This window comes from Stenotrophomonas terrae, assembly GCF_001431465.1.
Lineage (GTDB): Bacteria > Pseudomonadota > Gammaproteobacteria > Xanthomonadales > Xanthomonadaceae > Stenotrophomonas > Stenotrophomonas terrae.
The window spans coordinates 1-95,134 of record NZ_LDJJ01000051.1; the positions used below are offsets into that span (position 1 = coordinate 1).

The window sequence follows — 95,134 nt, forward strand, 5'->3', positions numbered from 1 at the left end:
ACCCCTCCCCAACCCTCCCCTTCGCCTGCGGCGAAAGGGAGGGGGTTCAAGCCAAAGCCAAAGCATCAGCACTGCACCATCCGCCCCCTCCCTTGCGCGTAGCGCAGGGGAGGGTTGGGGAGGGGTGCTTTGGCTTTGGCTTTGGCTCCAGTTCCAGCTATGAAGCCGTCTTTCCATGGTCCCTACCCCAACAACCAAACTACAACGCCGGCCGCTCCGGCCCCGTTCCCATCGCCTCGCGATAACGGCCGTACAAAGCCAATACCTTGTCCACATACTGCCGTGTCTCCGCATACGGTGGCATGCCGCCATAGCGTGCAACCACCCCGATGCCGGCGTTATAGGCTGCAGCAGCCAGGGTTCGGTCTCCGTTGTAACGCCGCAGCAGCGATTTCATGTAACGCGCACCGCCGTTGATGGACTGGGCGGGCGACAGCGGATCGCTCACGCCATATTCGCTCGCCGTTTCCGGCATCAGCTGCATCACGCCCTGTGCGCCCTTGGGTGACACCGCTTTTTCATCGAACGCGCTTTCCGCATGGGCCACGGCACGCAGCCAGGCATCATCCACGCCGGTGGCCTTGGCGGCAGCGCGGAACTGCGGTGCGTGACGGTTCAACTGCGGCGTGCCTACCCGCCCCAACCCTGCATGGGCCGGCTCGCCCGGCGGAGTGGCCATGGTGAAGCGCAGATAAGGCGTCGAGCCCGGCAGATTGCGGGTGGAGTAAACCGTTTTGCCATCCTGCTCACGCTCGTACAGGGTGCCGCTGAACACACCGAAGTTGCCCCATAGATTGGGCGTCTGCACGGCGTTGTCGTCGATCTCGATGGCCTTGCAGACGGAGCCCGGTTCGGGGGCGGTAGCCATGCTCACCGTGGCTTTCTGCACGCAGCGGTACACCGTGCGCGCCTGCAAGGGCCCGCACAGTCCGTACAACAGCAGCAACAGCGCAAGCGCAGCCGCGCGCGGCATGGCCGGATCCCGTCAACAGAAGGATGATGATGCTGAGCCTGCGTGTTTGAACGGCAGGTGATGAAAAATGCGCCAATCGCGCCCAGAATGAACAGCCGCTTTCCCTGCACCCACCCGGCCCATGACCATCCCCCTGCTAGGCTTCGACAACCCGCAGTTCCATACCGGCCGCAACACCAGCGTACGGCGCGGGGCGCGTTGGCATGGGGTGACGCAGGCCTGCATCGCCTTGGGTGAAGGGCGTCAACTTGGCCCCCTGCCCCTGCAGACCGAACTGCGCAGTTTCGATGCCCTGGAAGAGGCGGATCTGTGCGACGAACATGACCCTGCATGCCGTAACCCGGCAGGGCTGTTGGCGGTGATGCAGCGTCTGTATCCGGGTTTCCGCAATGACGAACTGGTCACCCTGGTGCACTTCCGGCTGGAATGAGTCCGCTGGCTGCGCGGGTGCGTGATCACCGGTCTGTTGGTGACGGCTCACCTGCGCGACCTCCCCCTGGATTGGAACAAGGCCGGGCATCGGATGACGGGGAGCCTGTGCCTGTCGTTCCGGCAACGGCCGGATACCACCAGGCGCACAAGCTCCCCGCTGCAATCAGCGCGTCCGTGCTGCCCGCAGGTGCTGGCCTACCGGCTCGGAAAACGCGCGGCCGTCGGCCACATCCCAGTTGATCGACCAGGTCATCACGCCGCGGAAATCCGGACGCGGCTGGCTCGGCTTCACCTCATCGCACTCGGTAGCCGTGGTCAGGCAATCGAAGGCACGGTTGATATCGGTGGCTGTTGCATAACCATTGCCAGCAGCACGCAGGCCCGACGGCAACGCCAACGCAACCTGGTCCGCACGCAGCCCGGCAAACCGTCCCTTGCCGCCGGCCAGATCAAAGCCTTCGATCAGCATCTTGGCCGAACCCACCATCATGTCGACGCTGCCGCCCGGGTACTTCTCGGCGCGGTAGGGCGTGGGCAGGCCACCGTTGTTGTAGAGCTGCACGTGCAGCAGGTCCAGTTCTTCGCGCAGGCCATCGATCAAGGGCAGGTAGGCGCCCCAGATACCATCCATCGACACCAGCCCACCCTGCACATAGGGATGCTCCGGTGCCATCGACACATACAGGTTCGGGTACATCTCATGCAGCCGCTTCACTGCGGATACCAGGTGCGGGATGACCGGCGCGCCATGCACAACGCCGGCGATTTTCTCCAGATCGACATCGATGCCATCGAAGCCGAAGGTGTTGATGGCATCTGCGGTGGTGCGCACGAAGTTGTCTTCATCGCGCTGCGTGTTCAAGGTCACCGTGCCCAGCTCGCCGCCGAAGGACAGCACCACGATCTTGCCCTGCGCACGTTTGGCGGCGATGTCCGCAATCAACTGCGTGCGATCCAGCGCCGGGTCCGGGTTGAACGCCACCTTGCCCTCGCCCATGTCATCGGCGAAGGCCAGCACGATCACATCCCAACTGTCATCCACCTTGGCGACCGGCAGCAGCCCCTGGCCATTGTCGAAATTGTGCAGATAGCCCACCAGCGCATGCTTGGGCAGCGGATGGCTGTGGCCGGGGGCGACACCCACACCGCCCGCCGCAGCGGGCTTGGACGTTGCCTGACAACCGAATGTGGAAACAAGCGCCAACACGGAAAACAACACACTGATCGACTTCATCACAATCCCAGAATGGAAGACGCCCGATTCTAGGCATGCAAATCCAGCAAAAAGCCATTCAAAGACAATAACTTAGGAAAGTCGTCCTGGTTTGTCCCGGTTTGTCCGCTGGCTGACATCCGGCCGCATCAAGCGGAACCGGCAATGTCGGCAGCAAGGCTCGCCACTGGCCTGCGATGACCTGCGCTCAAGTGCACATTTTCATGCGCCGCTCGGCATCCCAGAGCGCACGCCGCGCCAGGTCGTAGGCACTGTCGGCCGCACTCAGCAGGCTGTGCTCGGCTTCGACAGGATCGGCGCCGTTGTTGTAGCGGTACTCGGCGCGCTGCAGGGCATCCAGGTGCTGCTGCACGATGCCGAGCCAGCGTCGGCGCTGCTCGCCATTGCAACGCGGATAGCGTTGCTCCAGCGCGCCCATGGCGACGCGGATGCGACGGCTGGCCTCGCCTTTCATGTCCGGTGCCTTCTCGTAGCGGATCGGTGCGGCCTTGTAGGCATCCCCGGTGGCTTCGCTACCCAGATCAGACTGACGCTCGTGCAGGCTGGGATTGAACGCGATATCCGGCGGACGCCGTGCCTGCGCCGGTTGGATGTCCCGCCCGTGGACCAAGCGCGCGCCCATTTCACCCAGCGTCGGTGGCTTTTTCTTGTCTTCAAACATGCCCGAGACCATCTTCTCCAACGGCCGCTCACCCACGCCGGTGGCCAGTTCATCGCGATGCTCGAATACCCGCTGCGTGGCGTCCTTCTGCGCGGACGTCGCCGCGTCCTGCGGCACCGCCAGACTGCCATCGCGGCCATAGAGACGTTGCGACCACCCTGCTTTGCTGGGCGCGGACGCAGCAGCTTCTGCTGGGGCCACAGGAATGGCCTGCGCCTGCGCCGACGGTGACGTGGGAGCATCAGCGGCCTGAGCGACGTCTATCGGCGCTGCACGCGGCGGCGGCACTGAATGCGACTGCAGCTGTGGCTGTGGCTCTTCGGCCGTGGTGTCAGCCGGCAGCAGCCAACGCAGTTGTATCCGTGCCTGTTCTTCCACCACGATCAGCGTTGGCAACTGCAGCATCAGCCTCGCCAGCCCAGCCATGAATGCCAAGGCAATCGCACCAGCAGTCACCCGGATCCATAGCGGTTCGGCGGAACGGTAAGAACGCATGCAACTCCATCACCAACACGACGCAGGGCGGTAACCGGCCCTGTCACGGTACAAATGCACAGTGCAGTGACCGATAAGAGCACACCGAGTTCCACGATTGTGCCTTGCGAATGTGTGAACCTGTGGCAAGAGTGGGCCATCATTCAACAAAGGCCGTCATCGTCCGCACCCAAGGAGCCGTACGTGAATACCGTTGCAGCGCAGAACCTGGATGAAAGCATCGCCAAGCAGCTGTTCTTTGGCCATATCGCCGAAGATGTGCTGTTCCCCTACCCGCAGATCCGCGAACGTGACCGCGAGATGCTGGGCGCGATGACCGACGCCATCGACCAGTTCCTGGCCGACAAGACCGCCGATCTGCGCCAGTACGACCGCGACGCCGAGCAGCCACCGGAGTTCATCCAGGCACTGCGTGACATGGGCCTGTTCGGGCTGATCATTCCCGAGGAGTACGGCGGGCTGGAGCTGTCCAACGGTGCCTATGCGCGGGTACTGGGCCAGACCAGCAGCCATGACAGCTCGGTGTCGCTGACCATAGGCGCGCACAGTTCGATCGGCATGAAAGGCCTGCTGTTGTTCGGCAACGATGAGCAGAAGCAGCGCTACCTGCCCAAGCTGGCCAGCGGCGAGATGATTGCCGCGTTCTGCCTGACCGAAGCCGGCGCCGGCTCCGACGCGGCCGCCATTCGCACCAAGGCGCAACGCAACGACGACGGCAGCTGGACCCTGAGCGGCGAGAAGATCTGGATCACCAACGGCGGCATCGCCGATTTCTATACCGTGTTCGCCCGCACCGACACGCCCGAAGGCAAGGTCACCGCCTTCATCGTCGAGGCCGGCTGGGATGGCGTCAGCCACGGCCCGCACGAAGACAAGATGGGCATCCGTGCCTCGTCCACCACCACCGTTGCTTTCAACGACGTGCGCGTACCGGCGGCCAATGTGCTGGGCCCGGTGGGCAAGGGCTTCAAGGTGGCGATGAACATCCTCAACAGCGGCCGCACCGGCCTGGGTGGCGGCGCCGTCGGCGGCATGCGTGCGCTGATCCGCATGGCCTGTGCACAGGCCAGCGAGCGCAAGCAGTTCGGCCAGCCGATCGCCGAGTTCGGCCTGGTGCGCGAGAAGATCGCGCAGATGACCGCCGACTGCTTCGCTGCCGAGAGCACGGTGTGGATGGTGGCGCATCTGATCGACAGCGGCCGCACCGACTATTCGGTGGAAGCGGCGATGAGCAAAATCTTCGCCAGCGAGGCGGTGCAGCGCAGCTGCTACGAAGCCTTGCAGATTGCCGCCGGCAACGGCTTCATGCGCGAGCTGCCGTACGAGCAGATGACCCGCGATACCCGCATCCTGTCGATCTTCGAGGGCACCAACGAGATCCTGCGCCTGTACGTGGCGCTCAATGGGCTGAAGGGCGTGGGCGCAACGCTGAGCGAACTGCAGAGCGCGGTGGGCGGCATCTTCAACGATCCGATCAAGGGTTTCGGCGTACTCAGCGACTACGCCGGCCGCCGTGTGCGCGAAGCCACCGGCTACGGCACCGGCCGCATCCGCGCGCCGCTCAACGACGCGCTGCGACCCTTGGCGCGCCTGTGCGAAAAGTACACGGTGGAACTGTCCAAGGCATCGGACCGGCTGCTGCGCAAGCATGGCAAGAAGATCGCCGACCAGCAGCACGCGCAGAAGCGCGTGGCCGATATCGCCATCGATCTGTTTGTCGGGCTGTGTGTGCTGTCACGGGTGGAGAGCCTGCTGCAGGCCGGGCACCCGGCAGCAGAGGATGCGGTGAAGATCGCACGGCTGTTCGCACGCCAGGCCCGCCGTCGCATGGCACGCAATGTCCGTGGGCTGGAGCGTAATGAAGACGAGATCGTCGAATCGCTGGCAGCCTCGGTACTGGAGCGCGGTGGCTACGCCTGGGACGTGATGTAACCATGTTTTTGTAGGAGCGGCGTAAGCCGCGAAGCCACTGCACTGTCCGTTGCGGAAACCACTGCAATCGCAGATTCCTCAGCAACCGGCAGCAGCATCAGCTTCGCGGCTGACGCCGCTCCCACACAGGCAACCCAACCACCCGCCGGTTGTAGGAGCGGCGTAAGCCGCGAAGCCACTGCGCTGTCCGACGAAAAGCGAATGTGCAATTGCGAGTTCCCCAGCGACGGCCAGCACCATCAGCTTCGCGGCTGACGCCGCTCCTACGAACTTGTCGCTGGCGCATCCTCGACGGCCAGCTCGCCCTCACGCAGCACGCGCCGCAGCAGCGCACGCCCTTGTCTATCCAGGCCCAACACGCGCGGCTTGATGCCGTGATGACGATAGCGGCTGACCACCTTCTCCAACGCCGCCACTGCGGTGATATCCCACAGCTGCGCCGCTGACAGATCAATCACCACCGCACGCCCCTGCACCAGGCGCGGATCGAAAGCATCAATGAAGGCATCGGCCGAGGCAAAGAACACCTGCCCGCTCACCACATAGCGCACGCTGCCGTCGGCCTGGTCCTGCTGCTCGATACGTAGCAAGCGCGCCACCTTCAGCGCAAAGAACACGCCGCTCAGCAACACGCCAACGCCGACACCCGCCGCAAGATTATGCGTACCCAGGGTCACCGCCACCGTCGCCAGCATCACCACGCCGGACAGACGTGGATGCCGTACCAGCGCGCCCAGGCTGCGCCAGTCAAACGTGGACACACTGACCATCACCATGATCGCCACCAACGCGATCACCGGCACCTGCCCCACCCAGGGTTTCAGCAGCACCATCAACACCAGCAGGAACACGCCGGCAAACAGCGTCGACAGCCGTCCACGCCCACCGTATTTCACGTTGCCCACGGTCTGCCCGATCATGCCGCAACCAGTGATGCCGCCGAACAGGCTGGCCGCGATATTGGCCACGCCCAGACCGGTGCATTCGCGGTTCTTGGAGCTGGGGGTGTCGGTGAGTTCGTCCACCACCCGCGCCGTCATCATCGACTCCAGCAAACCCACCATCGCAATGGCCAGGGCCGGCATCGCGATGATGCGCAGGGTTTCCAGATCAAACGGCAGGGACGGCAGGCCCATCCATTGCGGCAGCGCCTCCGGCAGCTTGCCCAGGTCATTTACGGTGGGAAGATCCAGCTTCAACCACGCTGCCAACACACTCAGCACCACGATGCAGATCAAGGGCGAGGGAATCGCGCGCACACCGGGCAGAGGCAGCCGCGGCAAGCCGTAAATCACCAGCAGGCCCAATGCCAGCATCGCCCAGGTGGCGGAGGTGGCGCCGTGCAGCTGCGGCAGCTGCGCGGCGAAGATCAGGATCGCCAGCGCATTGACGAAGCCGGTGCGCACTGAGCTGCTGACAAAGCGCATCAACACGCCCAACCGCAGTACCCCGAACAGGATCTGGATCACGCCAGCCAACAGGCCTGCGGCAAACAGATAGGGCAGGCCATGCGCGCTGATCAGCGGCGCTGCCACCAAAGCCACCGACCCGGCCGCCGCGGTGATCATCGCCGGCCGGCCGCCGAACACCGCAATCACGATGCTCAGCACGAACGACGCGAACAGCCCCACCTGCGGGTCCACCCCGGCCACGAACGAGAACGCGATGACCTCGGGAATCAGCGCAAAAGTGGCCACGGCGCCGGCCAACATTTCACGCAGGGGATGGGCGCGCCACTGCGCCAATTCAGAATGCAGGAAGGACATACGGGCTGGCCGCCGCCGGCCGACAAGGCGGCGGAGCAGGCGGAATCGAAAGGAGGGGCGCGAATTATGCCTCCTTGGGTTGCTGGGTGCTGGTTGAGGCGGCGTTGCCGGCAAAAGCCTGAACGTCCAAAGCTACCTCTCCCCGGCCCCCTTGCCTGCGGCAAGGGGAGCGAGTTCTGCCCCCTCCCTTCTACGAAGCAAAAGGGAGGCTTGGGGAGGGGTGCTCTTCGCCAGGAACAGAACCCCAAAACCCTCCCTGCGGTAGCATTCCCTCCCCCGCATCACCGCCATTCCCATGCCCCACTACACCGGCCCCCTGCTGACCCGACCCCTGCTCGAGCAGCTGCAAACCGCTTTGAAGAAAGGCAGCAGCGAAGCAAGCGCCTCGCTCGACCTGGGCCGCAGCCAGCAAACGGTCAGCCTCAGCGCCGATGGCTGGCAGTACCGCGGCCAACACTACCCGTGGCCGGCCAAGCTCAAGGACCGCACCATCTACTACTGGGATGGCGATGAATTCAGCGCTGCCTCGCGCTTTGGCAGCGGCCTGTACAAGCTGGTGCCCACTGACTGGGGCATTCCCACCTTCGAGATCGACGGCATCAAGATGCTGGTCAGCGCGCAGATCTCGCCGCTGGACGATGCCCGCCGCAAGGTGGCGCTGGTGGAGCCACGCGGCAAGCAGCTGCTCGATACCTGCGGTGGCATGGGCTACTTCGCCGCCTGCTGCCTGGATGAAGGCGTCGCCAGCATCCGCTCCTTCGAAAAGAGCCCCGAAGTCCTTTGGCTGCGCACCCTCAACCCGTGGTCGCCGGATCCCGATGGTGAACATGCAGGTGGCCGCCTGCAGCTGACCCAAGGCGATATCTCCAAGGAAATCGAAGGCATCGCCGATGCATCAATGGATGCGGTGTTGCACGATCCGCCGCGCTTCGGCATTGCCGGCGAGCTGTACTCGCAGGTGTTCTACGATCAACTGGCGCGCGTGCTGCGCAAAGGTGGCCGCCTGTTCCATTACACCGGCGCACCGAACAAGCTCACCAGCGGTCGCGATGTACCGCGCGAAGTCGCCACCCGCCTGCAGAAGGCAGGCTTCAAGGCCGAGTTGGCGCTGGATGGGGTACTGGCCGTACGCAAATAGCCGGGCGTTGTAGGAGCGGCGTAAGCCGCGAAGCTCATACCCTCTGAAGCCCCAACCCGAAAGCTGTTCCATTGGCGCTGGCTTCGCGGCTCACGCCGCTCCCACAAAAGACATAGCGGCATACGCCCCGCCTTAACGTCCCGCGCGCGACACTGTGCCTTCCGAAGCGGAGGCAGCCCATGGCAACCGAAACCGTACGCGGCAGAACCGTCACCATCCATTTCGACGGCGAACGCTGCATCCACTCGCGCAACTGCGTGCTCAGCCACCCGGATGTGTTCGTGCCCAACGTGGTCGGCGAGTGGATCCACCCCGATGCGGTGGCACCGGAAGAAGTGGAACTGATCGCGCGCAGCTGCCCGTCCGGCGCCATCCGCTACGAATACAACGACGGCAGCCACGCCGAGCCCGCACCGGTGGTCAACCTGGTGCATATCCGCGAGAACGGCCCCCTAGCCTTCACCGCACCGCTGCTTATTGCCGGCAAGGATGAAGGCATGCGCGCCACTCTGTGCCGCTGCGGCGAATCACACAAAAAGCCCTTCTGCGACCACCGGCACGTCGACTGTGGTTTTACCGCCAGCGGCGAGCCGGCGGAAAAGAAATCCGAAGCCTTGCCGCAACGTGATGGCCCGCTGCAGGTCAACCCGACCAGGAACGGCCCGCTGCACGTCATCGGCAACCTGGAAGTCGTCAGCGGCACCGGCCGCACCATCGACCGCGTCACCGAAACCTGGTTATGCCGCTGCGGCCATTCCAACAACAAGCCCTTCTGCGATGGCAGCCATAGAAAGGTTGGCTTCCAGGCTGACGGCGAATAACACATTCCCCCCAAAGGAGCTGCACATGGCAAACCTCGAACTTCGCCTTACCGCCGACGAAGGTGTTACCCAGGCCATGCTCGACATGCTCAAGGGCATGGACGATGTGGATTCAGCCGAGGACATCACCGAACCCGCATTCGATGCTGACGACGAAGACAGCAGCTCGGCGGGCCTCAGCGACAATGAAGGCCCGGGCTCTCATCTGATCCAGGTGGAAACCATCAACGATGAAAGCCTGGCGCGGGTGCTGGATGCCGCGCAGGCCCTGGCCGAGAGACTGGGTGCGGTATTGGAGATCGAATCTGATTCGCAGGACTGAATTCAGCGGGCAGCGGCCACAGCGGATATGACTCCGGTGCGGCCGCTCACGCTCAATCCAGTGAGTGGCCCGCTTCCAGGTTTGCCGCAAACGCCGCGGCCCCCTCGATGACCAAGGGCCGGACCGCCTCCTCCAGCGTATCGGGCAGGAAGTCGCTTACCCAGATCAGTCGACAGCCGCCGCGCGTGTCCTCCACGACCTGCATCGATGCGGAATGATGCTCAAAGGGCGCGCCTTGTGCGCTATAGGCCACGCGCCGCTTCTGCTCATCGACACTGACGATGCGCTCCTTCACTTGCAGGCCATTGGCAAACACCAGCTCGCGGATGTCGCCGTGCATGCAGCCATCAACCAGCACCGGGCTGAACAACACCTGCGCCCTGTCGACGCGGCGCAAGGCCGCCCAGGCGACCGCCGCCGGCACCGCCACCGCTTGCTCCCACCATATTGTTGCCATCCAACCGCCTCCTTGTTGTCCTGGGTGATGCATCCGCGCTTCTGGGATGCAGACACGGATGCTGCGCCCTGGCTGGGCTACGATCTTGGGGAAAATTGATGGAACCGATGCAATGACCTTGATCGCACAGTCGCTGGGCAGCGGCCCGGGCTGGTCCAGCGCGGTGATGACCTGCAGCGCCGGTCCCGCCGATCCCCGCCTCGAAGAACAGCATGCCGGGGTCAGCATCGCGGTAGTGCTGGAAGGCAGCTTCGGCTACCGCAATCACTGCGGCATGTCGATCCTGGTACCCGGCGCGATCCTGCTGGGCAACCCGGGTGATTGTTATGAATGTGGCCACCAACACAGCCGCGGCGACCGCTGCCTTGCCTTTCATTTTGAGCCTGCAGTGCAGGAAGCGGTTGTCGCTGCCCTGCCCGGCGCACGCCCGTTGCGTTTCAAGCAGGCAGCGTTCGCCCCCCGCCAATGTGGCGCAGGCCTGTTGCCGCACGCGGACCAGGTGGTCGAAAACCCGCAGCAGATAGAAGCGTTCGCCTTCCAACTACTGGAAACGGTCATGTCCAGGCACGCCGACTGCCGGGGCCTGGTATCCGCCTCGAACGCGGCGCGTGCCAGGAATACACGCTGCGTGCAGGAACTGGTGCATTGGCTGATGTCCAACTACCAACAGCCGCTTTCGCTGACCACTCTTGCTCAACATGTAGCGCTGAGCCCTGCCCATCTGCTGCGCGAGTTCAAACGCATTACCGGCACCACGCCGCATCAGTTCATGCTCGCACAGCGCATGCGCCAGGCCGCACAACGCCTGCGCGACGGCGATGAGAGCGTGCTGCAGATCGCACTGGATGCCGGCTTTGGTGATATCTCGGAGTTCAACCGGCGCTTCCGCAGGGAGTTGGGCACAACGCCAAGTGGCTTTCGCACGTCGCCAAACCAACCTTGCAAACCTGCTGCAGGTGCGGTTGTGGCAGGCGCATGACATGATTCATCCCTGCAACTGACACCGACCTTGGGAAACCGATGAAGCTGCTGCCGTTGTTCCTGCTCTGCGCTGCCGCTGCCGCGTGCTCCGGCGCAAGTGCCGCCGTGCCCGAAGCGCCCGCCCCCCGTGATCGGGCACAGGCCACCGCCATCGTGGCGGACATGCGCCGCGTGGTTACCGACAACGGCATCGAGCGCCTGGAGAAGGTCCGCATCGGCGGGATCGATCAATGGGTATCGATCCGCGGCAACGATGCCCGCAACCCGGTTCTGCTGATGCTGCATGGTGGGCCGGGCTGGGTCGCGATGCCTACCAGCTGGTACTTCCAACGCGGCTGGGAGGAGTACTTCACCGTCGTGCAGTGGGACCAGCGCGGCGCGGGCAAGACCTTTGCGAGCAACGACCCAGTGCAGCTGGCCCCCACCATGACCCGCGAGCGCATGGTCGCCGACTCGCTGGAAATGGTGGCGTGGCTGCGCCACGAATTCGGCAAGCAGAAGATCTTCGTGCTCGGCCAATCCTGGGGCAGCTATCTGGGCCTGGAAGTAGCCAAGCAGCGCCCGCAATGGCTGCATGCCTATATCGGCATGGGCCAGATATCCAATGCGCCGGAGAGCGAACGGCGCGGCTGGGCGTGGACGATGCAACAGGCGCAGCACGACCACAACGCACAGGCCATTGCTGACCTGCAGGCAATAGCGCCCTATGCCCAGGGCAGCACCCCGCTTGCATTGGATGCACTGTTCAAACAACGACAATGGTTGAACCACTACGGCGGCATGGTCCACAACCGCCGAGGCGGCGATGCCGAGGCCGCAGCCTTTGCGCTGTCACCCGAATATACCGACGCAGATATAGCCGCGGCCTGGAAGGGCAACGATTTTTCAATGCAGCATCTGCTCGCGGATGCGCTGACCCTCGACATGAGCACCACCCGCCAGCTCAAGACGCCGCTGTTCCTGTTCCTGGGTCGGCACGATTACAACGTGTCCTCCGAACTGGCGGCCGAATGGTTCGCCAGCGTGGATGCGCCGCAGAAGAAGCTGATCTGGTTTGAACAGTCGGCGCATGAAGTGATGAATGAGGAGCCGGGAAAGACCTTGCTAAGCCTGGTGCAGGAGGTACGGCCCATCGCAGAGCAGGCCGGCGATGGCGTCTTCGAGCAGTGAACAGGATGGCCGCGCGGCAACGACAACACGCGCGGCCCAAGTCCACTGACAGCGAGTCCATCGCAGATTGAAACAATGCTGCGGATGCATGGGTAACGGATACCCGCATTCGATCAAAGATCGTACGAAAGCAGATCGTATCCGGTCGCCGCACGCACCACCCGCTGGTGCACGAATGAACCGCTGCCGCCATTGGTCAACACCACGATGCCCCGCCCCCGCTGCGCATCGCCAATGGCGAAGTTCTTGAAGATGCCGCTGTTGCTGCCCGAGTGATAGAACACCGGGCCGTCGCGAGTCTGCTCGGTATTCCAACCCAGGCCCTTCTCGGTCCATCGCCCCGGCAAGCTGATCTGCGGCGCCAGCATTGCCTGTCGCGTGCTCTCACTGATCTCCCATGCCGCAGTTTGCCGGCCCGCCATCATCAAGCTCAGGAAGGTCGCATAGTCCTGCACCGTCGTGCGCAGACTGGCTGCGGCATTGGCGAGGATGTCACCCGGCCAGGTCACCAAGCCTGGCGACGACAAGGCCTGCACTTCCGGCAGCGCACGCTCGGCATCTTCATACTTCCATGCAGACAGCGGCTTGCCCCAGCGCTCAGCGACGCGTTGGGCTGCGCTCCATTGTTCGCGCAGCACCTGCGGCGGTGCGCCCGCTTCGACACGATCGTGTGCGCGATGACCAAACACGGAGCGCGCGGCCAGATCCGCATTCCAGGTATAGCTGCTGTCTTTCATCCCGGCGGGACCGAACAGATAGGCCTGCATCGACTCATCCAGACTCTGCCCGGTGATCGCTTCAACAACCAGCTGCAACCAGACGAATGCCTCACCGGAATAGTTGATGCGCGTGCCGGGCTTCACCATCGGCACCAGCTTCTCGGTCGCGGGCGACTTGCGCCAATCGGGCAGCCCCGTCGTATGCCGCAATACGTCGCGCGCGGTGATGAGTGCTACCCATGGATGGTCACCAAGGTAATCAGGGCGCCGATACCGAACCAGCGGAACATCCAGATCGATCAACCCCTGCCCCACCAGCTGCATCACCAGATAGGCGAACACCGGCTTGCTGAGCGAGGCGTCCTCAAACACCGTGCGCACATCAACAGCCCTGCCGGTCTGTACATCAGCCAAGCCAAAGCCTCGGCTCCATGCCACAGCACCGTCCTCAACCACGGCGATGCCCACACCAGGAACCGCAAAGACCTGCATGATCCGAGGCAGTTCGGCGAGGAATGTATCGTCAGGGATCCACGAACTGCTGGCGGTGTCTTTACACGAAGCAGCCAATGCTCGGGTTGAAGACAACGCGGCAAGAATCCCCAAGGTGGCGGACTGCGCGATGAAGCGACGACGACCTGGAACCATGCGTATCGACATTGCCAGCAGCCTCCCTTACGGAAAGCGCAGCTTAGCCGGTGTTCGGCGAAAAGTTGGTCGGCATAAGGTTGAAAACAATCCCGAGCCCGATCAAAGCGGGTAACGGACAGACACCGAGTTGAAGCAACGGACAAGAAAAAGGGCCTGCATCTCTGCAAACCCTGCCTGCTTCTGGTGGGCCCACCAGGATTCGAACCTGGAACCAAAGGATTATGAGGCCGAGTGGTTCTCTATTCCAATCAACAACTTATCCCTCATCTTATTCGGGAAGCGCGCTTGCAAAATCTCTGGACGTACCGCACGCAGGAGGTCATTTTTCGGGAGGCCAAATGTGGCCAGGGACCTAGTCTCAGGCCCCGCGCCAGAGCTGGTTTGGTAGCACAAAGTAGCCACGGCCAGACCCCACAAGACGCACGTGTGTCCAATAGCTAGCCGAGGGCGCGCCGGAAGCGCAATTGCCGCCGGCCGCCTGGTCGGCCAGATCCGGCTAGGATGGTCCGCGCTTCCTGATCCAGCCCTGACAACCACACCGAAGGCGACGGTAACGGAGCCACTCGCTAATTTGGACGGCCAAATGAATCGTGTATCTCTCCTTGTACCACCCACAACGAGCGAGCACCTCAATGGCCGTCGCAAAGCCCGCCCGAGAAAGCGGCAAGGAAAATAACTTAGGTTCGGATGACAAGGGCCTATCCCTGATTGCATCACCCGCAATCAGAGGCAACGCAATGCACCACCCTTACTTCCCAGCCGGTGACGTCCAAGCCGGGACAAACCGCATGCAAGCCAGCATTAACCGCCTTGCCGACGTGATGGAAGATGCCTTGGGCCTACTGCCTCCGGATCATCCCGCGCAACGGGCTGCCATCCAGCTCCAATACGATTGGGCCGCCCTGGCGCTGAGCCTGCGCGATGCCGGAATGAATGTTCCCCGCTGCGAGCACGACGAAGGCTGGCCCGAGGAGTTCCCTAGATGATCGTCGCCCACACGGGACCTCTCGAGGCAATGCCGCCCCCGAACGTTAGTAATTGTACTAATATTCCCTGCCCCGTCTCCGACCGTGAGACACGGCAAGCGGACAGTACCCGGCATGGCTTCTTCATTCACTCTCGAAACTACAGCTGCGCTGCTGGGCCCCGCCCGCATCGACGGCCCGGTGCGCTCAACCCCGTTGGCAGGTGCCCACGCAAGGCTGGGCTTCCCCAGCCCGGCCGATGATTTCCTGGACGACAGCGTCGATCTGCACCGGCTGCTGGTACGAAACCCCGCCGCCACTTATCTCTACCGGGCGGACGGATGGTCAATGCTCGGCCTTGGCGTCAGCGATGGTGACATTCTTGTCGTAGACCGTTCTGTGCGCCCAACGAGCGGCGACCTTGTCATCGCCGTGTGGGATGGCAACCAGCCCACCTGCAAGGTACTGAAGCTCTTCCAACATCATATTGAGCTGCATTCCGCCAACCCCGATTTTCCACCCATCGAGCTGACGCCCGGCACAGAAGTTGAGGTGTTCGCCGTTGTCGGTGTGGCCAGGCAGATCAAGCGCGGCGCGCGGCGCCAACGCTGAGGCATACGCGCATGTTCGCCCTGGTCGACGGTAACAATTTCTACGCGAGCTGCGAACGCATCTTCCAGCCCGCGCTGCGTGGCAAGCCACTGGTTGTGCTCAGCAACAATGACGGCTGCGCCATTGCGCGCTCAGCTGAGGCCAAGGCCCTTGGTGTCAAGATGGGCCACCCCGCGCACGATTTGAAGCACATGGTGAAGCACCAAGGGCTGCAGATGCGCTCCGCCAATTTTGGTCTGTACGGGGATATTAGCGCCCGCATAGTTTCCATCTTGCGGGCCGCGGCGCCGCGCGTTGAGGTCTACAGCATCGACGAGAGCTTCATGGACATCACCGGAATCCGCCAGCGGGAGCAGTTCGCGCGCGACCTGCGGCACCGCGTGCGACTGTGGACGGGCATACCCAACTGCATCGGCATCGGCCCCACAAAGACGCTCGCAAAGCTCGCCAACAAAGCGGCTAAGAGCGGCGACGGTGTGATGGACCTGGGCGACACGTTCGTGCGCGATGCTGTGCTGGCCTCATTCCCCATTGAAGACGTATGGGGCGTGGGCCGCCGCCTGGCGCCAAAGCTCGCCGCACGCGGTATCCAGACCGCCGCGCAACTGCGGGACGCTCGCACCGACGACATTTTTGCCGCCTTCGGCGTCACACTTACCCGTACACAGCGCGAGCTGCAGGGGCTGCCATGCATGGAGCTCGAGGAAGTCGAGCCTGATCGGCAGCAGATCGTGGTGAGCAGGTCTTTCGGCAACCGTGTATGCGATAACTCCGCACTATATGAAGCGCTGGCCACCTTCACCGTGCGCGCATGCGAGAAGCTGCGTCACCGTGACCTGGTCGCCTCCGGAGTCGGCATCTTCCTCAGCTCCGACACCTTTCGCCCCGAGCTTCCACAGCATCACCCAAGCCGTGCGATCACTATGGCCGCGTCAACGTCGGACACGTCACTTGTGCTCAAGTGCGTGCGCCAGTTATTCGCAGGTTTGCCGCGTGAAGGCATCGGATACAAGAAGGCCGGTGTGATGTTGATGGATCTCGCTCGCCCCGAAGCGCTACAGCAGGATCTTTTCAATGCCGCAGCCGTCGGCAACGACAAGCTGATGGCCACATTGGATTCCATCAATGCAAAATTTGGGCGCGGCACTGCCGGCTTCGGCGCAAGTGGCTGGCAGGCAACGCCGCAGTGGAGTATGCGGCAACAGATGCTGTCGCCGCGCTACACCACATCCGTGCATGAGCTACCCAGGGTGAAGTGCTGAGCCACGTCGCTACCGACGCAGCCTTGTTATGTTCATAGGTCGGGTGCCGCCTACCGGAACCGTCAAGGACTGCCACGCAATGGCCTACGCAAGTACGTTTCGTGAGCGTGTCAAATCGCTTTCTGCGACCCCAATCGCATGCCGCTGATTCAGCAATGGCGCCGGCACCAGTCGCGCCCGAGAAGGCAAAGGCTACAGGGAAACCTCGCCATCATGCCTGCGAAGGCACTTCTCAATCACGTAGGTCGTGATCGCCTGCTTGTCGGGGCCGTACTCATCAAAGGCCTCCAATACAAGGCGTCGCATCTCATCTTCCGAAATAATCTCCGAAACTGGAGGCCTATCAGCACGTTGCTGTGCGCGCTGTCGCCCAAGCATACCTCCATGAATCGAAGCGAGCATTCCCATCGCCGCAACAATGAACAATCTACGCGGCGCGCCCCCTTCTCGTGAAGTGGGCACCGCCAACTCTGCGCAACGGGAAGCTATATTTGGAGTTTCAAATGAAATGGGTGAATGATCATGACCGAACTCATTGCGAATCCGGCGAATCAGATGCATATCTCTTCGCTCACGTGACGAAACAAGGCCAAGCAAAAAGGCAAGGTCGATTCGAGTCGAAAAAGAGCCAGCAGCTTTCCCCTGACCTAACAATTCATCAGCAACTTTCTTGTCATCAACAATTGCGGAACGGAGCAACTGCTCCAACTCAGCGTCAATATATGCCGCTGCAATGAGTGCGCATCCTCGGTCACTCTCTGGACTAAGAGTTGCACGGAACGCCATAACATCATCGAAACTACCAAGAAATCCACTCACCATGCACCTGCATTAATTACGCTTGAAGTCTCGCGAGCTTAGTTTGACGCAAGACATCTCAAATGCCGACGTCTGATCAAATCTCGCCGGCACGCTTAAGGTACTCATCAAAGCCTGGGACGGTAAAATCCACCAAGGAATGGCTCGGGGAGTAGATAAAACCTTTGTGGATCAGCCCTCCACGGAGAGGACTAATCGAATCTTGCCTGCGTTGCATTTTTTCGGCTACCTCTGCGGATTTGTAGGGGCCAGCCCCGATCATGGCCATTGCGCGCATGTACTTTTTTTCCATGTCCGTTGCCCGCTCCCAACGCGACCTGTAGAAGCTCTCGTCAAGCTTATCGTAGAAGACCTTCTCGTTCTCTTTGACAAACCCAGCTGTAATGACGCCATGTTCCAGCTTCTCGAAAAGGATGCTGCCGTACTCTTGGATGAAGTATGGGTATGCGCCGGTAACGCGAAGCACCTCTTTGGTTGCAGCTACTTCGATTGTTACTCCCGTCCCAATAAGCGGCCCCTCAATTGCCTCCTTGTCAGCAGGCTCTTTAATCCTGCCTAATTCGAAGAAGTTGAATTGTCGCTCAGCATATGATTTCGCGTCGGCAGCTTTTGCTAGAATCTGAGGGAGACCGGCACATATGAACTGAATGGGAAGAGTCCTCTGGCTGACACGATGAGATGAAGCAATGATGGCCTCAAAATCCTCCTCCTTGAGATACTGAAGTTCGTCAATAAAAAAGCATACTGCCTTACCCTTCTCCTTCGCCGCCTCGCCCAGTATCACCATTAGATCGGTAAGGTCACTCTGAAAATTTCCTGAGTCGGCAGTTCCTTCTGGAGCTTCGAGATCGACTTTGATCTCAGGCCCACCAGGGAACGCCAAGGAAATCGCCTTAAGTGCTTTGAAGGCCTCCAACACTTTGCCTTTCGCCGCTGCAAGCGTGTCCAAGCGGTACAGTATCTTTCGCACCTTCTGCATTATCACATTCTTGAAATTGTCATTCTCTGAAATTTCAATGTGTTCGAAAACGACGCCTTGATTGGAAGCGTTCGTCTGCACTTCGTTGAGGACCACGGTCTTCCCTACGCCACGCAAGCCATAGAATGCAATCGGACGCTGCGGCGCGCCCCTAAGCACGTTGGTCAGTGCATTCTTCGCTGTTGTGATCGCTTCATCGCGTCCCGCCAGCACCAATGGTGCAATTCCTGCGCCCGGTCGATAGGGGTTGGGTCCTTCCATGTTGGTCTCCAAGGTGATTACAGATCAAAGGTTTGGTGAGCGTACGGACCGATAGTACGAGACAGTCACAATCCCAACAACTCGGACCAGAAAAATTAATTGAGCTTATTTTCACGCCGCAATCTTGTGCTCGTAATACGGATGTCGTTTGTCGTCGAAGATCGCGTATTGCGCCTGCAGGTCCGCAGGGTTCGGGTTGAGCCAAGCTTCAATGTGCTCGGGCTTGATGTTGATGATCGTCCGATCGTGGCCGGCGGCGGCGACTTCAGGCTCGGGCTCGTCGGTGATGGCCGCGAAACTCAGCAGGTCCGGCTCCTTCCCTTTCGGGTCGGTCCAGTGCGACCACAAGCAGGCAATGAGCATGTCTTCGCCAGTTCGCGGGACGAACTCGAGCTCCCAGTTCTCTCCATCAACTGTTACCCACTCGTAAAAGCGTGAGGCCACAACCAGCCCGTGGGTGTATCCGAACTGCTTCTTCCAATAGTCCTCAAGGCTGCTCCTCCGTGCGTTATAGGTGCCCGGATACTTCTCGTCGTAGAACGCTGGCTTCCCTGCCGGCCGGCACTGATAGCGCATCGGCTTGACGACCAGCTTGCCGCCCTCGCTGACCAGCACCGGGCAGTAGTAGCCGGGGAACATGCGGGAATCGCGGGCCTCGAGATTCGCCCGCTTCAGGTCAGCAATCCTGCGCTTGATCTGCTCGATCTTGTTCCCGGAGATCCGCTGCTCATTCGCCGCGGTCTTCGTGGGCTTGGTAGCCAGCTTCTGCTCGGCAGCGGCCAGGCGCTCGGTCTGCTTGGCCAGCTCAATCTCAAGCTGTGCGACTTCGTCGTTGTCCCATTCCCGAATCTCGGCGGCGATGGCGGCCACGCTGGAGTCGCCGGGGCGCAGGAACGACAGGTCCAGCGCCCTGGGCGTCTTCGGCCGCCGGGTCTTATTGTTGTCGCGCAGCCAAAGCTGGGCAAACAGCTCCAGGTCCACCACTGCGCCGAATTCGCGGACGAACTTCTTGTAGTCGGCTTCGATCTGAGCTGAATAGCACACGCGTCACCTCCGGTTGACCGGAGCATAACGCCCACAAGCTTTAGGATTTGTCCATGGACACGAAATTGACCCGCGCCGAGCTGAACGACCGCCTGGACGATTTGAAGGCCCGGGCGGCCATCATTGCCAAATCCAGTCCCGCCGGTGAACAGGCCCAAGAGGTCGCCGGGGAGGCAGAAGTACTCGAGCAGTACGTGGCCACTCAGGACCATAGGTATTTCCACGACCAGGTAGAAGCAATCATCCGCGACGCGGGGATGGTCGAACCGGAGGCCGGCAATGAGTGATCAGCAGAGAGCCGACTACGAGCTTGCCTTCAACGAGATCCGACACGCCCTGCTGCAGCACGGCGAGTCTACGGCCTTCTGGGAAACCTGCGACGAGGTCGAAGAGCGGCTGATTGACCAGTACCCAGAAGACGAAACGGCAATCATCGAATTAGTAGCCACCTGGCTTGTGAAGCTGGGGGCGCACCCAGAGGGAAGCTTGCAAGGCATGATTTAAGACCTTGCCAAAGCAAGTGCTGGCTAGTATGCAACCATAAGCCGCGCCTTCCTTTTAGCAGGTGAACGTGAGCAAGTCGCAGGGAAGGAATGTGATTTGGCCGCGCACAAACCCGCATGAAAAGGCTCAACAACAGAGGCTACGGAATCGTCCTTAAAATACGTGAAATATTATCTCTGAATGGATGAGTTATCAGCTTGATGTCATCAACCTCTTCCTGAAGCTGAGGCCGCCTGATAGCAACAACTGGGTGTCCATCGCGGATCTGATGCTCGCGAAACAACGCAGGAAAGGGTCGTTTGTCGGCCTTTACAACGACACGAAGGCCCGGCGGAGCCAACCAATAGGCCCTCACTCCATCAAGCTTGAGCTTCGTGGGTTCGCTCCCAATTTGGCCGATGATGCCCTTCTGTCGAATCAACAAAACTGCAAACTCGTCATCCCCACCAGGATCACCTGTTAGCACGAGGGTTCGCAAGCGTTCGTAATGAGGCCCGAGCTGAACCTTCCTGAAGAAGGGATGAGAGACCAAATGGGCTCTCAGAAGTAAAGAGTTTGCGAAAAGCCGCAGAAGTCGTGGGCTCACCACTCCCTCGGGAATGACCCATGCCAAAGGATCTTCGATGCGAGGATCAAGTCGCCGCTCCCAAATCTCTACATCGCGCACCAAATTGACAAAGTGCGTATCGCAGGGATTAAAAATATTCTCACAGTTCTGACACAGAAATCGCTCATAGATACCAGTCGGGCTCTTCTGAGGGCGGGTATTGCGCCCGACCACGGCAAGAGTGGAAGCGGGTTGACCCTCGCGCTGGTTGAGAGCGCGAGGGTAGATGTGGGACTTGACCAGCGATTTGACTTCGGAGAGGCAAAGGCTGCATTTAGGCATAGTGGTTTTTATACAACGAAACCTAGATTAAAGTCGCCTGGCTATCATCCCAGCTCTTGATGATGAGTTCCCCTGCAACTGAATCACGGCCCTCGCGGCCGATTGTGTAGCGAGTCTGCAACGGAATCATCGTGAATCCGGCAAAGACCTTCCGTATCTCAGGATGGTCATTTATCGACATAACGACCTTTCCTTTTGCGACCCTCATGTAGTCCGACATCCGCTCGTACTCGCTGAACGGGAAATCAACCCCATAGCCTTCAGTCTCCCAGTAGGGAGGATCCAAATAGTGCAGCGTCGCAGGCCGGTCGTAGCGTTCCACCACCTCATGCCACGGACCATGCTCGACGATGACCCTGGCCAAGCGTAGGTGAACGGTACTCAGTTCCTCCTCAATGCGTAATAGATTGAGGCGAGGGCCGCTGCCGCTGGCCACGTAGCCGAAACTCTGCCCATGGACCTTACCGCCGAAGGCCAGCTTCTGCAGATAGTAGAACCGCGCCGCCCGTTGGATGTCGGTCAGGGTCTCGGGCCTTTCCATCTGCGCCCATTCGAACATCTCCCGGCTGACCAGGGCCCAGCGGAACTGGCGGATGAACTCATCGAGGTGATGCCGGAGACACCGATAGAGACGTACAAGTTCGCCATTGATGTCGTTGATTACTTCCACAGGGGCCGGATGCGGGCGCATCAGCAGCGCGGCCGCGCCACCGGCGAAGGCCTCCACGTAGCATTCGTGCGCCGGGAAATGAGGATAGAGGTGCTTGATCAGCCGGCGCTTACCGCCGGGCCAGGGAATCACAGGGTTAGGCATTTCTCACCTTTTGCGATGTTGATAGACGAGACTGCAGCCGCTTCGCGGAGCAGCAGGGCCTCGGCAAATGCCACGCGGTGAGATCGCGTGTGTTGAAGCGGCAGCCTGGCACTTGCAGGTGCTAGGCTGCCGCCCTGTCTTTATCAGCCCGTGAGGCTGACCACTACATGGGTCTGGGGGGCTGTGTTGCCTTGGGGCGGAGAAAGGTCAATAGCTTGGACGGATGCTATTGCCTCGACCGAGCCGTCTTCCCCAAGGACGGAGATTTTCTGCGCATCAAAGCCGCTGATCGGGTCTGCCATGCGTCATTCCTCCCAGAGGACTGCCGTGTGGGTCGCGGGCGATGTGCCCGCAGTGCACCCAAATGCACCCCCGAGGCCGATGTAGGTCCGGGGCACGGTGCCAATCAGAGTTGCCTCGAATGTCTGACCCTCGGTGACTTCGCCTGCGATGTTCGAGGCCGTGCCGACCAAGGGACGCCACTTCGGCAGCGGCACGAAATGCAATGGCAATTGCGGGGACAACCCTACCTTTGAATCGTTCACCGCGAATGGGACAAAGCCCAAGGCGGCGCCGGTCGTGAGCGAAAAAGAAGGAAGGTACCGGGCAGCGACGGATTGACATGCCGCAGCGCGCTGTCCGGTGGTAGAGGGCCCGATCACAACGACCCCTTCGGCCGTAGCGGCCCCCGTATTGTCGTTGACGCGCTCCACGATCCAGTCGCAGCAGCCGGTATAGGCTGCGGGGTAATACCCGAGCCCGAATGAGATGGCGAAAAAGCCTGCCGAATGGGTTGCATAGCACGTTGTCGAGGCAGTGCTCGAGGCGGTGCCAGGCACTGACGAGATCACGGCGGTGGACGTAGCCGCAGCGAGGTTGCCGGCCCCATCGGTCTCTTTGCCGATCTGTAGCGTCGTTGCATAACGGTTCGTGCTCGCACCGACTCCAAACTGAAACTTCAAAAATACTGGGGCGGCGGACTGCAGAGGGTCGTTAAAACGCCAGACGCTGTAGCCCGCGAAGGTGGCGACCGAGGGGAGAGCTACGGTTGCAGAGTTGATCTGCCCGGTGTCGGTCGTGCGTACCAGCCCACAGGCGGCAAGCAGGCTCTCGACCTCAGACACGAAGGCTCGGAAGTTCGCATCCGAAGCCGTGGAGTTGAGCGTGATGGTTCGAATAACGCGGGGCACGAGTTAGCTCCTGAATCCGGTGAGGGTCAGCGTCGCGGCTTTGATACCGACGCAGGCAGTGCAGATGAACTGGAGGGTGTCGCCGGCGGCGACGTCCACGTCCCACAGTGAAAGGTCCGAGACGATGCCCTTATCGACGTTCGAAAGCGTGGGCGGCGAGCCACCGCAGATACTGTTGAGAGACGTCGGTGGATATGTGGCAAACGACGTCTTACGAATGTCGATCTGGACGGTGCCCACCCGGTCTGCGATCAGCGCGGCGCCGGTAACCGTGAACCCGAATGGCACATACAGGGACTGAGCGGCGCCCACCTCAATGACACCGGCCCCGCCACTAAAGCTGGCAGTGGGGAAGCAATGCGAGGACGGCCCTGGTACGCCAGCATCGCCCTTTTCACCCGGGGCGCCCGGCGAACCCTGCAGGTTGCTCACCACCGACCATGTACCCGCCGATTTCGCATAGACGTCGTTCGTGGTGGTGCGCAGGTAGTAGTCGCCGTTGGCACCCTGGGAACCCGCCGGCACGGTGCTGCCACGCAACCAAACACTGCCGGTTGCGCCGTTCGCGCCTTTCAGTGGCACGCCGGCCGGCCAGGCACCTGCAGCCTTCGGACCGTAGAGCATCGGCGCTGTGGAGCTCGGCCAGATTGCATAGTCTCCGTCCTGACCCTGCCCCGCCACCGGGGCGGCAGAGACGGTGATGATCGTGCTACCGCCTGAGAAGTATGGGAGGTCGTTGTAGCGCTTCACGCCATCGCCGAGCTTCATCTTCAGCGTGTCAGTCTCAATGACAAGCTCTCGCCGAAGCGGCACTTCATTGAGCGCGGCCACGGCGTCCACGGCGCCACCGCGAACAAGGAACCGGTAAGAAATGACCTCCGCCATCAGGTAATCTCCCCGGCATCGATGATCACTTCCGGGCGTGTCCAAGTTGGCGCCACGATCTCGGCTACGGCCGGTGGGCTTGATCCCAGCGTCAGGTCAACCCGCCCGCGAAAAACCTGCAGGCTGGGCCCAGCATCGTTCAGTGAGTACAGCTCGATGACGTATGTTCCAGCAGCCGGGAGCTTGATCGTCGCAGTCGTGCCGGCGACGTCCTCGCGTGAAGTGACCGGCACAAGATCGCCGGTCAGAACGCGAACGCCGAACCGAGTCAGCTGCGCCGGGGTGATGGACGGCATGAGGGCGTCGAACAGCTGATCAGCCTGGGCCTCCCGATCCCGGGATGCCCAGGTCACCACGATGTTTCCCGTCACTGCCACAGGCACGGCAGGGTACAGCGTGCCGTTCACAGCGCACCGCGCTGGCGGGTACGGGCGACCAACGCGCCCCACGATGGGCACCGTGATCGTCAGGGCGCTTGCCGTGTCCAGGATCTGCGTGCCGGTCGACGTCAGCAGTTTCACCCGCACGGATTCGCCCGCTGCGTACTCGACCAGGTCGGAGACCCCCGCGTCGTCGTAGAACCACACCTGGCTGCCAGCGGCATGCGCAGCCGGCATCGTGTCCGCACATCCGCGTCCCAGAGTGATCACCCCGGCATCCGGATCCACGGCGTCGACCCGCACGATCTCGTCACCCCAGAGGGCGGCGGAGCCCACAGCGATGGTGTCGGCATGGGTGATCGACGCGACGGGGATGGACTGCTCCAGAAGGCCGATGATGTCGGTCAGCGGATCGCCCGCGACGATGGCCACCGGGCACCATTCGCCAGCGCCATCCTGGGTGTAGGCCCCGGTCACATCCGCGACTGCAAGCACGAAGTTCCGCCCGCCAGCTGCGGGCTGATCTGCTGCCGCGATCACGTAGCCCGCGTCGGGCCCGAGTACGTCAAGGTTCGCACGGTCGATCCGCTGCACAAGCTCGATGTAGGGTGCTTCGAACGCAACCTGCTGGCTGATCGGATGTGCGGTCGGGTCCGGGCGCGTATCAACCCCAGGCTCAACTTCAACAAATGCGCTGGCCGGCAGGCTATACGTGTCCTCCGAGGCCACCAGCTTCACGCCGCCGCTCTTAAGCGTTCCGCTTTGCTTCTCCCCAAGCAGGCAAACCATCTCCGCGATACGCCGCTTCGGTGACTTCAGCCGGAAGTACTGGTTCGGCCGGATCGCGCGTACAGCATCAGGGATAACGACGAGCTCTTGGGCCCTGGTCGGTGTTGCCCCCAGCCTCACGTCACGCTCTGCGAGCAGCGTCGCAAGCTCAGCTGTGGGAGCCTCCGGATACTCGACATCCTGGTGAATCAGGCCGAAGGCATCGATCAACGCCAGAACTTGTGCCGGCGGCGTGTTGATCGACTCCTTTTTGTCGGGGTCGAAGTACTTGACGCTGATGCTGTTCACGGCGCCATCAAGGATCGAAGGCTGCATCTTGAAGTCCAGGATGTCGTCATCGCCGATGATGGGCAGGTCTTCGAGCACATACTCCCCACGGGCAAGGTCGAGGTAGTACTGGCCGTCGACCAGGCTGCGGCTGACGCTGCCGCCGATCAGCTTGCAGATGCGCTGTTCGAACTCTTCGACGCTCTCCGAAGATGGCGCATATTCCGTCGTGATACCGAAGCCTTCCGAGTAGAGGCGGTCGGCCGCTGCACGGAAACTAGCGTCGTTCATGTTCGCCAGCGGCTCCCTGCCGATCTCGCCATGTGTACGCACGTAGTACAGGGCATGTGCTGGGTTCATGCCATACAGCCGGCTGTCGGGTACCGCCGGGATGTATAGCTGAAGTAGGTTATGGAAGCTGTTCCCGGCACCGGCAGGCCGGACCGTGTACTGGGTGCATTCAAGTGCGCGCGGGATGTAAGAGAGAGTCACGACCCGGGAGGTCGTGTTCCCGGCGTGATACGGCGCCTGCAGATCCGTCCGGTTGATCGCTTCGAGGACGGCATTGAGCCCCGACTTCATCGAAGCCTCGCCGACCCATTCAGTGTCATAGATAACGTCCTGCGTGTCCTGGTCGCGCACAATTGCGCGCCGCGGCAGGTTTGCGGCCGTCTCAGCGTTATCCCACTCCAGAACAAAGAGCATGCTCTTTGAAAGCCGGGCCTGCGCGCCGGTAGTCCAACTGAGCGACGATTGGGTGGAAGTTGCCATCCGACCTTCCGCCACACCACCGAAATGGTTGAAGCCGGCGATTAGGTCCGGCTGAACACCCGGCGTACCGGCCATCAGGATCGCGGCTTTTTCTGGATACCAGCACTCGCCGTCCCACCCGGAAAGAATCTTCCGGATCTTGTGACTGCCCTTCTGAGGGTACGGGTTCATCGCACCCCATTTGCCTTCAAAAGCATAGGTAGCGACGCCGCGCCACGCTGGCTGTTGCGGGCCGAAGATCCGCGCCAGTCGTGCGCTGGGCATCTGATCGGCATCACCGAACATCAGGTCCATCTCGCCAACAATGCCACCTTGGTCTTTCTCGCCGCCCCATAGGTTCGGCGCATTGATTTGGATGGTCTGGCTGTGCGTGGCGACGCCGCTCCAAGCTGTCTTATCGCCGCCACGCAGCTCCAGGTACGCATCGATCGGACCGATTCCCAGCCCGCCATGAATGCCAAGCTCGTACCAGTACCCGACAGTTACCTTCTTCGACTTACCGCCCACTGACACACTCCCTTGCCCAGTTCACCAGCGCCTGCGCCATCGCATCCCCCGTCGCTTCCAGCTGTGCTGCGGGAATGCCCTCTTGTATGAAACGGCTCCAGTCCAGCCGGTGCTGCAGGAAGAAGGAATGCGCTCCACGGCGGCAGAAGCCACCCCGGGCGCTGAAGCCTGGAATGGTGCGGAGATGGGCAAGCGTGACGATCAGTTCGCTCACTTCTTGCCCCCCTTCGTCTTGATCGGCTTTGTTCCGGTCACCCGCCATGCCTGGAGGAACTCATCGCCCACCCAGCAGTCCCCAAAGTGGTGTTTCACGTCTGCGCCGTCTTCTACGGTCGGGGCGTCACCAGCAACGGGCTTCGGCTTCTCGGTCTTGGGCCGCATCGCATACGAAATCGCTGCGGATACGACGAGGATGATCAGCTGCACGACCCACCAATAGACGGCCTTCACAGGCTCTCCGGTGGGAGGTGGCGCGAGGCTGGCGACAGCCAGCTGGATCAACTGCAGGATCACGACGAGCACTGCGAAACAGAAGGTGGCCACCTGCGCGCGTCGTCCAGCCGGGGTATCCAGCCAGAAGTACCTGGCACGCCATGCATGGATGTTCACGCGGCGTCGAATGTGTCGATTCAGCCCCATGACATCGACACTCCATCCAGCGGGTTCTTCACAGGCTTGTAGATGCTGCCGCCATAGTTGAGGGTATTGGCACGGGCAAGGCAGGCAGCCCAGGTGCGCGGGCACGTGGGCCACGCGCTGATCACCGCGCCAACTGGCACGTCGGCCGCGCCGAACAGCAGCGCAACGGTTGCGCCCGCATGCCCGGTGATCGAGCGACGCTGCACGAGACCATCTCCGCGCATCCAAGTAACGAAACCGCCGCCCAGCGAGAAGGGGGCCCCTGCGAACTCGGCGACAGTGATGCCAGCCGTGGTGACGGACGTGACCACCCCACCGACCATGAATGCTTCCCGGCTCAAATTGCAGCCACGCAGGCCTTTGGAGTACGGCGTTTTCGGGCATGTGCGCTGCCACTTCATACCCTGGCCGCGCGCCCTCGACAGCCCGTTAGTGGGCTCGCAGATCATCTCGATGGTAGCGTTGGTGAACTTCGGTTGAATTGCGATGCCCATCCACTCGACCATCGGCGGATCGCCACTGGCGGCGTCGTAGGCCATGCAGATCACGCTCACCGAATCGTCAGGGATGTTCGGAAACCAGTTATCCCCCAGCAACTGCGTGGTGGGGTATTCCAGTGCGGCCGGGTCGAGTAGGTAGGAGAAGGTGATGGTCAGCTTGTCCTTGGCGCGCTCCACCGTTTGCTTGATCTCGCCGCGTTCGATTTGGGCGCTCAGGTAGATGTTGCCGCCGATGTCCAGGTCGCAGTCGGCGGTGCAGTAGCGCCAGGTGAGATGCTGGCGCGTGAAAACGAACAGGTGGATGGGCTTGCGCCCGAAGCGCTCATGCTGCATCGGGGACGACCTCCTGCCACGCGAGCGGGATCCGGGCGCGGCCGCCCTCACCTGCGGTGATGTGCTCGATCTCCACGGTGTCGCTGGCCTGCGTGTAGAAGCCGAGGAAGCTGATGCTGCGCACCTGGACCGGGCTCACGGACCGGCCCAGCGCGTTGTCCAGCGTGAGCCGCTCGCCGCTGGCGACTTCCGTGGCATCGGTGATGCGCCGGTAGAGCGTAGTACCGTCGGTGAGCGTGATTGCCACGTCCTGCCGGTTCTGCAGTCGGCGACTGTATAGGGTGTATCCACACCACTCAACGGTGATCGTCGTCGCCGCGGCAGTCACAGACTGCTTCAGGCGTAGATCCTGCTGCCACGTAGGTACCCATATCGGCATGGCCCTGCCGAGCAGCGCATACAACATGCTTCGGAACTCGCTTTGCTCTTTCCTGCCCCAGCGCTCCCATACGGTGCGAACAGTGCGGAAGGCGACGTCGGGCAAGTCGGAGGTGAATGGCAAGGCTGTAAGGTTGTCGGTGGTCTCCTGGATACGCGAGTAACCCACGTCGAGGTCTTCGGCGAAGTCCGGGCGGAAGGTCAGCACGGGGTGGCCGCGATAGATCGCGTCTGCCAACTGCGCTGGCCACTCGCTGGTCTCGTCAAGCGTGAATGACACTGACAGGCGGTCCAGCGTGTCGGTGACCATCTTAATGCGCGACGACGCATCCATGCGTGCCCAACGCAGCGGCAGCAACCGCGCACCGCGTGACCAGGCACGGGCGACAGGAGCGCTTAACGCAAGTGACGTGCTGCCGACGCTGTCGATGTCCAGCACCTCCCACTCGTTGATGCCCGCCCACAACACCGCCCGTCCACCGGCCACAAAGTCGTAGCCTTCGGTGCTGCAAGGAATGGCCGTAGCGCCAGCAGCCAGCGCAGTTCGCAGCAGCTGTTCGTCAGGGTAGATAGGAAGCAGCCAACGGCCGCTGCCGTGCGCACGCATCAACGCATCCAAGATGCGGCGCTCCTGCTCATCAGCCAGCACGTCGAAGGCGAAGCTGCGGCGTGGCCACAGGCGCAGCGCACGGTGCAGCGTGGTGCCGTTGCCGCTGGCCTGGAGAACTTCGGTGTACCAGGCCAGCGTCTCGCGGACGCTGCTGCCCCAGTCTGGCGGGCGCGGCCAGATAACGGGTGAACCTGCGGAAAAACTCATCCTTGCCACCCCGCCCGTATTGAGCCGCCCTCTTCAATCGTGGTGTTGACGATGCTCCTTCGCATTGGGTCACTATTGGCAACGCGCTGCGCGAGCTGCTCGATATCGGTGAAATTGAGGATCTCAATGCTGGTCCCGGCGCCGGGCATCGCGCGCTCAGCAAAACCACCATCCGCGAATTGGAAGCGCGGCGACGCTACGCCTACTCGCGGCGCAGGGATGGCAGCAAATGCGGCGCGGTGCTGGTGAATGGCGCGCATCGTTTCCAAACCGTAATAGCTCACCGTCTCCTGCGGCATCACGTACTCACCGCGATGGACTGTTCCGGCAGGAACGAACTTACCGCCGTCACCGGTGTAGCCGCCCCCTGCGAACCCAATTCCGCTCGCCGAGTTCGCCGCACGCATAGCTATGGCAGCTGTGAGCAGCTGCACCGCTGCCTGAATCACAGCGTTGGCGCCGGGTGAAAGGCCGCCCGCAGCAGTGGCCAGGTTGGCAGCAGCACCCACAAGGCCAATAGCCCCGAGTTGGATGCCCTTGCCCGAAAGAGCGAGCTTGTCGGCGGCCTTGTCGGCGCTGGCGATGTTGTCCGTCGTCTGCGCCGCAGCGTCGGCAACGCCGCTGGGGCCAATTTCAACACCGCCCACAGCCGGCAAACCTGTACCGCCAACTGCCGCGCCTGCAATTGCGGATGCAGCGCTGGCACCGGCCTCGGTGATCGCGCCGGCCACGGTCGTGCCGGCATTGACCAGCGCAGCCGACTCGGGCGTTTCCACTTCGGCGGTGCCGAACAGGCTGGGGAACCACTTTGCCAGCTTGTCCATCAAACCGGCGCGCATCATCTGCGAGAGCTGGTCCGCTGCCCACTCGGCCATGCCGCTCGACATCGAGGACATGAAGTTCCGCACCAGGCCGCCCAGGGAATCGGTATCGGTGGCCAGCGAAACCAGCGCGGTCTTGAACGAACTCTGGAACGTGCTGCCCACGGCGCGCTGCAGCGAGTTGGTGGTGACCGCCATTTCACGCAGCTTGAGCTCGATGGCCTCAACGTTCGCCAGCGCGTCAGGGTTGCCCAGGGCTTCGGCGGCGGCACGCATCTGCGGCACGATCTCGCGCAGCGTGCCGAGCTTGTTGCGATACAGCTCCACGATCCTCTGCTGCGCATCGGATTCGGTGATAATCCCGGCCTGCAGCTCGAAGTTGATACGCTCCTGCTCACCGCGGATGGCGCTCATCACTTCGTTGTATTTGCGCTGCAGCTCGGTGAGGTTTTCATTGGCTTCGCGCAGGTTGAGCAGCTTGGCGATGTCGGCCGCGCCAGCGGCGTTGCCGATCTCCTCGAGGCTCCGCTTCTGCAGCTCCAGCTGCCGATTGACCTTTTCATATTCGCCGGATTTGCCACGGCCCTGCAGCTGCGCAATCTGCGCCTCGGCCTGGTACAGCGCGGTGGTGGCATCCTTGCGCTTCTGCTCGAAGTCCAGTGCCTGCGCCCAGTCCTGCAGCTGCTCCTTCATCCGGCCGCTGGCATTTTTGAACTGCCCTCCCTCGACCTCGTAGCGCATGCGCGCGGCGTTGCTGACCTTGGCCTCGCCCTCTTCAAGCTCACCGAGCATCGCCACCTGTTGGGCAAGGTTCTGCAATTCGCGCTTGGCTGCGTCATCGACCCGATCCACGCCACTCCTGGCCGAGCGGCCGGACCCGCGACCACCACTCCGATCCTTGTATTTTTCCCTCAGCTGCGCAAGCGCCGTGTCATAGGCGCCCCCACTCACAGAGCCATCGGCACCGAACACGACATCGGTGAGCAACGGGTTATCCGAGTTTCCGGCTGACGCCGCCTCACGCAGTGCCGCAAATTTCTTCGAAAGGTTGACCACCTCACGTGAGTATTGGGCCGCCTTCGAGGCACCAGAATCCAGAACTCCCTGGATGTCCCGCTGCGCGTCTATGCCAGCACTCTGCACCGCCTGCAGGCGCCCCTCTGCGCGGGCCGCCTCATCGGTGACCGCTTTCTGCTGACGCAACTGCTCAAGATCAGCGCGACGCTGCCTTGAACGGTCGTTCTCCTTGCCGTCGTTGGACCAGAGCTGGAAATTCAGATCCCATTCCGCGCGCCGGATATCGCCTTCGACGCTCTGGTCGAAGACGTCTTTTGCAGTCCGCCATGCGCCCTTGATCGCCGCGGCAACGTCATGCCACTTGGCCTCGAGCGTGCTCGCGTTCTGGCGCATCGTCGCAACCCGCTGGGCCGTGACGCGATCCAGTTCCTCAATGAGAACCTTGGCCGCTTCCTGTGCCCTGCCCTGGTCTTCCAGTGAGCGCACATTGTTGTAGACCTCCAGGGTCAGGAATCGATAGTTATCATTCAACTCGGCCATGGCCGACACGGGGGACTTTGCAAGGGTGATGACCTTGGCCGTCATCGACTCGATGCTGCCGCCTGTCAGCTCAGAAAGATTTACCGCCGCCCTTCCGGCCGACTCAAGACTGGACTCCGCTACCGCTCCGGATGAAGCAAGCCCCTGAAGTGCCTGCTGCGCCTTGCCGTACTCGCCGTCAGCATCACCGATGGAATTACGGATATTTCCTAGTTCCCCCGCAGTGACACCCGCCGCATTGCCCGTCGCCAGCAGCGCAGTTTCCAGCGCCCTGTACTCGGTGTAGCTCTGGTAGGCGGCGGCACCAGCAGCGAGAACCACAGCCGTCGCGCCCGCAACGCTCACGCCCAAACCGCTGAACAGCGCACCCGCCGCACCCGCACTATTGCCCAGCTGCAGGATCTGGTTGCCGGCCAGCTGCCAATTGCCGGTGGCGGCATAGCTCACAAGCTGCGAGAGATTGCGCTGGGTACCGGCGGATTCCAGGTTGAGCCGCCGCATCATCGACGACTGCTGTCCAGCGTCCACGATCTGCGCGCGCTTGGCCTGCAGGGCGGCGGTAGCACGCTGGTACTGCTCAGTGGAAATCCGGCCGCTGTCCAGCGCCTTCTTCAACGCCTGCTCATCGCGGGCCAGCTTCTGCAGCTGGGCGCTAGCCTTGTCGTAGCGCCCCATCGTTCCATCGAGGGACTTGTTCTGCTCGTCGGTACCGCGCTGCAGGATTGAATGGCTCTTGTTGAGCTTGGCCAGCGCCTCGTCGTATTCCTCGGCAGTGACCAGCCCCTTCGCCATCGCCTTGTCGAGCATGGCCTCGGTATCGGCCAGGTCGTTCCAGCTGCCGGCGCCACGGTCCAGGCGTTCCTGCAACTGGCTGATCAGACCGATCTCCTGCGCCACCGCGTTCCGAGTTGCCTCGCTGGCACGCAGCCAGGCGGCCTGTGCGGCCGCATCCTGCTCGCGGGCGCGGGCCATGCCACCGTTACCGCCCTTGCCTACGGCATCCAGCTCCTCGGTGGCCGCGCGGGCGGTCTCGGCCGTGTTTTCCAGTTGGGCGCTGGTCTGCTGCATCTCGCGACGGGCCTGCGCAAAATCCGCCCGCATGCGCAAATCCATGGTGAAGTCGCGATTCACTTATGCCTTCCTCAGCTGTTCGATTCGTTTGAGGGCGTGTTTCAGCCCTTCCCTGGTTTCCACATGACCGTTCAACAGGTCTTCAATGAAGTCCGCACGGCGCTGCAAGCGATGCCGCTGCAGCTGCGCGTGCATCAGCTCGAGCTGGCGCTGAGTGCAACGGCCGAGTCGGGTGATGCTTCCTCCTTCGTAGCCGGCAGCGGCGAGTTCGCAGAAGACGGCTTCCCAGTCGAGGGGCTCGCCACCCGCCGGCTGCGCAGTACCACCGCCGCTTCCTGCACGAAAAAATGCCCGTCTACCGCCCACCAGGTGGAGAACAGGCGATCCTGCTCAAGCGGCTCCAGGCCCAGCACCCACGATTCAGGCCTATCACAGGCCGCGGCGATGGCACCGACGATGAAGCCCCGGTGGCGGCCTACCAGCGAGCGCACGGCTTCCCACGGGTCTTGTGCGGCGGCCGACAGGAGGGCCACGCAATCGTCGAGAAAGCTGCGATCCGTGTAGACCACACCCATCGCTTCGAAGAAGCTGTACTCGCGAACGGTCACCTGCTCGCCGCCAAGCGGGAGAGTGATGTCCGGGTTGAGCACGGGCGTACCCTCTGCCGGCGCGGGGCCGGCAGAGGGTTTCGCCGCGGCGGCGGGAGCGCTGTTCAGAAGACGTGCCATCAGACCTCCGCCGGCAGCTCAATACGGCCGAAGGGACCGAACATCGGATCTTCGGCCGTCTCGATATCGAACATGGCACTACCAGACAGCGGCAGTTCGCCGAATTCCGGATTGATCAGAGCCAGGGTGTCGAACGGGTTGAACTGCACGCGGTACAGGTGCATACGCACGCGCTCACCGGTGACGGTGTTGACGCCGTTGAGGTACAGATAACGCTCGGGCGGCTGTGCGGTGAAGAACGGCAGCACGGTGAACGCGTCATGCTTGTACGCGGCCTTGAGCGGCTGGGTGAGGCTGCTGACATCGATGATCTGGATGATGCCGCTATGTGCACTCTCCAGGCGGTAGTCCTCACCCTCTTCCAGCGTGACTGGCGAGCCGTTGGAGTCGGTGAGCACCAGATCGGTCACGTTGGCCGGTTTGTCGAGCACGATGCGCGAGCCGGCGATCAGCCCTTCGGGCAATACCTCGCTAGCCACCGAGGCGGCGCTGACGTTCTGCGGCGTGGCGTACAAGCCCAGCTGCAGGTTGTGCGGCGTGGCGTAGCGCAGCACGAGGTTCAGCTCCACGGTGGTGGACTGGCGCATACGCGCGGACTGCAGACGCTGGCCACTGAAGGTTTCAGTGCGGTCGGCGTTCTCGGTGTTGAAGCGCACTTCGCACGAGGACTGGTCGCCGACCCAGATCAGATTGGTCGGCTTGCCACCGGCCTGGCGGGTGCCCAGTTCGATGCGGCCCTGGAAGGAAAAGTCTTTCATGTTTGTGAATCTCCGGTGGTGCCGGCACCGCCGGCTTGGTTGTGGGTCAGTAGTCGTAGCTGGCGAGCAGGCGGGACATTTCGTTGCGAAGAACTGAGCGGGCGTAGTCGAGCAGTCGTTCGGGCCGGCGCCCCTGAGCCAGCATCTGCGCGACGGTGGAGCGGTAGAGCACTTCGACGCGTTGACGCTTCTGGCCCCTGTAGCGGCCCGCCTTCATCTGCACTCTGTCGCCGTAGCGTTCGACGGCTTGCGGATTTCCGCCCAACATGCGGGCGATGAACGCACCTTCTTCCAGCTGCCGGCTGCCGCGGTACACGCTGTAGCTGACGCCCTTGCGTACCTGGCGCCCGCTGAAATTCAGCAAGCCGATACCGCGTTTCCATTGGCCAACCAGCCGAACGCCCGCAGCACGCGCGGTGCTGCCGCCGACGACGGCGCAGCGCAGGTTGTCGCGGATGCGAGCAGCCGGCAGGTTATATTCCGCCTGGATATCGCGGCGCGCTTCTACCGGCAGGCGCCGTGCCAGCGTCTGGATCGCGCGCTCCTGCAGCCACGGCAGGCGGTCATCAAGCCGCGTGAGTGCCTGCTGGATATCCAGCGCACCCTGCAGGTCGAAACCCACCCCCGTGGTGCGCCCGCGATTGGCGGCGACGGTGGCGGCCATCAGCGGCGGTATCCGGTGGTGAAGGTGACTTCCGCCGCGACCACCGGCAGACCTTCCGGCCGGTCGAGAAACACAGTACCGGCATACAGAGGCAGCAACGCGCCGCAGGCCAGCATCTCGCCTGCCTGCAGGCGGTCGGCCATAGCATGGAACAAGCGTTCGACATCGTCCGCGCCGTCGTACACCGTGCCGAGTGCGCCGCTAAGCGTTGCCGGCAACACGAATTCGACCACACCCTCAACGGCCACCGAGCCGACTACCTCCCCTGCCCGCTTGGCTACGATGGCCACCGTGCATTGAGGCTCGGTGGGAATTCCGCCCTGGCTGCGCTCCGCTTTGACGTGCTTGCCCAGGTCCGTGACGAACCCGTTGTCGACGGTGATTCGGGCCAGTTCATTCCGCACCTGCTCGACGATGGCTTTAACGCGGACCGGATCAGCCATGCAGCACCGCCGTGACGGCAAAGCCGTCGTCCTCGTGCCCCGGATTCTCCACCGGCAGCTGGTGCACGCCGACCTGGTCTTCCCATACAACCACGTCACCCTGCGCGGGCGACCACTGCGCACGCATGAAGATGGCCGTAGTCATGCGACCCACCACCTGGCCGTAGTCGCCGATGCGGGAGGCCGCGCGATTGATGATGAGCCGCACCGGCACTGCCTGGGCACCGGCTCGCGATACCTTGCCATCGCACCCGAACTCATCGAAGAGATCTGCGTGCATGGCGGCGATATCCCTGTGATCGAAGCTCACTGCACACCCCCAGCAGCACACAAACGCGCGAAGGCCTGAAGACCTGCTACTTTCGCGTCGCAGGCAGCTGCGGCTCCAATAATTCGGCCCGCACTTTCTGCGCGGTCTGCTGCGGCGTCATCAGCGAGGGCGGCGGCTGCGGTGGCTGCGGACAGTTCGCTGGTAGCGACTGCGGCTTGCCAACGCTGGTGCAGCCGGAGGTTGCCATCACGCAGACCAGCAACGACACGATCAGATGCAGTTTGCGCATCGGCTTTGTCCTTCTCGTATTGAGCGGCCAGCGCGTTCGCCTTGGCGGCGTTGGCACGCTCGGTGGCTATGACAGTGTTGGCCTGGGCCAACTCTGCACGTGCGCTGTCGCGTTCGCTATTTGCCGCGTCACGGGCGGCGGTGGCGTTGTCTGCGGCACGGTGGGCGATGGAGACGCTACCGCGCTGCCACACAACCACAGCAACCAGAACCAAGATGATGGCGGTGATGATGCGCATGATCATTCGACACCTGCGGTGCACAACTTCACTTCTGCCTGCCTGCGATTGGCCAGCCCTTGCACGAAGCGCATTTCGGCCTTGCCATTGGGAAGGGTTCGCCCCGTGCGCACGTAACTCCACACCGGGCGACCATCGGCATCGATGGCCAGTCGGTTACAACCAATTGCCCAGCTGCCCTTGTTCCAGTGCTGCATGGCCACGCTGCCGCAGGTGGCTGTAGCGCCCATGTTCCAGGCATGCGAAGTAGCCGCGTCAAATACGCTTTGCGGCGGCGTGCGAGTGAAGCACTTCAACAACTGCCGCTGCACCATGATGAGCGCAGCGCGCTGCTCGCTTTCGCACTTCTCCACGCTCCATTGCTCACCCACCACAATGGGCGTACTGGTGATATGCCGCGTGAGGCCATCACAAACCGTGGGCAAGCCACCGGCCAACTTGTCCGCAAAGACAGTGGTGATCAGATTACCGCTGCTTTCCCACAGCGACAGGAACGCTACGATGAGCAGCGAGCCAAACACTAGCCCAACGCGGCCCGTGGGTGCCTTATCAGACATTGCTCTCTCCCTTCTTGCGCAGCACGGCCATGCGCACGGCATGCTCTTCAAGTTCACGCACTTCACGCGCCGCATCTGAGATGCGCTGCCGCTCATCAGCAGCCGCCTGGCGCTCATCGGCCGCTTCCTGCCGCCTGTTGGAGCGACGCGTGTAGAGCATCTGGATCAGCATCGACACCGCTGCGAGCACGAGACCACCCAAGGCCGCCACTTCGTTGACAGTGAGGCCACCGATCAGAAACACGGCACCACCGCCGAAGACGGTGACCTTGTTCGCAGCGGTTGCAATTGTTGCGTCAGTCGCCATCTCGGCCAGTTCTCGCATGCCCACGGTATGCCCCCTGTATCCGGTTCAAAGCCCCACCACCGCGCACGGCATCCCGCCTTTCATGTGCGCGGTGGTGGGCGTTACTCACGCCTTCTTGCCCTTGATCAACACCTTGGGACGGGTGCAGTAGTTGAGGGCGTTCATCTGCGCTTCCAGGTGGCGTCCCTTGCCGTTCGCAGTGGGGTACTGCTTGGCATAGCGCGGCAGGCCGATGGTGTTGACGGTTTCTTCGTAGTCCGCTGGGGCGTACACGGTGCGCCACAGGCCGGGCACGCCAACCGGGAAGATGTGGCAGGCGTTGGTGTCGATGAAGCTGGTATCGCCGACCTTGCCTCGATAGTTCTCGAAGATGATGCCGCCGAACTCGAACACACCGTAGACCGTCCCGCTCGGGGTGACATAGCCCCCGCGCAGCACCTGTGCCATCGGCGTGCCCTTGTAGGACTCGATCACATCCGGGTGCTTGAGCAGCGCGTCGAAGAAGTCATCACCGCACTCGGCGAAGATGGTGCGCACTGCAATGCCGCCAAGGTTGTTGGCGATCTTGCGTACAATCTGCGCACACTTCTCGCGCAGTTCTCCGGCAACCGGATTGGCCTCAGTCAGCTTGAAGTTGACTTCGGCTTCCTGCGCCACGCCGAACTCGGTGAACAGGTTGTAGAGCGTGGTGCCATCGGCATTGAGGATGAGACCCTTCAACGCACCAACGCGCTGATACTCCAGCGTGGGGTCGAGCTTCCAGCTCACATGCTGCTGCAACTTAGAACTGACGCGATCCTGCAACACTTCCAATTGGTTGGTGGTGCCGAACGCACGCACACCCTGCACGCTATCGGCGGCAATGAAGTCATCCACCTGGTAGTGCGGAATGACCAACTGGCGCATTTTACGTTTGCCGCTGGTGGCAGGCTCACCCGGGCCGCCACGCGGCGACGGATTGACCAGCTTCAGTTCACCGTTGTTTTCTTCAATGGCGATGCTGGTGGTGGGTACGCCTTCTTCCTGCCAGCCAGCCACCTCGCCAGCGCGGCCGGGAACGAACGGAAGGTTGTTGATGGCATCGGTAAGGGAAACGACACTGAAGGCGTCGCCATTGAATACATCGGACATCTGCTGCATGGGATTGGCTCCTTGGATCAGCGCAGGACGACGCCCAGCTCGGCGAGCTGTGCAATCGCGGCAGTTTTCTGCGGCACGGTGACGCCGGCCGGCCAGATGAGCGCATCCGCCTTGACTTCGGCGGCACGCGCGATGGCCACGGCGGCGGTATCCGCATCGGTGGCGTTGGTGTTGGCCCACAGGATGCCGGTGGCCACTTCGCTACCATCATCAGCAGCAAGGTCCAACCCAACGGCTTCACCGCTGGCGGTGATGGTGCCAAGCACGGTGCCGGCCTCCAGGTTCTGGCCGCTGGCGACGATGATGTTCTCGCGCGAATAGCTGCCGTTGCCCTCGGACAGCAGGAAATCGCCAGTGCGATTCTTCTCGGTCTGTTCGTTCATGAGTATGTGCCCTTACTTGGCGGTTGCGGCCGCGCGACGGGCGTACACGTCGCGCGTGCTGAGGCGGTGAGTTGCGACCGCCGCACTGCCGGCATCGGCCGGGCGGGCGTGCGCCGCAGCCGGCGGGGTGTCGGCGCTGATGGCATCCAGGGTGATGCCGCGATCCGATGCGGCCTTCAGCAGTGACATAGCGAACGCCTCGGGCGTTGCACCGCCGTCGATGGCCGCCTGCATCTGTGCTTCAAAGCCCTTGCGGGTGAGCGCCGTGATGGCCGCAATGCGGGTACGTTCACCGGCGACGGCTTCGTTGGTAGCGGCAGCGCGGCCTTCTTCCACACCTGCGGCACGGGCGGTGGCTACCGCATCGTCGTTGCTTGCGATGATGATCTGGTCGGCGGAATGACCCGCAGCCAGGGCCTTGCGCAGGTCGTCGGTGGTCGAAACCGTGACCTGCCCTTTGGTGTTACCCATGGGCTTGTTCCTCGTGGATTTGCTGGCAGAGCCGGCCAGTTCGGCGATCACGGACTCAAGTGAGCCGATGCGGTCGGCCATGCCGGCCTTTACTGCTGAGGCGCCCACCAACACACCGCCCTTGCCGAAATCGGCAAGCACGGTATCGGCGGTCACGCTGCGATTCTTTGCGACGGCAGACACGAACACTTCTGCCAGCGCGTCCACCATCACCTGAGCCTTGCTGCGGCCGTCATCGGTGGCGGGGTCAATGCGCTTGTCGGGCGACTGGCTGGAGACGATTTCGATACTGCGCACGCCGGTCTTTGCATCGCGTTCGCTGGTGTCCTGGTAGGACATGACGACGCCGATGGAACCGAGCAGTGCGGTTTCGGAGATGACGATTTCGCTGCATGCAGATGCAAGCCAATAGCCGGCTGATGCAACCAACCCACCACCGTATGCGGTGATGGGCTTGATGGCAGTGCCGGCGGCGATCATGTCGGCCAGTTCGTTGATGCTGGTGGCGGTGCCGCCCGGGGTGTCGAAATCAAGGACGATGCCCTTGATATACGGGTTGTCCAGTGCGGCCTGGATGTCGGTAGCAAGCACCTGCGTGCTGGTGGCGCCACTGATCTCGGTGAAGATGTTGGCGTAACGGAACACCGGGCCAGTGACGGGAATGATGGCCACGCCATCGCGCACGCTTACGTGCCGTGCGTTGTCCAACGGCCGGCCCATGCGCGATTGTAGGGCTTCGGGGTCACCGTAGCGCTGCGCAATGTTGAGCACGTTTTCCAGCGCCTCGCGCTGGATGAGCCACGGCTGGGACGCAGCAAGCTCAAATGCCTTGCTCATTGGTTGTTCCTCTTGTCGTTGCCTGCTTCACCTTCGTCATCCGCCGAAGCCGCGGACGGCGCCGCTGCCGTTCGCTGCTGCGGAACCGGCAAGCCGTAGTCGCGGCGCAGGTTCACTTCGCGTGCGCGCTGCGCGATGACGCCGGCCCAGTCCTCGCCCGAGGACGCAGCGGTTTCCATGGCTTCGTTGCTGGTGCCGTTCTCGATGCGAAGCTTTGCGGCACGCGCTTCCTTTTCCTCATCCATCGAGCCCTTAGCAGGGCCGATCCAGATGGAGCGCGACCAGGCACGGCGACGGATTGGATCGGCATAGCCGGGCAGGCTGATGCGGCCGGCGGCAACTTCTTCATCAAGCAGCAGGCCGTAGAGCGGCTGGCAGAACTGCTGCACCAGGCACCAGCGGCGCAAATTGAAGAAGCGCCACGCTTCGAGCATGGCGGCACGGGCGGCGGAGTAGCTGCTGTTGAATTGCAGCAGCAGCACATCGAGCGGGATTTCCAGCGTGGCGCCGATCTGCTTCACAACAGCGGTGAAGAACGGATCGAAGTTGACGTTGGGCCGCGCGGGGTTGGTGTCATGTACCTTTTCGCCGGGCGCGAGATCCACCACGGCACCATTGCCAAGTGCAACGGAACCATCGTCTGCCGGGTCATCCAGCACAGGAAGCGGGCTGCCGTTCTCGTCGGTCTCGCCTTCGCCCGCACGTTCAATGAACACGGTGAACATGGCGCTGATGACGGCTGCCATCAGCTCAGCATCGCCATAGCGGTCGAGCTGCTTGAGAGGCTCCAGCACCGGCGCCAGGTACGGCACACCGCGCAGTTGGCCCGGGCGTTCCTTGTCGTTCCATACCTGCAACACGCGGCGGCGCCCCGTGGCACCGCCATGGAACGCGTAATACGCCCACGTGGGCGCAGCCATGCCGCTGTTGTCGCCGGGATGCGTGCTGCGCACCCAACAGCCCATGGGCGTTGCGCCGCGCACTTCAATGCCGTCGCTGCATGTTGGCGTGTCGCCCGCATCGTTGGGATTGCTGATGCGGGCAGCCTCAATGAGCTGCACCTTCAACTGCACTACGCCACCGGCACGCACTTCACCGGGTGTGAGCGCGAATACATCACCGCCGGCCATGGCCGACATCAGGCTCAGCGACTGCAAGCCGTAAATGTCGAAGGACGATTCGATGTCGCACTCGGCAGGATCTTCCGCCCAGCTCTCCCAGCGCGTACGCAGGATGCGGTTGTATTCCTCACCCTGCTCCTGGCTGATGCCAAGCGCTTCAAAATCTACTGACGGGCGGCACATCAGGCCGGTGCCCACCACGCTGGTGCGGCTGCGAACGATGGCGGCGCGAGCGATTGGCGAGTTGCGGATGGCATCGAAGCTGCGCGCCCGCAGCACGTTCAGTTCATAGCGCGGGTTGTCACTGCGAGGGCTGCCGGCGGCTGGATTCCACGACGACATGCTGCGCAGCATGCGCGAGGCACCACGGTGCCTTGTTTCCTGCACGGCTGGCATGGATGCACTGGGGCCGTCCGCCTGCTGCACGGCCGCGCGCACGGCCGCGCGCACGGCGCGATCCAACTGCACGGCACCATGTAAACGCTCGCGGGCAGTTGCTGCGGTACCCATCAGTGCGGCACCACGTAGGTGACACGTGAGCGGCGGGCGGCAGGCCCGGCCAGTTCGCGGCGCAACTGTGCGATGTACGCATCCAGTTGCTTCATGCCTTCAACCGAATACTCGGTGCGCCGGTCGCCGAAGACAAACACGGTGCGCGTCTTGCCCGTGCGCCACGCATGGCGAACTGCAAGTGCTTCTTCGAGTTGTGTCTTGAGATCGGCCATGGGTTCCAGTCGGTTGGCCGGGGCACAAAAAACCCCGCGCAGTGGCGGGGTTGATAGCGGCGAACCCTGCCGCTACCTCATTCTGGAAATATCGCGTGCGGACGCAACAACTAAGGCTTGCAAATTCACGGGCTCACTTGGACGGCGTCGCGAGTGCGCTGCTGCAGCGGTCGATAACTGTCTGCATGAACGGTTCAAACCGCCGTTCCTCACCTTGGCCGGAGGCATCATGTTTCACGGGAAACGCGCTGCAACAGACGCAAGCCGTATAGGCAAATTCGATGCACGCACCGCCATCGCTGGGTTTGACCTTGCGCGCCGGCATATTCCGCCAGCCGGAGCTGCGGCCGTCCTTCCAGACGAATCGCCAGACCAAGGGCCGCTGGCCTGCACATGTCGCGTTATTCGTCATTGTCCGCTCCTGGCAGTTTCACCCGATAGGCGTTGCGGGGCCGACCGCGCCCGCTCTGCGGCAACGTGCGTCTGGCCACATAGCCATCCTTGAACAAGTGACTGAGAACGGCAGCCGCTGTTGCGCGATCAAGATCCAGCGTCTTGCTGATGTCGTCGGCACTTGCCTCACCCTGCTCCAGCTGCTGGAGCACCTGCAGTCGGCGACCGCGCATCAGAGCAGCTCCGCGTCTTCACAAGGCGACGCATAGTTGAATCGCACCCATTCGGATACCGGCACCAGGCCAAGACCCGCCCCGGCATTGTGGGCCAGTACCGCCGCTTCATCATCCGCACCGGCCGGACCAACCCAGCCACAGGTGCAGTACACGCGCGGGGCGTTGCCGTGGACGTAGTCGCCGACACCGAGTTCGTGCCTGAAGCTGCTGCGGTCGAGAAGGTTCGGACACGACGCCGCCAGGATCGACCGCGACAGCCCGTGATCGCCGCAGTCTTTCTGCACAACAAGCGTCTCCCACAACGGCTCGATGGGCATTGCCCCATCCAGGAATGCGCGCGCCGATTTCAGATAGGAGTAGTAGGCCGAACGTTTCAGCTCCACATTGAAGCGGGCAACGAAGGCGATTCGCTCTTGTTCTGGCCGATCAAGCAGGAGGCATTCCGCGCGCAACACGCCGGCCTCCTTCCAGCGGCCCTGGCACTCCATGCGCTGGACGATGCGCTCGATGCGGGCCACGTAGGGATTGCGGTGGCCTTCAATGTATTTTGGCGCACCGGATGCTTCGAAGGCGCCTGCCCAAAGCAGCATCTGCAATTCTGGCGCGGGTTGGGTGTGATGGTTCATTGGGCGCACTCCTAGCGCTGGCCGTGATGGCGGGTGCCACGCACGAAACGGCGCGGGCGTTGAGTCTGGGCTTTCCCGCGCAGCACTTCGACAGCGCGGGAGTGGAGGCTGGCCGGGACCGCGCGGGCGACGGGAGTGCCCTGCTCCGCGCTATGTATGACCAGGAACAGCTCGTTCAGGACGTAAGTTTCTTCCGCAGTGCCACCGACCGCGCCCGACCAAGCAGCGATGTGTTCGGGCATAGCGACCACGGCCGGCTCGCGTTCCACGATGCAGACGATGGCGTCGAGGGCGGCACGAACCGACATCGCGACGGGCGCAGGGGGCTGCACGGCCTCTGCTAATGTTTCACGGGAAACGCTGGTTTCATGCATCGATTTCGACGCCGACCCTGTCGTCGATCTTTCACGGAAAACGCTATTTCCGGAAACGTCGTCAGCGGGTGAGGCATGTTGTGTTTCACGGGAAACACGCGTCCACTGATCGCCGGCCAGTTCGATGATGCGACGCTCGCGCATATCCCAGTCGGCCGCGCTCTGGCGGTGGAGACGCAGATCCTGGTGATGGGCGGCGGCGTAGGCGTAGACGAAGGTGTCCAGTGGTTCGTTGCGGACACCGCCACGGATTGGCTCATAGCGGCCGGTCTTCGGGTTGAACTTCTCGCTGACCAGACCGTTGATGTAGAAGTCGTCGAGATCTTCGCTCAGGTGGATGAGGCGCGCTTCCGGTACGCGGTCGGCATCACCGCCCAGGCGCGGGAAGAACCACTGTTTGATGTTGACGGTGCCGACCTGGTAGATGGTTACGCCCTTCTTGTCGAGCTTGCCCTTGTAGTTCACGTCCTCCAGCTTGGGACGGCCGAGCACGGGAGCGTTGTTGGGCTTGGCGCCGAAGATGCACATGGGCCGGCGGATCAGCTTTTGCCGGCAGTAGTGCTTGACGTATTCGGTGCGGTGGCCGCCGGCGTCGATGCAGGTAGCCTCCACCGGGAGGATGGCGCCGCTGATGTGGGCAATGCCGCGGTTGAGCAGATCAGTAAGCTTGACCCACACCTCCAGCTCGGCCGGATCGCCAGCCAGCTCCACGTAGTCCAGCACCCAGGCGACCATGCCGCGCCCCCAGCCGAGGATGGTAACGGCCAGGCGGTTGTCCTGCGTATCCACGCCTGCGGTGATGGCGAGGACACCGATAGGCGCTTCGCGCAGATGGTAGACCTCGAGGCGGTCCTTGATGAGATTCGGCTTGGCTTTGGCGGTGCTCTTGTCTTCCCACGGCTCGGCGAGGCGGTCGTTGATGAAGGTCTTGAGCTTCGCCATGTCGCCCTGGGCGCGCACCCAGCGCTGCGCCAGTTCCAACCAGCGCGGACCAAGGCCCATGGGGTAGTACAGGCAGTTGGCGTGATAGCCGCGCGTAGCCGCGCCAGGGTTGCCGGCCACCCAGTGGCCGGCGGCGATCAGCCGGGTCTTCTGGTGTTCTTCGATGACGACACCGCACTCGCGGCACACGTACCAGCAGTGTTTGAGATCCGGCGTCCACTGCAGTCCGCCCCACTCGAACGGCTGCTCGTGACCGCAGTCCGGGCACGGCCAGTGCCAGCGCCGCTGGTCGGATACGTCGAACAGTTCCGAGACACGGCACAAGCCGGCGATTTCTGGGGTGCCAACCTTGAAGCGCTTGTACGTGCTTGGGAATGCGGAGGTGCGGCCATCCAGCATTTCGTCCGGGTCATCGCCGCTGCGAAGTTCGCTGGCGAAGCTCGAAAATTCGTCCGCGAGCAACAGGCCCACCGACGTACTCTTGAGGCGCACCGGGTTGCCGGCATGTTCGATGTAGAGCTGGCCGCCCTCGAAATCCTTGAACGAACGGCGGTTGGATGACTCGCGGCTGTTGGTGCTGGTGAGCACATGCTGCACGGCCTTGGTGGATTCGATCATCGGGTTTAGCTTCTGGTCGATCCACTTGTTCGCGGAGATTTCGCCAGGCAGCGCCACCATGATCGGCATCGGGTTCTCGCACATTGTGTAGCCGAGGATGTTGGTTTCCGTCTCCGATTTGCCGAACTGGATGGGGAACTGGGCTACCACGTCATGCACGCCGCTGCGGGCGCTGAAACAGTCCATCACCTCGACCAGCAGCGGGTTGCGGGTGTTGTCCCATTCGCCCGGTGAACTGCTGCCCTTCGACGACAACACGCGATGCTCCGTCGCCCACTCGCTGACACGCATGTGCTTGCGTGGCGCGATGGCGCGACCGATGGCGCGGCCGATCTCGGTGAGCGCTTCGGCGTACTGGCTCGGGGCAAGGGCGGCGTTCATGCCTTACGCCCCAGCGCGTAGAACTTCTTCGACGCGGCATCGAGCGCGGCCTCGATGTTGTCGCGCAGCAGGGCGCGGACGTCCTCTTCGCTATCGGTAGCCGCCAGCGCGGCGGCAATGGTGGTGGGCAGCAGTTCCAGCTTGCGGCGCAGCTCGACTACTGCCTCGGCGACCACGGCGACAACTTCATCGCGAACCAGCAGCTGGCCCATTTCCTGAGCTTCCTCGCGCAGCACCTTGCGGGCGTTGGCTTCTTCCTTGTCGGCCAGCGCTTTGGCACGGCGCAGCTGATGCGGGCTGTTGATGCTGGCACCGATATCGTCGTCAGGCTCATCATCGGCACCAGCAGCCCCGGCCGCCACACGCGCGCCACTCGTGCCGCCGTGGATGTCGCGCGCGCCCAGTACCCCAAGCTCACCCGCCTGCGCCGCACGCGCCGCTGCGTGGCGCTCACGCACGCCTTCCCTGGATGGGTCGCGGGTGCCGTTGATGCGATTGATGGAGGCCTGCACCAGCACACGGCGACCGTCCTCGCTCAACACCAGGCGGCCAGCCTTGCGCAGCTCCGTGACGTAGCCCGGGCGCCAGCCCATGTGTGTCGCAAACTCGCGGAAGCCCAGCGTCTCCACCGCACCCTCAACCATGTTTCACCTTCTTCAAATTTTTTTGATTTGAGGGGTAGAGACCCCCTGCGCACGCGAGAGCGGGCGCTCTGCGGCATTCGGGCGCGCTTGTCGGATGCGTTGCGGGGACGCGAAATGCGCAAACCCGCGCCGCGCCTACGTCTCTGCGGCATTGCCGGGTCTGCGGGCACATTCCCCGTGCGGGCGCGGGTGTGAGCGCGAGGGAGGACGGCAGTTCACGCATACGCGCACACGAGGCAGGGCGCAAGAAAGCCGCAATGCCGCAGAGACGTAGCTGTGTCGTGGTTTCTGCCCGCAAACAACCCGGCAAGTTTGCCGGCAAGCGCAAATTACAGGGGTGCGAAGTCATGGCCCACTTCCCGGGAATTCGGTTTCGCGCTCCTGCCAACTGTCGGCATCGGTGCGATTGCCGTTGAAGTAGTCGTTCTTGCGGTTGCGCATGGCGAGGATCTGTTCGCCAAGCCATGCGGACTCCACTTGCCCCTCGGGCGCTCGGTGGCCGAACAGCAGCGTGGACAGCGGGTTGCTGATACGCATGAGCTGCTGGTGGCCCTTGCGGGTGGTGGTGATGTTGCAGCGCTTCTCCAGCGTGCTGACGAAGCGTTTCATGGACGCGGGCTTGACGCCTGTGTTGGCGCACCACCGCTGGTAGACCTGGAACCATTCTTCAGTGAGCCCCGGCATGGGCTTCATCGGTGGGATCTCCCACGCGGATAGCGCCTCGATGAAGTCCACCGGGCTGTCCTGGGCAAGCTGGACAAGATCGTCCTTGGCCTTGGTACGCGGCGGTAGCGTGCCGGTATCGAAATCACCCAGGTCTACGTTCAACAGGTAATCGTGGAATGCCTCAAGGCCACCGTTGGCCAGCTCATCCATGATGGCCCGGTAGTATTCCGGCTCACGCTTGGGTGGCGTCCAGATGATGCAGTGGCGGCGGTCATCCTTTTCCAGCACTACCGGCATCTGTTCGTTCGAGAGGAACACCAGGTTGAGGTGGTTGACCTCATCGTATGCCGCGATGTGCTTCGGGTTGATGCGGATCTTGGTGCCGGTAACAAGCACTTTGAGCAGGTTCTTCTGCTCGAAGCGATGCGCCTGGGCGACAACTTCGTCTGCGATCAAGAACAGCTTGCGGCTTGCCCAATCGTTGTGTTTGTCCACCAGCGCGTTCTGGTCGAGGATGCTGCCGTACTGGCCGTACAGTGACATCACCGCTTCGAAGAACATGTTCTTGCCCGCGCCCTGGCCCCCATGCACCACGACAGTGGATTTCATTTTCGCGCCGGGGTGTTGGATGGGATATGCACACCACCGCAGCACCCATTGAAACAGCTCGCGGCTGTTGCGCTCTTCGCTGCACAGGTACTGCAGCAGCTCGATGAGGCGCTGGCACTTACCCGGCACCGGCGTTGTCGGCCAGCCGCCCCACAGGTTGCAGGTAACAGTCTTGTCCTCGCACGCCGGATCAAACCCCACTTCGGTGGGCCGCACGATGTCGCGATCTGCATGCTCCATCCACGCCTTGTGCAGCTCCGGCCGCACGCACGCATTCTTCATGTCGGCGATGGGCAGCAGGCAGTGCTCATCGTGATCGAATACCGCGCCGCCACCGCTGTAAATCAGCGAGTAGCGACGCAACAGTTCATCGAGGTTCTGAATGGGCTTGAGCTTGCCGCCCCTCTCCCCCGGCTTGGAGGAGGAAACGGCGCGCAGTGCTGGGGGGGCCCACTTGAGTTCCGAGAGGCGGGCTTGCACCTGGCCGCCGACTGCTGCCAGCCCTTCCAGCGCGTGCAGGTCGTTGAAGTCGCTGTCTTTGCCTTTGCCTGCGAGATACCGCTCGATGCGCTCGTAAGCATTGGTGAAGCGCACCGGCATCCACTCGCCGCCGACAGCCATGGCCGTGGTGCTGGCCGCTTCGATACCTGCGTTCTTGTAGCCGTGCGACATACCACATTCCGGGCAGTTGACCGGATGCAGCGGCAGCGCAATGCGTGCGCGGCATTCTTTGTTGCGGCACTTGCCCAGGATGTCGTCATCGGCGCAGATCAGCACCTTCGCCAGCTTGTAGCGCTTGCGTATTGCCTCGGCCACCGGCTGCAGGTTGCCCGCATCGAATGCGCACACAACTGGGTAGCCAGTGGCTGCATGCAGTGATGCGGCAGTGGCGTAGCCTTCGGCGATCAGCACAATCCAATGCGGCGTGTGGCCGAGCAGATGGAAGTGGCCTTTCTTGATCAGGCCCGCCGGCCAGAATTCTTTTTCCGGCCGCTTGCCCTGCTCGGCCTGTTGCGCTGAGCGAAGGAACTGCAGGCCGTGGATCTTGCCGGCGATATCGCCCAGCGGTACCACGGCCGTGTTGTTCTGCGTGAACTTCAGGCCGTAGCCGAGTACGCCCTTCCGCTGCAAATACGGTGATTCACCATCGAGGTGCAGCCGCGCCCAGGCCTTCGTGGCGCGCACCGCCGCCGCCTCGGCTTCTTCTTTGCGTTGCTTCTCAGCAGCCTTCGCCGCATCTGCCCACACGCGGCGCATGGCTGCAGCCTGCTCGGGCGTGATGCGTCCACCATCGTCTTCGGGCATTGCAACTTTATGCGCGCCGTTGTCATTGCCATGCCAGATACCGAACGAGCCCACCAACAGCAGCCGGTCGGTGGAAGGCGCCCACTCTTTGAGCAGGTACCAGCCGCGCTTCTCGCGGCCACCGTCCACCACCAGCACGCGTACCGGCTTGCCCGTGATACGCAGCCCGCCGGAGGGAATGACCAGGCCGGCAGCAGCAAGCTGGCGGCAGACGTCGCCATAGTTGCTCGCGTTCATGCCTTGCCCGGCCTGCCCGCGCTTTGCGGTACGAATTGCGGATTCGCCCAGCCAGCAAACCGGCTCGCAGGAAACATGCGCGATTTCAGTAACTTAGCAAGCCACTGACTACCCCTATTTCGCGGCTCCGCTACCCGCATGACGCCAAGGGGGGGGAGGACCCGCTTCTGGTGCGCGTGTTCAGACAGCCAGCCACGCCTCATCGCAAGGACCTCCGCAATCGCAAAGGCTGCCTCAAATGAACCGGGGGTGCGGGGGAAGCGACGCGCGGGAAGCAGCATCATGAGTGCCTCCCGACCATCCACTTGCCCCGCTTCAACCATTCCTCGCGCATGTCCGCGCGCAGCCGCTCGGCAGCAACAACGCCGCGCCGCTTCGTCATGTCGTCTATCAACTGGTTCACCTTCGCCGGCGTCGTGATACCCCGCCGTATGTAGCCGCGTGCCTCGCACACATCACGCCTGCGTACTGCTTCATTGCCAATCACCGAGACCACATAGGCTCGGCAACCCATACCCGTTGTGCAGATGCCTGGGCTTGGGCACTCATCGGGCAAACGGTTGATCTCGGCCTCGCGGCCCTCGGCCGTCATGTCGGCCGTGCGCGTCATCGCGCGCGAAAGGCAGCAGCTGATCATCCAGCCCTCCCCAACGCCAACTCAAACCCGACACGGCAGACGATTTCGATGCCGCCATCGACGCAGCAATGCAGGCCATCGGCGCCGAGGTGGGGGAATGAGCGGACACATCACAGAGACGCCGGACGGCCTGCGCTTTGTACGCGGCAAGGGCGGCACGAAAATCCACCTCTTGCCGAAGAACACCATGCGCTCTCTGTGCGGCTATGAGCCGAAGGGCCGATCCTCGCAACACATGGTCAACCGCTCCGGCTATTGGCTCGTCCGCATTGACCAGGTGCATAAACCAGCTTGGTGCGAGAAATGCCAACAAAACCGGCCCGAGCAGCCCACCAGCCACGGCGCGGGGGTGTCGGAATGATCACGCGCCTATTCGACAATGCGCACGTGCTGTTTCAGGCCACCGATGAAAACGGGTTCAACGAGATCGCCATCGGCGCATCGGTGGATGGCGGCGGCCAGATCGTACTGGAGCAGGAGGGCCGCCACATCGTCATCAATCCGGGGTCGGTGAACGACCTGTGCCGCCTGCTGAAAAAGCTGCAGAAGGAGGGTGCAAATGGATGACCAGCAGCGCGCCAGGGAGTTGTTGGCGCAGGAGTATGAGCGCGACGGCATCACGCACGTTCCCGATTGCATCCGCCGCGAAGCAATGCTGACGGAGATGGAGCACCGTGCAATCCGCGCAATCACCGCCGCCCTGCGCGCCGCGCCGGAGGGGTTCGTGATGGTGCCGGTGGATATGACTGTAAACATGGCGCGCGCTTTCTATCAGCACTGCGATGGCGTATCGCAGGACGCTTGGGCTGCAGTTCTCGCCGCCCGCCCGCAGGGGGTGAAGTGATGGACCGCATCATCTGCGAGCTTTGCCAGCGGCAGCACGAAACGCAGGATATGGACGAGGCGATTGCGCAGGGCTGGTACCCGGGCCTTGATGGCTGGGAGTGCCTGAAGTGCAACACGGACGGCCCGCAAGAGGCGAGCGATGCGTGATCAACAGGCATGGACCTCCGCTGCGGGAGGGCTCACAAGCATATGATCGGTGAAAGCATCCTTCAATTCGAGGATCTGCAGGAACTCTGCAAGCCGGGGGAAAAGCCCCTGCTTTCAACTGTGGAATCGTGGGCGCGCAAGCATCACATTCGCTACAAGTACGATGCCAAGGGCGGCATCTGGACGACCACCGAGGCCCTCAACAATGCGCTTGGGCTATCCTCGGCCGCGAATGACACGGGAACCTATAGTACCCACGAGGTATTTTGACCATGGCGCGAGGTCGTCCACGGAAGCTGCCGCCGAATGTACCGCAGCACATAGCGAAGGATTACCACAAGCTCCCGACGAACCTCTATTGGGACCCGAGCGGGAGTGGACGCTGGTATGTGCGCGACAAACACCCTGATGGCTTCGGCGTAAAGACCACAGTAGTTGCCGGCCCACACGCACGTCTCTCTGATCTTTTCGCCATCATGGAGCAACGTTCTGGGCGCAACGCTGCCGGCTCAGTCGGCGCGCTGATTGAAGCCTACGAAGACAGCACTACCTTCAAAGGTCTGGCGTCCATAACCCAGAAAGACTACACGCGTTACGGCAAGTCACTTGGAGATATCAAAACGAAGTCCGGCGCTGCCTTCACTACGCTCATCGCCGACAAGCTCACTACCGCCATCATTCAAAGGCTTGTTGAATCTATCGCCAAGGGCAAGCCAGCGAGCAAGCCAGGCGCTGATGATGCAATTCGCGGCATGCCATCCAAGGCCAACCACCTCAAACGCTATCTCAGCCTGCTTTTTGCGTGGGGCCGGCAGCATGGCCACTGCTTGACCAATCCTGCCGAAGGTGTGGCTGGAGCGAAGGAGCGCAAACAACACAACATGCCGGAACGCGTCGCCATGCTCGCCGTGATCAACTTCGCGTACCAGCGAGGCCTGCTGCAGTCGCGCGCGAAGGGCAGTGGCCCTCCATACTTGGCACCGCTCATGACCATTGCCTATGCGTGCCGGCTACGTGGCATTGAAGCCCTGACGCTGACGGATGCGAACGAACACGCCGAAGGCATCTTGACCAATCGCCGCAAGGGTAGCCGCGACAACATAGTTCGTTGGACACCTGAGCTGAAAGCCGCCTGGACCACAGCCAAGGAACTTCGAGCGAAGATCCTGTCGAGCAAACGCAACAAGGGCAAGCCAGTCCCGATGAAACCAGAGCTTCGCCCTATCTTCATTGCCGAAGGCGGCGAACAACTCTCAAAAGACGGCCTGGATACCGCATGGCAAAAAATGATCAAAGCCGCGATCTTGCAGAAAGTGATCACCGAAGATCAGCGCTTCAGCCTGCACGGCCTCAAACATCGTGGCATCACGGACACAAAGGGCAATCGAGCCGACAAGCAGCAGAGCAGCGGCCACAAAGACAGCAAGATGCTGGACATCTACGACCACGAAATTCCGGTCGTTGAATCGGCAAAACTGCTCGATTTTTCAGGAGATTTTTCAGGAGCTGCCAATTCCGAGAAGAAACCCGGCCAGTAACATCCTGATTTGAAAAGCGAAACATGGTGGGCCCACCAGGATTCGAACCTGGAACCAAAGGATTATGAGTCCTCTGCTCTAACCGTTGAGCTATAGGCCCGTAGCGACGACACAGTGTAGTGGAGCCGGCTGCGTGCGACTACTTCCCTGTGTCTGCTTTTGATGTGCGCGTATTGCGCGCTGCACCGCTCTTCCGGCATGTCCATTTCCTTGGCCAGCTCCTCTGGCGTGGCCTCAGGACCGCAGAGACGCCACACCGGCGCCGCAGCACAGCTGGAGCGCAACACCGCCACGCGCACTCCACCGCCACCCACCCAAAGAAAAACCCCGCCTGGGCGGGGTTTCTCCTTGCTGGCGCTTATACGCCAGCCGTCAACTGCAAACCAGCGATCACTCGATGTCGAGGAAGCTGCGCAGCTGCTCCGAACGGCTCGGGTGACGCAGCTTGCGCAGCGCCTTGGCCTCGATCTGGCGGATACGCTCGCGGGTCACGTCGAACTGCTTGCCCACTTCTTCCAGCGTGTGATCGGTGTTCATATCGATGCCGAAGCGCATGCGCAGCACCTTGGCTTCCCTCGGGGTGAGGCCAGCCAGCACGTCACGCACGGTTTCCGACAAGTTGATGTTGGTGGTGTTCTCGATCGGGGACTCCACATTGGTGTCCTCGATGAAGTCGCCCAGATGCGAATCCTCGTCGTCGCCGATCGGGGTTTCCATCGAGATCGGCTCCTTGGCGATCTTCATCACCTTGCGGATCTTGTCTTCCGGCATGTCCATTTCCTTGGCCAGCTCCTCCGGCGTGGCCTCGCGGCCGTACTGCTGGAGCATCTGGCGGGAAATGCGGTTCAACTTGTTGATCGTCTCGATCATGTGCACCGGGATACGGATGGTGCGGGCCTGGTCGGCGATCGAACGGGTGATCGCCTGGCGGATCCACCAGGTGGCATAGGTCGAGAACTTGTAACCGCGACGGTATTCGAACTTGTCCACGGCCTTCATCAGGCCGATGTTGCCCTCCTGGATCAGATCCAGGAACTGCAGGCCGCGGTTGGTGTACTTCTTGGCGATGGAGATGACCAGGCGCAGGTTGGCCTCGACCATTTCCTTCTTGGCCTTGCGGGCCTTGGCTTCGCCGTAGGCCATGACGCGGCTGATTTCCTTCAGCTCGTCCAGGCTCAGCTGGGTGTTCTTTTCCAGGTCGATGGTGGCCTGCTGTTCGGCAACGATCTGATCCTTGACGTCACGCAGGGCCGACGACCACTTCTGCTTACGCTTGATCGCGTCTTCCACCCACTCCAGATTCGTCTGGTTGCCTTCCCACGAGCGGATGAAATCCTTACGCGGCATACGGGCAGTGATGGTGGCCAGGTGCAGCACGCGGCGCTCCTGCGACTTGACCTGACCCATGGTCTCGCGCAGCAGGCGCACCAGTACGTCGGTCAGCGGCAGCGGCAGCTTCAGGGTCACGAAGGTGGCCGAGATTTCTTCGCGCAGCTTGGACTGGGCCTTGGTGTCGCCCTTGGCGTGGGCCTTCTTGAACTTGGCAAGGTCGCTGGCCAGCTGCTCCATGCGATTGGCAACTTCGACCGGATCCGGACCGGTCGGGCCGGCCTCTTCCTCGACGTCGTCGCCGTCAGCGTCTTCGTCGCCGTCTTCGGCAGCGTCATCGCTGGTGTCTTCGGCAACGGCCGGAGCCGGCGCTTCCTCGACCAGGTCGTTGAAGCCGACGATCACTTCGGCCAGGCGCTTCTTGCCTTCCTTGTGCAGTTCGTAATCGGCCAGTACCGATTCAACGGCCAGCGGGAAGGTGCCCAGTGCAGCCTGCACCTGGCCCAGGCCTTCTTCGATACGCTTGGCGATGGCGATTTCGCCTTCGCGGGTCAGCAGCTCGACGGTACCCATTTCGCGCATGTACATGCGCACCGGGTCGGTGGTGCGGCCACCTTCGGTGTCGAGTGCGGTAAGTGCGGCAGCAGCTTCTTCAGCGGCGGTATCATCGACTTCACGGTTGCCGGTGTTGCCGTCGCTGAGCATCAGCGTGTCGGCGTCGGGGGCAACTTCGTGGACATCGATGCCCATGCCGGTGATCAGGCCGATGATGTCTTCGATCTGCTCCGGATCGACCATGTCGTCAGGCAGATGGTCGTTAACTTCGGCGTAGGTCAGGTAGCCCTGTTCCAGGCCCTTGCTGATCAGAAGCTTGATGTCGTTTTGCTGGGCAGGACGTTCGTTGGCCATGTAATGCTCGCGCCACCGGCGATTGTGAAGATGGGAACCTAGCATTATACCAGCGCAGCATAACGCTTGCCGGGGCGGTGGGTTCACGGCGCGTCATGGTCTGAGCAGAAAGGTTACAGGCCCATCGTTTATCAGGCTGACAACCATATGGGCGCCAAAGCGGCCGGTTTCCACCCCTGCGGCGTGTTTTTCCGCGCAGATCGCCACCAGTCGGTTGAAAAGCCGTTCAGCCTCGGCCGGCGGCGCGGCGCTGGTGAAGCTGGGCCGCATGCCTGAACGGGTATCGGCGGCCAGGGTGAACTGGCTGACCAGCAGCAGCCCGCCACCGGTATCGCGCAAAGAACGGTTCATCTTGCCGGCATCGTCGGCGAAAACCCGGTAACCGAGCAGTCTGTCCGCCATCCGCGGCAGCATCGCCTCATCATCCCCCGGCTCCACCCCGACCAAGGCCAGCAGGCCCGGGCCGATCTGCCCGACCACGGCATCATCGACCGTGACCGAGGCCTGGGTAACACGTTGGATCAGGCAAAGCATTGGCAGCTCCTGCAAGCGGGCCGGGCACCATAGCACCGGGCGCCAGCGGCTAAACTTGGGGGAATGAAACCGCAATCCGTCGCCAAGCTCTATTACCGCCTCGCCTGTGCCCTGACCCACCTGCCCTGGTCCTGGCAGCGGACCCTGGCCGACACGGTGGCCTGGCTGTGGCGCAGCATCAACGCCCGCGAAAGCCGGGTGACCCGCCGCAACCTGGAGCTGGCCTACCCGGAACTGGATGCGGCGCAGCGCGCGCGCCTGCACCGCGAGGTACTGCGCACCACCGCCCGCCAGGCACTGGAAACCCTGTACCTGTGGACCCACGACCCGGCCCAAAACCTGTCCCGGCACCTGCGCGAACGCCACGGCCAGGAGCTCTACGACGCCGCACTGGCCTCCGGCAAGGGCGTGATCATCATTGCCCCGCATTACGGCAACTGGGAGTTGCTGAACCAGTGGCTGGCCTCACGCGGACCGATCGCAATTGTCTACGCGCCGCCGGAAAACCCGGTCGGCGATGAGTTCCTGCAGCTGTGCCGCGGCGGCGACAACGTGCGCCAGGTGCGTGCCGAAGGCCCGGCGGTACGGCAGCTGTTCAAGGTACTCAAGGACGGCGGCGCCACCGGCATCCTGCCCGACCAGCAGCCCAAGAATGGCGACGGCGTGTTCGTTCCGTTTTTCGGCATCCAGGCGCTGACCATGACCCTGGTCAACCGCCTGGCCGAACGTACCGGCGCCACCCTGCTGTATGGCTGGTGCGAGCGCACCGGGCCCAATCTCGACTTCGCCCTGCATATCGAACCGGCCGAAGCGCAGATCGCCGACCCGGACCTGCAGCTGGCTGCCGCCACCCTCAGCGCCGGCATCGAGCGCATCGCCCGCCGCGACCCGGCCCAATACCAGTGGACCTACAAGCGCTACACACTGCGGCCACCGGGCAGTGGCGAGCACGACCCTTACGCCACCGCCCGTCACCCGCATTGAACCTGCTCCTGCAACACTGCATCACCCGTGCTGCCTGATTGATTCGACAGCCAACGGCCCCCATAAGGTTTCAAATGAACAGCCCTGCCCCCGCCCGCCCGTCCTACTTCGGCCAGACCGCCGCCATCCGTTGTGAGCGCGCCGCCGCCGAACTCCGCGCCGGGCGCCCGGTGGTGATCAGTGATGGTCAACAACGGCTGGCCAGCATCGCCCTGGACAGCAGCTCGCCCGAAGGCTACGCCGCCTTTGCCGAAGCCGCGCAAGGCCGCCATTACCTGTTCCTGAGCGCAGCGCGCGCGCAGACCCTGGGCATCAGCGCCGCCGACGGCATCCATGTGCCGCTGGCCGGCCGCGATTTTGCCGAGCTGCCGGCATTGGCCTATCTGCGCGATGCCGTCGCCCCGGCCGATGCCGTGGCCAACGGCAACGCATTGGACGCAGCAACGGTGGAGGTAGCGCGGCTGGGCCTGTTGTTGCCGGCCATGGTGTCGGTAGAACTGGGCGCGGCAGCCAGCGCATTCGATGACTGCCTGCAACTGGACACCACCGCCCTGCAGGAGGGCGCCGGCCAGGCAGGCCAGGATTACGAACTGGTCACCCGCTCGCCGGTGCCACTGCGCGATGTCGGCATGAGCGAGTTCGCGGTGTTCCGTGGCGGCGTGGCCCAGCGCGACCAGGTCGCGGTGATTGTCGGCAGCCCCGACATGGGCGGCATCGTGCCGGTGCGCGTGCATTCGTCCTGCCTCACCGGCGACCTGTTCGGCTCGCTCAAGTGCGACTGTGGCGACCAGCTGCGGCGCGGCCTGCGCACGCTGAAAGAACTGGGCGGCGGCATCCTGTTGTACCTGGACCAGGAAGGCCGCGGCACCGGCATTGCCGCCAAGATGCGCGCCTACGGTTACCAGCACGAAGGCCTGGACACCATCGATGCCGATGCCCAGCTCGGCTTTGGCGCCGACGAGCGCCGTTACGGCAGCGCGGTGGCGATGCTGCGCGCCTTGGGCGTGCAGCGCATCCAGCTGTTGACCAATAATCCCACCAAGGTGCAGCGCCTGCGCAATGCCGGCATCGAAGTGGTGGGCTGCGTGCCGATCACCGGCGAGATCACCCATGAGAACGAGCAGTACCTGCGCACCAAGGCTGCACGTGCCGGCCATCATCTGGATGTGGATGCACTGATCATGGCGGCGCAGTAACGGCCCTGCCTCTTGTAGGAGCGGCGTAAGCCGCGAAGCCGATGACGTAGCGGGCCTACGAAAAGCCTGCACTCTGGATTTCGAGATGGGCCACCATTGCCGGCGCCGGGTGCTGCAGTGGCTTCGCGGCTTACGCCGCTCCCACAACAGCCATCGCTGCCCCAACTACCGTTGTACGGCCCTGCCGTTATATCGTCTGTGCATGACTGAACCCCTTGCCTTCGATACACCCGCGCTGGACGACAAGCAATGGCAGGCCCTGCCACCACGTGGCGCGCTGTTTGCCGCCGCCGGTACGGCACTGAGCATGGCGCTATTGTTCGGCGTGGTCTGCCTGGTGCCGATGCTGGCCAACGATCTATCCCACCTGTTTCTCGTCCCGCTGGCGGCCGCCGCGGTTGGCGCCCTGCTCGGTGCATGGTTCGGCTGGCGTCGGCATCGGCTCACCTTCTGGCGGCTGGACAAGCAATCGCTGGGCGTGCGCCGCGGCCATATGTGGCAGAGCGAAAGCCATGTGCCGGTATCGCGCGTCCAACACCTGGACCTGCGCCGCGGCCCGCTGGAGCGCATGGCCGGGCTGGCCACGCTGATCGTGCATACCGCCGGCACCCGCATGAACACTGTGGCGGTGGCCGGGCTGGCGCAGGCCGACGCCGAACGCCTGCGTGACCGCCTGGCGCACCAGCTCGACCACGACGACGACGCGCTGTGAGCGAGCTGCCACCGCCGCTGCCCAACGAAGAGCAACGCCTGCATCCGTGGTCGTGGCTGTTCGCCCTGCAGCAGCAGGTGCAGCAGTTCCTGCTGCCCTTGCTGGCCCTGCTGGTATTCGGCAGCCGCCGCGATGACGACCTGCCCTACCACCACTGGATCAGCGGCGCGATCGTGCTGGCACTGGTGGCCACGGCGGTACTGCAATACCTGAGTTATCGCTACCGCATCGGCAGCGACGCCCTGAGCATCCGCAGCGGCATCTTTGAACGCACCCGTCGCGAGATCCCGTTTGCGCGCATCCACAACGTGGTGGTGCACCAGAACCTGCTGCACCGGATGTTCGGCGTGGCCGAGCTGCGGCTGGAATCGGCCGGCGGCGACAAGCCCGAGGCGGAGATGCGCGTGCTCAAGCTGGCGCAGGCGCTGGAGCTGGAGCGGCTGATCCGCCAACGCGGCAGCGAACCCGCTGCAACCACGCAGACCGACGTCAGCAACGATGGCGTGCTGCTCAGCCTGCCCTTGTCCGAACTGGTGCGGCAAGGCCTGATTTCCAACCGGGCGATGGTGGTGCTGGTGGCGGCGATCGGCGCGGCGTATCAGTTGTTTCCGCGTCGGGCCACCTCAGATTTCATCGAGGAACAGGGCCGGCATGCCTTCGGCTACGCCAGCCAGTTGCAGCTGGGCACGCTGACAATGGTCGCCAGCGCCCTGTTGCTGCTGGCGTTCGCGCTGGTCTTGATGCGGCTGCTGTCGATTGGCCTGGCCATCGTGCAGTACTACGGCTTCCGCCTGAGCGAGGCCGACCGCCGCCTGACCGTCGAGCGCGGCCTGTTCACCCGTGTGCGCAGCAGCGTTGCCCAGCGCCGCATCCAGGCCTGGACCCTGCGCGAAGGCGCGCTGCATCGCCTGTTCAAACGCCGCCAGCTTCGCGTGGACATCGCCAGTGGCGGCCAGCAGCAGGAGCAGGACGGGCGCGCACTGAAGGAACTGGCGCCACTGGCACCACCGGACACCTGCGACGGCCTGCTGCAGCATCTGCTGCCGCAACTGCAATGGCCGCCAACGCAATGGCAGCCGGTCAGCACCCGCGGCTGGTGGCGTCTATGCCTGCCCGCGCTGCTGTTGATGGGCAGCCTGTCGACATTACTGGTCTACGAGACCGGCCAGGTCTGGGCGCTGCTGCCCCTGCTATGGCTGCCTTGGTCGGCACTGAAGGCGCGCCGCCAGGTGAGCCGGATCGGCTACAACATCGATGCGCAGCGTGTCGCCATCCGCGGCGGCTGGTGGAACCGCTGGTGGCGCGTGGCCGAGCTGGACAAGCTGCAGGCCTTGCGGCTGGATCGTTCGCCGCTGGACCGGCATTTCGGCACCGCGACGTTGACCTTGGATACCGCGGGTGCGGCCGGCGCGCCGGCCTTGCAGCTGCGGTTCCTGGAGGAAGCACAGGCGCGTGCTTTGATGGCGCAGCTTGAGCGGGAGATGGTGCGGCGCAAGCTGCGTTGGTGAGGGTGTAGAGCCCCCTCTCCCCTTGCGGGAGAGGGGGCCCCAAAGGGGCAGGAGAGGGGGAAAAGCGCGTTACCTCAGACCCGCGCCGGCCCCCAATAGCCAATGCGCTTGCGCAGCTTGATCTTGCGCCACCAGTTGCGCGGCTTGGGCTTGCGGTTGCGCCCGCCCTTGGCGATGAAATCATCAATGGCCTGCAGGATGCGCTCGCTGGACTGGCCATCGCGGTAGGGATGCAGCTGGTCGGCAAACTGGCGCACCGCCGCCATCAGCTCCGGCGGCCGCGACAAGGCGGTGCGGATCGCGCCTTCAAACTGCGCCGGGTCATCGATGTCGATCAGCTGCGGGCCCGGCCGACGGTTCTTGAAGGTGACCACCGGCTTGTAGGTCAGCAGGAATTCGTTGAGCGCCGAGGAGGTGTCCGAGCACATCATGTCCACCTGCGGGAACAGGTCCAGGATGTTGTCGTCATCAGCAAAACGCAGGTACGGGCCTTCCAGCGCGCGGTACTTGGCAGCGATTTCCGGGTCCATCTTCGGGTGGAAGGTGACGATCCAACGCCATTCGCCGGTCTGCGACAGCCGCTTGATCTCGTCGTAAAGGATGCCGGCGGCACTCCAGGATGGCGAGAAGGTGGAGTGGTACAGGATCACCGGCGGCTCGCGCACCGGATCGGGCTGGTCCTTGAGCTGGCTCATGAACGGGTCGATCTTCGGGAAGCCGGTCTCCACCACCGAGAAATGTCCGGTCTTTTGTGCCAGTTCCGAGAACGCGGCGGTATCGCGCGGGCCGGTGGTGCAGTACAGGTCAAAGAAGCCGCGGATATAGATATGCCGCGGCTTGCCCGCGTCGAAACCGTGGAAGGTCTCGACCTTCACCCCGGGGAAGAAGTGCGGCACTGCGTTGGAGGAGGTGATCACCGCGCAGGGGTTCCAGGCGCGCACCTGGGCAACCGTGAGCAGGGTTTCATCGGCGGTCAGATCTTCTGCGCCGGGGCCGTCGAAAAACCATGCCGCCTCATCGCCACGTGCGCGTATCGCCGCCTGCAGCGGGCGGAGGATGGCCAGGGCATAACGCTCGGACCCGTACAGCAGATAGTGGCGTGGCACGGAGGGGAACTCCTGAATATCCCGGATATTGCGCGATTATCGCATCGCCAGTGGGAGCCGTCGCTGCTAGGCTTTGGCCCATCCCCCGTGCCAGATACCGCATGCCCAGCCCAAGCACCACCCCGCCCACCCAGCGCCCACGCCTGTCGGCCTGCATCATCGCCTTCAATGAAGCCGACCGCATTGGTGACTGCCTGGCCTCGCTGGCGTTCTGTGACGAGATCGTGGTGGTGGATTCGTTCTCCAGCGACGCCACCGTCGCCGTCGCCGAGGCGGCCGGTGCACGCGTGCTGCAGCGGGCCTTTGATGGTTTCCGCAGCCAGAAGGCGTTCTGCGTTGAACAGGCCAGCCACGACTGGGTGCTTTGCCTGGATGCCGACGAGCGGGTCAATCCGGCGCTGCGTGCCGCGATCGAATCCGAACGCGACGCCGGCTTTCCGCGCGCCGTCGGTTACCGGTTCGCGCGCTGCTCGGAATACTTCGGCCGTTTCCTGCGCCACGGCACGGCCTACCCCGACCGTGTACTGCGCCTGTTCGACCGCCGCCACGGCGGCTGGCGCGGCGATCGCGAGATCCACGAGGCGGTGTCGCTGGACGGCCCGGCCGCCCTGCTCAAGGGCGACCTGCTGCACCACCCCTACCGCAGCTTCCTGCAACTGCTGGACAAGAAGCAGAAATACGCGCGGATGATGGCCGAACACGAGTTCGGCAAGGGCAAGCGTGCCAGCCTGGGCAAGCTGATCATCGCCCCGAGCTGGCGTTTCATCCGCAGCTACGTGGTCAAGCGCGGCTTTCTGGATGGCTGGCCGGGGCTGATCGAAGCCTTCGTCAGCGCCAACTACGTGCGGCAGAAAACCATCATGCTCTGGCTGCTGCAGAACGGACAGCCACTGGTGACGCCGTCCGCCGAGAACAGCCAGGGCAAGTAAGCCTGCTGGGGCACAGCATTTTCTGAACCCTGCCCGGCAATTGCCATTCACATGCAATCGTGTTCGTTGAAGATGCAGGTTCGCGTCGCTAGAATTGTCCGTTCTAGCGACTGAGAATCAGACTGGTTGCACGGTGGCCGTCCCGCTGTCACTGCCACCCTCCCAGCGGCGTCTCCACGCCCCACCGGTGTGATCCATTACGTGAATCATTTGACTGCGGTCCAATCCCCCCCGCTGTTGCACGCACTCCGAGCCCGGCTGCTGACGATCGGTCGGTGGTGCGCGGTGCTCACTCTGTTTGCCGCGCCGATCAACAAGCCGGCCACCAATATCCTGATCGGCCTGAGCCTGCTGTGCTCGCTGGCCGGCACCGAGCTGCTTGCGCGCTGGCGCGCCGCCCTGCGCGAGCCGGTGGTGATCGGTTTTCTGGTCTGGTTTGCGGTACTGCTCGCCAGCGCGCTGCATGCCGCCATCGCCGCCGGCGCCTCGGTCTTTGGCGAGGCCTCGCTATGGGGTTGCCTGTACCCCGCGCTGATGGCCAGCCTGTTGCGCGACTCGCGTTGGCGCTGGCGTGCCCTGGCGGCGTTCGCCTTGGCCGCAGGGCTGGTGGTGGTGATTTCCTACCTGATGCAGTTCGGCCTGGTACCCCAACGGGCAGTGGCTGAAATCCAGCCTTCCATGCGCAACACCGTGTTCAAGGAATATACCCAACAGGGGCTGGCCAGCCTGATCCTGATGGCGATGCTGGTGGCCACGGCACTTAGCAGCCCCAGCCGGCGCTGGCGCAACGTCGCCCTGCTGGCTGCGGCGGTGGTGCTCTGCAATGTGGTCCTGCTGATCCAGAGCCGGACAACCTATATCGTGCTGCTGCCGCTGCTGGGCTACTGGATCTACCGCCTGGTCGCGCACCGCTTCAACGGCTGGCGCACGCTGCTGATCAGCGGCGGCCTGATCCTTGTCACCATTTCCGCACTCTGGTCGACCCCCAGCATCCGCGAACGCATGCTCAGCTCGATCACCGAGGAAGTCGACAGCTACCTGATCGCCCAGGAGCCGACGTCCAGCGGAATCCGTATCTGGTTGTGGCAGCAAACCCTGCCGATCGTTGCCGATGCGCCGGTCTTCGGGCACGGACTGAACCAGTGGGAACCCCTCTATCTGGAGCAGATGCGCGACATCCCGGGCTCGGCACCGTTCATCACCGGCCACCCGCACCAGGAAGCGCTGTTGATCCTGGCCGAGGAAGGCAGCGCAGGCCTGCTGGTCTTCATCGGTCTGCTGCTGGGCTTTGCCGTTCATACGGGCAAGCTGCGCGACCCACAAAAGGGTATCTTTGCCAGCATCCTGATCATCTATGTCGCCGCCGGCCTGGCCAATGGGCTCTGGAGCAACTTCACCCATCGCCACGTCTTCATCCTGTTGATGGCCTGCATCCCGCTGGGCAGCTTCCCTTGGTACGGTGTTGGTAGAGAGCGCGAACCCACGTCATGAATCCCTGCCCGTCGTTTGATGAGGTGACCGTAGTCTGCGTCACCTACAACAGTTCGACCCTTGTGGAGGCGATGGCCAGCACCTTGGCCAGGTTCCCGCACGTCGTCATCATCGACAATGGCAGCAGCGACGACACCACCGCGCACATCGCCCAACGCATCCCGCATGCCCGGCTGGTAACGCGTGCAGGCAATGCCGGCTATGGCAGCGCCAACAACCAGGCGATGGCGCTTGTACAGACCCCCTTCGCCTTGCTGCTCAACCCCGATTGCCTGATCGCGCCGGATGACCTGCAATGCCTGCTGGACTGCATGCGCGATCACCCGCAGGCCGGGGTGGTCGGCCCGCAGAACTGGCGCAGTGAAACCGTCCCGCAGATCTCGCACCGCGAAGCCTTCTTCAAGCCCGACGTCGACAGCACCTGCACGGTGCCGGACAAGGTCGTCGCTGCAGACTGGATCCACGGCTGCTGCCAGTTGCTGCGGACCCGCGCTTTCCGCGAGATCGGCGGCTTCGATGAAATATTTTTCCTGTACTACGAAGACGACGACCTGTGCCTGCGTATGGCCCAGGCCGGCTATCAATGCCTGCTGCAACCGGCCGCGCGCGCCTTCCACAAAGGCGGTGCATCGTCCGCCCCCAGCATCCGCATCGATTTCATCAAGCGCTTCCACTATGCGCGCTCACGGCAGATTGCGATCCGCCGCTACATGGGCAAGGGCGCCGGACGCCTGCATCTGGCCAAGCTGATGATCGCGGCGCTGCCGGCAGTGGTGGTCTACAGCTTGCTGCTGCGGCGCCGTGACGTGATCAAGTGGGCGGCATGGGGATCAGCAGGATTCTCCGCCGCATTCGGGCTGGACCTGGTGCCAGGCCGCGGCAAACCGGCACCTGCGTCCCCGGTATCCAACACCTGATTCGTCACTGACCGGCCGGGGTCTGGGTACAGTCCGTGGCAGAATGGAGCCGCCGGACGGGGGCTGAGTACAGCACCGGCAACCTTCCCTTGCGAGAAGTTCTCATGCAACGCGTCCTGGTCACAGGTGGTGCGGGATTTCTTGGTTCTCATCTATGCGACAGGCTCATCCAGCAAGGGCATGAAGTCCTGTGCGTGGACAACTACTTCACCGGCAGCAAACGCAATATCGCGCACCTGCTGGGCAAACCCGAATTCGAGCTGCTGCGGCACGACATCACCTTTCCGCTGTATGTGGAAGTGGAGCGCATCTTCAATCTCGCCTGCCCGGCCTCGCCGGTGCATTACCAGTACGATCCGGTGCAGACCACCAAGACCTCGGTGCACGGCGCGATCAACATGCTGGGCCTGGCCAAACGGCTGAACGCCCGCATCCTGCAGGCATCAACCAGCGAGGTCTACGGCGACCCGGAAGTACATCCACAAGCCGAAGGCTATTGGGGCCGGGTCAACCCGATCGGCCTGCGCAGCTGCTACGACGAAGGCAAACGCTGCGCTGAAACCCTGTTCTTCGACTACCACCGTCAGCACGCGCTGGATATCAAGGTGGTGCGCATTTTCAACACCTACGGGCCGCGCATGCATCCCAATGACGGGCGCGTGGTGAGCAACTTCATCGTGCAGGCCCTGCGCGGCGAAGACATCACCATTTTTGGCGATGGTACCCAGACCCGTAGCTTCTGCTATGTGGATGACCTGATCGAAGCCATGCTGCGGATGATGGACACCGAAGCCGGCTTCACCGGGCCGATCAACATCGGCAACCCCGACGAGTTCACCATGCTGGAGCTGGCTGAAACGGTGCTGCGGCTGGTCGGTGGGCGTTCGCGCCTGGTGTATCGGCCACTGCCCTCGGATGACCCACGCCAACGCCAGCCGGACATCCGCCTGGCCACCGAAAAACTGGACTGGATACCCAGCATCGCCGTGGAAGACGGCCTGAAGGAAACCATTGGCTACTTCCGCAGGCTGCTTGCAGAGGACGCAGCATGACCACGTTTGCGGTTGTCATCACCAACTACAATTACGCCAGTTTCGTCTGCGAGGCGGTGGACAGCGTGCTGGCCCAGACCCGCGCGGCCACGCAGATCCTGGTGGTGGACGATGGCTCCAGCGACGGCTCACCGGAGCTGCTGCGCCATCACTACGGCAATGACTCGCGGGTGAGCCTGCTGTTCGGCGAAAACGAAGGCCAGCTGGCCGCGTTCCAGCGTGGTGTGGCTGCCGCCCACACCGATGTCATCTGCTTCCTCGATGCCGATGACCGCTGGAAGCCCGGCTACCTGCAGCAAATCGGCGCACTGTATGACGCCCGCCGCGATGTCGATTTCGTCTTCAGCGACCTGCAGACCTTTGGCATCGACAGCCTGGACATCCGTTACGAAGACAGCCAACAGCCCATCGACCTGGGTTACACCGCGATAAGCACCTACTTTCTGCTGCCGTGGTACGGCGCGCCCACCTCGGCACTGTCACTACGCCGCAGCTGGGCCGTCGACGTGCTAGACCTGCCCCACAGCCTCCGCCGTCAATGGAAGCTGTGTGCCGATGCCTGCGTCGTGCATGGCGCCAGCATCCTGGGTGCACGCAAGTACTACCTGCCCACCGCCTGCGTGGAGTACCGCATCCATGGCAACAACGGCTGGTGGGCCAGCCACCGCGAGCCAACCAGCCGCTACCGCAACAGCCTGCGCGACTACGGCATCGTCCGTATGTACGCTGCGCGCAATGGCCTGGACGAAGCTTGTTGCAGTCTGGGCAAACGTGAATACCGCACCAAGCCCGAACCCAGCGGCAAGGAGAGGCGCCGCTATGTCCGCATTGCACTGCGCGGCACTGCGCCGTGGTGGGAGCGCTACGAACAAGCCATCAGCATTCTGTTCGGGCGCCGATCCCGGCGCCGCTGAGCTTTGCGCCTGCCTGTGCGCAGGCGCAGGCAATCAACCGTTGCTGGTGGGCGCGCGCCAACGCAGCCGCGACACCAGGTTGTGGGCAAACCAGCGCACGCTCAACCGCGCGCGGTAGCTCTCGCGGCTCAACCAGCCCAATACGCCTACACCTGGCTTGGCCTTGCGACCGGACTGGATCACCGATGCGAACAGGTCACCACTGCGCACCACGCCGGGCTTCAGGCCCAGGCACTCCACGCCGTGCAACCAGGCCAGGTCCATGTAATCGTCGACCGGCAGCACCCAGTGATCGGCATGGCGCAGGAATTTTTCCGCCGCCGACGGTGCCAGGTAATAGCCGAATGCACACAGCGGACTGCGCCAATAACGGTGCAGCACAAAGTCACCAAACTGGACCCAGGGCGAGCTGGGCCGGTCCGCGGCATGCAGGCGGAAGTAGCCCACCGAATCAGGCAGCAATGGCAGATCGCGCAATACATCCAGAAAGCGTGGATCGATGGTGATGTCGTCTTCAAACACGATCATCGGTCGGCCACTGTCCACACACTGCTGCCACAACAGATAGTGGCTTGCCCAGCAGCCGATCTCGCCCGGCCGGAACGGCCGCCCCTTGCAGGCCAGCCGGCGCTTTTCGTCCACCTTGGCAAACAGCGGATGCTGGACACTGCCGTTGATGGCTTCCGACAGCGTCAGCTCGATGCCCAGTGCTGCCGCCTGCCGCTGGATCGAGGCACGGCGATCCGCCGATGCCGGCAGATTGATTACATACAGGGGCAGGTCTGCGGACGGCCGGGTCATTGCGCGAAGCGATCCTGGAGAAGAATCAACACAGGCTCCCGACGCATCAGGAGCCATCCTGAGCACAGCTGCGAGCCATGATAGTACCTGATCAACACGCTGCCACCTTTTTCCATACCAGCCCGCCGACAGCTTGCAGCGGGGCTTTCCATTCATCGGCAGCGACGCCGCCAGCTTGATCGAATTTGTCCGCAATCCGCGGACACAACACCTATGCCAGTTTCAGCAGGCGCGCATAGAAGAAGCCATCGCCACCCTGCTCGCCCGGCAAGCGCTGACGGCTGCCAGCGACGTCATGCCCGAATGAATCAGGCAATGCCTGCACCTGCGCATCCGGGGTACGAGCGAGGAACTGCGCCACCTGCTCGCCGTTTTCCGCACGCAGGATCGAGCAGGTGGAGTACAGCAGCACGCCACCGGGACGCAGCACCGTCCACAAGGCATCCAGCAGGCGTGCCTGCAGCGCGGCCAATGCGGTGATGTCTTCGGCGCGGCGGTGCAACAGCACGTCGGGCTGGCGGCGGATGATGCCGGTGGCCGAACACGGCGCATCCAGCAACACCGCATCAAACGCGGTGCCATCCCACCAGGCGGCGGTATCGGCGGCATCTACCGCGACTACCTGCGCTTGCGCACCAACGCCGGTACGTGCAAAGGTTTCGCGGATGCGCTGCAGACGCCGCGCGTCGACATCCAGCGCCAACAGCCGCAGCGACGGGTCACGCTCCAATAGATGCGCGGACTTGCCGCCGGGCGCCGCGCAGGCGTCCAGTACACGTGCGCCCAACGGCGCCTGCAGAGCATCGGCCACCTGCTGCGCCGACAGGTCCTGCACCGACACCGCGCCCTGCGCGAAGCCTGGCAGACTGCTCACCGGCACCGCGACCGGCAGACGCACCGCGTCGGCCGACAAAGGCTCGGCAACGGCTTCGATACCCGCCTGCGCGAGCAAAGCCAGGTAGGCCTCACGCGTGTGCTGCTGGCGGTTCACCCGCAGCCACATCGGGGCCGGCTGCAAGCTCTGGCTGATGATGTCCGCGGCCTGTTGCGGCCAATCGTTCTGTACCTGTGCCAGCAGCCATGCCGGCCAGGCATCCTCGGCGCGCGCCTCGGCAAAGCCTTCGCGCTGGGCACGCCGCAGCAGCGCATTGACCATGCCGGCCTGACGCTCGCGGCCAAGTGCACGCGCTGCATCCACCGTCGCCGACAATGCGGCATGGGCGGGCAGCTGCAATACGTCGAGCTGAGCGAAACCAGCCATCAGCAGCGCGCGCAGATCACTGTCGCGCGCGCCCAGCGGTTTCTGCAGCCACTGCCGCAGCGCCTGGTCGTAGACCACCCGGCGGCGCAGCGCCGCAAAACAGATGGCCTCCAGCAGCGCGCGATCGCGGCTGTCATCCAGCTTGGGCAGGGCCGCGCCCAGTTCGGCCTTGAGCGAGCGCCCCTTGCCGATGACCGCCGCCAGCACCTTGGCCGCCAGCGCGCGGGTCTGCACGCCGGGCTGTGCCGCCGCGGATTTACCCCACGGAGAGGAAGTAGCAGCCGTCATCCGCTCAGCCCTCGATCCGCAGATCGCGGCGTGCGTTCAGATAATCAGCCGCGGTGATCGCCTTGCCACCTTCGCGCTGCACCACCCGCAGGCGCAGTGCGCCCTGTCCGCAGGCAATGTCGATGCCCTCGCGCGTTGCGCCGATCACCGTGCCCGGTGTCTGGCCGGCATTGTCATCGAGGGCGACCGCACCATGGATACGCACGCGCTCGCCGGCCAGGGTGGCTTCAGCCACCGGCCACGGGTTGAAAGCGCGCACACGCCGCGCCAATGCAGCCGCAGATTCGGCCCAGTCGAGCTTGGCTTCAGCCTTGTCCAGCTTGTGTGCGTAGGTGACGCCGGCCTCGGGTTGCGGCTGCGGCACCGGCTTGAGGCCGGCACGCAACAGACCCAGGCCATCGGAGAGCACCTGCGCGCCCATCAGCGCGAGGCGGTCATGCAGTTGCCCGCCGGTATCGCTGTCGCTTATCGGGGTGTGCTGGCGCAGCAGCACCGGACCGGTATCCAGGCCCGCTTCCATCTGCATCAGGCAGACGCCGGTTTCGGCATCGCCGGCCTCGATCGCGCGCTGGATCGGCGCCGCGCCGCGCCAACGCGGCAGCAGCGAGGCATGCACGTTCCAGCAACCGTGGGTGGGGATGGCCAACACTGCCTTGGGCAGGATCAGACCATACGCCACCACGATCATCAGATCGGGTTGCAGGTCGCGCAGCTGTTGCTGGGCTTCGGGCGTCTTCAGGCTTTCCGGCTGGAATACCGGAATACCGCGCGCGATCGCATCGAGCTTCACCGGCGAGGGCATCAGCCCGCGGCCACGGCCGGCAGGGCGGTCCGGCTGGGTATAGACCGCCACCACTTCATGCAGACGGGCGGCGGCAGCCAGGGAGGCGACGGCGAAGTCCGGCGTACCGGCGAAGATGATTCTCATTGGGCGGGATTCGCAATGCGGGATGCGGGAGGAGCGACAACGGCGCAGCGGCGGCCCTCAGCCCTCACGAATCGAAAAAGGAAGGTGCGGATCCGGGATCCGGAACAGAACGCAAGAACTGCCGGAAGCGCGGCGAAGCCTGCTCTTACCATCCCCGATCCCGGCCCCGGATCACGCCACGTGCTTGCGCGACTTGGCCAGCTTCTTGCGCACCATCTCGCGCTTGAGCGGCGACAGGTAGTCGATGAACAGCTTGCCGTCCAGGTGATCCATTTCGTGCTGGATGCAGGTGGCCAGCAGATCATCGGCAGCCAGTTCCTGCTGCTTGCCCTCGCGGTCCAGGAAACGCACCACGATGGAATCGGCACGGGTCACATCGGCATAGATGCCAGGCACCGACAGGCAGCCTTCCTGATAGACGCGGCCGCTTTCGCTGGCGCTGACGATCTGCGGATTGATGAACACCTGCGGCTCGTTGTGCTCTTCGCTGACGTCGATGACCATGAAACGCTTGTGCACGTCCACCTGGCTGGCGGCCAGGCCAATGCCGGGGGCGTCGTACATGGTCTGCAGCATGTCGTCGAGCAGCTGCTGGAACGCAGGCGTGGTCACTTCGGCCGCTTCGACAAGGGCCGCCTTGGTGCGCAGGCGCGGATCTGGGAACTCAAGAATGGGCAGGAGGGCCATGGTGATACCAATCTGGGAATGCCGCTTATTTCGGCAAGATGTCGCAATTCTAACGCTTGCGCTTGCCCGGCGCGCCCGTTTCTGCAATATAGTGCGCCAACCTGTTGGGGAATCAGGCAGAGCGCAACCATGTTGAAACAGTTACGTACGGTCGCCGCCGTGGCGATGCTGACCGTCACGACCTATGCCGTGGCCGTCGAAATGAACGGCACTCACCCTGACACCTACGTGGTGCGCAAGGGCGATACTTTGTGGGACATATCAGCACGTTTCCTGAAAAAGCCGTGGCTTTGGCCGGAAATCTGGCAGGCAAACCCGCAGGTCAAGAACCCGCACCTGATCTATCCGGGCGATGTTCTGAGCCTGGCCTATCTGGACCGTGTCACGGCCCAGGCCGGCCCGCGCCAGGAAGCACCGATCACCGGCGTGCCGCTGTCGGACGTTGAGCCGTTCCTCAGAAACCTGAACGTTGTAGACAGCTTCGAGGACCTGCCCTACGTGGTTGGCCTGGAAGACAACCGTCTGCGCGCCAGCAGCGGGCAGAAGGCGTATGTCGTCGGCCTCGACGCGGCCCAGCCCGGCCAGCGCTACATGGTGGTCCGTCCAACCGTGCGCTTTGCCCAGCCCAAGCCCACCGAGGACCTGGACAGCCGCGGCAAGGTCACCCCTGGCAGCGGCAACCTGTGGAGCAGCTATGTTGCCTCCAGCGACCGCAAGGAAGTACTCGGCTATGAGCTGGCCAAGGTCAATGTCGGCACCCTGACCCACGTCGCCAGTGGCGACGTGCAGGCCTCCACCCTGCAGCTGGAAGACAGCGGCAGCGAGGTGCGCAGGGGCGACCGCCTGATGCCGGTGCAGATCAATCCGTACGACCTGCAGTTCATCCCGCATGCCCCGGCCACCGCCACGGCACCGGGCCAGCTGCGCGTACTGGCGGTTACCGACACCTTCACCAGCGGTGGTCCACGCGATGTGATCGCCATTTCCGGCGGCGCACGCGAGGGCATCAACAACGGCACGGTGTTCTCGGTCTGGCGCAATGGCAGCCATGTTTCCGATCGCATGCATTCCCCGGGCTCTTCGCGCGCGGACGATGCACTGAAGGCTGGTGCAGGCCGGATCTCCCTGCCTGACGAGTATGCCGCGCATGCCATGGTGTTCCGCACCTTCGACAAGGTCAGCTACGCGCTGATCATGGAAGGCACCAAGCCGGCACGCCTTGGCTATGAGCTGAAGCACCCGGACGCGCAGTAAGCGCCTGCGGCCTAGCCTTACGATGTACAACAACGGCGCCTGAGGGCGCCGTTGTTGTATGTGGCGGCAGGCTGGGGCATGCCGCGATCAAACACACTGGATACGCACACCCTGCCCTGTTGCCCGGCGCTGCTCAGCTTGGCATTGGCCGGCGGCCCGTTGGAATCACTGCGTCAGCTGCGCGATCAACACGACAGCAGCGCTGCCGCCATCGCAGCCGGCCCGGCCCAATGGCGTGCGGCAAGCTGCACACCTGCCCAGTGCCAGGCGCTTTCACGCCCGGACCCCGATGCCTGGGCCAGGGCAACTACCTGGCTGCTGGAGGACAACCACCACCTGATCGGCTGGGACGAGCCCGACTATCCGCCGCTGCTGCGCGACAGCCCCAACCCGCCGGTTGCGCTGTTCGTCGCAGGCGACCCCACCCGCTTATGGCAACCGGCGATCGCCATCGTCGGCAGCCGCAATCCCACCGCAGGCGGCCGCGACAACGCACGAGATTTCGCCACCGCACTGGCAGGTCATGGCCTCACCATCGCCAGCGGCCTGGCCGCCGGTATCGACGCAGCAGCGCACCGCGCGGCCTTGGCCTGCAGCGGCAGCACCTATGCGGTGATCGGCACCGGCCCCGACCTGGCCTATCCTCGCCACCACCGCCAACTGCAGGCGCAGATCGCCAGCCAGGGCGCGGTTGTCAGCGAATACCCGCCCGGCACCGTGCCACGCAGCGGCCAGTTCCCGGCCCGCAACCGGCTATTGGCGGCACTGGCGCTGGGCACGGTGGTGATCGAGGCGGCCGAGCGTTCTGGCGCGCTGATCACCGCCCGCCTGGCCAGCGAGGCCGGGCGCGAGATCTTTGCCCTGCCCGGCTCCATCCACAACCCGATGGCGCGCGGCTGCCACCGGCTGATACGCCAGGGTGCAACCTTGGTGACACATGCCGACGACATTCTTGAAGGCGTGGCCAATCTGGCCGGCGAACTGGCCTGTGCCTTGCAAACCCGGCTTCAGACCCCCATCTCCCCTGTACCGTCCGGCCAGCACCCGGCCGTCACACCAGAAGATCCAAACTACAAGCGATTGTGGGATGCCTTGGGTTACGACCCAACCGGTATGGATTTACTGATCGAGCGCACTGGATTGACGGCTGCCAGCCTGTCCTCCATGCTGCTGCTCATGGAATTGGAAGGCAGGGTCGCGTCCGCGCATGGCCGCTACACCCGCACCTGAAGGTTTCTTCACCTCCACAGCGCCAATGGCGCAGGCCGAGGGGCAATGAAAGAGAGCATTCTGGACGTCCTGTTGTACCTGTTTGAACACTATTTCAGCGAAGATGCCGATCTCATCCGGGACCGCGACTCGCTTCAGAACGGCCTGATCCAGGCCGGTTTCAGTCCCGCCGAAATCAACAAGGCCTTCGATTGGCTCGATGCCTTGGCCGAACAACGCCCAGCCGTGGCCCAGCCACGCGTTGACGGGCCGGTACGTGTTTTCCATGGCCCCGAGCTGGACAAGCTGGACGTGGAATGCCGCGGCTTCCTGCTGTTCCTTGAGCAACAGCGCGTGCTCGACGCCGACCAGCGCGAACTCGTGCTGGACCGCGCCATGGCCTTGGACCAGGACGAACTGGACCTGGACGACCTGAAGTGGGTGGTGCTGATGGTGCTGTTCAACCAGCCCGGCGCCGAAGCAGCCTATGCCTGGATGGAAACCCAGATGTTCGTCGACGAACCCGAACCCCTGCACTGAGCCCACGCGGCGTGCAGGGATGCATAAGGACAACACCTACGTGAGCCAGTGGTTCTACGCCGAGGGCAACCGCGAACGCCGCGGCCCGATTACCGACGAGAACATCGTCGCGTTGTTCCAGTCCCACCGCATCGATGAAGATACCCTGGTCTGGCGCGAAGGCGCCGGCGACTGGCGGCCGCTGCGTGATTTCGCCAGCGAACTCGGCCTGGATCTGGCCGCTGCCGAACCTTCCGCAGCCGCCGCTTCTGCCGGCCCGCCGTCACTGCCGCCACCCTTGCAGGCCCAAGCGCCGCATGCAGCCTCGCCCGCCACAGCGCCCAAGCCCGGCCTGTCCGGCTGCGCAATTGCCGGCATCATCGCAGCGGTGGTCGGGGTGATCCTGATCGCCGTTGCCGGCATCCTGGCGGCCATCGCCGTGCCCGCCTATCAGGAATATGTACTGCGCTCCAAGACCGCCATGGCCAATGGCCAACTGGTCGGACTGAAGCAGCAGGTAGCCGAATTCGCCGCCACCAACCAGCGCTGCCCTATCAATGATGACGACGGCTTTGGCGCCCCGGACAGCTACGCTGCTGGCGATGTCGCCCAGGTCCATATCGGCCGCTTTGAAGAGGGGCATTGCGGGCTGGAAGCCTTCCTGCGTGTCCCAAAGCAATCGCAGCTTGACGGCAAAAGCATCTGGCTCGACTACGATATGCATGCCGACACATGGGAATGCAGTTCCGATGTCGAGGACAAATACCTGCCAATCGACTGTCGCGGTTGATTGGCGGCAGCCAGAACTTCTACGGGGAAAACGATGAGCCAGTGGTACTACGCTGACAGCCAGCGCGAACGGCATGGGCCGATTGAAGCGGATGATCTGCGCGAAAAATTCCGCGCGGGCGATATCGACCTGGGCACCCTGGTCTGGCGCGAAGGCATGCAGCAGTGGCAGCCGCTGTCAGCGGTGAGCGACGAACTGCAGCTGCTGGCCCAAGCCGCCAGCACCGGCATCGATCTGCGCCAGGACTATGCCGCCATCGAAAGTGGCGAGGCGCTGAGCGCGCCGGCTGCTGAAAGCGAGGCCCCTGCAGCAACTTCCGGCGAGACCTATTCGCCGTACACCGCACCTGCCAGCCGCCCGCAGGATGTGGACCCGGCCGCCGTACAGGGCGGGCTGGTGGTGCAGGCAGGCTTCTGGAAGCGGGTAGCCGCCTACTTCATCGACTACGTGATCATGACGATGTTCACCTACATCGTGCTGATCCCGCTGAGCATCCTCGGCGCCATCGTCGGTGGCATATCGGGCAGCTCGGATTCCGCCGCCGGCTCGATCGGCATGTTCCTGACCCTGGGCATCGGCTACCTGATCATCTTCGCCGCCAACATGATGTACCCGGCATGGATGCATTCGTCCAAGTACCAGGCCACGCTGGGCAAGATGGCGGTGGGCATCAAGGTGGTGCGCAGCAACGGTGAGCGCCTGACCCTGGGCCGCGCGATTGGCCGCTTCTTCGCCTACATCCTGAGCAGCATCACCTTGTGCATAGGCTTTGTGATGGCCGCCTTCACCGAGCGCAAGCAGGCCTTGCATGACATCATCTGCGACACCCTGGTGGTGGACAAGTTCGCCTTCACCGAGCACCCGGAATGGCAGCAGCAGGGCCTGGGTACGGTAACCATCGTGATCCTGTCGCTGGCCGGCCTGGGCATCCTTTGCCTGATCGGGCTGTTGGTGCTTATCGGCGTTGCCGCAGCAGGCTTCAACTGACAAATTGCCGGGGGCGGCTTGACATCAGCCCCTCCGGCATGATTCCTCTAATAAGGAACCAAGCTGAACGCCCGGGCCGCAACCCGGGCGTCGGCTTATGCACAACCCAAACATCGGCTTCACTATCGTCCCGGTTTAAGCCACCCTAGCGCCCCTCAAGGGCGTTCCGCCCCAAGAATGTACTGACATGCCCAAGCACCTGCTCATCGTCGAATCACCGGCCAAGGCCAAGACGATCAATAAATACCTCGGCAAGGACTACACGGTCCTGGCCTCGTATGGGCATGTGCGTGATCTGGTCCCCAAGGAAGGCGCGGTCGACCCGGAAAACGGGTTCGCCATGCGTTACGACCTGATCGAAAAGAACGAGAAGCACGTCGAAGCCATCGCCAAAGCCGCAAAGGGCGCCGATGACATCCTGCTGGCGACCGATCCGGATCGCGAGGGTGAGGCAATCAGCTGGCATATCGCCGAGATCCTGAAGGAACGCGGCCTGTCCGACGGCAAGCCGATGCAGCGGGTGGTGTTCACCGAGATCACCCCGCGCGCGATCAAGGAAGCCATTGCCCAGCCGCGCGAGATCGCCGCCGACCTGGTCGATGCCCAGCAGGCGCGTCGCGCGCTGGACTACCTGGTCGGCTTCAACCTGTCGCCGGTGCTGTGGCGCAAGGTACAGCGCGGCCTGTCCGCCGGCCGCGTGCAGAGCCCGGCGCTGCGCATGATCGTCGAGCGCGAGGAAGAGATCGAAGCCTTCATCTCGCGCGAGTACTGGAGCATCGAAGCCGCCTGTGCGCATCCCTCGCAGCACTTCAACGCGCGCCTGATCAAGCTGGACGGGCAGAAGTTCGAACAGTTCACCGTCACCGACGGCGACACCGCCGAAGCCGCCCGCCTGCGCATCCAGCAGGCCGCGCAGGGCGCGCTGCACGTCACCGACGTGGCCAGCAAGGAGCGCAAGCGGCGCCCGGCGGCGCCGTTCACCACCTCCACCCTGCAGCAGGAAGCCTCGCGCAAGCTCGGCTTCACCACCCGCAAGACCATGCAGGTGGCGCAGAAGCTGTATGAAGGCGTCAACATCGGTGACGAAGGCACGGTCGGCCTGATCTCGTACATGCGTACCGACTCGGTGAGTCTGTCGCAGGACGCGCTGGCCGAAATCCGCGACGTGATCGCCCGTGACTACGGCATCAGCTCGCTGCCGGACAAGCCCAACACCTACACCACCAAATCCAAGAACGCGCAGGAAGCCCACGAAGCCGTGCGCCCGACCTCCGCGCTGCGCACCCCGGCCCAGGTGGGCAAGTACCTCACCGACGACGAGCGCAAGCTGTACGAGCTGATCTGGAAGCGCGCCGTCGCCTGCCAGATGATCCCGGCCACCTTGAACACCGTCAGCGTCGACCTGTCGGCCGGCAGCGAGCACGTGTTCCGCGCCAGCGGCACCACCGTGGTCGTGCCCGGCTTCCTGGCCGTGTACGAGGAAGGCAAGGACAACAAGAGCGCCGAGGACGAGGACGAAGGCCGCAAGCTGCCGCTGATGAAGCCCGGCGACCGCGTGCCGCTGGACCGCATCGTCGCCGACCAGCACTTCACCCAGCCGCCGCCGCGTTTCACCGAGGCGGCGCTGGTCAAGGCGCTGGAGGAATACGGCATCGGCCGTCCGTCCACCTACGCCTCGATCATCCAGACCCTGCTGTTCCGCAAGTACACCGAGATGGAAGGCCGCAGCTTCAAGCCGACCGACGTCGGCCGCGCGGTCAGCAAGTTCCTCTCCAGCCACTTCACCCAGTACGTCGATTACGACTTCACCGCCAAGCTCGAAGACGAGCTGGATGCGGTGTCGCGTGGCGAGGAAGAGTGGATACCGCTGATGGAGCGCTTCTGGGGCCCGTTCAAGGAACTGGTCGACAACAAGAGCGAGTCGCTGGACCGCACCGACGCCGGCAGCGCGCGCGTGCTGGGCCCGGACCCGGTCAGCGGCAAGGACGTCACCGCGCGCATCGGCCGCTTCGGCCCGATGGTGCAGATTGGCACCGTCGATGACGAAGAGAAGCCCAAGTTCGCCTCGCTGCAGCCGGGCCAGAGCATCTATTCGATCTCGCTGGACGAGGCGCTGAAGCTGTTCGACATGCCGCGCAAGCTCGGCGCCGACGCCAATGGCGAGGAAGTCACCGTCGGCATCGGCCGCTTTGGCCCGTTTGCCAAGCGTGGCAGCACCTATGCCTCGCTGACCAAGGAAGACGACCCGTACAAGATCGACCTGGCCCGCGCCATCTTCCTGATCGAGGAGAAGGAAGAAATCGCGCGCAACCGCATCATCAAGGAGTTCGAAGGCTCGGACATCCAGGTATTGAATGGTCGCTTTGGCCCGTACATCAGCGACGGCAAGATGAACGGCAAGATCCCCAAGGACCGCGAGCCCGCCTCGTTGACCTTGGCTGAAGTCGAGCAGCTGATGGCCGACACCGGCAAGCCGGTGCGCAAGGGCTTCGGCAAGAAGGCCGCCAAGAAGACCACGGTGAAGAAGGAAGCCGCGCCGAAGAAGGCCGCCGCCAAGAAGGCCCCGGCCAAAAAGGCAGCGACCAAGAAAGCCGCAACCAAGAAGACCGCGGCGAAGAAGGCCACCAAGAAAGCCGTCGCCAAGAAGGCAGTGAAGAAGTCGGCAGCCGACGACGCACCGCCGTTCTGATCCTGCACTTCCTTCTCCCTCCGGGAGAAGGTGCCCGAAGGGCGGAAGAGGGTGGGCTCTGTGATCCTGCACTTCCTTCTCCCCCCGGGAGAAGGTGCCCGAAGGGCGGAAGAGGGTGGGCTCTGCTCCGAGAACAGGCCAAAAGGTCTTGCTCCAAGGCAGCTGACCGATCCCTCTATCCCCCTCCCCCGCCAACAAGCGGATAATCAGCAACACCCGCAGCAGGCCGCCCATCGGGCGGCCTTTGTTTTGCGTCCCTTTCGTGGGTTGGCCGCTTTGTGTGCGCCAGCCCTCCAACGGTGCTGACCATGCTCGAACTCGACCTGCACAACGTCGTCCCCGCCCTCAAGGCCGGCGGCGTGATCGCCTACCCGACCGAAGCGGTCTGGGGCCTGGGCTGTGATCCCTCCAACCAAGCAGCAGTGATGAAGCTGCTGGCGCTCAAGCAGCGGCCGATCGAGAAGGGCATGATCCTGGTTGCCGCCAACCCGGCGCAGCTGGACGGCTGGGTACAGCTGGATGCGCTGGCCGACGAACGCCGCCAGGCAGTACTGGACAGCTGGCCGGGCGCCAACACCTGGATCGCCCCGGCCGGTCCACATGCCCCGCGTTGGATCACCGGCGAGCACACCGGCATCGCCGTGCGGGTCAGCGCCCACCCGCTGGTACAGGCCTTGTGCGAGGCCTGGGGCGGCCCGCTGGTATCGACCAGTGCCAACCTCGCGGGCGAGCCGCCGGCGCGCGCCCGTGAGCAGCTGGATCCCACCCTGTTGGCGCAATTGGACGGCCTGCTGGACGGCACCACCGGCGGCCTGTCCCAACCCACCCGCATCCGCGTCGCCGCCACCGGCGAAGTACTGCGCGACTGAGCCGCCCAGTCCGAGGCCCGGATTTCTGTAGTGCCGAGCCACGCTCGGCAAGAGGCTTCACCGGTAGAGCTTCAGCCGAGCATGGCTCGGCTCTACAGACGCGGTTCCGGCAATGCTTGTAGGAGCTGCGGTAGAGCCGAGCCGTGCTCGGCAGGGGCTTCACCGGTAGAGCCTCAGCCGAGCATGGCTCGGCTCTACAGACGCGCTTCCGGGAAGGGCAGAGCCCCCCATAACAAGTCCTCAGCGCTGGCCCGGCTGGCGCCTCCAGCGATGCCAAAGCAGTACCGCGCCCAGCAACAGCACGCCGGCGAAAGCGGTGGCGAACGGCAACACCGGCAAGGCTCCCGCCGGCAGTACCAAGGCCAGGAACGGAAATGCATATACCGCGGGCACCCGCATCTTGAAGATCGCCAGAATGGCATGCACCAGCAGCAGGTCCAGCAACGCGATCAACAACCACGACTCCAGCCATTGCGCCGCCAGTACGCCCACGCCGGCAGACATACTGAGCACTGCCACCTGTTTGGCCAACAGCCGCGCCGAATACATCTTCATGTGCAGCGATTCGTAGACCACCACCGCCAGTGGTGGAATCACCATCAGCTGTGCATGCCCCAGCGCCAGCGCAACGCCCATCCATGCAGCACTGATCAACGCGTAGAAACCGAGCAAGGGCAATTGCGGCGGCGGTGCATCACGCGATGCACCGCGCGGCCGGCGCCACACCACGCCGATGGCCAGCACCGCGGTGGTGACCAGGATCGCCAGCATGAAAGACCAATGGCTGGCATTGGTGACAACAGGCAGAAAGCCCGTCGCCAACGCCGGAGCCAGGCTGTACCTCAGTACCGCGAACATGCCCAGCATGCCTATCAGCACCAACGCCAGCTTCGCGCTGACGGGCAGCTGTGTCAGGTTGATCGCAAACCCCAGCAATGCGGTGAGGCTTGGCCAGAGAAAGATTTTCTCCGGGTGTCGCATCCATTGCGGGTCTTTCCACGTCCACAATGCCACCGCCATCGCAGCCAGTTCCGGCAGGATGATCTCCCGATCCTGGAACAGCATCGCCGCTGCAACCATCAGCAGAATGAAGGCGAAGGCAGGCAGATACGATCGTGGTGGCAAGGGAAGCGGCGGCGCCGGAGTTTGCGTAGGCATGCGTGAGACGCTGAAGGCATGAAGACCGGGCAAGGATGTGCCCTCCCACCGTGTGAGGGTCAAGCACAGCGCGCGCTGTGCTGCGGGCCTGATCACCGCCCTCACTTGCGCCAGCACCCACGCAGGGTAACTATCACGCCATGCGTAACTTCTGCCTGCCCCTGCTCAGCTGCCTGGCCCTGCTGCCCTTCGCCGCAGCAGCGGCGGATCCGCCGCCCGCCTCCACGCCTGCCGGCGCTGCCGACAATGTGCGCATCTACCGCTGTGTTGGCAGCAATGGCGCGGTATCGCTGCAGGATGCGCCCTGCACCAAGGCCCACCAGCAACAGGTGCTGGATATGACCCGCCCCAAGGATCCACCACCGCGTCCGGTAACCGCGGCACCGGCAGCCGCCGCTGCACCGGTACTGCAGCGCGAGGTGCGGGTAGTCACGGTGCAACCGCCGCAGCCCATGTATGAGTGCGTCACCAGCGAAGGCGAGCGCTATACCAGCGACAACAACGACGGCAATCCACGCTGGGTGCCAACCTGGGGCTATGCCTATCCGTCGTTCCCCGGCCCCGGAGGCCCACACCCGCCGCACCCACCCGGTGGCGGCGGGCCATGGCAGCCCGGCGTCGCGGTTCCGATGGGCTCGGTGCTGGTGCGTGACAGCTGCCATGCGCTGCCCCCGCAGGAAGTCTGTGCACGCCTGCGTGATCGCCGCTGGGAACTGATCCGCCGCTACAACAGCGCCCTGCAGAGCGAGCGCCAGGAACTGATGCGCGAGCAGCGCGGCATCGATGCCCGGCTTGAGCAGGATTGCGGGGGAACCTGATGCGCCATCTACTTGCACTCCTGCTCTGCGTCAGCGCCAGCGCGCAGGCCGGCGAAATCGTGTTCTACCGCTGCACCGATGCCAGTGGCGCACTTACCGTGCAGAACATGCCCTGCCCAAAAGGCACCCAGCTGCAGAGCAGAAAAGTCATGCAGGCGGTGGATACTCCACCGCCAATGCCGGCCCCGGCCCCAGCGGCGCCCGCCGGATTGCCAGCGCTGATGGCAGCACCAGCGGAAGCTCCGCCAGTAGCAGCAACCACGCCGGCAAAAGCGCCTGCCGCGCCCGTTGCAGCGCCAGTACCCTTGCCCGACCTGTTCCAATGCCGCACCCGCGAAGGTGAGAGCTATTTCAGCGAAAGCAGTGAGCCGCCATCACGTTGCGTGGCGATGCAGGTAACCGGCCTTGACGGCAACCCGTCGACCGGCGCCGGCGAGGCCTGCGAAGTGGTGCGTGATACCTGCACCGCGGTTGATCCGGCCCAGCAGTGCGCGACCTGGCAGCAGCGGGTGGACGAGGCCGAATCGCAATGGCGCTTTGCCGCGCCCAGCCAGGCGCAGGCCCTGCAGAAGAACTATCAACGGCTGCAATCGCTGCTCGACGGCAGCGACTGCAAGGCTCAGAAGCCGTAGCGCAGGAAACCGCCATCCACCGCGATGCATTCGCCGGTGACGTAGCTTGATGCTGGCAGGCACAGGAAGCTCACTGCCGCCGCCACTTCCTCCGGCTCACCGATGCGGCGCATCGGCGTGCGTGCGATCACCTCGTCGTAGTAGTCAGCATCGGACAGGGGGCCAGAGGTGCGGCGGGTACGGATGTACCACGGCGCCACCGAGTTGACGCGGATGCCGTCCTCGGCCCATTCGCAGGCCAGGTTGCGGGTCATCTGCTGCATCGCCGCCTTGGTCATGCCATAGACCACGCCGCTGCGCACATGGGTGATGCCGGACACGCTGCCGACATTGACGATGGCCGAGGATGCATGCCGGGTCAGCAGCGGGTGCGCGTAGCGGCACAGCTCGAACGCCGAGAACAGGTTGGTCTCGAAAATGCCGCGCCATTCGTCTTCGGAATACTCGGTTGCCGGCTTGGTGGTATTGCCACCGGCGTTGTTGACCAGGATGTTCAGGCCATCGCTGTGGTCCTCGACCCAATCGAGGATTTCCTGGCGGTCCTGATCATCGCTGACGTCGGCGGAAAGCGCGTGGATGCCACGCTCGGGGAAGGCATCGGCCAATTCATCGCGCGCGGTTTCCAGCGCATCGCCATCGCGTCCGACGATCAGTACATCGGCGCCGAAGCCCAGCAGTTCACGGGCGATCGCGAGGCCGATGCCGGCACTTGCACCGGTTACCAGTGCGGTCTGTCCATCCAATCGCCAGCGCTGCGGGTTCATTGCGGTTCCTCTTCGGTGCTCGGGTGCGGCGTCGCGGAAGGACGCTGCCGGGGGATGGGGCTAGGATAGCGGCCTGAGCCCAGCGGAGCATGCCAATGAAGCACCTTTCCCTGTTGATCCTGCCCCTGTTGCTTGGCCTTGCCGCCTGCAAGCCGCAACCACCGGAAACCGAACGCCGCCCCGATCCGCAGGCCACCGCGCTGCGTGATGCGATGAGCAAGGATCTGGAGCAAGCCAAGGCCGCCGCCGCAGCGACCGAAGATGCCGCCAAAGCGCAGAAAGCCGCGCTGGATGCAGCCGAAGGCGCGAGCAGCCAATAGCGCACCTGTAGTGCCGAGCCATGCTCGGCAGGGGCTTTACCGCAAGACCCAGACCGTAGTGCCGAGCCATGCTCGGCAGGGGCCTTCCACGTACAGCTTCATCTGTAGTGCCGAGCCATGCTCGGCAAGAGGCCTTCCCGGTGAAGCCTCTGCCGAGCATGGCTCGGCACTACAGGATTCCTTCTTGCCGAGCATGGCTCGGCATTACAGAGCTGCGGATACGACAACGCCGCCCTTGGGCGGCGTTGTCGGTACTCACCAATCAGGTTTGCTTACAAACCGCAGAAGCAATACGCCAGTGACTTCACCGGTGCGCCATTGCGGTCCTTCACTGCGTCTTCGACGAAGCGCAGCTGGGTGTCCAGCTCCGGCATCTGCTTGGCGATCAGCATGCGCGCGATGCCCGAGTCGGCCAGCATCCAGGCACCCGCACGGCTGCCGGCAAAGCCGGTCATGAACTGCGCGAACGGGGTGGCTGCCTTCTCGATGTAACGCACGCGGAACTTGCCGGCCTCGCCCAGCTTGGCCAAAGTGGCGGCGTGCGCGACGGCCGCCTTCAAGCCACCAAACTCGTCCACCAGCCCGCGTTCCTTGGCCTGCGCACCACTCCACACGCGACCGCGGGCGACTTCATCCACGGCTTCAACCGGCTTCTTGCGTGCCGCGGCCACCTTGCCGGTGAAATCGGCATAGCCCTTGTTGATCACCGACTGGATCACCTGGCCGACGGCCGGGTCCATCGGCCGGGTCACGTCGAACGCGCCGGCAAAACGGGTGGTGCCGACGCCGTCGGTATGCACGCCGATCTTGTCCAGGCTGCGGGCGAAGTTCGGGATCATGCCGAAGATGCCGATCGAGCCGGTGATGGTGGATTCATCGGCGTAGATGCGATCAGCGTTCATGCTGATCCAGTAACCACCCGATGCCGCCATGTCGCCCATCGATACCACCACCGGCTTGCCGGCAGTCTTCAAGGCTTCGACTTCGCGGCGGATCTGCTCGGAGGCGAATACTTCGCCACCCGGCGAATCCACGCGCAGCACCACGGCCTTCACTTCGTCGTCGTCGCGGGCCTCGCGCAGCAGTGCCGAGGTCGAGATGCCGCCGATGCGACCGGCCGGCAGGTCACCGCCGCCGATTTCGCCTTCGGCCACCACCACCGCCACCTGCGGACGCGAATCCACCGGCGAGCGGCGCGCATCAACCTGGGTCAGGTAGTCGCCCAGGCTGATCTGGCGGTAGCCACCGTCGGCATCGCTGTCGGCCACGCCACGCTCGGTGAGCAGCGCATCCACTTCTTCACGGGTCTTCAGGCCATCCACCAGCTTCTGCTGCAGGGCGAAGCGGGCCAGGTCGCCTTCGGCGGCGGCAACTCCTTCAGGCAGGGTGTCGATGCCGGCTGCCAGCTGCGCGGCGTCCAGCTTGCGTGCCTTGGCGATGTCACCCAGGTAGCGCTGCCACACGTCGTTCATCCAGAACAGGTCGGCCTCCTTGGCCTGCGGCGATGCGGCGTCGAGCACATAGGGCTCAGCGGCGGACTTGAACTCGCCGACCTTGAACAGGTGTACGTCCACACCCAGCTTGTCCTGCAGGCCACTGCGGAAGTACTGGCGGTAGCGGCCCAGGCCTTCCAGCAGCAGGCCACCCATCGGATCCAGGTAGATCTCGTCGGCCTGCGCGGCCAGCAGGTACTGCGACTGGCCCATGTTCTCGCTGAAGGCCACGACCTGCTTGTTGGACGCCCGCAGGTCCTGCAGCGCAGCGGTAACCTCACGCATCGAGGCGAAGCCGCTGGGCTGCAGCTTGTCCAGCTGCAGCACCACGCGGTTGATCTTCTTGTCGTCCTTGGCCGCTTCGATGGCGCGGATCAGATCGCGCAGCTGCAGCTCTTCGGCATTGCGTTCACCCAGCGCCTTGCCCAGCGCGCGGCTGAGCGGGTCGGTGCTGTACTGCTCGACCAGGCGGCCTTCCGGCGCGATCACCAGGGTGGTGCCTTCCTGCAGCAGGGCGGTCGATGAAGCACCCTTGCCCACGGCAACCATCAAGCCGATCAGGATCAGGAACAACAGGCCGAAGAACAGCAGGTTGAGGATCAGCCGGCGGGTGAAGTTCATGACATCCCACAGGCCAATGAAGAAGCTGGCAATGGGATTGCGGCGTGGCAAGGGGGGGGGATTCATGGACGCTCCGGTGGGGGCTGGTTGCAAGTCAGGATACGCATAACCGGACGCCGCCGGCATAGCCTTTAAGTCAGGGGGAAGCCTGGGCGATAAGCCGGCTGCTGCTGACCCGCAGCCGCCAACCCAACAGTACGGCGGCCACGGTCAAACCAATGATCAGGCCGATCCACATGCCCTGCGGCCCCCAGCCCAGACCCAGTCCAAGCCCGGCGCCGACCGGCATGCCCACGCCCCAGTAAGCGAACATGGCGATGAACATCGGCACGCGGGTGTCCTTGAGCCCACGCAGGGCACCGGCGGACAGCACCTGGATACCATCGGGAATCTGGAAGGCCGCCGCATACAACAACAAGGTGGAGGCCAAAGCGGCCACCGCAAGGTCGTTGGTATACAAACCAACCACCGCGTCGTGGCCGAGCAGCAGCGCGGTGATCGACACCAGCTGGGTGACCAGCACGATGCCGTAACCGGCCCAGGTGGCCCGGCGCACGCCCAGCGGATCGTTGCTGCCCACGGCATGGCCGACGCGCACGGTGGTGGCCTCGGCCACGCCCATCGGGATCATGAAGCACAGCTGCGCCACGTTGATCGCAATCTGGTGGGCACTGGCCTCGGTCGCACCAATACGGCCGATCAGCAGCGCGGTGATGATGAACAAGCCCCCCTCCATCAGCACGGTGATGCCGATCGGCAGGCCGGTCCGCAGCAAGTCCCAGATCGCACGCCAGCGCGGCAATTCGAAGTGGGTGAACAGCTCAAGGTGGGCAAAGCGCTTGGTGGTCCACAAATAGGTGGCGAAGGCCATGGCCTGCACCCACATGGTCACCGAGGAAGCGATGCCCAGGCCTTCAGCACCCATCTCCGGGAAGCCGAACTTGCCGTTGCACAGCGCATAGCCCAATGGCCCGAGTACCAGCAGGCCGCCAAAACCAATCAGCATGGTCGGCAGCGTCCAGTGCATGCCTTCACTGAGGTAGCGCATGCAGAAATACAACGTCAATGCAGGCACACCCCAGCGGATGGCATGCAGGAAGTCGGTGGCGCCGGGCACGATTTCCGGGGCGATGCCAAACGCGGGCAGGAATGCCGGCACCACGCTCAGGAACAGGAACATCAGCGCGCTCAAGCCCACGCCCAGCCAGAGCGCCTGGCGGAACAAGGGGCCGATTTCACGCTCACGGCCAGCGCCGTGCAGCTGTGACACCGAGGCGGTGAGCGAGATCAAGGTGCCGATCGGCACCAGCATCGGCAGCCACAGCAAGGCCGTACCAATGCTGACCGCAGCAAAGGTGTCGGTGCCGTGGTGGCCGGCGATGGTGTTGTCGACAAAGGCAATCAGACCGGTGGAAACGTGGCCCAGCACCAAAGGCAGGGCGAGCAGTCCGGTCGTCCGCACTTCCTGCAGGAAGCGCGGCGTAGCGGGAGACATAGACATAAAACCAGGGAACGCAGACTACGGCCGGCGCAGGACGCGCGCAGATGCCGGGTTGCGGAGTGTGCCCATTCTACCGTGGCGCCGGGCTTACAGCCCCGCACCGCGGATGAACGGCCTGTCCGCTGCGTCAGCGCCCTACCTTCTCGCGCAGCCAGGCATCGCGTTGCGCCGGCGCCAGGGCCAGCAGCTGGGTGCGCAGTTCTTCGCGCTGTTGCGGCGGCGTACGCTGCGAAATCAGGCTCAGCTGCTCCAGCTGGGCGGCGTCGAGCTGGCGCAGCAAGGCCATCACCGGCTCCCGCTGCGCGGCCGGCAGATAGCCAAACAAGGGTTGCAGGCGCGGATACAACACGCCCAGCTGTGGGCCCAGCAACCAGCCATCGCGGTGCATCTGATCGATATCCAGGTAGCGGGCCCGCAATGCCTGCTGCTCTGCGACCGGCAGCGCGGCCACCGCCGCCGCTGCATGGCGGATGCGCTGGCGCTCGCCTTCCGGCAAGGCCTGCCAGGCCGCATAACGGCTGCGCAGCTCGCGCTTCTGTTCCGGGCTCAGCGCGGCCCAGGTGTTCTGTATGCCGGCCACGCTGCCACTGCGCGCGGGCGCCGGCATTGCCGGCACGGCGCTGGGCACGGCGGCCTGCACGGGCAGCGCCAGCGGCAGGCAGACCAGCAGACAGGCCAGTCCGAACTTACTCATCGGCATCGCTGGTCTCCAAGGCAGCACCGGCCGGTTCCGGGCGGCTTGGCTGCGGCTGTGATTCATCCACCGGGATCGGGCCGCCGGCGGCATACCAGGCATACAGATCAGCGTCGCGCGCGATATCCAGCTCGGCATCGGCCAGCATCACCGCATCGCTGGCGGCATGGGGGTCTTCGCCCGGGCCGGCCGGAGTGCTGTCGTCGGGCAGGGTTTCAACCTGCACCGGGCCGTTGTCGGACAAGCCATTGCCGGCATTGGGATCGGCCGCCACCGCGGTATGCGAGCGCCACCACCACAGCGCCACCACCGCCAGCAACAACAGGGGCAGGCACAGCAGCAACCAGGTGCGCAGCGTCCAGGCCTGCGCGGGCTTGCGGCGTGGTGCCGGCTTGCGCCGCCGTTCTTCTTCCACCCGCTGGCTGGGCGCCGCGGCGGGCGACGCCGACGGCAGCGCGCCGGTGATGACCGACTCACGCAGTTGTTCGAGCTGCTGCAGGCGCGGGGGCGACAGGTCGCGGATCCGGGTCTGCACATGTTCGGCCAGCGCACGCCAGCTGGCAGCGTCCGGCCGCCCGTCGGCATCCAACGGACAGGCGCCGCCCAAGGCCTGCCGGTAAGCAGCGGCATCCACGCCCAGCACGGCAGCAGCCGGCGCTTCATCCAGCCCGGCGCCGATACGCAGCAACAGCGCCAGGCGCTCGCCGGCGGCCAGGCTGCCGAGATGGGCCAAAGCCGGCTCCCAGTGCCCGGGGCTGGCCGGCTTCAACAACAACGGGGTGCTGCACAGCAGCCCCCAGAAGCGGGCCGGCCATTCCACCATCAATAGTTGTGCGGCCGGAGCGGCGAAGGCGCGCATGGCCACGGCCACCGCGCGCTCACCGACCACGGCATCACCGGCCTGCAATTCAGCAACAACCAGGGCACGGCGTTCCACCCCGCGCAGGAAGGCGGACAGAGCGTTGGCTGCGGCCGGCGAAAGAGGGGCTGGTGCAGCCATCATGTGAACTCCGTCATGCCGTGATGATACCGAGCGCACACCGCGCTGCCGACGCCCCACGCCACCATCCGGCCTGTTTTGCAAGCGCCTGCAACAACTTGTGCACAGCGTCAATACGCTGCGGAGAGCACGCCGCGCATACCGCTCCGAGACTGTGTTTCGTTTTTGTTTCACGGATAAGTTGTTGATTTTAATAACTTATACATTGTGGCTATTTTTTGACCAAGTTGACCCAGAGGCCCGAACCATCGCCTTGAGCGCGTGGAGCACATTGATCACCCACAGAGTTATCCACAGGAAATGTGGATAACAATAAATCCCCAAGCGCAGCCAGCGTTTACGCCTCATTTATGCAGGACTTCACTGGATCACGATGCCGGTGAATGGCGGGGGCCAAACCGCCCGCTGCCGCTAAACTGGGCCCATGTCCGCCTGCCCCACTCTCCGCATCGCCTTGCCGGTGCCGCTACCCCAAGTGTTCGATTACCTGCCCCCTGCCGGCAGCCCCGCGCCCCGGCAGGAGGATGTCGGGCGCCGGCTGCGGGTGCCGTTCGGGCCGCGCGAGCTGGTCGGGGTGGTGGAATCGATAGGCCTGAGCGAGGACCCGGCCAACCTGCGCCCGGCCCTGCAGTGGCTCGACGACAGCGCCGTGCTGCACGGCGAGCTCAACACCAGTCTGCGCTGGCTGGCGCGCTATACCCACGCCCCGCTCGGTGAAGTGATCGCCACCGCGCTGCCGGCCCCCTTGCGACGCGGCGACGCCCTGCCCGATACCCACGGCTGGGCCTGGCAACTGACCGAGGCCGGCCGTAGCGGCTACGCGCGCCTGCGCAGCGGCACCCGCCCGCAGCGGATGGCCACCCTGCTGCTCGACGGCGCGGTCAATGAAGACCTGCTCGACGAGCAGTTGGACGATTGGCGCAGCGCCGCCCGCGCGCTGCTCAAGCGCGAGCATGTACAGCGCATCGAGGTGCCGGCGGTGATCCCGCAGCCGCGCATCGTGCCGGGCCCACAGCCCAACCCGCAGCAGCAACAGGCCATCGATGCGCTGCAGGCCGCCGACGGCTTCCAGCCGTTCCTGCTCGATGGCGTCACCGGCAGCGGCAAGACCGAGGTCTACCTGCAGGCGATCTGCCATTGCCTGCAACAGGGCAAGCAGGCGCTGGTGCTGGTGCCGGAAATCGGCCTCACACCGCAGACCCTGCATCGCTTCCGCAGCCGCCTGGGCATTCCGGTGCATGCCCTGCATTCGGGTTTGAACGACAACGAACGTGCCCGCGTCTGGGCAGCGGCATCGCGCGGCGAGGCGCGGGTGATCGTCGGTACCCGCTCGGCGATTTTCACGCCGTTGCCGCAGGCCGGCTTGATCGTTATCGATGAGGAACACGATGGCAGCTACAAGCAGCAGGACGGCATCCGCTACCACGCGCGTGACTTCGCACTGGTGCGCGGCAAGGCGCTGAACGTGCCGGTGGTACTGGGCAGCGCCACCCCATCGTTGGAGTCGCTGCACAATGCACGCAGCGGCCGCTACACGCACCTGCGCCTGCAGCAGCGCGCAGGCGATGCCAAGCCACCAGGCGTGCGCGTGTTCGACGTGCGCAAGCGTCCGCTGCAGGATGGCCTGTCACCGGAAGTGTTGGTCGGTATCGAGCAGCATCTGAAGGCGGGCAGCCAGGTATTGGTGTTCAAGAACCGGCGCGGTTATGCACCGGTTCTGCTCTGCCATGACTGCGGCTGGACCGCGCCCTGCAAACGCTGCAGCACGCCCCTGCATAAAACCCCGATGACGGTGCATGGCGGTGGCCGCCGCCTGCAATGCCATCACTGCGGCGCGCGCCAACCGGTACCGCTGGCCTGCCCGGACTGCGCCAGCCTTGCGCTGCAACCGCAGGGCATCGGCACGGAGCGGCTGGAAGAGCGCCTGCTGCAGTTGTTTCCGGATTACCCGGTGCTGCGCATCGACCGCAGCACCACCAGCCGCCGTGATGCGCTGGAGCAGACCCTGGCGACGCTGGGCGAGCAACCGGGCATCCTGGTCGGCACGCAGATCCTGGCCAAGGGCCACGACCTGCCGAAGCTGACCCTGGTGGTCGTGGTCGGCATTGACGAAGGCCTGTTCTCAGCCGACTTCCGCGCCAGCGAAAAACTGGCACAGCAGTTGATCCAGGTCGCCGGCCGCGCCGGTCGCGCCGAGCGCCCCGGCGAAGTCTGGCTGCAGACCCATCACCCGGACAACGCGCTGCTGCACACCCTGGTCAACGGCGGCTACCACGCCTTTGCCGATGCCGAACTGCTGCAACGTGAGGCGGCGGGTTTCCCGCCCTTCGCGCATATGGCCTTGCTGCGTGCCGAAGCCAAACAGGTGGAACAGGCCAACGAGTTCCTGGCCGCACTCAAGCAGCTGATCCCGCAACAGAGTGATGTCGAACGCTTTGGCCCGATGCCGGCACCGATGCCACGCCGCGCGGGTTTCCAACGCACGCAGCTGTTGCTGTCGGCCGAGCAACGCCGGCCGCTGCATGCGGCATTGGACAGCGTGATGGCGCAGGCTTATGGCTTGCCGCAGGCGCGGCGGGTGCGCTGGTCCCTGGATGTCGACCCGATGGATCTGTACTGAGAAAGGATCTGCTTTTGTGGGAGCGGCATCAGCCGCGAAGCTGGAAAAGCCTGAAGGACCGGAGCTCACCCCTCCCCAACCCTCCCCTCCGCCTTCGGCGCAAGGGAGGGGGCAACAGCCACGCTCATCTGTAGAAATCGGCGATCTGCGCGGTGAACTGCTGCGGGTTGGCACCGACCAGGTTGGTCAACACCACAACCGCCAAGCCTTCTTCCGGGTACACCACAAACGCCGAACGTGCACCACCGAAGCTGCTGATCTGGCGCCGTCCCTGCAACGTGGACACCGGCCAACCCGCCGCCCAGTCACCTTCGCTGCCATCATTCAAACGCTCCGGCGTCCACATGCGCGCAAGGCTGTCGGCACGCAGTACACGATGCTGCAACAAGGCTGCCAACCACAGCGCCAATTCGTCAGCGGTGATCTGAATGCCACCACCTGCCCACAAGCCATGTGGCATGTCATAGAACCAGTGCGACAGCCGCGCCGGCGCGTTGGCCGCATCACTGCTGCGCGGGAAGAAGCTGTACATCGTCGCCGCATTCGGCACCAGGTCGTAGCTGTCACCGAAGCGTGCGTGGCGCATGCCCAGTGGCTTGAACTGGCGTGCGGCCAGATAGTCTTCGTAGCTGCCACCGCTGCACTGGGCGATGATCCTGGCAAGCAGCGCATAGTTGGTCTGGTTGTAAACGAACTGCGCCCCCGGCGCCGCCTGCATCGGCAGCTGCTCCACCCGTTGCCAGGCCTGTGCTTCCGAGCCGCCCCCGACCAGGCCGTTGCCATCAACGATGTCCGGCAAGCCCGAGGTATGGGCCAACAACTGGCGCACGCGGATACCCTGCCATGCGCTCGGCAGTTGCTGCAGGTAAGTGGAAATCGGCGCATCAAGATCCACCTGCCCGGCCTCGACCAGCTGCATCATCGCCACACCGGTAAACGCCTTGGTCGCCGAATTGATCGGAAACAAGGTGCTGCGTGTAGCTGCGATCTGGTTCTCGACATTGGCCAGCCCGGACACCTCGGAGAACACCACGCGGCCGTCCTTGACCACGGCAACCTGCATGGCGGGAATACCCCGCTCCTTCATCGTCGTCGCCATGAAGCGGCGTGCCGCCTGGTTGGCATCATCAAGCGTGCCCGCACGCGCGGGCGCGCAGAGCACAACAAGAAAGTACAGCAGACATAGCAGGTATCGAGGGGCTGGCACTGGCATGTTCTGCTCCGGTCCAAGGCTGGGTCACAGCGTAGGCACGGTATGCACCCACTCCAGACTTGGATGCAGGAAGCCTTGAAAAGGTTTAAACAGCTGACCGCACTCAGCGCGCCAGCGCCAGCATTGCCTGCTGTGCACGCACGATGGTCAGCAACACCTCGCTGCCAACGGACATTTCAAGCTGGTGGCGGAACGCTGGATCGTAGCGGATCCAGGGCCTGTTGCAGGATGTGGCGGCGCGCTGCGTTACGGTCCGCAAGGTCGGCACCCGATGTGCCGGCAACGGATCAAACGCTTCGCTGCGTTGAGCGATCTGCACCGCCCTGCCGTCCATCAACCCGGCCCAACATCAAAGATCGAGGCCGAAGCCAACACCGGCCGACTTTTCGCCGCCACCAAACGCGCCGCCCAGCGAGAACGAACCACGTGTGCCCAGGCGCACGCCATAGCCCACCGACAAGGCCTGCTCCCCGCCTTGGAAACCCGCACCCACCGCTACCCGCCCACGCGCACTCTGCCCGCCTGCGGCATTCATCGCCATGTTGGTCATCGCCGAGGTCATCGCGCCCATCCGGTCAATGCGTCGGTCCTGATCCTGCAACCGCCGGTTCACCCCTTCGCCGAAGCGGCTGAAGTCATCACTGAAGGCGGCAACCGCCGCATCGGTATACGCACGTGCACTGCCCAGCGATTGCGCGGCTGCGGTATCGGTGTACTGATTTGCCGATGCCAGGGTTGCGCTGTCACCGGCGCTCACCTCGGCACGCACCGCCGCCACCCGCGTATCGGTATAGCCCGATGCCGCCGCCATCGTCGCTGTATCACCTGCATCGGCATGGGCCTGCGCCGCTTGCAGGGCAACCGCCTGGCCACCGGCCAACTGCTGATCGGTGTACTGCATGGCAGACACCAGGGTGGCTGCATCGCCGCTCGCCACCAGCGCATTGAGGCTGCTGCTCTGCGCGGACAAGGCGCCATCCAACGCCCCCAGTGCGCCGCCTATCTGCTGGTAGCTGGTACCTTGGATGAGGTAGCTGGGAGCACTTAAAATTCCACCGTTGTAAGCGGCACCGCCGCCAAGCACGCCAGAGAACGCTGCCAGCTGCGCGACATTGACGGCGTCGTTGGCATTGATGCCGGCTGCCACATTGCTTAGGCGCCGTTTCAAGCTGGCCGACCCCACCGAAACCACGTTCGCGGCACCCTCATCGCTGCTGCCTGCACCCAAGGCCACCGAACCACCGCCGCTGGCCTTCGCATTCCTGCCGATGGCGACATTGTTGTCCGTACCCGCGGCGCCCGCGGGAGCTCCGAAACCACAGCACATGTCCTTGCCGTCACCGCCGTTTCCGGCCTGGCTGCCATTGCCCAACGCGATGTTGTAGTTGCCGCCTGCGCCACCATTGCCACCCGTGCCACCCGCGCTGCCCTGACCCGCCTTGCCGCCGTTACCCGCACTGCTGCTGGTACCGAATGCCAAGTTGTACGCCCCCCCATTGCCACCGATCCCGCCGGTTCCCCCGGCGGTGCCATTTGAGCCCTGCCCGCCCAAGCCGGCTGAACTGCCCTGCCCGAAAGCGGTATTGCCGGTGGCATTGCCCACCCCACCAGCGGAGGTGCTCCAGCCAAGCATGTTTGGGCCTGCGGGGCCGTCACTACCCACCCGGCTGCCATCCTGACAGGCGATGGCACCGGTGCTCGTGTCCTGTGTGCAGGGAGCTGTGGGTGAGGTTCCGCCAACCACTTCAGCGGCATGCACCGGCAACCATGGCAACAAGGCAAGCAGGGCGGCCGCCAACGGCATGGCGGTGGTTACAAGGTGACGGCTCATGAACGGATCCCCCGAATCAGCAAGGGGGAAAGCTAACGCCTGAGCTTGCTCTGCCGCATCCACGAAATCAGGTAACGCCGGTGTTGCCGGACTGCGGCCAGGTTGATCACAGCACGGACAACAGCAAGGCCAGGCGGGTGCCGGCGCCATTGGCAGCGGGCAACACCTGCAGCTCGCCGCCGAGCCTGCGCGCGCGCAGGCGCATGCTGGCCAGCCCCGCCCCCGCACGTGCCGCGGTTCGCTCATCCGTGCTTTGCATCAGGCCGACGCCATCGTCGTCGATATGCACTTGCAGCTGATCGCCCTGCCGGCGCAGGTAGACATCCACGCGCTTTGCGCGGCTGTGCTTGAACACATTGGTCAGGCCTTCCTGCAACAGCCGCAGCAGGTCCAGGCTGCGCGTCGCGCCGAGTTCCACGCCTTGAATATCATGCAGATGCCAATGCGCCTGGATGTCAGCCGCCTCCAGCAAGCTGCTGGCGCGGTGCCGCAGCGGTATCAGCAGCTCGGCCAGATCGGCTTGTTCGCGCGCGGTACTGTCGATCACCAGCCGCAGGTCGTCGCGCATCTCGCGCAGCACCCCGATCACCTGTTGTCGCGGCATGTCTTCCGGTGCCTGCTCCAGGCGTGCGATGGCACCCACCAGCGTGCCGCCAAACCCGTCGTGCAGATCGCGCACCAGCTGCAGGCGTTCACCGGCGCGGCTGTGCGACAAGGCCAACGCATGTTGCTGCTGCAAGGTGTCCGCCAGCTGGGTGGTGGCCTGCTGCACTTCATGCCGCAGCTCGGCGTTGAAACCCTCCACCCGCTGCATGGTATTGGCAAAGCGATAGGCAAGTACGAAGCCCATGCCCAGCAACATCAGCGGCGAGGTGAACGAACCCAGATAGCTGACACCGCCGTACCAGCCCATATAGACGCCGAGATCATGCAGCGACACCGCGATCGGCAGGATGATGCACAGCGCCAGCACCTGGTAGTCACGCCGGCCACTGCGCAGCGCATAGGCCATGAAGGTGAATGACACCACGTAGAGAAAGGCAATGGTCGGCACCAGGTAGATGTTGCGGTTCGGCCCCATCCAGTGCGGCCACAGCAACGCGCCCACCATCATCAGCATGGCGATGCCCAGCAATACCCGCTCCAGGCGCGGCCACCGCCGCTCGCAGAAACGCAGCAGAAATATCGTATGCGCAACAGCGCCTGCCACATAGCACGCGCCGATGAAGGCCTGCCAGCCATCGGTGGTGGAGAACGGCCACGGGCTGCTGGCGAAGAAATTGCTGTCATACAGCCGCCCGAATACCGCGCTCAGCGCATACCAGCCATACAGCGATTCCTTGCGCCGCAGCAGCCAGAACATGCCGATGACGGCCGCCAGTACCAAGCCAATCGCACTGTCCAGAACCTGCAGGTCATGGCGGACGAACACTTCCTGGCGATAGCGCGCCTGCAGCGTCTGCGGATCGCCTACGTCCACCACGCCGAGCGAAGGCTGGTAAGCCGCCAGCCCCGACACCCGAACCAGCAACTCATTTTCCCCCTGCCGGAGCAGCGGGGACTGCAGCAGGAAATAGCGCGGCACATGCCAGCTGCGGGATAGTGGTTCGACCAGCGATGCATCGCGGTCGATCAAGCTGCCATTGAGGTAAACCGAGGCTGCCATGCAGGTGTAGTCCAGCAGCAGGCCGGTCGGTTGATTGGCATCGCCTTGCTGCCAGCGCAGCCGGTACCAGACCACGCCATCGTGGTCCGGCCAACGGGTCTGCCATTGGTCGGCCAGTGGCACCTGCACCCAGCCCTGCGACGGTGCCGCTGACGAGTGCCAGTCCGCACGCACCGCCTCAGCCTGGCTGATGCGCAGCACATCCGGCGTCTGCGCCTGGGCCGGCACCATGCACGCCCACACAAGCAACAGCAGCAGCCAGCGGATCAAGGCAGCAATCCCATCGCCCGTGCTTCGTATACCGCCGCGGTCCGCGAACCCACCGCCAGCTTGCGGTAGATGTTGCGGGTATGCGCTTCGATGGTGAGCCGTGACAGTCCGAGCAGTTCGGCGATTTCACGGTTGCCGTAGCCCTGCGCGACATGCCCAAGAATGCCGAGCTCACGCTCAGACAGGTGCACATTGGCCGCTGGTGGCGCGGCAACTGGCAGCTGCGTCGCGGGCAGCAGCGCAAGAATGCGCCGTGCGATCATCGGATCAATGGGTGCGCCGCCGCGTTGCAGGCTACGCAGGGCGACAGTCAGCTCGATATCGTCGCGGTCCTTGAGCAGGTAGCCCACGGCGCCGGCACGCAGTGCGGCGAAAATGGCTTCTTCTTCGGCGAATGCCGACACGATCACCGCCTGCAACTGCGGCATGTGCTGCTGCATCCAGCCGATCAGATCGATGCCGGTGCCATCGGGCAATTGCATGTCGACCAGGGCGAGATCGAAATGCCTGGCCTGCAGCAAGGTGCGGGCTTCAACGATATCTGCGGCGGTGTTGATCTGCGGTGCGCGATCTGCCGGCAGTTCTGCTACGAGCCGTGCCAGCCTCGCCAGCGAAGCTGCATCGTCGTCGATGATCAGGATGGAAGACAGCTCCATCGGCCCCCGCCTTGGTCCCTGTTGTGGCGGAGTTTAGCGCGCTCTTACGGGGGGCTTGTTAGGGGGTGGTATTGGTG

General features: G+C 63.7%; 96 protein-coding genes and 1 tRNA gene. 38 read left to right on the forward strand and 59 right to left on the reverse strand.

What is annotated here, in order from left to right; genetic code table 11:
- Positions 1-199: 199 nt before the first annotated feature.
- Complete coding sequence (locus ABB27_RS14435) at positions 200-973, reverse strand: lytic transglycosylase domain-containing protein (protein WP_057629486.1); 774 nt, start codon at positions 971-973, stop codon at positions 200-202.
- A gap of 121 nt (positions 974-1,094) precedes the next feature.
- On the opposite strand from ABB27_RS14435, the gene ABB27_RS14440 reads away from it, so the two are divergent.
- Positions 1,095-1,403 carry an ASCH domain-containing protein gene (locus tag ABB27_RS14440; RefSeq protein WP_057629487.1) on the forward strand — a complete coding sequence of 103 codons (309 nt, stop codon included), beginning with the start codon at positions 1,095-1,097 and terminating at the stop codon, positions 1,401-1,403.
- A 165-nt stretch (positions 1,404-1,568) separates the two neighbouring features.
- Here the strand turns inward: ABB27_RS14440 and ABB27_RS14445 are convergent, their stop codons facing one another.
- Both ABB27_RS14445 and ABB27_RS14450 read right to left on the reverse strand, forming a co-directional pair.
- Positions 1,569-2,639, reverse strand: a complete 1,071-nt coding sequence (locus ABB27_RS14445) for a chitinase (RefSeq protein WP_057629488.1) — start codon at positions 2,637-2,639, stop codon at positions 1,569-1,571.
- Between the two features lie 187 nt (positions 2,640-2,826).
- Positions 2,827-3,795, reverse strand: a complete 969-nt coding sequence (locus tag ABB27_RS14450) for a hypothetical protein (protein ID WP_057629489.1) — start codon at positions 3,793-3,795, stop codon at positions 2,827-2,829.
- 183 nt (positions 3,796-3,978) lie between these two features.
- Here ABB27_RS14450 and ABB27_RS14455 point away from each other — a divergent pair, with 183 nt between their 5' ends.
- Positions 3,979-5,727, forward strand: coding sequence for an acyl-CoA dehydrogenase family protein (locus ABB27_RS14455; RefSeq protein ID WP_244479244.1), 1,749 nt, complete (start codon positions 3,979-3,981; stop codon positions 5,725-5,727).
- Positions 5,728-5,990: 263 nt separating this feature from the next.
- Here ABB27_RS14455 and ABB27_RS14460 read toward each other — a convergent pair whose 3' ends face one another.
- Positions 5,991-7,493: a SulP family inorganic anion transporter gene (locus ABB27_RS14460; protein ID WP_057629490.1), complete on the reverse strand. Its 1,503-nt coding sequence runs from the start codon at positions 7,491-7,493 to the stop codon at positions 5,991-5,993.
- A 295-nt stretch (positions 7,494-7,788) separates the two neighbouring features.
- Here ABB27_RS14460 and ABB27_RS14465 point away from each other — a divergent pair, with 295 nt between their 5' ends.
- From ABB27_RS14465 to ABB27_RS14475, 3 genes are all read left to right on the forward strand, one after another.
- Positions 7,789-8,631, forward strand: a complete 843-nt coding sequence (locus tag ABB27_RS14465) for a class I SAM-dependent methyltransferase (RefSeq protein WP_057629491.1) — start codon at positions 7,789-7,791, stop codon at positions 8,629-8,631.
- 179 nt (positions 8,632-8,810) lie between these two features.
- Positions 8,811-9,452 carry a CDGSH iron-sulfur domain-containing protein gene (locus tag ABB27_RS14470; RefSeq protein WP_057629492.1) on the forward strand — a complete coding sequence of 214 codons (642 nt, stop codon included), beginning with the start codon at positions 8,811-8,813 and terminating at the stop codon, positions 9,450-9,452.
- Positions 9,453-9,477: 25 nt separating this feature from the next.
- Complete coding sequence (locus tag ABB27_RS14475; protein WP_057629493.1) at positions 9,478-9,774, forward strand: hypothetical protein; 297 nt, start codon at positions 9,478-9,480, stop codon at positions 9,772-9,774.
- A 52-nt stretch (positions 9,775-9,826) separates the two neighbouring features.
- Here the strand turns inward: ABB27_RS14475 and ABB27_RS19985 are convergent, their stop codons facing one another.
- Positions 9,827-10,231: an SRPBCC family protein gene (locus ABB27_RS19985; RefSeq protein WP_161809661.1), complete on the reverse strand. Its 405-nt coding sequence runs from the start codon at positions 10,229-10,231 to the stop codon at positions 9,827-9,829.
- Between the two features lie 112 nt (positions 10,232-10,343).
- On the opposite strand from ABB27_RS19985, the gene ABB27_RS14485 reads away from it, so the two are divergent.
- Both ABB27_RS14485 and ABB27_RS14490 read left to right on the forward strand, forming a co-directional pair.
- Positions 10,344-11,210 (forward strand): AraC family transcriptional regulator, encoded by an 867-nt coding sequence (locus ABB27_RS14485; RefSeq protein ID WP_057629495.1) that lies wholly within the window; start codon positions 10,344-10,346, stop codon positions 11,208-11,210.
- Positions 11,211-11,251: 41 nt separating this feature from the next.
- Positions 11,252-12,382 carry an alpha/beta fold hydrolase gene (locus ABB27_RS14490; protein ID WP_057629496.1) on the forward strand — a complete coding sequence of 377 codons (1,131 nt, stop codon included), beginning with the start codon at positions 11,252-11,254 and terminating at the stop codon, positions 12,380-12,382.
- Positions 12,383-12,495: 113 nt separating this feature from the next.
- On the opposite strand, the gene ABB27_RS14495 is transcribed toward ABB27_RS14490, so the two are convergent.
- Positions 12,496-13,761, reverse strand: coding sequence for a serine hydrolase domain-containing protein (locus ABB27_RS14495; protein ID WP_211263717.1), 1,266 nt, complete (start codon positions 13,759-13,761; stop codon positions 12,496-12,498).
- A 623-nt stretch (positions 13,762-14,384) separates the two neighbouring features.
- On the opposite strand from ABB27_RS14495, the gene ABB27_RS14500 reads away from it, so the two are divergent.
- The 3 genes from ABB27_RS14500 (at position 14,385) to ABB27_RS14510 (ending at position 16,591) form a co-directional block, all read left to right on the forward strand.
- The gene (locus ABB27_RS14500; RefSeq protein ID WP_152984600.1) at positions 14,385-14,738 is read left to right on the forward strand and encodes a hypothetical protein; all 354 of its coding nucleotides are present in this window, start codon (positions 14,385-14,387) and stop codon (positions 14,736-14,738) included.
- Between the two features lie 114 nt (positions 14,739-14,852).
- The gene (locus tag ABB27_RS14505; RefSeq protein ID WP_057629499.1) at positions 14,853-15,329 is read left to right on the forward strand and encodes a LexA family protein; all 477 of its coding nucleotides are present in this window, start codon (positions 14,853-14,855) and stop codon (positions 15,327-15,329) included.
- 11 nt (positions 15,330-15,340) lie between these two features.
- Positions 15,341-16,591 carry a Y-family DNA polymerase gene (locus ABB27_RS14510; RefSeq protein ID WP_057629500.1) on the forward strand — a complete coding sequence of 417 codons (1,251 nt, stop codon included), beginning with the start codon at positions 15,341-15,343 and terminating at the stop codon, positions 16,589-16,591.
- 192 nt (positions 16,592-16,783) lie between these two features.
- Here the strand turns inward: ABB27_RS14510 and ABB27_RS19760 are convergent, their stop codons facing one another.
- The 3 genes from ABB27_RS19760 to ABB27_RS14525 form a co-directional block, all read right to left on the reverse strand.
- A complete protein-coding gene (locus ABB27_RS19760; protein ID WP_152984601.1) occupies positions 16,784-17,413 on the reverse strand; it encodes a hypothetical protein in 630 nt (209 codons plus the stop codon).
- A 73-nt stretch (positions 17,414-17,486) separates the two neighbouring features.
- Positions 17,487-18,650, reverse strand: a complete 1,164-nt coding sequence (locus ABB27_RS14520; protein WP_083491333.1) for an ATP-binding protein — start codon at positions 18,648-18,650, stop codon at positions 17,487-17,489.
- A 111-nt stretch (positions 18,651-18,761) separates the two neighbouring features.
- Positions 18,762-19,694, reverse strand: coding sequence for an SOS response-associated peptidase family protein (locus tag ABB27_RS14525; protein ID WP_057629503.1), 933 nt, complete (start codon positions 19,692-19,694; stop codon positions 18,762-18,764).
- 53 nt (positions 19,695-19,747) lie between these two features.
- Between ABB27_RS14525 and ABB27_RS14530 the strand changes: the two genes are divergently transcribed.
- Both ABB27_RS14530 and ABB27_RS14535 read left to right on the forward strand, forming a co-directional pair.
- Positions 19,748-19,981 carry a hypothetical protein gene (locus ABB27_RS14530; RefSeq protein WP_057629504.1) on the forward strand — a complete coding sequence of 78 codons (234 nt, stop codon included), beginning with the start codon at positions 19,748-19,750 and terminating at the stop codon, positions 19,979-19,981.
- Positions 19,974-20,198 (forward strand): hypothetical protein, encoded by a 225-nt coding sequence (locus ABB27_RS14535; protein ID WP_057629505.1) that lies wholly within the window; start codon positions 19,974-19,976, stop codon positions 20,196-20,198. Before ABB27_RS14530 ends, ABB27_RS14535 begins: the two co-directional genes overlap by 8 nt.
- Before the next feature lie 139 nt (positions 20,199-20,337).
- Here the strand turns inward: ABB27_RS14535 and ABB27_RS19765 are convergent, their stop codons facing one another.
- From ABB27_RS19765 to ABB27_RS14685, 31 genes are all read right to left on the reverse strand, one after another.
- Positions 20,338-21,087: a hypothetical protein gene (locus tag ABB27_RS19765; protein ID WP_152984602.1), complete on the reverse strand. Its 750-nt coding sequence runs from the start codon at positions 21,085-21,087 to the stop codon at positions 20,338-20,340.
- Between the two features lie 22 nt (positions 21,088-21,109).
- On the reverse strand, positions 21,110-21,901 hold the full coding sequence (locus tag ABB27_RS14545) for a DNA adenine methylase (RefSeq protein WP_057629507.1): 792 nt from the start codon (positions 21,899-21,901) through the stop codon (positions 21,110-21,112).
- Positions 21,902-22,044: 143 nt separating this feature from the next.
- Positions 22,045-22,203, reverse strand: a complete 159-nt coding sequence (locus tag ABB27_RS19990) for a hypothetical protein (RefSeq protein ID WP_161809662.1) — start codon at positions 22,201-22,203, stop codon at positions 22,045-22,047.
- 3 nt (positions 22,204-22,206) lie between these two features.
- Complete coding sequence (locus tag ABB27_RS14550) at positions 22,207-23,091, reverse strand: hypothetical protein (RefSeq protein ID WP_057629508.1); 885 nt, start codon at positions 23,089-23,091, stop codon at positions 22,207-22,209.
- Positions 23,092-23,094: 3 nt separating this feature from the next.
- Positions 23,095-23,976 (reverse strand): hypothetical protein, encoded by an 882-nt coding sequence (locus tag ABB27_RS20060; RefSeq protein ID WP_057629509.1) that lies wholly within the window; start codon positions 23,974-23,976, stop codon positions 23,095-23,097.
- Complete coding sequence (locus ABB27_RS14560; RefSeq protein WP_057629510.1) at positions 23,976-26,690, reverse strand: hypothetical protein; 2,715 nt, start codon at positions 26,688-26,690, stop codon at positions 23,976-23,978. The genes ABB27_RS20060 and ABB27_RS14560 overlap by 1 nt, the downstream gene beginning before the upstream one ends.
- Positions 26,680-26,904, reverse strand: a complete 225-nt coding sequence (locus ABB27_RS14565; protein WP_057629511.1) for a hypothetical protein — start codon at positions 26,902-26,904, stop codon at positions 26,680-26,682. The genes ABB27_RS14560 and ABB27_RS14565 overlap by 11 nt, the downstream gene beginning before the upstream one ends.
- Positions 26,901-27,329 carry a hypothetical protein gene (locus tag ABB27_RS14570; RefSeq protein ID WP_057629512.1) on the reverse strand — a complete coding sequence of 143 codons (429 nt, stop codon included), beginning with the start codon at positions 27,327-27,329 and terminating at the stop codon, positions 26,901-26,903. Before ABB27_RS14570 ends, ABB27_RS14565 begins: the two co-directional genes overlap by 4 nt.
- Positions 27,320-28,162 carry a phage BR0599 family protein gene (locus tag ABB27_RS14575; RefSeq protein WP_057629513.1) on the reverse strand — a complete coding sequence of 281 codons (843 nt, stop codon included), beginning with the start codon at positions 28,160-28,162 and terminating at the stop codon, positions 27,320-27,322. Before ABB27_RS14575 ends, ABB27_RS14570 begins: the two co-directional genes overlap by 10 nt.
- Positions 28,152-29,357, reverse strand: a complete 1,206-nt coding sequence (locus tag ABB27_RS14580) for a hypothetical protein (protein ID WP_057629514.1) — start codon at positions 29,355-29,357, stop codon at positions 28,152-28,154. Before ABB27_RS14580 ends, ABB27_RS14575 begins: the two co-directional genes overlap by 11 nt.
- The gene (locus tag ABB27_RS14585; RefSeq protein ID WP_161809663.1) at positions 29,354-32,542 is read right to left on the reverse strand and encodes a phage tail length tape measure family protein; all 3,189 of its coding nucleotides are present in this window, start codon (positions 32,540-32,542) and stop codon (positions 29,354-29,356) included. Before ABB27_RS14585 ends, ABB27_RS14580 begins: the two co-directional genes overlap by 4 nt.
- Before the next feature lie 458 nt (positions 32,543-33,000).
- Entirely contained in the window at positions 33,001-33,534 is a 534-nt protein-coding gene (locus tag ABB27_RS14590) for a DUF6631 family protein (protein WP_057629516.1), read from the reverse strand.
- A complete protein-coding gene (locus ABB27_RS14595; RefSeq protein ID WP_057629517.1) occupies positions 33,534-34,292 on the reverse strand; it encodes a phage tail tube protein in 759 nt (252 codons plus the stop codon). The genes ABB27_RS14590 and ABB27_RS14595 overlap by 1 nt, the downstream gene beginning before the upstream one ends.
- A 46-nt stretch (positions 34,293-34,338) precedes the next feature.
- Positions 34,339-34,956, reverse strand: a complete 618-nt coding sequence (locus ABB27_RS14600) for a hypothetical protein (RefSeq protein WP_057629518.1) — start codon at positions 34,954-34,956, stop codon at positions 34,339-34,341.
- Positions 34,956-35,399, reverse strand: coding sequence for a hypothetical protein (locus tag ABB27_RS14605; protein WP_057629519.1), 444 nt, complete (start codon positions 35,397-35,399; stop codon positions 34,956-34,958). Before ABB27_RS14605 ends, ABB27_RS14600 begins: the two co-directional genes overlap by 1 nt.
- Positions 35,392-35,679: a hypothetical protein gene (locus ABB27_RS14610; RefSeq protein ID WP_152984604.1), complete on the reverse strand. Its 288-nt coding sequence runs from the start codon at positions 35,677-35,679 to the stop codon at positions 35,392-35,394. The genes ABB27_RS14605 and ABB27_RS14610 overlap by 8 nt, the downstream gene beginning before the upstream one ends.
- 26 nt (positions 35,680-35,705) lie before the next feature.
- Positions 35,706-36,203 carry an endopeptidase gene (locus tag ABB27_RS14615; protein ID WP_244479245.1) on the reverse strand — a complete coding sequence of 166 codons (498 nt, stop codon included), beginning with the start codon at positions 36,201-36,203 and terminating at the stop codon, positions 35,706-35,708.
- A complete protein-coding gene (locus ABB27_RS14620; RefSeq protein WP_057629521.1) occupies positions 36,200-36,754 on the reverse strand; it encodes a lysozyme in 555 nt (184 codons plus the stop codon). The genes ABB27_RS14615 and ABB27_RS14620 overlap by 4 nt, the downstream gene beginning before the upstream one ends.
- The gene (locus ABB27_RS14625; RefSeq protein WP_057629522.1) at positions 36,747-37,079 is read right to left on the reverse strand and encodes a phage holin family protein; all 333 of its coding nucleotides are present in this window, start codon (positions 37,077-37,079) and stop codon (positions 36,747-36,749) included. The genes ABB27_RS14620 and ABB27_RS14625 overlap by 8 nt, the downstream gene beginning before the upstream one ends.
- A gap of 87 nt (positions 37,080-37,166) precedes the next feature.
- Positions 37,167-38,201: a major capsid protein gene (locus ABB27_RS14630; RefSeq protein ID WP_244479246.1), complete on the reverse strand. Its 1,035-nt coding sequence runs from the start codon at positions 38,199-38,201 to the stop codon at positions 37,167-37,169.
- A 17-nt stretch (positions 38,202-38,218) separates the two neighbouring features.
- Positions 38,219-38,584: a head decoration protein gene (locus tag ABB27_RS14635; RefSeq protein WP_057629523.1), complete on the reverse strand. Its 366-nt coding sequence runs from the start codon at positions 38,582-38,584 to the stop codon at positions 38,219-38,221.
- 12 nt (positions 38,585-38,596) lie between these two features.
- Positions 38,597-39,892, reverse strand: coding sequence for a S49 family peptidase (locus ABB27_RS14640; RefSeq protein WP_057629524.1), 1,296 nt, complete (start codon positions 39,890-39,892; stop codon positions 38,597-38,599).
- Positions 39,889-41,523, reverse strand: a complete 1,635-nt coding sequence (locus ABB27_RS14645) for a phage portal protein (RefSeq protein ID WP_057629525.1) — start codon at positions 41,521-41,523, stop codon at positions 39,889-39,891. The genes ABB27_RS14640 and ABB27_RS14645 overlap by 4 nt, the downstream gene beginning before the upstream one ends.
- Positions 41,523-41,738 carry a gpW family head-tail joining protein gene (gpW, locus tag ABB27_RS14650; RefSeq protein ID WP_057629526.1) on the reverse strand — a complete coding sequence of 72 codons (216 nt, stop codon included), beginning with the start codon at positions 41,736-41,738 and terminating at the stop codon, positions 41,523-41,525. The genes ABB27_RS14645 and gpW overlap by 1 nt, the downstream gene beginning before the upstream one ends.
- Before the next feature lie 133 nt (positions 41,739-41,871).
- Positions 41,872-42,150, reverse strand: coding sequence for a hypothetical protein (locus tag ABB27_RS14655; RefSeq protein WP_152984605.1), 279 nt, complete (start codon positions 42,148-42,150; stop codon positions 41,872-41,874).
- A complete protein-coding gene (locus ABB27_RS14660; protein ID WP_057629528.1) occupies positions 42,140-42,364 on the reverse strand; it encodes a MarR family transcriptional regulator in 225 nt (74 codons plus the stop codon). The genes ABB27_RS14655 and ABB27_RS14660 overlap by 11 nt, the downstream gene beginning before the upstream one ends.
- The gene (locus ABB27_RS14665; protein ID WP_152984606.1) at positions 42,364-42,993 is read right to left on the reverse strand and encodes a hypothetical protein; all 630 of its coding nucleotides are present in this window, start codon (positions 42,991-42,993) and stop codon (positions 42,364-42,366) included. The genes ABB27_RS14660 and ABB27_RS14665 overlap by 1 nt, the downstream gene beginning before the upstream one ends.
- 11 nt (positions 42,994-43,004) lie before the next feature.
- Positions 43,005-45,308, reverse strand: coding sequence for a phage terminase large subunit family protein (locus ABB27_RS14670; RefSeq protein ID WP_083491334.1), 2,304 nt, complete (start codon positions 45,306-45,308; stop codon positions 43,005-43,007).
- On the reverse strand, positions 45,305-45,952 hold the full coding sequence (locus ABB27_RS14675) for a hypothetical protein (protein WP_057629530.1): 648 nt from the start codon (positions 45,950-45,952) through the stop codon (positions 45,305-45,307). The genes ABB27_RS14670 and ABB27_RS14675 overlap by 4 nt, the downstream gene beginning before the upstream one ends.
- Before the next feature lie 345 nt (positions 45,953-46,297).
- On the reverse strand, positions 46,298-48,670 hold the full coding sequence (locus ABB27_RS14680; RefSeq protein WP_244479247.1) for a DUF5906 domain-containing protein: 2,373 nt from the start codon (positions 48,668-48,670) through the stop codon (positions 46,298-46,300).
- Between the two features lie 379 nt (positions 48,671-49,049).
- On the reverse strand, positions 49,050-49,406 hold the full coding sequence (locus ABB27_RS14685; RefSeq protein WP_057629532.1) for a DUF7696 family protein: 357 nt from the start codon (positions 49,404-49,406) through the stop codon (positions 49,050-49,052).
- 97 nt (positions 49,407-49,503) lie between these two features.
- Here ABB27_RS14685 and ABB27_RS14690 point away from each other — a divergent pair, with 97 nt between their 5' ends.
- Genes ABB27_RS14690 through ABB27_RS14710 form a run of 6 tightly spaced genes read left to right on the forward strand, consistent with a single transcriptional unit; the run spans position 49,504 to position 51,937 of the window.
- Complete coding sequence (locus ABB27_RS14690) at positions 49,504-49,767, forward strand: hypothetical protein (RefSeq protein WP_057629533.1); 264 nt, start codon at positions 49,504-49,506, stop codon at positions 49,765-49,767.
- Entirely contained in the window at positions 49,764-49,973 is a 210-nt protein-coding gene (locus ABB27_RS14695) for a hypothetical protein (RefSeq protein ID WP_057629534.1), read from the forward strand. Before ABB27_RS14690 ends, ABB27_RS14695 begins: the two co-directional genes overlap by 4 nt.
- Entirely contained in the window at positions 49,966-50,250 is a 285-nt protein-coding gene (locus ABB27_RS14700) for a hypothetical protein (RefSeq protein ID WP_057629535.1), read from the forward strand. The genes ABB27_RS14695 and ABB27_RS14700 overlap by 8 nt, the downstream gene beginning before the upstream one ends.
- Positions 50,250-50,399, forward strand: a complete 150-nt coding sequence (locus tag ABB27_RS19995; protein WP_161809664.1) for a hypothetical protein — start codon at positions 50,250-50,252, stop codon at positions 50,397-50,399. Before ABB27_RS14700 ends, ABB27_RS19995 begins: the two co-directional genes overlap by 1 nt.
- 42 nt (positions 50,400-50,441) lie before the next feature.
- Positions 50,442-50,669 carry a hypothetical protein gene (locus tag ABB27_RS14705; RefSeq protein WP_057629575.1) on the forward strand — a complete coding sequence of 76 codons (228 nt, stop codon included), beginning with the start codon at positions 50,442-50,444 and terminating at the stop codon, positions 50,667-50,669.
- A gap of 2 nt (positions 50,670-50,671) precedes the next feature.
- Positions 50,672-51,937 (forward strand): site-specific integrase, encoded by a 1,266-nt coding sequence (locus ABB27_RS14710; RefSeq protein WP_152984607.1) that lies wholly within the window; start codon positions 50,672-50,674, stop codon positions 51,935-51,937.
- Positions 51,938-51,961: 24 nt separating this feature from the next.
- On the opposite strand, the gene ABB27_RS14715 is transcribed toward ABB27_RS14710, so the two are convergent.
- The 3 genes from ABB27_RS14715 to dtd all read right to left on the reverse strand — a co-directional run bounded on the left by ABB27_RS14715 (position 51,962) and on the right by dtd (position 54,709).
- Positions 51,962-52,037: transfer RNA gene (locus ABB27_RS14715), tRNA-Ile, on the reverse strand.
- 290 nt (positions 52,038-52,327) lie between these two features.
- Positions 52,328-54,175, reverse strand: coding sequence for an RNA polymerase sigma factor RpoD (gene rpoD / locus ABB27_RS14720; RefSeq protein ID WP_057629537.1), 1,848 nt, complete (start codon positions 54,173-54,175; stop codon positions 52,328-52,330).
- Positions 54,176-54,268: 93 nt separating this feature from the next.
- Complete coding sequence (gene dtd / locus ABB27_RS14725; RefSeq protein WP_057629538.1) at positions 54,269-54,709, reverse strand: D-aminoacyl-tRNA deacylase; 441 nt, start codon at positions 54,707-54,709, stop codon at positions 54,269-54,271.
- Between the two features lie 63 nt (positions 54,710-54,772).
- Between dtd and ABB27_RS14730 the strand changes: the two genes are divergently transcribed.
- From ABB27_RS14730 to ABB27_RS14745, 4 genes are all read left to right on the forward strand, one after another.
- Entirely contained in the window at positions 54,773-55,693 is a 921-nt protein-coding gene (locus ABB27_RS14730; protein WP_057629539.1) for a lauroyl acyltransferase, read from the forward strand.
- A 74-nt stretch (positions 55,694-55,767) separates the two neighbouring features.
- Entirely contained in the window at positions 55,768-56,889 is a 1,122-nt protein-coding gene (gene ribA, locus ABB27_RS14735; protein WP_057629540.1) for a GTP cyclohydrolase II RibA, read from the forward strand.
- Positions 56,890-57,091: 202 nt separating this feature from the next.
- Positions 57,092-57,601, forward strand: coding sequence for a PH domain-containing protein (locus ABB27_RS14740; protein WP_244479248.1), 510 nt, complete (start codon positions 57,092-57,094; stop codon positions 57,599-57,601).
- Between the two features lie 5 nt (positions 57,602-57,606).
- Positions 57,607-59,109 carry a PH domain-containing protein gene (locus tag ABB27_RS14745; protein ID WP_152984613.1) on the forward strand — a complete coding sequence of 501 codons (1,503 nt, stop codon included), beginning with the start codon at positions 57,607-57,609 and terminating at the stop codon, positions 59,107-59,109.
- Between the two features lie 74 nt (positions 59,110-59,183).
- On the opposite strand, the gene ABB27_RS14750 is transcribed toward ABB27_RS14745, so the two are convergent.
- Positions 59,184-60,215, reverse strand: coding sequence for a CDP-glycerol glycerophosphotransferase family protein (locus ABB27_RS14750; protein ID WP_057629542.1), 1,032 nt, complete (start codon positions 60,213-60,215; stop codon positions 59,184-59,186).
- A 101-nt stretch (positions 60,216-60,316) separates the two neighbouring features.
- Between ABB27_RS14750 and ABB27_RS14755 the strand changes: the two genes are divergently transcribed.
- The 5 genes from ABB27_RS14755 to ABB27_RS14775 all read left to right on the forward strand — a co-directional run bounded on the left by ABB27_RS14755 (position 60,317) and on the right by ABB27_RS14775 (position 65,518).
- Complete coding sequence (locus ABB27_RS14755) at positions 60,317-61,144, forward strand: glycosyltransferase family 2 protein (RefSeq protein WP_057629543.1); 828 nt, start codon at positions 60,317-60,319, stop codon at positions 61,142-61,144.
- Between the two features lie 285 nt (positions 61,145-61,429).
- Positions 61,430-62,635: an O-antigen ligase family protein gene (locus ABB27_RS14760; RefSeq protein WP_057629544.1), complete on the forward strand. Its 1,206-nt coding sequence runs from the start codon at positions 61,430-61,432 to the stop codon at positions 62,633-62,635.
- A complete protein-coding gene (locus ABB27_RS14765; RefSeq protein ID WP_083491335.1) occupies positions 62,632-63,552 on the forward strand; it encodes a glycosyltransferase family 2 protein in 921 nt (306 codons plus the stop codon). The genes ABB27_RS14760 and ABB27_RS14765 overlap by 4 nt, the downstream gene beginning before the upstream one ends.
- Positions 63,553-63,656: 104 nt before the next feature.
- A complete protein-coding gene (locus ABB27_RS14770; RefSeq protein ID WP_057629546.1) occupies positions 63,657-64,604 on the forward strand; it encodes a UDP-glucuronic acid decarboxylase family protein in 948 nt (315 codons plus the stop codon).
- Entirely contained in the window at positions 64,601-65,518 is a 918-nt protein-coding gene (locus tag ABB27_RS14775) for a glycosyltransferase family 2 protein (RefSeq protein WP_057629547.1), read from the forward strand. The genes ABB27_RS14770 and ABB27_RS14775 overlap by 4 nt, the downstream gene beginning before the upstream one ends.
- Before the next feature lie 33 nt (positions 65,519-65,551).
- Here the strand turns inward: ABB27_RS14775 and ABB27_RS14780 are convergent, their stop codons facing one another.
- From ABB27_RS14780 to def, 4 genes are all read right to left on the reverse strand, one after another.
- Positions 65,552-66,319 carry a glycosyltransferase family 25 protein gene (locus ABB27_RS14780; RefSeq protein ID WP_057629548.1) on the reverse strand — a complete coding sequence of 256 codons (768 nt, stop codon included), beginning with the start codon at positions 66,317-66,319 and terminating at the stop codon, positions 65,552-65,554.
- Positions 66,320-66,530: 211 nt separating this feature from the next.
- Positions 66,531-67,868: a 16S rRNA (cytosine(967)-C(5))-methyltransferase RsmB gene (rsmB, locus tag ABB27_RS14785; protein ID WP_057629549.1), complete on the reverse strand. Its 1,338-nt coding sequence runs from the start codon at positions 67,866-67,868 to the stop codon at positions 66,531-66,533.
- Positions 67,869-67,872: 4 nt separating this feature from the next.
- The gene (fmt, locus tag ABB27_RS14790) at positions 67,873-68,796 is read right to left on the reverse strand and encodes a methionyl-tRNA formyltransferase (protein ID WP_057629550.1); all 924 of its coding nucleotides are present in this window, start codon (positions 68,794-68,796) and stop codon (positions 67,873-67,875) included.
- Between the two features lie 171 nt (positions 68,797-68,967).
- The gene (def, locus tag ABB27_RS14795; protein ID WP_057629551.1) at positions 68,968-69,483 is read right to left on the reverse strand and encodes a peptide deformylase; all 516 of its coding nucleotides are present in this window, start codon (positions 69,481-69,483) and stop codon (positions 68,968-68,970) included.
- A gap of 129 nt (positions 69,484-69,612) precedes the next feature.
- Here def and ABB27_RS14800 point away from each other — a divergent pair, with 129 nt between their 5' ends.
- The 7 genes from ABB27_RS14800 to tsaC all read left to right on the forward strand — a co-directional run bounded on the left by ABB27_RS14800 (position 69,613) and on the right by tsaC (position 77,800).
- Entirely contained in the window at positions 69,613-70,737 is a 1,125-nt protein-coding gene (locus ABB27_RS14800) for a LysM peptidoglycan-binding domain-containing protein (protein ID WP_057629552.1), read from the forward strand.
- Positions 70,738-70,815: 78 nt separating this feature from the next.
- Complete coding sequence (gene dprA, locus ABB27_RS14805) at positions 70,816-71,967, forward strand: DNA-processing protein DprA (protein ID WP_057629577.1); 1,152 nt, start codon at positions 70,816-70,818, stop codon at positions 71,965-71,967.
- 45 nt (positions 71,968-72,012) lie between these two features.
- The gene (locus ABB27_RS14810) at positions 72,013-72,486 is read left to right on the forward strand and encodes a DUF494 family protein (RefSeq protein ID WP_057629553.1); all 474 of its coding nucleotides are present in this window, start codon (positions 72,013-72,015) and stop codon (positions 72,484-72,486) included.
- Between the two features lie 19 nt (positions 72,487-72,505).
- Positions 72,506-73,255, forward strand: coding sequence for a GYF domain-containing protein (locus ABB27_RS14815; protein WP_057629554.1), 750 nt, complete (start codon positions 72,506-72,508; stop codon positions 73,253-73,255).
- A 33-nt stretch (positions 73,256-73,288) separates the two neighbouring features.
- The gene (locus ABB27_RS14820; protein WP_057629555.1) at positions 73,289-74,242 is read left to right on the forward strand and encodes an RDD family protein; all 954 of its coding nucleotides are present in this window, start codon (positions 73,289-73,291) and stop codon (positions 74,240-74,242) included.
- A gap of 187 nt (positions 74,243-74,429) precedes the next feature.
- Positions 74,430-76,931: a DNA topoisomerase I gene (locus ABB27_RS14825; protein ID WP_057629556.1), complete on the forward strand. Its 2,502-nt coding sequence runs from the start codon at positions 74,430-74,432 to the stop codon at positions 76,929-76,931.
- A gap of 308 nt (positions 76,932-77,239) precedes the next feature.
- Positions 77,240-77,800: an L-threonylcarbamoyladenylate synthase type 1 TsaC gene (tsaC, locus tag ABB27_RS14830; RefSeq protein WP_057629557.1), complete on the forward strand. Its 561-nt coding sequence runs from the start codon at positions 77,240-77,242 to the stop codon at positions 77,798-77,800.
- Positions 77,801-78,040: 240 nt separating this feature from the next.
- Here tsaC and ABB27_RS14835 read toward each other — a convergent pair whose 3' ends face one another.
- The gene (locus ABB27_RS14835; RefSeq protein WP_161809665.1) at positions 78,041-78,925 is read right to left on the reverse strand and encodes a hypothetical protein; all 885 of its coding nucleotides are present in this window, start codon (positions 78,923-78,925) and stop codon (positions 78,041-78,043) included.
- A 194-nt stretch (positions 78,926-79,119) separates the two neighbouring features.
- Here ABB27_RS14835 and ABB27_RS14840 point away from each other — a divergent pair, with 194 nt between their 5' ends.
- Both ABB27_RS14840 and ABB27_RS14845 read left to right on the forward strand, forming a co-directional pair.
- Positions 79,120-79,776 (forward strand): DUF4124 domain-containing protein, encoded by a 657-nt coding sequence (locus ABB27_RS14840; RefSeq protein ID WP_057629578.1) that lies wholly within the window; start codon positions 79,120-79,122, stop codon positions 79,774-79,776.
- Positions 79,776-80,408 (forward strand): DUF4124 domain-containing protein, encoded by a 633-nt coding sequence (locus ABB27_RS14845; RefSeq protein WP_057629559.1) that lies wholly within the window; start codon positions 79,776-79,778, stop codon positions 80,406-80,408. Before ABB27_RS14840 ends, ABB27_RS14845 begins: the two co-directional genes overlap by 1 nt.
- On the opposite strand, the gene ABB27_RS14850 is transcribed toward ABB27_RS14845, so the two are convergent.
- Positions 80,396-81,172 (reverse strand): SDR family oxidoreductase, encoded by a 777-nt coding sequence (locus ABB27_RS14850; RefSeq protein ID WP_057629560.1) that lies wholly within the window; start codon positions 81,170-81,172, stop codon positions 80,396-80,398. The two genes, ABB27_RS14845 and ABB27_RS14850, sit on opposite strands and share 13 nt — an antisense overlap.
- Before the next feature lie 95 nt (positions 81,173-81,267).
- Between ABB27_RS14850 and ABB27_RS14855 the strand changes: the two genes are divergently transcribed.
- Entirely contained in the window at positions 81,268-81,492 is a 225-nt protein-coding gene (locus ABB27_RS14855; RefSeq protein ID WP_057629561.1) for a hypothetical protein, read from the forward strand.
- 272 nt (positions 81,493-81,764) lie between these two features.
- Here the strand turns inward: ABB27_RS14855 and sppA are convergent, their stop codons facing one another.
- From sppA to ABB27_RS14875, 4 genes are all read right to left on the reverse strand, one after another.
- Complete coding sequence (gene sppA, locus ABB27_RS14860) at positions 81,765-83,672, reverse strand: signal peptide peptidase SppA (RefSeq protein WP_057629562.1); 1,908 nt, start codon at positions 83,670-83,672, stop codon at positions 81,765-81,767.
- 70 nt (positions 83,673-83,742) lie between these two features.
- Entirely contained in the window at positions 83,743-85,107 is a 1,365-nt protein-coding gene (locus ABB27_RS14865) for an MATE family efflux transporter (protein ID WP_057629563.1), read from the reverse strand.
- A gap of 127 nt (positions 85,108-85,234) precedes the next feature.
- Positions 85,235-85,801 (reverse strand): DUF3106 domain-containing protein, encoded by a 567-nt coding sequence (locus ABB27_RS14870; protein ID WP_057629564.1) that lies wholly within the window; start codon positions 85,799-85,801, stop codon positions 85,235-85,237.
- Positions 85,794-86,804 (reverse strand): hypothetical protein, encoded by a 1,011-nt coding sequence (locus ABB27_RS14875; RefSeq protein ID WP_057629565.1) that lies wholly within the window; start codon positions 86,802-86,804, stop codon positions 85,794-85,796. Before ABB27_RS14875 ends, ABB27_RS14870 begins: the two co-directional genes overlap by 8 nt.
- A gap of 421 nt (positions 86,805-87,225) precedes the next feature.
- On the opposite strand from ABB27_RS14875, the gene ABB27_RS14880 reads away from it, so the two are divergent.
- Positions 87,226-89,421: a primosomal protein N' gene (locus ABB27_RS14880; RefSeq protein ID WP_057629566.1), complete on the forward strand. Its 2,196-nt coding sequence runs from the start codon at positions 87,226-87,228 to the stop codon at positions 89,419-89,421.
- 124 nt (positions 89,422-89,545) lie between these two features.
- Here the strand turns inward: ABB27_RS14880 and ABB27_RS14885 are convergent, their stop codons facing one another.
- The 5 genes from ABB27_RS14885 to ABB27_RS14905 form a co-directional block, all read right to left on the reverse strand.
- Positions 89,546-90,634: a serine hydrolase domain-containing protein gene (locus ABB27_RS14885; protein ID WP_057629567.1), complete on the reverse strand. Its 1,089-nt coding sequence runs from the start codon at positions 90,632-90,634 to the stop codon at positions 89,546-89,548.
- Positions 90,635-90,737: 103 nt separating this feature from the next.
- On the reverse strand, positions 90,738-90,953 hold the full coding sequence (locus ABB27_RS14890; RefSeq protein ID WP_152984609.1) for a hypothetical protein: 216 nt from the start codon (positions 90,951-90,953) through the stop codon (positions 90,738-90,740).
- A 30-nt stretch (positions 90,954-90,983) separates the two neighbouring features.
- A complete protein-coding gene (locus tag ABB27_RS14895) occupies positions 90,984-92,465 on the reverse strand; it encodes an adhesin (RefSeq protein ID WP_152984610.1) in 1,482 nt (493 codons plus the stop codon).
- 106 nt (positions 92,466-92,571) lie between these two features.
- Positions 92,572-94,401, reverse strand: coding sequence for a sensor histidine kinase (locus tag ABB27_RS19770; RefSeq protein WP_152984611.1), 1,830 nt, complete (start codon positions 94,399-94,401; stop codon positions 92,572-92,574).
- Entirely contained in the window at positions 94,398-95,057 is a 660-nt protein-coding gene (locus ABB27_RS14905) for a response regulator transcription factor (protein ID WP_057629571.1), read from the reverse strand. Before ABB27_RS14905 ends, ABB27_RS19770 begins: the two co-directional genes overlap by 4 nt.
- Positions 95,058-95,134 lie beyond the last annotated feature (77 nt).

Excerpts from the sequence above, each read along its gene's own strand:
- ABB27_RS14435 (WP_057629486.1), bottom strand. The coding sequence starts at position 973 with ATGCCGCGCGCGGCTGCGCTTGCGCTGTTGCTGCTGTTGTACGGACTG.
- ABB27_RS14440 (WP_057629487.1), top strand. The coding sequence starts at position 1,095 with ATGACCATCCCCCTGCTAGGCTTCGACAACCCGCAGTTCCATACCGGC.
- ABB27_RS14445 (WP_057629488.1), bottom strand. The coding sequence starts at position 2,639 with ATGAAGTCGATCAGTGTGTTGTTTTCCGTGTTGGCGCTTGTTTCCACA.
- ABB27_RS14450 (WP_057629489.1), bottom strand. The coding sequence starts at position 3,795 with ATGCGTTCTTACCGTTCCGCCGAACCGCTATGGATCCGGGTGACTGCT.
- ABB27_RS14460 (WP_057629490.1), bottom strand. The coding sequence starts at position 7,493 with ATGTCCTTCCTGCATTCTGAATTGGCGCAGTGGCGCGCCCATCCCCTG.
- ABB27_RS14465 (WP_057629491.1), top strand. The coding sequence starts at position 7,789 with ATGCCCCACTACACCGGCCCCCTGCTGACCCGACCCCTGCTCGAGCAG.
- ABB27_RS14470 (WP_057629492.1), top strand. The coding sequence starts at position 8,811 with ATGGCAACCGAAACCGTACGCGGCAGAACCGTCACCATCCATTTCGAC.
- ABB27_RS14475 (WP_057629493.1), top strand. The coding sequence starts at position 9,478 with ATGGCAAACCTCGAACTTCGCCTTACCGCCGACGAAGGTGTTACCCAG.
- ABB27_RS19985 (WP_161809661.1), bottom strand. The coding sequence starts at position 10,231 with ATGGCAACAATATGGTGGGAGCAAGCGGTGGCGGTGCCGGCGGCGGTC.
- ABB27_RS14485 (WP_057629495.1), top strand. The coding sequence starts at position 10,344 with ATGACCTTGATCGCACAGTCGCTGGGCAGCGGCCCGGGCTGGTCCAGC.
- ABB27_RS14490 (WP_057629496.1), top strand. The coding sequence starts at position 11,252 with ATGAAGCTGCTGCCGTTGTTCCTGCTCTGCGCTGCCGCTGCCGCGTGC.
- ABB27_RS14495 (WP_211263717.1), bottom strand. The coding sequence starts at position 13,761 with ATGTCGATACGCATGGTTCCAGGTCGTCGTCGCTTCATCGCGCAGTCC.
- ABB27_RS14500 (WP_152984600.1), top strand. The coding sequence starts at position 14,385 with ATGGCCGTCGCAAAGCCCGCCCGAGAAAGCGGCAAGGAAAATAACTTA.
- ABB27_RS14505 (WP_057629499.1), top strand. The coding sequence starts at position 14,853 with ATGGCTTCTTCATTCACTCTCGAAACTACAGCTGCGCTGCTGGGCCCC.
- ABB27_RS14510 (WP_057629500.1), top strand. The coding sequence starts at position 15,341 with ATGTTCGCCCTGGTCGACGGTAACAATTTCTACGCGAGCTGCGAACGC.
- ABB27_RS19760 (WP_152984601.1), bottom strand. The coding sequence starts at position 17,413 with ATGGTGAGTGGATTTCTTGGTAGTTTCGATGATGTTATGGCGTTCCGT.
- ABB27_RS14520 (WP_083491333.1), bottom strand. The coding sequence starts at position 18,650 with ATGGAAGGACCCAACCCCTATCGACCGGGCGCAGGAATTGCACCATTG.
- ABB27_RS14530 (WP_057629504.1), top strand. The coding sequence starts at position 19,748 with ATGGACACGAAATTGACCCGCGCCGAGCTGAACGACCGCCTGGACGAT.
- ABB27_RS14535 (WP_057629505.1), top strand. The coding sequence starts at position 19,974 with ATGAGTGATCAGCAGAGAGCCGACTACGAGCTTGCCTTCAACGAGATC.
- ABB27_RS19765 (WP_152984602.1), bottom strand. The coding sequence starts at position 21,087 with ATGCCTAAATGCAGCCTTTGCCTCTCCGAAGTCAAATCGCTGGTCAAG.
- ABB27_RS14545 (WP_057629507.1), bottom strand. The coding sequence starts at position 21,901 with ATGCCTAACCCTGTGATTCCCTGGCCCGGCGGTAAGCGCCGGCTGATC.
- ABB27_RS19990 (WP_161809662.1), bottom strand. The coding sequence starts at position 22,203 with ATGGCAGACCCGATCAGCGGCTTTGATGCGCAGAAAATCTCCGTCCTT.
- ABB27_RS20060 (WP_057629509.1), bottom strand. The coding sequence starts at position 23,976 with ATGGCGGAGGTCATTTCTTACCGGTTCCTTGTTCGCGGTGGCGCCGTG.
- ABB27_RS14570 (WP_057629512.1), bottom strand. The coding sequence starts at position 27,329 with ATGGGGCTGAATCGACACATTCGACGCCGCGTGAACATCCATGCATGG.
- ABB27_RS14575 (WP_057629513.1), bottom strand. The coding sequence starts at position 28,162 with ATGCAGCATGAGCGCTTCGGGCGCAAGCCCATCCACCTGTTCGTTTTC.
- ABB27_RS14580 (WP_057629514.1), bottom strand. The coding sequence starts at position 29,357 with ATGAGTTTTTCCGCAGGTTCACCCGTTATCTGGCCGCGCCCGCCAGAC.
- ABB27_RS14585 (WP_161809663.1), bottom strand. The coding sequence starts at position 32,542 with ATGCTCGACAAGGCGATGGCGAAGGGGCTGGTCACTGCCGAGGAATAC.
- ABB27_RS14590 (WP_057629516.1), bottom strand. The coding sequence starts at position 33,534 with ATGGCACGTCTTCTGAACAGCGCTCCCGCCGCCGCGGCGAAACCCTCT.
- ABB27_RS14595 (WP_057629517.1), bottom strand. The coding sequence starts at position 34,292 with ATGAAAGACTTTTCCTTCCAGGGCCGCATCGAACTGGGCACCCGCCAG.
- ABB27_RS14600 (WP_057629518.1), bottom strand. The coding sequence starts at position 34,956 with ATGGCCGCCACCGTCGCCGCCAATCGCGGGCGCACCACGGGGGTGGGT.
- ABB27_RS14605 (WP_057629519.1), bottom strand. The coding sequence starts at position 35,399 with ATGGCTGATCCGGTCCGCGTTAAAGCCATCGTCGAGCAGGTGCGGAAT.
- ABB27_RS14610 (WP_152984604.1), bottom strand. The coding sequence starts at position 35,679 with ATGCACGCAGATCTCTTCGATGAGTTCGGGTGCGATGGCAAGGTATCG.
- ABB27_RS14615 (WP_244479245.1), bottom strand. The coding sequence starts at position 36,203 with ATGATCATGCGCATCATCACCGCCATCATCTTGGTTCTGGTTGCTGTG.
- ABB27_RS14620 (WP_057629521.1), bottom strand. The coding sequence starts at position 36,754 with ATGTCTGATAAGGCACCCACGGGCCGCGTTGGGCTAGTGTTTGGCTCG.
- ABB27_RS14625 (WP_057629522.1), bottom strand. The coding sequence starts at position 37,079 with ATGCGAGAACTGGCCGAGATGGCGACTGACGCAACAATTGCAACCGCT.
- ABB27_RS14630 (WP_244479246.1), bottom strand. The coding sequence starts at position 38,201 with ATGCAGCAGATGTCCGATGTATTCAATGGCGACGCCTTCAGTGTCGTT.
- ABB27_RS14635 (WP_057629523.1), bottom strand. The coding sequence starts at position 38,584 with ATGAACGAACAGACCGAGAAGAATCGCACTGGCGATTTCCTGCTGTCC.
- ABB27_RS14640 (WP_057629524.1), bottom strand. The coding sequence starts at position 39,892 with ATGAGCAAGGCATTTGAGCTTGCTGCGTCCCAGCCGTGGCTCATCCAG.
- ABB27_RS14645 (WP_057629525.1), bottom strand. The coding sequence starts at position 41,523 with ATGGGTACCGCAGCAACTGCCCGCGAGCGTTTACATGGTGCCGTGCAG.
- gpW (WP_057629526.1), bottom strand. The coding sequence starts at position 41,738 with ATGGCCGATCTCAAGACACAACTCGAAGAAGCACTTGCAGTTCGCCAT.
- ABB27_RS14655 (WP_152984605.1), bottom strand. The coding sequence starts at position 42,150 with ATGACGAATAACGCGACATGTGCAGGCCAGCGGCCCTTGGTCTGGCGA.
- ABB27_RS14660 (WP_057629528.1), bottom strand. The coding sequence starts at position 42,364 with ATGCGCGGTCGCCGACTGCAGGTGCTCCAGCAGCTGGAGCAGGGTGAG.
- ABB27_RS14665 (WP_152984606.1), bottom strand. The coding sequence starts at position 42,993 with ATGAACCATCACACCCAACCCGCGCCAGAATTGCAGATGCTGCTTTGG.
- ABB27_RS14670 (WP_083491334.1), bottom strand. The coding sequence starts at position 45,308 with ATGAACGCCGCCCTTGCCCCGAGCCAGTACGCCGAAGCGCTCACCGAG.
- ABB27_RS14675 (WP_057629530.1), bottom strand. The coding sequence starts at position 45,952 with ATGGTTGAGGGTGCGGTGGAGACGCTGGGCTTCCGCGAGTTTGCGACA.
- ABB27_RS14685 (WP_057629532.1), bottom strand. The coding sequence starts at position 49,406 with ATGATCAGCTGCTGCCTTTCGCGCGCGATGACGCGCACGGCCGACATG.
- ABB27_RS14690 (WP_057629533.1), top strand. The coding sequence starts at position 49,504 with ATGAGCGGACACATCACAGAGACGCCGGACGGCCTGCGCTTTGTACGC.
- ABB27_RS14695 (WP_057629534.1), top strand. The coding sequence starts at position 49,764 with ATGATCACGCGCCTATTCGACAATGCGCACGTGCTGTTTCAGGCCACC.
- ABB27_RS14700 (WP_057629535.1), top strand. The coding sequence starts at position 49,966 with ATGGATGACCAGCAGCGCGCCAGGGAGTTGTTGGCGCAGGAGTATGAG.
- ABB27_RS19995 (WP_161809664.1), top strand. The coding sequence starts at position 50,250 with ATGGACCGCATCATCTGCGAGCTTTGCCAGCGGCAGCACGAAACGCAG.
- ABB27_RS14705 (WP_057629575.1), top strand. The coding sequence starts at position 50,442 with ATGATCGGTGAAAGCATCCTTCAATTCGAGGATCTGCAGGAACTCTGC.
- ABB27_RS14710 (WP_152984607.1), top strand. The coding sequence starts at position 50,672 with ATGGCGCGAGGTCGTCCACGGAAGCTGCCGCCGAATGTACCGCAGCAC.
- rpoD (WP_057629537.1), bottom strand. The coding sequence starts at position 54,175 with ATGGCCAACGAACGTCCTGCCCAGCAAAACGACATCAAGCTTCTGATC.
- dtd (WP_057629538.1), bottom strand. The coding sequence starts at position 54,709 with ATGCTTTGCCTGATCCAACGTGTTACCCAGGCCTCGGTCACGGTCGAT.
- ABB27_RS14730 (WP_057629539.1), top strand. The coding sequence starts at position 54,773 with ATGAAACCGCAATCCGTCGCCAAGCTCTATTACCGCCTCGCCTGTGCC.
- ribA (WP_057629540.1), top strand. The coding sequence starts at position 55,768 with ATGAACAGCCCTGCCCCCGCCCGCCCGTCCTACTTCGGCCAGACCGCC.
- ABB27_RS14740 (WP_244479248.1), top strand. The coding sequence starts at position 57,092 with ATGACTGAACCCCTTGCCTTCGATACACCCGCGCTGGACGACAAGCAA.
- ABB27_RS14755 (WP_057629543.1), top strand. The coding sequence starts at position 60,317 with ATGCCCAGCCCAAGCACCACCCCGCCCACCCAGCGCCCACGCCTGTCG.
- ABB27_RS14765 (WP_083491335.1), top strand. The coding sequence starts at position 62,632 with ATGAATCCCTGCCCGTCGTTTGATGAGGTGACCGTAGTCTGCGTCACC.
- ABB27_RS14770 (WP_057629546.1), top strand. The coding sequence starts at position 63,657 with ATGCAACGCGTCCTGGTCACAGGTGGTGCGGGATTTCTTGGTTCTCAT.
- ABB27_RS14775 (WP_057629547.1), top strand. The coding sequence starts at position 64,601 with ATGACCACGTTTGCGGTTGTCATCACCAACTACAATTACGCCAGTTTC.
- ABB27_RS14780 (WP_057629548.1), bottom strand. The coding sequence starts at position 66,319 with ATGACCCGGCCGTCCGCAGACCTGCCCCTGTATGTAATCAATCTGCCG.
- rsmB (WP_057629549.1), bottom strand. The coding sequence starts at position 67,868 with ATGACGGCTGCTACTTCCTCTCCGTGGGGTAAATCCGCGGCGGCACAG.
- fmt (WP_057629550.1), bottom strand. The coding sequence starts at position 68,796 with ATGAGAATCATCTTCGCCGGTACGCCGGACTTCGCCGTCGCCTCCCTG.
- def (WP_057629551.1), bottom strand. The coding sequence starts at position 69,483 with ATGGCCCTCCTGCCCATTCTTGAGTTCCCAGATCCGCGCCTGCGCACC.
- ABB27_RS14800 (WP_057629552.1), top strand. The coding sequence starts at position 69,613 with ATGTTGAAACAGTTACGTACGGTCGCCGCCGTGGCGATGCTGACCGTC.
- dprA (WP_057629577.1), top strand. The coding sequence starts at position 70,816 with ATGCCGCGATCAAACACACTGGATACGCACACCCTGCCCTGTTGCCCG.
- ABB27_RS14810 (WP_057629553.1), top strand. The coding sequence starts at position 72,013 with ATGAAAGAGAGCATTCTGGACGTCCTGTTGTACCTGTTTGAACACTAT.
- ABB27_RS14815 (WP_057629554.1), top strand. The coding sequence starts at position 72,506 with ATGCATAAGGACAACACCTACGTGAGCCAGTGGTTCTACGCCGAGGGC.
- ABB27_RS14820 (WP_057629555.1), top strand. The coding sequence starts at position 73,289 with ATGAGCCAGTGGTACTACGCTGACAGCCAGCGCGAACGGCATGGGCCG.
- ABB27_RS14825 (WP_057629556.1), top strand. The coding sequence starts at position 74,430 with ATGCCCAAGCACCTGCTCATCGTCGAATCACCGGCCAAGGCCAAGACG.
- tsaC (WP_057629557.1), top strand. The coding sequence starts at position 77,240 with ATGCTCGAACTCGACCTGCACAACGTCGTCCCCGCCCTCAAGGCCGGC.
- ABB27_RS14845 (WP_057629559.1), top strand. The coding sequence starts at position 79,776 with ATGCGCCATCTACTTGCACTCCTGCTCTGCGTCAGCGCCAGCGCGCAG.
- ABB27_RS14850 (WP_057629560.1), bottom strand. The coding sequence starts at position 81,172 with ATGAACCCGCAGCGCTGGCGATTGGATGGACAGACCGCACTGGTAACC.
- ABB27_RS14855 (WP_057629561.1), top strand. The coding sequence starts at position 81,268 with ATGAAGCACCTTTCCCTGTTGATCCTGCCCCTGTTGCTTGGCCTTGCC.
- sppA (WP_057629562.1), bottom strand. The coding sequence starts at position 83,672 with ATGAATCCCCCCCCCTTGCCACGCCGCAATCCCATTGCCAGCTTCTTC.
- ABB27_RS14865 (WP_057629563.1), bottom strand. The coding sequence starts at position 85,107 with ATGTCTATGTCTCCCGCTACGCCGCGCTTCCTGCAGGAAGTGCGGACG.
- ABB27_RS14870 (WP_057629564.1), bottom strand. The coding sequence starts at position 85,801 with ATGAGTAAGTTCGGACTGGCCTGTCTGCTGGTCTGCCTGCCGCTGGCG.
- ABB27_RS14875 (WP_057629565.1), bottom strand. The coding sequence starts at position 86,804 with ATGATGGCTGCACCAGCCCCTCTTTCGCCGGCCGCAGCCAACGCTCTG.
- ABB27_RS14880 (WP_057629566.1), top strand. The coding sequence starts at position 87,226 with ATGTCCGCCTGCCCCACTCTCCGCATCGCCTTGCCGGTGCCGCTACCC.
- ABB27_RS14885 (WP_057629567.1), bottom strand. The coding sequence starts at position 90,634 with ATGCCAGTGCCAGCCCCTCGATACCTGCTATGTCTGCTGTACTTTCTT.
- ABB27_RS14895 (WP_152984610.1), bottom strand. The coding sequence starts at position 92,465 with ATGAGCCGTCACCTTGTAACCACCGCCATGCCGTTGGCGGCCGCCCTG.
- ABB27_RS14905 (WP_057629571.1), bottom strand. The coding sequence starts at position 95,057 with ATGGAGCTGTCTTCCATCCTGATCATCGACGACGATGCAGCTTCGCTG.